103 protein-coding genes and 2 riboswitches (2 of these 105 cut by a window edge) are annotated in these 115,343 nt (G+C 31.9%); of the genes, 51 read left to right on the top strand and 52 right to left on the bottom strand.

The features are described from left to right. Both FG167_RS12335 and FG167_RS12330 read left to right on the top strand, forming a co-directional pair. A protein-coding gene (locus FG167_RS12335) for a T9SS type A sorting domain-containing protein (RefSeq protein WP_203458547.1) crosses the window boundary here: on the top strand, window positions 1–519 show its 3' portion. 324 nt of this gene lie to the left of the window's left edge; the window shows 519 of its 843 coding nt (coding positions 325–843); its start codon lies off the left edge, out of view; the stop codon is at window positions 517–519. Window positions 520–786: 267 nt separating this feature from the next. Further along, the gene (locus FG167_RS12330; protein WP_203458546.1) at window positions 787–1,605 is read left to right on the top strand and encodes a T9SS type A sorting domain-containing protein; all 819 of its coding nucleotides are present in this window, start codon (window positions 787–789) and stop codon (window positions 1,603–1,605) included. Between the two features lie 83 nt (window positions 1,606–1,688). On the opposite strand, the gene hisS is transcribed toward FG167_RS12330, so the two are convergent. Then, window positions 1,689–3,080 carry a histidine--tRNA ligase gene (gene hisS / locus FG167_RS12325; protein ID WP_203461110.1) on the bottom strand — a complete coding sequence of 464 codons (1,392 nt, stop codon included), beginning with the start codon at window positions 3,078–3,080 and terminating at the stop codon, window positions 1,689–1,691. A gap of 241 nt (window positions 3,081–3,321) precedes the next feature. On the opposite strand from hisS, the gene FG167_RS12320 reads away from it, so the two are divergent. Both FG167_RS12320 and FG167_RS12315 read left to right on the top strand, forming a co-directional pair. Beyond that, window positions 3,322–4,563 (top strand): ABC transporter permease, encoded by a 1,242-nt coding sequence (locus tag FG167_RS12320; RefSeq protein WP_203458545.1) that lies wholly within the window; start codon window positions 3,322–3,324, stop codon window positions 4,561–4,563. Window positions 4,564–4,649: 86 nt separating this feature from the next. Further along, window positions 4,650–5,228 carry a DUF998 domain-containing protein gene (locus FG167_RS12315; protein ID WP_203458544.1) on the top strand — a complete coding sequence of 193 codons (579 nt, stop codon included), beginning with the start codon at window positions 4,650–4,652 and terminating at the stop codon, window positions 5,226–5,228. A 20-nt stretch (window positions 5,229–5,248) separates the two neighbouring features. On the opposite strand, the gene FG167_RS12310 is transcribed toward FG167_RS12315, so the two are convergent. From FG167_RS12310 to rpsF, 6 genes are all read right to left on the bottom strand, one after another. After that, window positions 5,249–5,716, bottom strand: coding sequence for a DUF6495 family protein (locus tag FG167_RS12310; RefSeq protein ID WP_203458543.1), 468 nt, complete (start codon window positions 5,714–5,716; stop codon window positions 5,249–5,251). Between the two features lie 147 nt (window positions 5,717–5,863). After that, window positions 5,864–6,805 (bottom strand): glycerophosphodiester phosphodiesterase family protein, encoded by a 942-nt coding sequence (locus FG167_RS12305; RefSeq protein ID WP_203458542.1) that lies wholly within the window; start codon window positions 6,803–6,805, stop codon window positions 5,864–5,866. Window positions 6,806–6,889: 84 nt separating this feature from the next. Further along, window positions 6,890–10,006: a TonB-dependent receptor domain-containing protein gene (locus tag FG167_RS12300; RefSeq protein ID WP_203458541.1), complete on the bottom strand. Its 3,117-nt coding sequence runs from the start codon at window positions 10,004–10,006 to the stop codon at window positions 6,890–6,892. A gap of 137 nt (window positions 10,007–10,143) precedes the next feature. Beyond that, a complete protein-coding gene (gene rplI / locus FG167_RS12295; RefSeq protein ID WP_203458540.1) occupies window positions 10,144–10,587 on the bottom strand; it encodes a 50S ribosomal protein L9 in 444 nt (147 codons plus the stop codon). Window positions 10,588–10,600: 13 nt separating this feature from the next. Further along, a complete protein-coding gene (gene rpsR, locus FG167_RS12290) occupies window positions 10,601–10,900 on the bottom strand; it encodes a 30S ribosomal protein S18 (protein ID WP_055442298.1) in 300 nt (99 codons plus the stop codon). 2 nt (window positions 10,901–10,902) lie between these two features. Then, a complete protein-coding gene (gene rpsF / locus FG167_RS12285) occupies window positions 10,903–11,241 on the bottom strand; it encodes a 30S ribosomal protein S6 (RefSeq protein ID WP_055442299.1) in 339 nt (112 codons plus the stop codon). A 208-nt stretch (window positions 11,242–11,449) separates the two neighbouring features. Here rpsF and FG167_RS12280 point away from each other — a divergent pair, with 208 nt between their 5' ends. Further along, window positions 11,450–12,145 (top strand): LytTR family DNA-binding domain-containing protein, encoded by a 696-nt coding sequence (locus FG167_RS12280; RefSeq protein WP_055442300.1) that lies wholly within the window; start codon window positions 11,450–11,452, stop codon window positions 12,143–12,145. Window positions 12,146–12,409: 264 nt separating this feature from the next. Here FG167_RS12280 and priA read toward each other — a convergent pair whose 3' ends face one another. From priA to FG167_RS12260, 4 genes are read right to left on the bottom strand one after another with little or no spacing between them, the layout of a single operon-like run. Continuing rightward, entirely contained in the window at window positions 12,410–14,863 is a 2,454-nt protein-coding gene (gene priA, locus FG167_RS12275; protein WP_203458539.1) for a primosomal protein N', read from the bottom strand. 58 nt (window positions 14,864–14,921) lie between these two features. Then, the gene (locus FG167_RS12270) at window positions 14,922–15,797 is read right to left on the bottom strand and encodes a hypothetical protein (RefSeq protein ID WP_203458538.1); all 876 of its coding nucleotides are present in this window, start codon (window positions 15,795–15,797) and stop codon (window positions 14,922–14,924) included. Between the two features lie 23 nt (window positions 15,798–15,820). Beyond that, window positions 15,821–16,252 carry a hypothetical protein gene (locus FG167_RS12265; protein WP_203458537.1) on the bottom strand — a complete coding sequence of 144 codons (432 nt, stop codon included), beginning with the start codon at window positions 16,250–16,252 and terminating at the stop codon, window positions 15,821–15,823. 45 nt (window positions 16,253–16,297) lie between these two features. Further along, complete coding sequence (locus FG167_RS12260) at window positions 16,298–17,431, bottom strand: T9SS type A sorting domain-containing protein (RefSeq protein WP_203458536.1); 1,134 nt, start codon at window positions 17,429–17,431, stop codon at window positions 16,298–16,300. Between the two features lie 108 nt (window positions 17,432–17,539). Here FG167_RS12260 and FG167_RS12255 point away from each other — a divergent pair, with 108 nt between their 5' ends. Together FG167_RS12255 and FG167_RS12250 are read left to right on the top strand one after the other, a co-directional pair. Beyond that, window positions 17,540–19,669: a tetratricopeptide repeat protein gene (locus FG167_RS12255; protein WP_203458535.1), complete on the top strand. Its 2,130-nt coding sequence runs from the start codon at window positions 17,540–17,542 to the stop codon at window positions 19,667–19,669. A 1-nt stretch (window position 19,670) separates the two neighbouring features. After that, window positions 19,671–20,408 carry a LytTR family DNA-binding domain-containing protein gene (locus FG167_RS12250; protein WP_203458534.1) on the top strand — a complete coding sequence of 246 codons (738 nt, stop codon included), beginning with the start codon at window positions 19,671–19,673 and terminating at the stop codon, window positions 20,406–20,408. Here the strand turns inward: FG167_RS12250 and FG167_RS12245 are convergent. The 3 genes from FG167_RS12245 to nadC form a co-directional block, all read right to left on the bottom strand. Further along, the gene (locus tag FG167_RS12245; RefSeq protein WP_203458533.1) at window positions 20,405–20,833 is read right to left on the bottom strand and encodes a DUF2147 domain-containing protein; all 429 of its coding nucleotides are present in this window, start codon (window positions 20,831–20,833) and stop codon (window positions 20,405–20,407) included. The genes FG167_RS12250 and FG167_RS12245 overlap by 4 nt on opposite strands. Next, window positions 20,826–21,773 carry a YihY/virulence factor BrkB family protein gene (locus FG167_RS12240; RefSeq protein ID WP_055442307.1) on the bottom strand — a complete coding sequence of 316 codons (948 nt, stop codon included), beginning with the start codon at window positions 21,771–21,773 and terminating at the stop codon, window positions 20,826–20,828. The genes FG167_RS12245 and FG167_RS12240 overlap by 8 nt, the downstream gene beginning before the upstream one ends. Window positions 21,774–21,849: 76 nt before the next feature. Beyond that, window positions 21,850–22,710, bottom strand: coding sequence for a carboxylating nicotinate-nucleotide diphosphorylase (nadC, locus tag FG167_RS12235; RefSeq protein ID WP_203458532.1), 861 nt, complete (start codon window positions 22,708–22,710; stop codon window positions 21,850–21,852). A 91-nt stretch (window positions 22,711–22,801) separates the two neighbouring features. Here nadC and rlmH point away from each other — a divergent pair, with 91 nt between their 5' ends. Then, window positions 22,802–23,275 (top strand): 23S rRNA (pseudouridine(1915)-N(3))-methyltransferase RlmH, encoded by a 474-nt coding sequence (gene rlmH, locus FG167_RS12230; protein ID WP_203458531.1) that lies wholly within the window; start codon window positions 22,802–22,804, stop codon window positions 23,273–23,275. Between the two features lie 14 nt (window positions 23,276–23,289). Here the strand turns inward: rlmH and hpf are convergent, their stop codons facing one another. Then, window positions 23,290–23,589 carry a ribosome hibernation-promoting factor, HPF/YfiA family gene (hpf, locus tag FG167_RS12225; RefSeq protein WP_203458530.1) on the bottom strand — a complete coding sequence of 100 codons (300 nt, stop codon included), beginning with the start codon at window positions 23,587–23,589 and terminating at the stop codon, window positions 23,290–23,292. A gap of 89 nt (window positions 23,590–23,678) precedes the next feature. After that, complete coding sequence (locus tag FG167_RS12220; protein WP_239004386.1) at window positions 23,679–24,569, bottom strand: DUF4421 family protein; 891 nt, start codon at window positions 24,567–24,569, stop codon at window positions 23,679–23,681. 166 nt (window positions 24,570–24,735) lie between these two features. Here FG167_RS12220 and FG167_RS12215 point away from each other — a divergent pair, with 166 nt between their 5' ends. After that, window positions 24,736–25,314 carry a non-canonical purine NTP diphosphatase gene (locus FG167_RS12215; RefSeq protein ID WP_203458529.1) on the top strand — a complete coding sequence of 193 codons (579 nt, stop codon included), beginning with the start codon at window positions 24,736–24,738 and terminating at the stop codon, window positions 25,312–25,314. Here the strand turns inward: FG167_RS12215 and FG167_RS12210 are convergent. After that, window positions 25,311–26,354 (bottom strand): NAD(P)/FAD-dependent oxidoreductase, encoded by a 1,044-nt coding sequence (locus tag FG167_RS12210; protein ID WP_203458528.1) that lies wholly within the window; start codon window positions 26,352–26,354, stop codon window positions 25,311–25,313. The two genes, FG167_RS12215 and FG167_RS12210, sit on opposite strands and share 4 nt — an antisense overlap. Before the next feature lie 334 nt (window positions 26,355–26,688). On the opposite strand from FG167_RS12210, the gene FG167_RS12205 reads away from it, so the two are divergent. The 4 genes from FG167_RS12205 to FG167_RS12190 all read left to right on the top strand — a co-directional run bounded on the left by FG167_RS12205 (window position 26,689) and on the right by FG167_RS12190 (window position 32,189). After that, entirely contained in the window at window positions 26,689–27,642 is a 954-nt protein-coding gene (locus FG167_RS12205; RefSeq protein WP_203458527.1) for a Fic family protein, read from the top strand. Between the two features lie 469 nt (window positions 27,643–28,111). After that, entirely contained in the window at window positions 28,112–29,983 is a 1,872-nt protein-coding gene (locus FG167_RS12200; RefSeq protein WP_203458526.1) for a DEAD/DEAH box helicase, read from the top strand. Window positions 29,984–30,070: 87 nt separating this feature from the next. Continuing rightward, on the top strand, window positions 30,071–30,853 hold the full coding sequence (locus tag FG167_RS12195; protein WP_203458525.1) for a carboxypeptidase-like regulatory domain-containing protein: 783 nt from the start codon (window positions 30,071–30,073) through the stop codon (window positions 30,851–30,853). Window positions 30,854–31,826: 973 nt separating this feature from the next. After that, window positions 31,827–32,189, top strand: a complete 363-nt coding sequence (locus FG167_RS12190) for an endonuclease domain-containing protein (RefSeq protein WP_203458524.1) — start codon at window positions 31,827–31,829, stop codon at window positions 32,187–32,189. A gap of 735 nt (window positions 32,190–32,924) precedes the next feature. On the opposite strand, the gene FG167_RS12185 is transcribed toward FG167_RS12190, so the two are convergent. Further along, on the bottom strand, window positions 32,925–33,584 hold the full coding sequence (locus FG167_RS12185; RefSeq protein ID WP_203458523.1) for an RNA methyltransferase: 660 nt from the start codon (window positions 33,582–33,584) through the stop codon (window positions 32,925–32,927). Between the two features lie 142 nt (window positions 33,585–33,726). Here FG167_RS12185 and FG167_RS12180 point away from each other — a divergent pair, with 142 nt between their 5' ends. Then, window positions 33,727–34,404: an NAD-dependent deacylase gene (locus tag FG167_RS12180; RefSeq protein WP_203458522.1), complete on the top strand. Its 678-nt coding sequence runs from the start codon at window positions 33,727–33,729 to the stop codon at window positions 34,402–34,404. 15 nt (window positions 34,405–34,419) lie between these two features. On the opposite strand, the gene FG167_RS12175 is transcribed toward FG167_RS12180, so the two are convergent. The 9 genes from FG167_RS12175 to FG167_RS12135 form a co-directional block, all read right to left on the bottom strand. Beyond that, complete coding sequence (locus FG167_RS12175; protein WP_203458521.1) at window positions 34,420–34,803, bottom strand: VOC family protein; 384 nt, start codon at window positions 34,801–34,803, stop codon at window positions 34,420–34,422. Window positions 34,804–35,105: 302 nt separating this feature from the next. Beyond that, window positions 35,106–37,757 (bottom strand): TrlF family AAA-like ATPase, encoded by a 2,652-nt coding sequence (locus tag FG167_RS12170; RefSeq protein ID WP_203458520.1) that lies wholly within the window; start codon window positions 37,755–37,757, stop codon window positions 35,106–35,108. Window positions 37,758–37,922: 165 nt separating this feature from the next. Beyond that, a complete protein-coding gene (locus FG167_RS17515; protein ID WP_203458519.1) occupies window positions 37,923–39,128 on the bottom strand; it encodes a 30S ribosomal protein THX in 1,206 nt (401 codons plus the stop codon). A gap of 356 nt (window positions 39,129–39,484) precedes the next feature. Next, complete coding sequence (locus tag FG167_RS12160) at window positions 39,485–39,973, bottom strand: nuclear transport factor 2 family protein (protein WP_203458518.1); 489 nt, start codon at window positions 39,971–39,973, stop codon at window positions 39,485–39,487. A gap of 128 nt (window positions 39,974–40,101) precedes the next feature. Continuing rightward, on the bottom strand, window positions 40,102–41,670 hold the full coding sequence (locus FG167_RS12155) for a serine hydrolase (protein WP_203458517.1): 1,569 nt from the start codon (window positions 41,668–41,670) through the stop codon (window positions 40,102–40,104). A gap of 86 nt (window positions 41,671–41,756) precedes the next feature. Then, complete coding sequence (gene cls, locus FG167_RS12150) at window positions 41,757–43,208, bottom strand: cardiolipin synthase (protein ID WP_203458516.1); 1,452 nt, start codon at window positions 43,206–43,208, stop codon at window positions 41,757–41,759. Window positions 43,209–43,331: 123 nt separating this feature from the next. Beyond that, window positions 43,332–43,850: an NUDIX hydrolase gene (locus FG167_RS12145; protein WP_203458515.1), complete on the bottom strand. Its 519-nt coding sequence runs from the start codon at window positions 43,848–43,850 to the stop codon at window positions 43,332–43,334. 36 nt (window positions 43,851–43,886) lie between these two features. Then, a complete protein-coding gene (locus tag FG167_RS12140) occupies window positions 43,887–45,119 on the bottom strand; it encodes a glycosyltransferase family 4 protein (protein ID WP_239004385.1) in 1,233 nt (410 codons plus the stop codon). A gap of 52 nt (window positions 45,120–45,171) precedes the next feature. Continuing rightward, entirely contained in the window at window positions 45,172–45,636 is a 465-nt protein-coding gene (locus FG167_RS12135) for a heme-binding domain-containing protein (RefSeq protein ID WP_239004384.1), read from the bottom strand. A gap of 53 nt (window positions 45,637–45,689) precedes the next feature. Between FG167_RS12135 and FG167_RS12130 the strand changes: the two genes are divergently transcribed. The 3 genes from FG167_RS12130 to FG167_RS12120 all read left to right on the top strand — a co-directional run bounded on the left by FG167_RS12130 (window position 45,690) and on the right by FG167_RS12120 (window position 48,464). After that, the gene (locus FG167_RS12130; RefSeq protein ID WP_203458514.1) at window positions 45,690–46,199 is read left to right on the top strand and encodes an adenylosuccinate lyase; all 510 of its coding nucleotides are present in this window, start codon (window positions 45,690–45,692) and stop codon (window positions 46,197–46,199) included. A 690-nt stretch (window positions 46,200–46,889) separates the two neighbouring features. Continuing rightward, window positions 46,890–48,233, top strand: a complete 1,344-nt coding sequence (purB, locus tag FG167_RS12125) for an adenylosuccinate lyase (RefSeq protein WP_203458513.1) — start codon at window positions 46,890–46,892, stop codon at window positions 48,231–48,233. Window positions 48,234–48,242: 9 nt separating this feature from the next. Beyond that, window positions 48,243–48,464 (top strand): hypothetical protein, encoded by a 222-nt coding sequence (locus FG167_RS12120; RefSeq protein ID WP_203458512.1) that lies wholly within the window; start codon window positions 48,243–48,245, stop codon window positions 48,462–48,464. 76 nt (window positions 48,465–48,540) lie between these two features. On the opposite strand, the gene FG167_RS12115 is transcribed toward FG167_RS12120, so the two are convergent. The 4 genes from FG167_RS12115 to FG167_RS12100 form a co-directional block, all read right to left on the bottom strand. Continuing rightward, window positions 48,541–49,083 (bottom strand): DUF4252 domain-containing protein, encoded by a 543-nt coding sequence (locus tag FG167_RS12115; RefSeq protein ID WP_203458511.1) that lies wholly within the window; start codon window positions 49,081–49,083, stop codon window positions 48,541–48,543. Window positions 49,084–49,266: 183 nt separating this feature from the next. Continuing rightward, entirely contained in the window at window positions 49,267–49,860 is a 594-nt protein-coding gene (locus tag FG167_RS12110; protein WP_239004383.1) for a DUF4252 domain-containing protein, read from the bottom strand. A gap of 98 nt (window positions 49,861–49,958) precedes the next feature. Then, window positions 49,959–50,396 carry a hypothetical protein gene (locus FG167_RS12105; protein WP_203458510.1) on the bottom strand — a complete coding sequence of 146 codons (438 nt, stop codon included), beginning with the start codon at window positions 50,394–50,396 and terminating at the stop codon, window positions 49,959–49,961. Further along, window positions 50,383–50,892 (bottom strand): RNA polymerase sigma factor, encoded by a 510-nt coding sequence (locus FG167_RS12100; protein WP_203458509.1) that lies wholly within the window; start codon window positions 50,890–50,892, stop codon window positions 50,383–50,385. The genes FG167_RS12105 and FG167_RS12100 overlap by 14 nt, the downstream gene beginning before the upstream one ends. A gap of 136 nt (window positions 50,893–51,028) precedes the next feature. Between FG167_RS12100 and FG167_RS12095 the strand changes: the two genes are divergently transcribed. Both FG167_RS12095 and FG167_RS12090 read left to right on the top strand, forming a co-directional pair. Beyond that, on the top strand, window positions 51,029–52,450 hold the full coding sequence (locus FG167_RS12095; RefSeq protein WP_203458508.1) for a S41 family peptidase: 1,422 nt from the start codon (window positions 51,029–51,031) through the stop codon (window positions 52,448–52,450). Then, a complete protein-coding gene (locus tag FG167_RS12090) occupies window positions 52,443–53,138 on the top strand; it encodes an adenine nucleotide alpha hydrolase (RefSeq protein ID WP_203458507.1) in 696 nt (231 codons plus the stop codon). The genes FG167_RS12095 and FG167_RS12090 overlap by 8 nt, the downstream gene beginning before the upstream one ends. A 50-nt stretch (window positions 53,139–53,188) precedes the next feature. Here the strand turns inward: FG167_RS12090 and FG167_RS12085 are convergent, their stop codons facing one another. Next, window positions 53,189–54,250: a YncE family protein gene (locus tag FG167_RS12085; RefSeq protein WP_203458506.1), complete on the bottom strand. Its 1,062-nt coding sequence runs from the start codon at window positions 54,248–54,250 to the stop codon at window positions 53,189–53,191. A 3-nt stretch (window positions 54,251–54,253) separates the two neighbouring features. Then, window positions 54,254–56,089, bottom strand: coding sequence for a TonB-dependent siderophore receptor (locus tag FG167_RS12080; protein WP_203458505.1), 1,836 nt, complete (start codon window positions 56,087–56,089; stop codon window positions 54,254–54,256). 26 nt (window positions 56,090–56,115) lie between these two features. Continuing rightward, window positions 56,116–56,312: riboswitch (cobalamin riboswitch) on the bottom strand. A 192-nt stretch (window positions 56,313–56,504) separates the two neighbouring features. Here FG167_RS12080 and FG167_RS12075 point away from each other — a divergent pair. The 10 genes from FG167_RS12075 to FG167_RS12030 all read left to right on the top strand — a co-directional run bounded on the left by FG167_RS12075 (window position 56,505) and on the right by FG167_RS12030 (window position 65,860). After that, on the top strand, window positions 56,505–57,662 hold the full coding sequence (locus FG167_RS12075) for an ABC transporter substrate-binding protein (RefSeq protein ID WP_239004382.1): 1,158 nt from the start codon (window positions 56,505–56,507) through the stop codon (window positions 57,660–57,662). Continuing rightward, window positions 57,663–58,691 carry an iron ABC transporter permease gene (locus FG167_RS12070; RefSeq protein WP_055442333.1) on the top strand — a complete coding sequence of 343 codons (1,029 nt, stop codon included), beginning with the start codon at window positions 57,663–57,665 and terminating at the stop codon, window positions 58,689–58,691. A 297-nt stretch (window positions 58,692–58,988) separates the two neighbouring features. Next, on the top strand, window positions 58,989–59,786 hold the full coding sequence (locus FG167_RS12065; RefSeq protein ID WP_203458503.1) for an ABC transporter ATP-binding protein: 798 nt from the start codon (window positions 58,989–58,991) through the stop codon (window positions 59,784–59,786). Window positions 59,787–59,903: 117 nt separating this feature from the next. After that, window positions 59,904–61,631 (top strand): M48 family metallopeptidase, encoded by a 1,728-nt coding sequence (locus FG167_RS12060; protein ID WP_203458502.1) that lies wholly within the window; start codon window positions 59,904–59,906, stop codon window positions 61,629–61,631. Between the two features lie 81 nt (window positions 61,632–61,712). Further along, window positions 61,713–63,101 carry a DNA recombination protein RmuC gene (rmuC, locus tag FG167_RS12055; protein ID WP_203458501.1) on the top strand — a complete coding sequence of 463 codons (1,389 nt, stop codon included), beginning with the start codon at window positions 61,713–61,715 and terminating at the stop codon, window positions 63,099–63,101. Continuing rightward, window positions 63,094–63,351: a hypothetical protein gene (locus tag FG167_RS12050; RefSeq protein WP_203458500.1), complete on the top strand. Its 258-nt coding sequence runs from the start codon at window positions 63,094–63,096 to the stop codon at window positions 63,349–63,351. Before rmuC ends, FG167_RS12050 begins: the two co-directional genes overlap by 8 nt. A 46-nt stretch (window positions 63,352–63,397) precedes the next feature. Beyond that, entirely contained in the window at window positions 63,398–63,763 is a 366-nt protein-coding gene (locus FG167_RS12045; RefSeq protein WP_203458499.1) for a 6-phosphogluconate dehydrogenase, read from the top strand. A gap of 1 nt (window position 63,764) precedes the next feature. Then, window positions 63,765–64,328 (top strand): acyl-CoA thioesterase, encoded by a 564-nt coding sequence (locus FG167_RS12040; RefSeq protein ID WP_203458498.1) that lies wholly within the window; start codon window positions 63,765–63,767, stop codon window positions 64,326–64,328. Between the two features lie 216 nt (window positions 64,329–64,544). Next, window positions 64,545–65,159 (top strand): transcriptional regulator, encoded by a 615-nt coding sequence (locus FG167_RS12035; RefSeq protein WP_203458497.1) that lies wholly within the window; start codon window positions 64,545–64,547, stop codon window positions 65,157–65,159. Then, window positions 65,156–65,860: a DUF3307 domain-containing protein gene (locus FG167_RS12030; protein ID WP_203458496.1), complete on the top strand. Its 705-nt coding sequence runs from the start codon at window positions 65,156–65,158 to the stop codon at window positions 65,858–65,860. Before FG167_RS12035 ends, FG167_RS12030 begins: the two co-directional genes overlap by 4 nt. Before the next feature lie 77 nt (window positions 65,861–65,937). Here FG167_RS12030 and FG167_RS12025 read toward each other — a convergent pair whose 3' ends face one another. The 3 genes from FG167_RS12025 to rpmH form a co-directional block, all read right to left on the bottom strand. Beyond that, window positions 65,938–66,765: a choice-of-anchor V domain-containing protein gene (locus FG167_RS12025; protein ID WP_203458495.1), complete on the bottom strand. Its 828-nt coding sequence runs from the start codon at window positions 66,763–66,765 to the stop codon at window positions 65,938–65,940. Between the two features lie 69 nt (window positions 66,766–66,834). Next, complete coding sequence (gene carB, locus FG167_RS12020; RefSeq protein WP_203458494.1) at window positions 66,835–69,687, bottom strand: carbamoyl-phosphate synthase large subunit; 2,853 nt, start codon at window positions 69,685–69,687, stop codon at window positions 66,835–66,837. 100 nt (window positions 69,688–69,787) lie between these two features. Further along, the gene (rpmH, locus tag FG167_RS12015) at window positions 69,788–69,949 is read right to left on the bottom strand and encodes a 50S ribosomal protein L34 (protein ID WP_034059443.1); all 162 of its coding nucleotides are present in this window, start codon (window positions 69,947–69,949) and stop codon (window positions 69,788–69,790) included. Window positions 69,950–70,135: 186 nt separating this feature from the next. On the opposite strand from rpmH, the gene FG167_RS12010 reads away from it, so the two are divergent. Next, entirely contained in the window at window positions 70,136–70,714 is a 579-nt protein-coding gene (locus FG167_RS12010) for a DUF2892 domain-containing protein (RefSeq protein WP_203458493.1), read from the top strand. 3 nt (window positions 70,715–70,717) lie between these two features. Here the strand turns inward: FG167_RS12010 and FG167_RS12005 are convergent, their stop codons facing one another. The 3 genes from FG167_RS12005 to FG167_RS11995 form a co-directional block, all read right to left on the bottom strand. Then, window positions 70,718–72,028 (bottom strand): Na+/H+ antiporter NhaC family protein, encoded by a 1,311-nt coding sequence (locus FG167_RS12005; protein WP_203458492.1) that lies wholly within the window; start codon window positions 72,026–72,028, stop codon window positions 70,718–70,720. A gap of 47 nt (window positions 72,029–72,075) precedes the next feature. Then, window positions 72,076–72,171, bottom strand: a riboswitch (SAM-I-IV-variant riboswitch). 157 nt (window positions 72,172–72,328) lie between these two features. After that, entirely contained in the window at window positions 72,329–73,258 is a 930-nt protein-coding gene (locus tag FG167_RS12000; RefSeq protein WP_203458491.1) for a lytic transglycosylase domain-containing protein, read from the bottom strand. A 55-nt stretch (window positions 73,259–73,313) separates the two neighbouring features. After that, window positions 73,314–73,976 carry an alpha/beta hydrolase gene (locus FG167_RS11995; RefSeq protein WP_203458490.1) on the bottom strand — a complete coding sequence of 221 codons (663 nt, stop codon included), beginning with the start codon at window positions 73,974–73,976 and terminating at the stop codon, window positions 73,314–73,316. Window positions 73,977–74,092: 116 nt separating this feature from the next. On the opposite strand from FG167_RS11995, the gene FG167_RS11990 reads away from it, so the two are divergent. Beyond that, a complete protein-coding gene (locus FG167_RS11990) occupies window positions 74,093–74,389 on the top strand; it encodes an N-acetyltransferase (protein WP_203458489.1) in 297 nt (98 codons plus the stop codon). Window positions 74,390–74,447: 58 nt separating this feature from the next. Here FG167_RS11990 and mtaB read toward each other — a convergent pair whose 3' ends face one another. Next, entirely contained in the window at window positions 74,448–75,773 is a 1,326-nt protein-coding gene (mtaB, locus tag FG167_RS11985; protein ID WP_203458488.1) for a tRNA (N(6)-L-threonylcarbamoyladenosine(37)-C(2))-methylthiotransferase MtaB, read from the bottom strand. A gap of 86 nt (window positions 75,774–75,859) precedes the next feature. Beyond that, complete coding sequence (locus tag FG167_RS11980; protein ID WP_203458487.1) at window positions 75,860–76,702, bottom strand: T9SS type A sorting domain-containing protein; 843 nt, start codon at window positions 76,700–76,702, stop codon at window positions 75,860–75,862. A gap of 57 nt (window positions 76,703–76,759) precedes the next feature. On the opposite strand from FG167_RS11980, the gene FG167_RS11975 reads away from it, so the two are divergent. Beyond that, window positions 76,760–78,340, top strand: a complete 1,581-nt coding sequence (locus FG167_RS11975) for an ABC transporter substrate-binding protein (RefSeq protein ID WP_203458486.1) — start codon at window positions 76,760–76,762, stop codon at window positions 78,338–78,340. A gap of 4 nt (window positions 78,341–78,344) precedes the next feature. On the opposite strand, the gene FG167_RS11970 is transcribed toward FG167_RS11975, so the two are convergent. From FG167_RS11970 to FG167_RS11955, 4 genes are all read right to left on the bottom strand, one after another. After that, window positions 78,345–79,064: a lysoplasmalogenase gene (locus FG167_RS11970; protein WP_203458485.1), complete on the bottom strand. Its 720-nt coding sequence runs from the start codon at window positions 79,062–79,064 to the stop codon at window positions 78,345–78,347. A gap of 152 nt (window positions 79,065–79,216) precedes the next feature. Continuing rightward, window positions 79,217–80,134, bottom strand: a complete 918-nt coding sequence (locus FG167_RS11965; protein WP_203458484.1) for a PD40 domain-containing protein — start codon at window positions 80,132–80,134, stop codon at window positions 79,217–79,219. 27 nt (window positions 80,135–80,161) lie between these two features. Then, window positions 80,162–81,340 carry a GlmU family protein gene (locus tag FG167_RS11960; protein WP_203458483.1) on the bottom strand — a complete coding sequence of 393 codons (1,179 nt, stop codon included), beginning with the start codon at window positions 81,338–81,340 and terminating at the stop codon, window positions 80,162–80,164. A gap of 102 nt (window positions 81,341–81,442) precedes the next feature. Then, the gene (locus tag FG167_RS11955) at window positions 81,443–81,694 is read right to left on the bottom strand and encodes a type B 50S ribosomal protein L31 (protein WP_203458482.1); all 252 of its coding nucleotides are present in this window, start codon (window positions 81,692–81,694) and stop codon (window positions 81,443–81,445) included. Between the two features lie 261 nt (window positions 81,695–81,955). Between FG167_RS11955 and FG167_RS11950 the strand changes: the two genes are divergently transcribed. The 7 genes from FG167_RS11950 (at window position 81,956) to FG167_RS11920 (ending at window position 88,879) form a co-directional block, all read left to right on the top strand. Next, window positions 81,956–82,471 carry a DUF4199 domain-containing protein gene (locus FG167_RS11950; RefSeq protein WP_203458481.1) on the top strand — a complete coding sequence of 172 codons (516 nt, stop codon included), beginning with the start codon at window positions 81,956–81,958 and terminating at the stop codon, window positions 82,469–82,471. Between the two features lie 3 nt (window positions 82,472–82,474). Next, complete coding sequence (locus FG167_RS11945) at window positions 82,475–83,431, top strand: glycosyltransferase family 2 protein (RefSeq protein ID WP_203458480.1); 957 nt, start codon at window positions 82,475–82,477, stop codon at window positions 83,429–83,431. A gap of 44 nt (window positions 83,432–83,475) precedes the next feature. Then, the gene (locus FG167_RS11940) at window positions 83,476–85,206 is read left to right on the top strand and encodes a phospho-sugar mutase (protein ID WP_203458479.1); all 1,731 of its coding nucleotides are present in this window, start codon (window positions 83,476–83,478) and stop codon (window positions 85,204–85,206) included. Beyond that, window positions 85,206–87,032: an ABC transporter ATP-binding protein gene (locus tag FG167_RS11935; protein ID WP_203458478.1), complete on the top strand. Its 1,827-nt coding sequence runs from the start codon at window positions 85,206–85,208 to the stop codon at window positions 87,030–87,032. Before FG167_RS11940 ends, FG167_RS11935 begins: the two co-directional genes overlap by 1 nt. A 313-nt stretch (window positions 87,033–87,345) precedes the next feature. Then, window positions 87,346–87,888, top strand: coding sequence for an RNA polymerase sigma factor (locus FG167_RS11930; protein ID WP_203458477.1), 543 nt, complete (start codon window positions 87,346–87,348; stop codon window positions 87,886–87,888). Between the two features lie 41 nt (window positions 87,889–87,929). Further along, window positions 87,930–88,421: a hypothetical protein gene (locus FG167_RS11925; RefSeq protein ID WP_203458476.1), complete on the top strand. Its 492-nt coding sequence runs from the start codon at window positions 87,930–87,932 to the stop codon at window positions 88,419–88,421. An 8-nt stretch (window positions 88,422–88,429) separates the two neighbouring features. Then, on the top strand, window positions 88,430–88,879 hold the full coding sequence (locus tag FG167_RS11920; RefSeq protein WP_203458475.1) for a sensor of ECF-type sigma factor: 450 nt from the start codon (window positions 88,430–88,432) through the stop codon (window positions 88,877–88,879). Window positions 88,880–88,945: 66 nt separating this feature from the next. Here FG167_RS11920 and FG167_RS11915 read toward each other — a convergent pair whose 3' ends face one another. Both FG167_RS11915 and FG167_RS11910 read right to left on the bottom strand, forming a co-directional pair. Further along, a complete protein-coding gene (locus FG167_RS11915) occupies window positions 88,946–90,019 on the bottom strand; it encodes an oxidoreductase (RefSeq protein WP_203458474.1) in 1,074 nt (357 codons plus the stop codon). A gap of 112 nt (window positions 90,020–90,131) precedes the next feature. Then, entirely contained in the window at window positions 90,132–92,435 is a 2,304-nt protein-coding gene (locus tag FG167_RS11910) for a CotH kinase family protein (protein WP_203458473.1), read from the bottom strand. A gap of 238 nt (window positions 92,436–92,673) precedes the next feature. Between FG167_RS11910 and FG167_RS11905 the strand changes: the two genes are divergently transcribed. The 4 genes from FG167_RS11905 to purL all read left to right on the top strand — a co-directional run bounded on the left by FG167_RS11905 (window position 92,674) and on the right by purL (window position 99,392). Continuing rightward, a complete protein-coding gene (locus FG167_RS11905) occupies window positions 92,674–93,888 on the top strand; it encodes an RsmB/NOP family class I SAM-dependent RNA methyltransferase (RefSeq protein WP_203458472.1) in 1,215 nt (404 codons plus the stop codon). 8 nt (window positions 93,889–93,896) lie between these two features. Beyond that, on the top strand, window positions 93,897–95,024 hold the full coding sequence (locus FG167_RS11900; protein WP_203458471.1) for an endonuclease: 1,128 nt from the start codon (window positions 93,897–93,899) through the stop codon (window positions 95,022–95,024). Between the two features lie 100 nt (window positions 95,025–95,124). Then, window positions 95,125–95,604: a hypothetical protein gene (locus tag FG167_RS11895; RefSeq protein WP_203458470.1), complete on the top strand. Its 480-nt coding sequence runs from the start codon at window positions 95,125–95,127 to the stop codon at window positions 95,602–95,604. A gap of 104 nt (window positions 95,605–95,708) precedes the next feature. Continuing rightward, a complete protein-coding gene (purL, locus tag FG167_RS11890; protein WP_203458469.1) occupies window positions 95,709–99,392 on the top strand; it encodes a phosphoribosylformylglycinamidine synthase in 3,684 nt (1,227 codons plus the stop codon). 85 nt (window positions 99,393–99,477) lie between these two features. Here the strand turns inward: purL and FG167_RS11885 are convergent, their stop codons facing one another. Continuing rightward, the gene (locus FG167_RS11885) at window positions 99,478–99,927 is read right to left on the bottom strand and encodes a hypothetical protein (protein ID WP_239004381.1); all 450 of its coding nucleotides are present in this window, start codon (window positions 99,925–99,927) and stop codon (window positions 99,478–99,480) included. Further along, window positions 99,924–100,487: a hypothetical protein gene (locus tag FG167_RS11880; RefSeq protein WP_203458467.1), complete on the bottom strand. Its 564-nt coding sequence runs from the start codon at window positions 100,485–100,487 to the stop codon at window positions 99,924–99,926. The genes FG167_RS11885 and FG167_RS11880 overlap by 4 nt, the downstream gene beginning before the upstream one ends. 591 nt (window positions 100,488–101,078) lie before the next feature. Here FG167_RS11880 and FG167_RS11875 point away from each other — a divergent pair. From FG167_RS11875 to FG167_RS11840, 8 genes are all read left to right on the top strand, one after another. Beyond that, a complete protein-coding gene (locus FG167_RS11875) occupies window positions 101,079–101,882 on the top strand; it encodes a helix-turn-helix domain-containing protein (RefSeq protein WP_203458466.1) in 804 nt (267 codons plus the stop codon). A 251-nt stretch (window positions 101,883–102,133) separates the two neighbouring features. Beyond that, on the top strand, window positions 102,134–103,906 hold the full coding sequence (locus FG167_RS11870; protein WP_203458465.1) for a long-chain fatty acid--CoA ligase: 1,773 nt from the start codon (window positions 102,134–102,136) through the stop codon (window positions 103,904–103,906). A 111-nt stretch (window positions 103,907–104,017) separates the two neighbouring features. After that, window positions 104,018–104,473 (top strand): MarR family winged helix-turn-helix transcriptional regulator, encoded by a 456-nt coding sequence (locus tag FG167_RS11865; RefSeq protein WP_203458464.1) that lies wholly within the window; start codon window positions 104,018–104,020, stop codon window positions 104,471–104,473. A gap of 1 nt (window position 104,474) precedes the next feature. Further along, window positions 104,475–106,883: a 3-hydroxyacyl-CoA dehydrogenase/enoyl-CoA hydratase family protein gene (locus FG167_RS11860; RefSeq protein ID WP_203458463.1), complete on the top strand. Its 2,409-nt coding sequence runs from the start codon at window positions 104,475–104,477 to the stop codon at window positions 106,881–106,883. 5 nt (window positions 106,884–106,888) lie between these two features. After that, on the top strand, window positions 106,889–108,079 hold the full coding sequence (locus FG167_RS11855; protein ID WP_203458462.1) for an acetyl-CoA C-acyltransferase: 1,191 nt from the start codon (window positions 106,889–106,891) through the stop codon (window positions 108,077–108,079). Window positions 108,080–108,106: 27 nt separating this feature from the next. After that, complete coding sequence (locus FG167_RS11850) at window positions 108,107–109,915, top strand: acyl-CoA dehydrogenase family protein (RefSeq protein ID WP_203458461.1); 1,809 nt, start codon at window positions 108,107–108,109, stop codon at window positions 109,913–109,915. Window positions 109,916–109,998: 83 nt separating this feature from the next. Then, the gene (locus tag FG167_RS11845; RefSeq protein ID WP_203458460.1) at window positions 109,999–111,642 is read left to right on the top strand and encodes a M1 family metallopeptidase; all 1,644 of its coding nucleotides are present in this window, start codon (window positions 109,999–110,001) and stop codon (window positions 111,640–111,642) included. 5 nt (window positions 111,643–111,647) lie between these two features. Then, window positions 111,648–112,220 (top strand): YdeI family protein, encoded by a 573-nt coding sequence (locus FG167_RS11840; RefSeq protein WP_203458459.1) that lies wholly within the window; start codon window positions 111,648–111,650, stop codon window positions 112,218–112,220. 81 nt (window positions 112,221–112,301) lie between these two features. Here FG167_RS11840 and FG167_RS11835 read toward each other — a convergent pair whose 3' ends face one another. From FG167_RS11835 to FG167_RS11825, 3 genes are all read right to left on the bottom strand, one after another. After that, complete coding sequence (locus FG167_RS11835) at window positions 112,302–113,768, bottom strand: sigma 54-interacting transcriptional regulator (RefSeq protein ID WP_203458458.1); 1,467 nt, start codon at window positions 113,766–113,768, stop codon at window positions 112,302–112,304. A gap of 115 nt (window positions 113,769–113,883) precedes the next feature. Beyond that, complete coding sequence (locus tag FG167_RS11830; protein WP_203458457.1) at window positions 113,884–115,011, bottom strand: VWA domain-containing protein; 1,128 nt, start codon at window positions 115,009–115,011, stop codon at window positions 113,884–113,886. 54 nt (window positions 115,012–115,065) lie between these two features. After that, a protein-coding gene (locus FG167_RS11825) for a Crp/Fnr family transcriptional regulator (protein ID WP_203458456.1) crosses the window boundary here: on the bottom strand, window positions 115,066–115,343 show its 3' portion. The gene runs 400 nt beyond the window's last position; 278 of the gene's 678 nt are visible here — the last part of the coding sequence; its start codon lies off the right edge, out of view — the gene reads right to left on this strand; it ends in the stop codon at window positions 115,066–115,068.

Here is a 115,343-nt window from a genome sequence, read left to right as displayed (position 1 = left end):
ACTAACGGTAACATCATTATGTCTATTGAAGAATTAAAAAATGTTCCTGAAGATCTAGAAATAGGAATTTTAGATAAGCAAACAAATATATACTACGATATTAAAAACACAACCGCCTTAACCATACACTTAAATGCTGGGGAATACTTAAACCGTTTTGAATTAAAATTCTTAAATGAAGATGCTGTGAATACTACCCCTAATGACGAAGAAGAAAATGAACCAGTTATCGGAGAAAGTATAGAAACAGATTTTGAAAACGAAGTTATTGCTGAAGAAGTCAAAATGGAACTTAATTATATTAATAAAATAAAAAGTATTTCCATTAAAAATATAGGAGAACAAAACATAAAAGCTGTTTATGTTTATAGTATAACGGGGCAATTAATAAAACAGTTTAAAAATATAAAAGCTGTTGACCAAGCATTAATTAAAACCTACAACTTAGATAGTGGTAATTATATTTTACTACTTACTTCTAATGCTGGAAGCATGACTAAAAAAGTATCTGTAAGATAATTTAGTAGTTTATTAGCCATATTCAAGAGCGTCTTATTATCCCTTCCTTTTTAAACAATTTTGTCAATACTAATTGCAATAAAAATTAAAATTCAGGCTTCTTATCGCTATATAGTATGTCGTTAAACTGATATAAATGCACCTTTTTTCAGTATATCGAATTTTTAAGTTAGTTACAGTATTTTTTTTACAGACACTTTATTCCACCATAAATTTGTCCCAAGATTAACACTCAAGTCCCTCCATGAGTCTATAAAAACCCTACTTATGGAAACGTATTCGACTAAAACATCACTACTAGCTTTTTTACTTCTTTGCTTATCTTTTAATGCAATATCTCAAAATAATTCTGACGGAGACGATAGAATGAAAATTCGTTTAGGATTCACTTCAGAGAATATGCACAGACAAATATTAGTAACTGTAGATAGTAATACCACATCTGGAATTGATTTAGGTTACGATTCAGGAAACTATCAAGATCTAGCAGATGATATGTATTGGATGATTGAAGATAGAAAATTTTTAATTCAAGGTACAAATACAATTGATGAGAATACTACGCTTCCTTTAGGAATACACACAAGCACAAGTGGTAACAACACTATATCTATTGAAGGACTTTCAAATGTTCCTGAAGATTTACAAATTGGTGTTTTAGATACAGAAACAAATATATATTACAATATTAAGCAAACTTTAAGCTTTTCTATAAATTTACCAGCTGGTGAATACTTAGACCGTTTTGTGATGACGTTTTCAAATAGCAATCTAATATCAGCAAATTCTAGTAGTTTTGATAACACAGACGAACATGAATTAGGTATTGATGAGGTTACAGATAATTCGAAAATGGAATTGAATTACTATAACAACATACAAAGTATCTCTATTAAAAACATAGGGAACCAAAATATTAAATCGGTAAAAACATATACTATTTCTGGTCAACAAATAAACGAGTTTAATAATGTAAACGCAGTTGATCAAACCGTAATTCAAACAAACCACTTAAGTACTGGAAATTATATTTTAATGGTTACTACAGATTTAGGAAGCATTACCAAAAAAGTAGCTATAAGATAATGTAAGTATTTATTAATCCATAAAAAAACCCGAAACAGCAATGTTTCGGGTTTTTTGATTTTATTACTTTTCTAATTTTAGAATTAGGAAGCTGTCTTTATATACGCTATTAAATCTTCTAACGAAACCTTTACCTGATCTCCAGAAACCATATTTTTTAAGGTATAGCTATTTGCATTCATTTCTTCGGTACCCACCAAACACACAAAAGGAATACTACGCTTATTAGCATGATTCATTTGCTTTTTCATGTGCTTTCCGTTGGTGATTTTATCCGGATATAATTCGGCATTAAGACCTTGATTTCTTAATTCTTTTATTGCTTTTAAGCAGAATAAAGCTTCGTCATCTCCAAAATTGATAAATAGTATATCCACCGATTTACTCACCGTATCCGGAAATAATCCAAGTTCTTCTAAAACCAGATAAATTCTATCTAATCCGAAGCTAATACCAACACCACTCACGTCTTTAAGTCCGAAAATCCCTGTAAGATCATCATAACGACCTCCACCACCAATAGAACCCATTTTCACGTTTTCTGGTGCAGCTACTTCAAAAATTGCTCCGGTATAATAATTTAATCCACGAGCCAAAGTAACATCTAATTGTAATTTGGCAGTTGTTAAACCTAAAGCAGTAATTCCTTTATTTATAAACTCTAATTCTTCAATACCTTTTATTCCTTCTTCGGAAGTATTTAAAATTCCTTTTAAACTTTCTATCTGACTTTCAAAATCTCCAGTCAAACCAAACAAAGGTTGTAATTTATCGATTCCGCTTTGCGCAATACCTTTACCTAACATTTCTTCTTTTACCTTCTCCTCTCCTATTTTATCTAGCTTATCTAAAGCAACTGTAAAATCGATAAGTTTATCACTAGCACCAATAACTTCTGCAATACCAGAAAGTATTTTTCGGTTATTTATTTTGATTGTAACACCTTCTAGTTTTAAAGCAGAAAAAACAGCATCGTATAATTGTATAAATTCTATTTCTTGAAATAAAGAGGTAGAACCAACCACATCTGCATCACATTGAAAAAACTCTCTAAACCTTCCTTTTTGTGGTCTGTCTGCACGCCAAACTGGTTGTATTTGGTAACGCTTAAAAGGAAACTCTATTTCGTTTTGGTGTTGTACCACGTATCTTGCAAAAGGTACGGTAAGATCGTAACGAAGGGCTTTTTCAGAAATTTTAGTCGTTATTTTAGTGGAATCTTTACTAGTATAAAGCGCATCATCTACCTTAGATAAATAATCCCCAGAATTCAAAATCTTAAAAATCAGTCTATCGCCTTCTTCGCCATACTTCCCCATTAAAGTATCACTATTTTCAAAACTTGGTGTTTCAATAGGTTGAAATCCGAATCGTTCAAAATTCGTTTTAATTACATTAAAAATATAATTACGTTTTGCTACTTGCTCTGGATTAAAATCTCTGGTGCCTTTAGGAATGCTTGGTTTTTGTGCCATGTTTACTTCCCACGAAAGTGGGAATCTCATTTAAAGTATCTATTTCTTTTTCTTAAGAAAAAAAAAAACAACACTTGGTTAATTCAATATTTCTTGACAAAAATATCATAATTTTTAAAGAGCATCATAATTATACCAAACCAATTTTAATATAAAGCATAATTATTTTGAAGTTTATTTGGTATTTGTAGTAACTTTATCCTGTTTTAGTAGTCTTATTAAAAAACAACCACCACAACCCATGTTTGGATTAGTTAGAGAAAATATACATATTGCTTTCGACTCTATTAAAAGTCAATTACTTCGTACCATTTTAACGGTTTTAATTATTGCCATTGGTATTACTGCTTTGGTTGGTATTTTAAGTGCTGTTTCGGCTCTTGAGAATACCATTTCTAGCGATTTTTCATCGATGGGATCGAACACCTTCAATATACAACGTTATGAGTTTACCACACAACGAAGAGGTCGTGGTGAAATACAAAAAGTAAACCCAATAATTAGCTATAGAAACGTAAAAGCTTTTGAAGATAATTATGAATTCCCTGGTACAAAAACGTCGGTTTCTTTTACAGGAACGCGTGGTGCTGAGGTAAAATTTGAAAACAAAAAAACAGATCCAGAAGTTACCATTATTGGTGCTAATGAAAACTTTATACAAAACTCCGGTTTAAAATTAGATGCAGGAAGAGAACTCAATTTCTTTGATGTGCAAAACAATAGTAACCTTTGTATTATTGGAAGCGATTTAAATAAAGCCTTGTTTGAAAACGTAAACCCTATTGGTAAAACCATTAGCGTTAGAGGTGTTAAATTTATTGTCATTGGAACCCTAGAAGCTAAAGGTGCAACTTTTGGTAACAACCAAGATTTGCGTGTGATTATACCAATACAAAATGCACGTTCTATTTTCACCTTACCTAATATTAATTATGATATTAGTATTATGGTAGAAAATAAAGAAATGCTGGAAGGTGCTCAAGATCAAGCCATACTTACCTTTAGAAATATTAGAGGATTAAATCCTGTGGAAGAGAATAATTTCGGATTAGAACGTAGTGACGACTTAATTAACAGAATTGGATCTATAACGATCTATTTAGAATATGCGGCTTGGATTATTAGTATCATTACCATTCTAGGATCTTCTATTGCACTTATGAATATTCTTTTTGTTTCGGTAACCGAAAGAACACGAGAAATCGGAGTTCGAAAAGCATTAGGAGCCAAAAAGAAAACGATAGCTTTTCAGTTTTTTATGGAAGCCTTAATTATCGGACAATTAGGAGGTATCTTAGGAATTATCTTTGGTGTTTTAATTGGACTACTAGTTGCAACCCTTGCCGATTTTAATTTTACAACGCCTTGGTTTGCTATGTTTAGCGCTTTTGCTATTTCGTTTTTAGTTGCCGTAATTTCTGGTTTAATGCCAGCACTTAAAGCTGCAAAACTAGATCCTATTGAGTCTTTACGTTATGAGTAAGCTATATAAAACAAGGTGTAACACTATTAGTTAGCCGATTTACCGTGCTACTAATTCTTTGCAAACTAAATAGACAATAAAAACAAATGAGATATTTAATAAAGCAAGCTACACTAATTCCTATTCTGTTTTTCGTTCCTGTATTTATTGCAGGTTTTTTAATTGAAGATTATAATTTAATTACACAACACGCAAGCGAAATTACAATTACCGATTTCACTACAGCCAAAGCCATAATTAATAGTGGCGCAATTTTAACTGGATTATCTTGTATTTTATTAGCGAATGGCATTGTAATTAACTTTAAGAGATTCTATACCACAAGTATCTTATTGGCAATTTTTGGAATTTCCATGATTTCTAATGGCTTATTTCCAATGGGAACCATAATGCATGGATTGTACGGTATTGGATTTACGCTTATGATATTGCCTTTTATTGCTTGCTACGAATTAAAAAATGAAAACATAAGCAAATTATTTTTTAAGATAACCATGCTTTCTGGCTTTGTAATTTTTATATATTTCTGGTCTATGCTAGTAGGATTAGATCCCGTTAATTTTAAAGGATTAACCCAAAGATTAGCCAGCGGATTCATTTTTGGCTGGATAGCGTATTTTGCTTATGAATTAAATAAAATGTTACAAAATCAAGTGACTACTTAATTGATAACATGCTATTACCCCTAATTAATCAACTTATTTAAATAGGTATACAAATCTCCTTTTGTGATTACGCCTCCTTGTTGAATAAGGGTAAACTTGTCTTTATTCTTATCTTCGGAATATTCTTTTTTAGCTTGTAAAAACTCTACATTTTCATCCATTAAGTTTTCACGTAACCAGTCAAAACCATCTTTAGTGGTGATGTCAATGCCGTTTTTAATTTGTACTGCAATAACATGCATCTTATCGTCACCTAAAGAAAACAAATGCATTTGTTGTGGCGAAATATGTTCAATAAATTGTGCGTTGTTTAAAACACCTTCCCAAACCAAATCACTAAACACATCTAATTCTTGTTCTGCAACTTCTGGCTTGCTGGTTTTAATTTCATCCCATTCTGCAGCAGTAATAGTTTGTGTTGCTAAAAAATTAATAAATTCTGGGTGCAATTCTTCAAATTGCTCTTTCGTAAGTCTAGAATACTTCATCAAAAAAAAGTTTTTTTTGCTTCCGTGAGAACGGAATTCTAATTATCATTCCCTTAAACCTTTCTGCCGATAGGAAGAAAAGGGAATTTTTATTTATTATTATTTATAATACCTACAAGGTTATAAAAACCTAGCAGGGTAACTATATTATTGTTTATTTACTCCTAATGCTTTGGCTGCAGCAAAAGGTCTATCGGTTGCAAAAACATCTACGCCCATTTCTTGCCATACTTTGTAAGGTGCCTCTTTTTTGGATGCTGCTTGTTTATCTAAGTTTCCTAAAGTACCCAAAATGGTTTTTATGCCATAGGATTGTACTTTTTTATAAAATGCTTCTGAAGATAAGCGCGTTCCTGTAAATGCTAACATGTTTTCGGTTGGAATACTAGAATGCAATAACCAATCTAATTCTTTTTCATTTCTAGCGGAAACAGATAGCAACAACTCCGGAGCAGCTTTGTAAGCCTTTTCTGCTTGTTCTATATCATAAGTGATAATAAGACAAACATCTTCTGCCTTTTCATCTCTAATAGCGTCTATAACCGTTTCTACGGAAACACTACGTTTGATATCTACCGTTAATACTACATTATTCTTTTTTGCCCATTGTAAAACGTCTTTAAATAATGGAATTTTAAAAGTGGTTACATTTCCAAAATCGTCTTCTAAATAAAAAGCTTCTAATTCGGAATATCTATAGTCGGTTAACTTTCCGGTTCCTGTAGAAGTTCTATCTAGCGTATTATCATGTAATAATACCAATTGGTTGTCTTTGGTTTTTGCGACATCTATTTCAAAAATAGCAGTGGGAATACTTTGATACACATGTGCTATGGTTTCTATGGCATTTTCCGGATAGAAGGCAATACTTTTTCCGCCACGGTGCACACTTATTATTGGATCTGCATTGGGTTGGTATTTAAAAGCTTCAATTAAAGCGGACTTATTAATTGTTTCCTTTTCTGCTTCCGTTGAACTAGAAACATTAGTATTTTGGTTCTTGCAAGACACAAGAGCTATAAAAAGGAATGCGAAACATAAATGCTTTATAGATTGATTTCCGCGAAAGCGTTTATAAATAAATGTCATTAGAAATATTTTTAAATAATTGCGTTAAAAAAAATGCGCCCCTTAAAAGGAGCGCAAATTTAAAAAATATATGTGACGTACGGACTAGAAAATGTATCTAACTCCGAATTGTGCTTGCCATCTAGATAATAAACTACTGTCATAAGAAAAAGTTTCTTGCACGCCAGTAAAAGTATAAGTTGGTACACCTGAAGCGTCAACATCTACACCTATTGGTTGCACAGATGTTGGTTGTTGAACCAGTCCCCAATCACTACTAATTAAGTTTCCTACGTTTAATACATCGACACTTAATTGTATGGTATTGGTTTTCTCTCCAGCTACTTTAAATTTATAATCTTGTAATAATTTAAGATCCCAACGTCCTCTCCATGGAGCTAAAGCGCCATAACGTTCTACATAATCTCCACGACGATCACTTAAATAATCATCTTGCTGAATGAAAGCTTCATAAGCTTCTGCTTGTCCGGCACCCGAGAATTGCATTTGTTGTAATTCGGAACTTGTTGGTACGTATAGTAAATCATTAAGATTCGATCCGTCTCCGTTTAAATCCCCACCATAAGTGTAGTTAAAACGTCCGCCTTGCGCATACTCAAAGAATGTAGAGATTGTAGTGGACCATTTATCTTTTCCGTAGCTAAACTTTTTACTAGCAACACCAATAAAACGATGGGTATCTCCATATTTAGAATAGGATAATACGTCATCATTTGCATTACCAACAACTGGATTAAAAGCGAAAGCATCACCAGTAATTTCCGCTTCAATAGAGTTTACATCTTTCGCATTTAAATAGTTATACGCTAAACTAGTATATAAACCATTATCGAATGTTTTTTGTCCTTTGGCTGTGAAATTCCAGATACGCCCTTTGTCTGAATTTGTAAACACGTACGCATTATTAATAAGATCTCCAGAAGTATAGATTGGCCTGGTATCTCCTGGTGCATTTAAGTTTCCGGAAGGATCACGAAGTCCCCAGTTTTGTACATGTGCACCATGAATATCTTTAGTATACGAAATATCTCCTGTTGCTACAATACCATTTTCGAATCTGTAATCGGTTCCAATATTTGTTCTCCATACTTGTGGGAATTTAAATTCTGGATCTACTACTTGGTAATAGAATACTTCTGGATTTGCAATTTGGTTCCCTAGCCAAACAAATGGTAATCTACCTGTAAACACTCCTGTTCCACCACGTACTTGAAAGCTATTATCGCCTTTAACATCATAATTAAATCCTACTCTAGGCGAGATTAATACTTTATTGGTTGGCATTTTAGTGTTATCTAAAAATACGGTTTCTCCAGTATTCGGATTTAAATACGGAATGTCTGGCGCATAACAACACGCTCTATCAATTACTTCTTGTGCTTTGGTTGCGGTGTCGAAAAATAATGGTTTATCAAATCGTACCCCATAGGTTAATTTAAAGTTGTCGGTTACATTCCATTCGTCTTGCACATAAAATGCTGCTTGACCAACATTTGTTTCTGCTAAAGTCCATCCTCCAGCAACACCATCACCATTAGACTCTAAGCTGTTATATGCATTGTTTGCTTGGTTAAATAATGCTTGTAATTGTCCGGAATCTGCAAAGTTTTGAAAGTCATCCATGGTTGTCGTTGGAAAGAAAACCCCTTGTGCACCATAAGCACCTAAGTTAAAGGAATTATCAAACTCAAATTTTTCAAAAGAAAAACCAACCGTATACGTATGATCTCCTCTTACAATATTTAAATTATTAGAAAACTGTAATACTTTTTGGTCTAGTTTATTGTGAATAGAAAAAGGTTCATGTCCAGCAATAATGTAGTTAGAACCATCTTTAGTAATCGTTACCGTTGGTGCTGGAGTGGAAAGCGGATCTCTAAAATCATCAAAATGCGTATAACCAAATTGTAATTTATTAGTCATATCATTTGGCAACGTAGAATTTAATTCTACCTGTACCGATTTTATTTTATTATTAATTTCATAACCTGCATTTTCAAATTGTAATGTATTTGTACTCGGACCTCTAAAGCCTAATGCAGATGGATGTGCAGGTTTTTCTTTAGATGCGTTTAAGAAATTATAAATAACTGCTAAACGGTTATTATCATTAATATTCCAATCGAATTTTACAATTCCTTTTGTAGAGTTCGAATTGTAATTGAAACCTTGATATTTACCTGGATTATATCCGATGTCTAATAAGGCATTTTGAACGATTAATAAATCCGACTCTAAAACACGAGTTTCATTAATAGCGCCACTTCCTGTATTAGGCGCATAACCAGCAGTACCTAAATCGGAACGTTCATCTTTTTCAAAATTAGCGAAGAAGAATAATTTGTTTTTAACAATTGGTCCACCAATACTTATACCATATTGTTGTTGTTCTAAATCTGCTTGAATAACATCTTCTCCTTTAATTTTCCCACCGGTCATGTCTTCGTTTCTAGTAAAACCGTAAACCGTTCCATGAAATTCATTCGTTCCACTTTTAGTTACAGCATTCACTGCAGCACCGGTAAATCCGGACAAAGTAACGTCATAAGGTGCTAATGACACCTGAATTTGATCGATAGCATCTAAAGATATTGGTTGCGAATCTGTTTGTCCGCCAGGCGTTGCAGCATCTAATCCGAATGGATTATTAAAAACGGCACCATCTAAAGTGAAATTATTGAATTGGTCATTTCTACCACCAAAAGAATTACCAGAAGCCGAAGGCTCTAATCTTGTAAAATCGGCTGCAGATCTTGAAATTGTTGGCAGCGATGTTAATTCACGTCTTCCAACACTAGTTTCTGCGCCCGTTCTATCGCTACTAAAAGTTCCTGACGTGGATGTAGTAATAATAACCTCATCTAATGATTCGGTATCTGTAGCCATTACGGCATCAATATTTGTTGTTTTTCCTAAGGTTAAGTAAACATCATTAAATATTTGATCTTTAAAACCTATATAGGTTATGGTTACTTGATATGGTCCACCTACTCGAAGGTTTAGCAAATTGTAACGTCCATCTAAATTTGTTATCGCTCCGTACTTTGTTCCAGTTGGCTGATGTACAGCAATAACATTTGCACCAAATAATGTTTGGCCTGTGTCTTCTAAAATGAGACCTTTAATGTTAGATGTAGTAACTTGAGCAAAACTCCATACTGTAACTAACAATAAAGTAATTGTTAAACTTAGTTTTTTCATTGTGATATTGGTTTTGATTAATTAATATGCTTATATAATATCAACTAAAAATACCACAAAAAAAAACCACTCTAGATAGAGTGGTTTTATAACTAGTTATAATTTATTAACGTTTTGTTAACAAGATTTATAATTTTTTAAGCTTGAGCAATTACTTCAAAAGATAAATCAATACTTACCTCTCTGTGTAAACGTATAGTAGCATCGTACTTACCTAAACGTTTTACTGTAGTAACAGTAATGAATTTTTTATCAATAGATTGTCCTTCTTTAGCTAATGCTTCTGCTACATTAATGTTGTTAATAGATCCAAATAATTTGTCTCCAGTACCAACTTTAGCAGCTATTTTAATTTCTAATGCTTTAAGTGCATCTGCAACTTTGTTAGCATCGTCAATTATTTTCTTTTCTTTATAAGCTCTTTGCTTAATGTTTTCAGCTAAAACTTTCTTTGCAGAAGAAGTAGCGATAACAGCGTGACCTGTAGGAATTAAAAAGTTTCTACCATAACCGTTCTTTACTGTTACAATATCGTCTTTAAATCCTAAATTCTCAACGTCTTGTTTTAATATAAGTTCCATTGTTATGAGTATTTTATTTTAATAAATCTGCCACATAAGGCATTAATGCTAAGTGACGTGCTCTTTTTACTGCAACAGACACTTTTCTTTGGTATTTTAATGAAGTTCCTGTTAAACGTCTTGGTAAAATTTTACCTTGCTCGTTTACAAAACCTAATAACCAGTCTGGATTTTTGTAATCAACATATTTGATTCCAGATTTTTGAAAACGACAGTACTTTTTATTCTTGTTCGTTTCTATATTAAGAGGAGTTAAATATCTAATTTCTCCGTCTTTTTTTCCTTTAGATTGTTGTTCTATAGTACTTGCCATAATTATGCTTTTTGTTTTAGTTTAACTCTTCTTCTTTCTGCCCACGAAATCGCGTGCTTGTCTAAAGATACAGTTAAGTAACGCATAAAACGCTCATCACGTCTAAACTCTACTTCTAAAGGGTTAATAACGTCACCATCTACAGTGTACTCGAATAAGTGGTAAAATCCACTTTTTTTGTTTTGAATTGGGTAAGCTAATTTCTTTAAGCCCCAATCTTCTTTGGATACCATCTTTGCTCCTTTAGAAACAAGAAAATCTTCGTATTTCTTTACTGTCTCCTTTATCTGTGTATCAGATAAAACGGGATTTAAGATGAAAACAGTTTCATAATGATTCATAAAAATCTAATTTATTTGTTAAAATTGGGTGCAAAAGTAAGCCTTTTATTTAAATAGAACAACAAATTTTTAAACAAATTATAAGGAATTTTAAAACATTTTAATTTGTTAATATTTTGTTAAAACAATCATTTAGTCGGTGTTTTTTGGTTTTTATCCGAATTATTCGTACTATTGTCGATATCTTAACCGAATAAATATAAATGTTATGACTTTAAACTGTGTAGTAGTTGATGATTCAGCAATACAACGTCTGTCTATTGTAAAGTTAATAGAAAATCACTCTTCTCTTAATTTAATAGCAGAATATAGCAGTGCTCTTGAAACTAAAAATGGATTAAATACACACAAAGTAGATTTAATTTTCTTAGATATAGAAATGCCTGTATTAAATGGATTTGAATTATTGGATGTATTAAATAATAAACCACAGATTATTTTTGTGACTGGTAAAACAGAGTATGCTTTTAAAGCATTTAATTATGATGCAACAGATTATTTGCAAAAACCAATCACAAAAGAAAGATTTAGTACTGCTGTAGATAAAGCCCTAGAGCAACATAAATTAAAATTAGACTTTAACGAAGCAGAAGGTGAACACATTTTTGTGAAAAGTAACCTTAAAAAACGTAAAGTATATATTAAAGACATTAAATGGATTGAAGCTCTTGGTGACTACGTAAAATTAGTAACTGAAGAAACTAGTCTGGTTGTACTTTCTACTATGAAAGCTTTTGAACATGAATTACCAGAAGGTAAGTTTTTAAGAATTCATAAATCATATATCGTAAACCTAGATAAGGTAGATAGATTTAATAGTAAGAATGTAGAAGTTGGCGCTTATGAAATTCCATTAAGTAGAAACAAGAAAACCCAACTTGTAGAAGCTTTAAATAATAATTAGCCCCAAAATCGATTAATAGCAACTAACTAGTCCAACTTTTGTTGGACTTTTTTTTGTTTGTAATTCTTGTGTTTTTTTCACCTCTAATTAAACAGCGTCTATTACAGTGGTTTTATCTAAAAAATAAAATCGAGAATTTATTTCAGGAAAGAAACTTCTTATACTTCTGCATACTAAAAATGTTCTCGATACTAATTTCATGCTTCAAAAAGCATAAAATTCACTCGAACTGACAAATCGTAATCCTTAGAAAAATGGTTTATTTTAGTAATTATCAACATTTAAGATAACACGAACCGATCTAAAATCTTTTACCGCATTAAAACTAGTATCTATTTTTAATATAGCTTCTTTGGTTTTTGCCAAAGATTGCTTGCTTGGTATCTTAACCAAAATGTTTTTATGAAATTGATTTCGTATTCTAGAAACTGGAGGAAATTCTGGTCCGAGAACAAAATCACCAAATACTTGTCGTAAAGATTTAGCATACCAATCTGCCGCCATATTTACGCGATTATAATCTTTATGCTTTAATACAATCTTTATTTGTCTATATATAGGAGGATATTTAAAATTATACCTTTCGTCCATTTGCTCTTTGTACATACCAGCATAATCATTGGTAGACACTTGTTGTAGAATTTTATGATACGGATTATAGGTTTGTATTAATACTTTTCCTCTTTTTTCGGTACGTCCTGCCCTACCAGAAACCTGAAGCATCAATTGAAAACTACGTTCATGGGCTCTAAAATCTGGAAAATTCAGCATATTATCAGCATTCATAATCCCTACAAGTCGCACGTTTCTAAAATCTAATCCTTTGGTTAGCATTTGTGTACCGACTAAAATATCGACTTCCTGTTGTTCAAAAGAAGTAATAATCTTTTCGTAACCATATTTACCACGCGTGGTATCTAAATCCATTCTACCTACTTTGTAATCTGGAAACAGCTCCTTCACCTCTACTTCTATCTGTTCTGTTCCAAAACCTTTACTATCTAAAGACGGACTCCCACAAGCCATGCATTTTTGAAGCATTGCCGAATTATAACCGCAATAATGACAACGCAACTGATTTCGATATTGATGATAGGTTAAACTCACATCACAATTAGGACATTGCGGCGCATTACCACACGTATTACATTCTACAATTGGCGAATAGCCTCTTCGGTTTTGAAACAGTATAATTTGTTGTCCGTCATTTAATGTTTCGGTCATTTCTTCAATTAACCGATCACTAAAATGACCTTTCATTTTTTTACGCTTATGCTTGTCTTTAATATCTACCAATTCAATTTCTGGCATCAAGACATTGTTATATCGCGTAGTTAATTCTACAAAACCATACTTATCTTGTTGGGCATTAAAAGAACTTTCTAAACTTGGCGTTGCAGAACCTAATAAGGTTTTTGCTTTAAAAATATTTGCTAAAACAACCGCTGCATCTCTTGCGTGATATCGTGGCGCAGGATCAAACTGTTTAAAAGATTGCTCGTGCTCTTCGTCTACTATAATTAGCCCAAGATTGCTGAATGGTAAAAATATAGAAGAACGTGCTCCTAATATGATTCGCGCTTTCGCGGAATTGTTCAGTAAATTTTGATAAACTTCTACGCGTTCATGAATAGAATATTTAGAATGAAACACCGCAACTTGTTCTCCGAAGTAATTCTGAAGCCTAGAAACTAATTGAGTAGTTAGTGCAATCTCCGGAAGCAAGTACAAAACCTGTTCGCCTTTTGCTAAAGCTTCTTCCATAAGCTTGACATATATTTCGGTTTTCCCAGAAGAGGTCACCCCATGTAATAAGGTAACACTATGTTTTTCAAAAGCCGTTTTCACTTCTTCTAAAGCTACAATTTGATGTTCATTTAGTTCTTTGGAAGCTTCATTTTCGTCTCCAGAATAATTAATTCTATCGGTTTGAATGTGATATTCTTCTAGAATACCTTTATCTACTAATGTTTTTATAATTGCCGAAGAAGCACCACTAACTTCGGTTAATTCGGCAACCTTTATCGGTTTCTTTGTTTTTGACGATAACATAAACAAAGTCATGATCACTTGTTTTTGCTTTGGCGCTCTATTTAATTCTTCTAATATATCTTGAAGCGCAGCTTCCGAAGCATATGCAGTATGCAACTTTACGTATCTAACATATTTAGGTTTATATTTTTCGTAAATCTCTTCTTGTAAATGAATCGCTTCTTTCTCTAAAAGCCTTTTAATTACTGGAAGTACATTCTTTTTATCTAAAATTGATATTAGGTCTTGAATCTTTAAGGACGACTGATGCTGTAATGCTTCGTAAACCAAGAATTCATCATCTTTTAAGTCTTCGTCTGCAATAATCTTATCGTTATTCTTACTAATAATCGTTTCACTTTCTAATAGAAATGCACTTGGTAAAGCTGCTCGCATGACATCTCCTAAAGTACACATGTAGTATTTAGAAATCCATTGCCAAAAAGTAAGTTGTTGCAGGGTAATTACCGGTGTCTCATCTAGAATTTGATGAATCTCTTTAGCTTCATACACCAACGGTTTGTTGTTATGAATACTGTGTACAAGCGCGGTATACATTTTTGTTTTACCAAAAGGAACAGCCACACGCATTCCTACTTGTAGAAAAGATGCTTCTGCCTCTGTAATACTATAGGTAAATAGTTTTTCTAGAGGAACGGGAAGAATGACGTCTATGAAATGATTCATAAACCAAAGGTAATATGTTTCTATAAAAAAACCGCCTTTAAAAAAGATGCTTTTTTAATCAATTACCTAATTTAAATAATTTTTTCAGGGAAGCCGAATCACTTTTTTGTTTTGTTGGGGGTTTCTCGTTCTTTATGGCAGGTTTTCGTTCTGCGCGTTTACTTCTTGAATTTTGCGAGATAGATCTTCTTCTTTCCGATGCGTTAGATTTTGAAGAAACAACCTCTGTAGCTGCTTTTGGTATACTAGACATGCTTCCTCCTGCTTTTTTATCTGCAAGCGCTCTTAAGGTTGCTACTTGCGAATCATAATTTCCCATATATATTTTATCATAAAGTGCAATCGCTTTGGTATATTGTTTTTGCTCTTCATAAATACAAGCCAGTAATAGCAATTCATGTCTTGTCGATTGTATATTAGAAGCATTAGGATTGACATCAAAACTTTTATGAATATCGGCTTCTGCTTCTTTTAAATTCCCCAAATTAAAGTGTAATTGTGCTCGATGAAAATAGGCATACGCATTTGGAGACATTGCTACCATTTGGTTTTTAGATTCCAAATCGCTTTCTTTTGCTCGTTCTCTAGCGATTAGTATTTCACTAGTTCGAGTTCTATTCAAATACTCAAAATAGATATCACAACTGTAGATTAATTCATATTGAAACGCAAGCACCAAGTCTTTTCTGGCTACTTGCCCTAAATAATATCTTTTATTCAAATCCTCTTCTACAATTGCAGCATCTATCTGGTTTGCATATTTAGGCAGGATTTCGGTATAACACTTTTTATATGCATTTGGCGTCAGGTTTCGTTTTAAACTTTCTTCTTCTATACAGGAACAAATATCTGTTCTAAAGGCACTTTTATAGTTTTGGCTATTCGCAAAGTGCACACTTAACAAGAAGAATAAAAAGAGATGTATCTGTTTCATGGTGCGGTTGTATTTACGATTATTTATTCTTCCTCTTCTGTACCTACAAAATAGGTTTTGACCATTAAAACGCAGTATCGCAATACTTTTTTAGACTTGTTTAAGTTTGCTGTTGCTTTTCCTTTTTTCATCAGGTTCGCGTTTCCGTTAGCCATATCATCAAAAACTTCTGGAAAAATATCCCAAAGACTATCGATATCTTTTTCTGCATGCTCCATTAATTCGTCTTCAATCTCTGTTGGAATCTCTACTCCTGCCTGCGTTAAACTGTCATAAACAAATACTTTGTGATATAGATTAAACGTCTTATCTACAAAATGATCTACACTAGAAATCTTAGATTCTCTTTTTGGTGGTTTGACACGTTTTTCTTGCGAAAATCCATACCCCGGAATTAGAAAAACAGCGAGTACGATTATTAGAAGGATATGTTTTGTCTTTGGTATATTTTTCATGATATCTAATTTTATTGGAAACTACTTTTTGACGAATTAACGGATTTATTTCTTAATGATTTTTTCAGTAATCACCTGATTACCATTAGAGAGTTTTAAAATATACACTCCAGAATTTAATTGCGATATATCTATGGTTTGTAATGCATTTGTAAGTTTTTCTTGCTGTACAATTCTTCCGTTTAAATCCATAATTATAGCTTCACTATGTTGCATGTTACTTTTAATATGTAGAACATTTTGAGCAGGAATTGGATATACTAAGACACCTTCAGCCAAAAGATTTTCAACACCAAGCGTATAGCATATTGGATAGGTTCTTCTATCTCTTGTTTCATTTACCCAACTTCCTAGTAAATAATTTTCTCTAACAAGTTCGGTGTAGTATCCTTGCGCATTATTTGTATAGGTTTCTCTTCTGTCTAGATCATAAACCATGGTACTTGTATTCCACTCCGAAACTAGAGATTCTATTAAAAAATCATTGCTATCAAACGTATATGTTTCTTGTCTATCATTAACCCAAGCATTGGATTCCCAATCTTCAAAAGTCTTTATGTTTAATAGATTATTAGCGTCATAAACAAAGGTCGTTCTACCATCATTAATCCAAACATTATCTACCGTAGACCATGCACTACTTAAAGCAATTTCTAAAAGCGGAATGCTATTATACGTAAATTCGCTTTTTATATCATTTATCCATTGGCTAGCATTTATATCCCATTGTTGTGTGATACTTTCGGTTAGTAAACTCCCGTTATAAGCATTCACAATTCGATATTCTAATAGCCAAGCATTGTTTATCCAGAGATAATGCAAAATCTCTGTTAGGTTATTTCCATCATAAGCTTGCGTAGATCGTCTATCGTTTTCCCAGGCAGCATTAACACTGTTCCATAATTCATTAATCGTTTCGACTACTTGATTGTTTCCGTTATAACTTATGGTTAATCTAGAACTATTAACAAATATACCACTACCAAAATCTAAAACTTGTGAGACCGCTAAATTTGGAAGACAATCTACATTAAACGTGTAATTTACTGTAGAAAAATGCATCCATTGGTTAGAAAACCACAAATCATTCTCCCAAGTTTCTGGAACTGGAGGAGCTGCAATTTGCGCAAGAGTTACATGCGCATAAAAAAACAAAGCGAAAAGTAGTTTTAGTTTCATAGTAGCCAGTTTATGGATTAATAGCTCTATGAAGTAATAGGAATTTTACTAAAATGACAACCTAGAATTTATAACTGTGCATTTTGACTTCATTTTCGCACAAATAATATGGTCTTTAAAAAAAATAGAAGTACTTTTAACTTGCTATTAGTTAATTCTTTACCACAAATGAAATGTATTATTTGTTACTTTTTTATGCTGTATTCTTTGGTTTGCTTTTCGCAACAGCAAAAAATAGATTCTCTTGAAATAGAATTAACTAAAAACGAAGCGCCAAATATTGAGAAATTGGAAATCTTAAATCAGCTTACTGCTGCTTATAATCCGTCCAATCCAGAAAAAGGATTACAGTTTGCTAACGAAGCTATTTCACTTGCTAAAAGTCTTCCATTAAAGGACAAAGAAGCGCTTGCTTACAAAAACAAAGCAATTCATTTAATTGCGTTATCTAAAGACTCTTTAGCTATTGTAGCGTATAACGAAGCTATAAAGATTCAAACCACACGCAAAGCATGGAATCAAGTTGCACGCATTAATTACAATAAAGGGCTCATCTATTTTGGACAATCGAATTACCAAAAAGCAAATAAACTTAATTACAAAGCATTAGAAATTTTTGAAAAAGAAAAAGACAGCTTTTTAATGGCTGTGGTTCTCAATAGTATTGGCATTAACCAAATGTATCAATCGCAATATCCCGAAGCTATTGACACCTATCTAAAAGCGTCTAAAATTCATAATCAAACAAACACTACCCATACAGATCGTCATGCAGGAATTCTCACTAATATTGGATTGCTATATTCTAGATTAGAAAAATACGAGGTAGCCCTAAAATATTATAATAAAAGCCTAGAAATTAATAAAAAGCTAGATACTAAAGTAGAAACAGCAAATACACTCACGAATATTGGTAATTTATATGACGACTTAAAACAACCCAAAAAAGCGATTACGTATTACAAGGAATCTTTAGCTATCATGCAAAGTATTAATAACAAATACGGTATTGCAAGTGCATTAACAAACACTGGAATTGCTTACATAACTTTAAAAGATTACAAAAAAGCATTAGCCTATTTAAACCAAACCAAAGTCTTATTTCAAGAACTTAAAAACACAAATAGCCTAGCAATTGTTTATGAAAGCATTGGTACTGCATATTTAGAAAGTGGCGCCTTTTTGAAAGCGAAAAGTAATTTTGAAAGTGCATTCATGTATTCTAAAAAAACACAAAGTATAGAACGACAAGCAAGTGTTTTAGAAAACCTAGCATTAGTAAACGCGAAGCTAAAAAACTACAAAACGGCCTACAACAACCAAACGGAAGCAAAGAAGTTAAAAGATCGTTTTATGTCTTCCGAAAAGAAAGAAGAAATAGCAAAATTAGAAGCCAAATACGAGTACGAAAAAAAGGAAGCTGCACTAACGGCAGTTCACGATAAAAAACAAGCAATTCAAGAAGCAGAAATAGCGAGATATAAGTTTATAAAAAACACTTCTATTTATACTGGTAGTAGCTTGGCTATTGGGTTAATAATTGGTTTCATATTGTACAAAAAGAAACAAGAAGCAATTGCTACAACTAAAGAAACAGCCTTTAATTTAAAAGTTTCTAACACCGAACTGAAAGCATTGCGAGCGCAAATGAACCCGCATTTCATTTTTAATTCTTTAAATTCCATCCATGCATATATTGCTAAAAATGATATGGAGAATGCTTCCAACTATTTGACCAAATTCTCTAAATTAATGCGCGAAACTTTAGAGAAATCGACACAAAAAGAAATTACTTTAAACGAAGACATTAGTATCCTAAAAACCTATTTAGATATCGAAAACAAACGTGCCAATAATAGTTTTACCTATACTATAAATGTAGACGAAAATATAGATCCTGAAAACACTTTAATTCCGCCAATGATTCTACAACCATTTGTGGAGAATAGTATTATTCACGGATTAAGAAACAGTACTAAAAACGGAGAAATAGCCATTAATTACATCCAAAAAGAAGGCATGATTATTTGTAGCGTGGAAGATAATGGTATTGGTCGAGAAGCATCTGCAAAGACAAATAATAATAATAATAATAAACATTCTTTAGGAATGAGTATCACTAAAAGTAGAATTGAAATCATCAATAAAATAAAGAACACCAATGGTAATCTTCAAATTATTGACAAACCAAACGGAACCAAAATTGAAATAAAACTACCACTAACTCTCGCCTTTTAAAATGATTAAAACACTTATTGTTGATGACGAACAACATTGCATTGATAGTATTATAAAGCTAACGGAATCTTTTGATTCTAACCTAGAAATAGTAGCAACTTGTAGTACGGTGGATGATGCTATAGCGAAAACCAAAACGTTACAACCAGATCTCATTTTTTTAGATATTGAGATTCATAATAAAACTGGTTTTGATTATTTAGAAAGCTTAGGTGACTATAATTTTAATGTGATTTTTACCACCGCTTTTAATGATTACGCTATAAAAGCCTTTAAATATAGTGCCATGGATTATTTATTAAAACCCATTGATAAAGACGATTTTATTCAAGCAATTAAAAGATTAAAAAAGCGAATACAGCCTATTGATAATGCAGAACAAATTAAAATTTTATTAAGCAACCTTCAAAAGGAAGACAAGAAAAAAACCATACGAATACCAACTTCTAACGGATTTGAAATTCTAGAAATTGAAAATATTATTCACTGTAAAGCAGATACGAGTTATACGTATATTCAGACTAAAACCGATAACATATTAGTATCGAAACCCATTAAACACTTTGAAGCACTTTTGACGGATGCAAACTTTTTCAGAATTCATAATTCACACTTGATCAATATTGCACACGTTAAGAAATACACCAAAGGAAAAGGAGGCTATGTCACCATGTCTAACCAAGAAACAATAGATGTTTCTACTAGAAGAAAGGAAGCCTTTTTAAAGCTTTTTAATTAATTATCTACGCGTTGCCAATATTGCGTGGCATAGAAAAAAGCAATATATCCTCGGACTTCTAAAACATCTGGATTATCAGCATCGACACCTAATCTGCATGTATACATTTTCCCTTTTTGCGGATCGAAAATACTTCCGTTTTTATAGTAGTCGCCGTCTTTTGTAAGATTTTTAATCAGTTGAAACCCTAAAATAGGCTTGTTATAATCTTCACCTTCACAAGCAGTACAAAGTGCATCCTTTTTTAACGGGTTGAGTATTTCAATTATTTTCCCGAAGACTTTTCCGTCCTTTTCATAAATTTCGACAATAGATTTTTCTTCACCAGTTTCGTCGTCTATCGTTTTCCATTTTCCGAAGATATCTTGTGCAGTAACAGATATAGATATGCATAAGAAGACTATTAATAAGATATATTTATTCATTTTTATTAATTTTTCGCAACCCATTTAAAGAAGCATTGAGCTCGTAACCTAAAAGTAAAATATTTGCATTTAGCCACAAGTAAAACATTAGAATTAAAATAGCACCAATAGAGCCATAGAGCTCATTATATTGTGCAAAATTATTGATATAAACACCAAAAAGATACGAAGTTAAAACAAACAACAGCGTAGTTAATAATGCTCCTACAGAAAAGAACTTAGAGTCTTTTCCTTCTCTGGTTCCAAAATAATATAAGGTTGCCGTTGCTAAATAGGTCATTACTAAAAAGAATAAATATTTGGCCGCAACAATCCAAAAGACATTAGAATCTGCTTGCGTGAGTCCTTGCTCGTTTAGTTTATCAAAAAAAGGTTGGAGCAAATAAATCTCTACATAACCAAAAATGACCACCGTTAGAATCACCATAATTGCTAAAATTAAAGCGACACCCATAGCAAACAAATATTGTTTTACAACATTACGAGTTAGCTGCACATGATAGGAGTTTTCAAAACCAGAAAACAATGCGTTTACACCATTTGCCATTAAAAATATAGAAAGTAAAAACACCGAAGAAAGCAAACCTCCACGACCTGTATTTATGTTTCCGTAAATATTTTCATCAAAAAACTCGGAAGTATTTGGAGGTAAAAAAGAGTTTAGAAAAGACAGAAATTCAATTCTAAAATCATCTATTGGTATATACGGAATCACAATAAGTACAAATAACAAAAACGGAAAAATAGCCATAAAAAAACTAAATGCAATGGCACTTGCTCTTGTTGTTAAAGTACCTCTAGCAATACCAATAACATACAATTCTAACAAATCGTAAATAGACAACCCCTCAAAACCTGGGAGTTTTATTTGCTTTAAAAGCTTTACCAATAGGTTAACTACTGGTATTTTTTCTAGTTTATCTTCTGTTTTTTTTGTCATTAATTTAGACTAGCCCTTTTATGGAGCTATGGAATTACTTACTAAAACGGCGACTTTGACTTTGCTTTGATTGAAACTATTTCACAGCCTTCAAGCTTAAATCCATATTATACACCGAGTGCGTTAATGCACCAGATGAAATAAAATCAACACCACATTCTGCATATTTTCTTACTGTTTTTTCGTTGATACCTCCAGAGCTTTCTGTCAAGCATTTGTTTCCAATCAGTTTTACTGCTTTTTTGGTGTCTTCATAGTTAAAGTTATCAATTAAAATTCGGTATACACCATCGCTTTTCAAGATTTCTTCAATTTCATTTAGATCTCTAGCTTCTACAATAATCTTTAAATCTCTATTGGTTTCTTTTAAATACTTCTTTGTTTTGTCAATAGCTTTGGTAAGTCCGCCAGCAAAATCAATATGATTATCTTTAAGCATAATCATATCATATAAAGCAAATCTATGGTTCTCTCCTCCTCCAATTTTAACAGCCCATTTTTCTAAGGCACGAATTCCCGGAGTAGTTTTTCTGGTATCTAAAATTTTAGTTCCCGTACCTTCTAATAAGTCCACAAACTGACGTGTTTTAGTTGCAATAGCACTCATACGTTGCATGGCATTTAACACCAAACGTTCTGCTTTTAGTATGGATTGCGAAGCGCCTTCCACATAAAAAACAATATCACCATATTTCACTTTGCTTCCATCTTCAATAAGTGTTTCCACTTTCAAGTCTTTATCCACGTAAGCAAAAACCTGTTTTGCGAATGCTACGCCTGCAATAATACCATTGTCTTTTACTAGAAGTTTTGCCTTTCCTTGCGCAGTAGCTGGAATACATGCAAGTGAGCTGTGGTCTCCATCGCCAACATCTTCTCTAATCGCATTGGTAATTATTAAATCTATTTCTGTATCAAATTGTGCTTTGCTAATCATAAAATAATTCTTTGTGCTAAAATAACGATTGAAAATCGAAATATTCAAATTTTCAAATTCCAAATTCTAAAAAACTTTATCTTTGCTAAATATGAACATTAAACTACTTGCCATTGGCAAAACAGACAACAAGCAATTACAAAGCTTAATAGACGATTACACAAAACGACTTGGTTTTTATATAAAATTTGAATTAGAGATTATTCCAGATTTAAAAAAAGTTAAAAACCTAAGTGAGGATCAGCAAAAACAGAAAGAAGGAGAACTTATTTTAGGTAAATTAAATGCAACCGACGTATTGATTTTATTAGATGAAAACGGAAAACAATTAGATTCCGTTGGTTTTTCTAACTACTTACAAAAACACATGAATTCTGGTATCAAGCAATTGGTATTTGTAATTGGTGGACCTTACGGATTTAGTCCAGATGTGTACAGTAAAGCACAAGGAAAACTCTCACTTTCTAAAATGACATTCTCTCATCAAATGGTGAGACTGTTTGTTATAGAACAATTATATAGAGGGTTTACTATTTTAAGGAATGAACCGTATCATCATAGATAAACCCTCTTTATATTTTAGTGTGTAGAAAAAGTTTCTTTGCGTTTTTTAAGTTGCTTTTCTAAATCTTTAATCGTGTTTTTAACAGCATCTTCATAATTATTTTCATCCGACATTGCAAAAATACGAGGTCCAGGAGCACTTAATTCTATCTTACAAATTTTTCCATTTGTCTTCGCATTATTCTCTACTTCAAAATGCACTTCTGCATTAATAATCCATTCATATTTTTTTGCTAAAACACTTAGTTTTTCAGTTACATAATCATTCATAGCTTCGCTAGTTGCCATATGTACATATTGAATATTTATAGTCATAGTCTTATCTTTTAATTATTAATCTATTCAAAAATAAGTAAGATTATAACGTTTAAAAATGACTAATATCATACTTTAAATAATCGTGTTTATTTACGCTTTGCTTTCAGCTTATAACCTATTGCTAATTTGGCATTAGACAGATTGAAGAAATACTTATTATCGTTATTAAAATTGGTGGAATAAAAACCATTCCCATACGTTAAACTAGCATAGTAACGTTTATAACTATAGCCCAAACCAACATGAAAATCTATTTTATAAAGCATTATATTCGATGGTCTATAACTATCTTCTTCCAAGGTGATTGTCTTATTAATTAAAGCAATTCCAGGCATAAAATTAAAAGTAGCTGTAATATTTTCAGGAAGTTTAAAATACGATACAAATCCTGCTAAAAGTCCGAGTGCGCGACCATTATATCTTTTAATATTTGCAGCTTCATTATAATAGGCACTGGTCTCTTCTGAAAAAACAGTCGCATCTGCTGAAAAATAATCATACACACCAAAAACACCAAGTCCGCCAGTGATATAAACATCTTTATTTCGCTTTTGTGGCAAGCCAGCTTTTAATTGCGAATATGAAAATGCTACATCATCAAAAGTATATAAATAATTAATCCCGAAGGTTACCGAACGAATATCATTTCTAAAAACCGTTGGAACATCGAAATCATTTTTAACATTAAATCCTTTATACGTTTGAATGTATAAATTCACATAATGCTGCTGCTTTAAAATGGTGGTCGCTTGCAAATCAAATCGCTTTGTTTCGGCTTTATTCGGATTTTTAATATTAAAAGCAAGATCAATGATAAACTTTTCACTAGCCACACCAAACCCTAAACCATATCTATTATTAGGAACAAACTTAGACTTAGAATCTCCGTCTTTAATAGTGAATTTCTTTACTTTAAAATTAGAAAATATACGTACTGAATAATTTTCTAAATTCCGATCTACTAACAAAGAATCCACATCTTCTAGCGTTTGCGAAGTCGCAGAAAAGAAAGAAAAGCAAAAAATAAGAAGGAAAAATAACTTAGAGATTAAAGTCTTTTTAAAAATAATCTGTTCTAACAAAGGATGCTTAATTTATTAATATATTTTTACAAAAGCTAAAATACATTAATTACCATAAACTATGCAACTTGTTTTCGCCACCAATAATTTAAACAAATTAAAAGAAGTACAATCTTTAATTCCGCAACACATAAAACTTTTAAGCTTAAAAGATATTGGTTGTTTTGAAGACGTTCCAGAAACGCAAAATACTATTGAAGGTAATGCCATTCAAAAAGCAGAGTACATCAAAGAACATTATGGTTATGATTGTTTTGCAGATGATACCGGATTAGAAGTAATCGCTTTAAATAACGAACCCGGAGTTTATTCTGCACGTTATGCAGGAGAACAAAGAGATGCAGAAGACAATATGAATTTACTTTTAGCCAACCTGAAAGATAAAGCCAGCAGACAAGCACAATTTAAAACCGTTGTTGCTTTACATTTAAATGGAAATTTAGAAACGTTTACCGGAATTTGTAAAGGAGAAATCACCACAGAAAAACACGGCGAAAAAGGTTTTGGTTACGATCCTATTTTTAAAGCGGAAGGCTACAACAAAACATTTGCTGAAATTTCTTTAGACGAAAAAAATGAAATTGGACATCGCGGAAAAGCGATTAGCCAACTAGTTACTTTTTTAAACGCTGGTAATTAATCCTGCTTGCTTATTATACTTGCCAAATAACTAGCATCTTTAGATACACCTCCTAAAGTTGCAGATCCGCGTGTGTACATCCAAGGCAATCCAATAAAATACAAACCATCAATATTACTTACGCCTCTATAATTTTTAGGATAGCTATTCTCATCCAGTTCTAATCCTTCAATCCATGTAAAATTCGGACGATAACCTGTAGCCCAAATAACATTTTTAATAGTAGACACTTTCGACTTTTCAAAAATAATTACTTCTTGTAATGCGTCTTTGGTTCTTCCTTTAATGATAACATTTTTTCTAGAAAGAATTTCTTTCACATCGGTACCAATAACGGGTTGTGAAAAATTACTGATTTTTTTCCCTATCCAACTGTATTTAGTAAAACTTAAAAAACCGACTAGCGTAAACCACCACCATAAGGTTTTACCCAAAATTTGCTGTGGTAAAGATCGTACGGTAGTATCTCCAGAAAAATAAACGGTTCTGGATGTATCTTTAGAAATTTCATTTAAAATTTGATATCCAGAATCTCCGCCTCCAACTACCAAAGCATCTCCTTCTTGCAATTGATCTACTCCTTTATAATAATTACTATGCAACTGCAGTACGCTTTTGGCTATTTTAGTATTACAAGGCGGTGTGTATGGAATATGAAATGGTCCTGTGGCAACAATGACATTTTTGGCTTGTAATTCGCCATCTTTATACGTCACAAAAAAACCTTTCTCTGTTTTCCTTACGGAAGTAACTAAGGTATTTAGCTGCACCGGGATTTGGAAGGTTTCTACATACGTTTTAAAATAATCACTTACCTCTACTTTAGTCGGATAATGTCCTTTTGGCGCATCAAATTTCAAACCAGGCAAATGATTGTATTCGGTTGGTGTAAATAATTTTAAAGAATCCCATCGGTTTAACCAAGAAGCGCCAATTTCATTTTCGCCATCTAGTACTACAAACTCCTTTTCTAATATTTTTAAATGGTAAGCCATCGATAATCCTGCTTGTGCGCCACCAATTATAATATAATCTAACATCTATCGTCTATCTTCTTTTATCATTAATTATGCAGCTAAGGTAAAAACTTAAACAAGAAGGAACGAAAAACAGGCAATAGAATTGGTTTAAATAAAAGAAAGAGCAAAATAATTTCTTTTAAAATAATATAATTACCCATTAGAATTCCATACCAATTGCGTTTGACTCTTTTATAAAACTCCACTAACTTCGAAATTAATAGAACGGATGCTGTAAATCATTAAAACGATATCATATCTTTTTAACCGCTATGTCCAATTAAAAATTCCGTTTCATCACATAATTCCAGCTAAATGATTGTATCTTTGATAGTATCAAATGATAGTATTAAAGATGAAACCACCTTACGAAATAACATCTTCAATTTTAAAACTAATAACTTCTATCTCGGAGAAAATAGGAGAAGTAAATGCTAATTTACTAAACAAACCTTCCCCTAAATTAAGAAAACAGAATAGAATCAAAACTATTCATTCTTCATTAAAAATAGAAGGAAACACGCTTACCGAAGAACAAATAACGGCACTTTTAGAAAACAAAAAAGTTATTGGTCCTAAAAAAGATGTTTTAGAAGTTTTAAATGCAATTAGTATTTATGAAAATTTAGATCAATATAATCCTTGTAATGAGAAGTCTTTTTTTAAAGCACATAAAGACTTAATGGAAGGTCTGATTGAAAATTCTGGAAAATACAGAAATCAAAGTGTCGGAATTGTAAAAGGTTCAAAAGTTGCGCATTTAGCACCTCCTTTTAGGAATGTTACTTATTTAATGAAAGACCTTTTTGAATACTTGCAAAAGTCAGACGAAATTGAATTAATTAAGAGTTGTGTTTTTCATTACGAAATGGAATTTATACATCCATTTTTGGATGGAAATGGTAGAATGGGAAGATTATGGCAAACCCTAATTTTAATGGAAAAATATCCAATATTTGAGTTTTTACCTTTTGAAATTTTAATTAGTAAAGGACAAGAAGAATATTACAAAGCTTTGGCAGAAAGTGATAATTCAGGAAAATCAACAAAATTTATTGAATATATGTTAAACGTAATTGATATTTCAATAAGTGAGTTATTAAATTTCAATAATCGAACGTTAAATGAAAAAGATAGATTAGACTATTTTGTTTCTTTAAATAAAACTGAATTTACGAGAAAAGATTATATGGATATTTTTAAAAATATTTCTTCAGCAACAGCAAGTAGAGATTTAAAAAAAGGTGCTGAATTAAATTTATTTAAAAAAATAGGAGAAAAAAATAAAACAATTTATCTTTTAAAATAACTGGGCACAACATCGCATAAAAATAATGCATAGATTAGTGCTTAAACAATGAACAGTGCGTTTTTGCTACTTCTGATCTTCCTACGGAAAATCCTCGCTCGCAAAACGCAAATCTTTTTATACAAAACCGTTTCATTAATTTCGAAAACCCAAAACAAAACCTCCAACACTCCCCTTTTCACACCATCCTTTATTGCGTTAACGATAGCAGTGGCATCCTTTTTTTGCTGCCGTATATGGCAAAAAAAGATATAACGAATAGCGTGTAAAAACGCCCAAAAAATTAATAAACACAATAAATAGTGCTAGTGTTAAATAAAAGAGTACCTTTGCACCTTGAAAAACCCATGTGGTTTTATTACTCCTCAGAGAGAGGATGTGTTACTAGAAGTTTTAGGTTAAGTATGTTCAATGCACTTCTATTTGTAACACCAAAATAGATTGACATTGAAATACATAACAAAGAAGAATGAGCACATTCCAAGAATTAGGTCTTAACGATCTATTATTACAAGGTATTACAGATTTAGGTTTTGAAAAACCATCAGAAGTACAAGAAAAAGCAATCCCAATTTTATTAAACGAAGAAACAGATTTAGTTGCGTTAGCGCAAACTGGAACTGGTAAAACAGCAGCGTTTGGTTTTCCTATGTTGCAAAAAATCGATGTAAACAGTCGTACTACTCAAGGTCTTATCTTATCTCCTACTCGTGAGCTTTGTTTGCAAATTGCAAATGAAATGAAAGCATACGGAAAGCATTTAAAAGGCTTAAACGTAGTCGCTATTTATGGTGGTTCTAGTATTACAGATCAAGCACGTGAGGTAAAACGTGGTGCACAAATTATTGTTGCAACACCAGGCCGAATGAAAGATATGATTAACAGAAGATTAGTAGATATTACTAAAATTCAATATTCGGTTTTAGATGAAGCCGATGAGATGTTAAACATGGGTTTTAAAGAGGATATTACAGATATTCTTTCTGGAACACCTGAAGATAAAAATACCTGGTTATTTTCTGCAACCATGCCTAAAGAAGTGGCAACTATAGCAAGAAAATTTATGAACGAACCTAAAGAAATTACGGTTGGTCATAAAAATGAAAGTACCAATAATGTTTCTCACGAATACTACTTAGTAAATGCTCGTGACAGATACCAAGCTTTAAAACGTTTGGCAGATGCGAATCCAGATATCTTTTCCGTAATATTTTGTCGTACCAAAAGAGATACGCAAAAAGTTGCAGAAAACTTAATTGAAGATGGGTATAGCGCAGGAGCTTTACATGGTGATTTATCTCAAAATCAACGTGATATTGTGATGAAACAATTTAGATCTCGTCAAATACAAATGCTTGTTGCAACAGATGTTGCTGCTCGTGGTATTGATGTAGATGATATTACACATGTAATTAACTACCAATTAAGTGATGAAATAGAAACCTATACACATAGATCTGGACGTACAGGACGTGCTGGTAAAACTGGTATTTCTATGGTTATTGTTTCTAAAAGTGAAGTACGTAGATTAAAAAGTATTGAACGTATTATTAACCAAAAATTTGAGTTAAAAGAAATTCCTGACGGAATGGCTATTTGCGAAGTACAGTTAATGTCTTTAGCAAACAAAATACACAATACAGAAATCAATCATGAGATTGATAAGTATTTAGAAGATATCAACGGATTATTTGAAGAAACTACCAAAGAAGAACTTATCAAGAAATTCTTTTCTGTAGAGTTTACACGTTTCTTTAACTACTACCAAAAATCTAGAATTCAGAAAGTAGATGCTTCAAGAGTAAGCGATCGTGAAAGCTCTGGAGGTAACAGCTCTGATTCTCGTTACTTTATTAATGTAGGAGAAAAGGATGGTTTTGACTGGATGAAGTTAAAAGATTTCTTAAAGGAAATATTAGAACTTGGTAGAGATGATGTATTTAAAGTAGATGTAAAAGAGAGTTTTTCATTCTTTAATACAGAAAAAGTACACCAAGAAAAAATAATCGCCTTTTTCAATGATTACAAGCATGAAGGACGTTTTGTAAATGTAGAAGTAAGTGAAAATCGCGGAGGCGGTGGCGGAAGAGGTCGTGGCGGAAGTCGCAGTGGCGGAAGACGTGATGGCGGAGGTGACAGAAGACGTGGAGGATCGGATAAACCAAGAGGTGAAAGACGTTCTAGCGGAAGACGTAGTGAAGGTTCTGGAGAAAACAGAAGTGATAGACGTCGTGGAAGCGATGATAGCTCAAAAACACGTTCTAAAAGAAGTGATGGTGGAGATAGAGATAAAAGCGAATTTAAAACTTCGCATTCACGTCCAACACGCTCTAGACGTTAAACCTTTTTGTTAATATTAAGTCAAAATGTAAGGGTACTGCCATATTTATAAATATGTTTGTACCTTTATACAACGACAAACTCCATTATGAAGAACAGGTTTACCTTATTTATTTTATTACTTACCTTTACATTTAGTCAGGCACAAGATGCACCAACTAAAGTAATTGGTGTGGTAATCAATGCTGCTGATGATAGTACTTTAGAAAGCGTAAATATTGTAAATCTTACTCAAGTAATTGGTACTACAACTAATGAAAAAGGAGCATTTGAACTTAGAGCAAAAGCGAATGATACCTTACACTTTTCGTATTTAGGTTTTAAATCTATTAAGGTTAGAGTTACCAATGACTGGTTAAAATATGGAAGTTCTAATATTGCTTTAACAGAATTAGCTTTAGCATTAGAAGAAGTTGTTGTAACACAGTTTAAACTTACAGGTTTTTTGGAAGTAGATATAAAAAATGCTCCAAAAAATAATAGTTACAGATATGCTATTTCTGGTTTACCTAGTACTGGCTATGAAGCTGGAAACCGTTCACCAAGTGCTGTAACCAAAGTATTAGGTGCTATTTTTAATCCTGCCGATTTTCTGTTTAGAATGTTTGGTAGACAGCCTAATGAGATGCGTAAGCTGAAAAAAATGAAGCAAGATGACGAAATAAGAAGTTTACTTGCTACTCGTTTTGACAGAGAAATGCTTACCGTTTTATTACAAGTAAGCAAAGTAGATTTAGATGAAATTATAAGTCAGTGTAACTATTCTAAAGAGTTTATTAACTCTGCTAACGATCTTCAAATACTAGACGCTATTAGCGGATGTTATGAAGAATACAAAGTATTAAGCAGAAGTAGATCTGGAAAGTTTTAAAAATTAATAGAATTCAAGATATAAAGCGTAATCATTTATTTGATTACGCTTTTTTTTTGTCCTGAACTTGCTGCTAAATCTATAGAGTTTGACCTAAAATGCGAAGCTGTTTTTATATCCTAACCCCATTTTATTAACTCCTCTTTCTTCAAATGCAAAAAAGCATTTAAATTCATTCTCCTCTTAAAATAAGAGGAGAGCTACTTAGTTAGTATAAATACAATAAAGAACCTGCTCCTCTCTTTAGCTAAAGAGAGGTGGATTTATTGCAAATAAATCCGGAGAGTTTGACCTAAAATGCGAAGCTATTTTTATAACCTAACCCTGTTTTATTAACTCCTCTTTCTTCAAATGCAAAAAAGCATTTAAATTCATTCTCCTCTTAAAATAAGAGAAGAGCTACTTAGTTAGTATAATTACAATAAAGAACCTGCTCCTCTCTTTAGCTAAAGAGAGGTGGATTTATTGAAAAGAAATCCGGAGAGTTTGACCTAAAATGCGAAGCTATTTTTATATCCTAACCCTGTTTTATTAACTCCTCTTTCTTCAAATGCAAAAAAGCATTTAAATTCATTCTCCTCTTAAAATAAGAGAAGAGCTACTTAGTTAGTATAATTACAATAAAGAACCTGCTCCTCTCTTTAGCTAAAGAGAGGTGGATTTATTGAAAAGAAATCCGGAGAGTTTGACCTAAAATGCGAAGCTGTTTTTATACCCCAAACCCTTTTTATTAACTCCTCTTTCTTCAAATGCGAAAAGCATTTAAATTCATTCTCCTCTTAAAATAAGAGGAGAGCTATTTAGTTAGTAGAATTAGAATAAAGAACCTGCTCCTCGCTTTAGCTAAAGAGAGGTAGATTTATTGAAAATAAATTCGGAGAGTTTGACATAAAAAGAGAGAAACGATTTTTAAACCACTTTTACCAATATATTTTTTGTTGTAGAATTAAAGATAAATATTTAACTTCAAACAATGAATAAAAATAAAATTCATACTAAAAAAGAACTCCAAGAATTAAGAACTACCTTAAGACAAAGGTTAACTCCTGCTGAAGCGTATTTATGGAATCAATTAAAAGCTAGAAAATTCAAAAACAAACGTTTTACAAAACAACATAGTATTGGTTATTATATTGTTGATTTTTATTGTGCAGAACTTAAATTAATCATTGAATTAGATGGAGAAGTTCATAATAATGCTTTACAAATGGAGAAAGATAATGAGAGAACAAAATATTTAGAAAGCCTAAATTACAAAGTAATTAGGTTTGAAAACAGAATGGTATTTGACAATCTATCTTCTATTTTTATGGAAATTGAAAGTCATTTTTTATAATACTCACAAACTCCTCTTTCTTTTCATTTCCTTTTTGGGAAATAAAAATTCATTCTCCTCTTAAACTTAAGAGGAGAGCTACTTAGTTAGTATAAATACAATAAAGTTGGAGAGTTTGACCTAAAATGCGAAGCTATTTTTACATCCAAACCCTTTTTATTAACTCCTCTTTCTTCAAATGCAAAAAAGCATTTAAATTCATTCTCCTCTTAAAATAAGAGGAGAGCTACTTAGTTAGTAAAATTAGAATAAAGGACCTGCTCCTCTCTTTAGCTAAAGAGAGGTGGATTTATTGCAAATAAATCCGGAGAGTTTGACCTAAAATGCGAAGCTATTTTTATATTCTAACCCTATTTTATTAACTCCTCTTTCTTCAAATGCATAAGCATTTAAATTCATTCTCCTCTTAAAATAAGAGGAGAGCTACTTAGCTAGTAAAATTAGAATAAAGAACCTGCTCCTCTCTTTAGTTAAAGAGAGGTGGATTTATTGCAAATAAATCCGGAGAGTTTGACATAAAATGCGAAGCTGTTTTTATACCCCAAACCCTATTTTATTAACTCCTCTTTCTTCAAATGCGAAAAGCATTTAAATTCATTCTCCTCTTAAAAATAAGAGGAGAGCTACTTAGTTAGTATAATTAGAATAAAGTTGGAGAGTTTGACCTAAAAGGCGAAGCTATTTTATAATTCTAAATAATTCTAGAAACAGATTGCTTCGTGTCTCGCAATGACACTATTCATTCTCTTCATAATAACGACCTACAATCTGGTCGTAACTTTTAATCGTTTTCTTCACCCAATCCAAGCGTTTTTCATTTTGCTCTTCTTCGGTAAGTTGCCAAGCAATATCACTTCGTCTTAATTTAGCAGTTACTTCTTGCAAAACAATTGCAGCACTTACAGATATATTTAAACTCTCTGTAAAACCTACCATTGGTATTTTTAAATAGCTATCTGCTGCATCCATAACTTCTTGGCTTAAACCTTCGGTTTCTCTTCCGAAGAAAAAACAAGACTTCTTCGTAAAATCGAAATCCTGCAACTCACAATCGTCGGTATGTGGAGTGGTTGCCACAATTTGATAACCATTCTTTTTTACAGCCGCAATGCAATCTTTAATAGAATGAAATCTATTTAGGTCCACCCATTTCTGTGCTCCCATTGCAATTTCTCTATCTATCGTTTTGCTATTCACCTCTTCTACAATATTCATTTCTTGAATCCCAAAAACATCACAACTACGCATTACCGCGCTAGAATTATGTAATTGGTATACATCTTCTGTTGCCACTGTAAAATGCTTAGTACGTTGTTTAATCACTTTACTAAACTTGTTTCTACGATTTTCGGTTAAATAGGTTTCTAAATATTCTAGGAGTTTTATGTCTGTCATAATTCAAAAATAGGAAATGTCATTACGAGGAACAAAGTGACGTGACAATCTTTTCAAATAAAATTGCAAAACAATCAGATAAACTCTGCAAATTTTGAAATGAATCTACTTCACAATGCTACTAATTTAGTAATTTTATAAAATGAAACACATTGTAGTATTAACAGGCGCTGGAATAAGTGCCGAAAGCGGTATTAAAACCTTTCGGGATGCCGATGGTTTATGGGAAGGTCACGATGTAATGGAAGTGGCATCACCACAAGGATTTTTAAACAATCCGGAACTGGTTTTAGATTTTTACAACCAACGCAGAAAACAACTTTTAGAAGTTCATCCTAACCAAGCACATTTGGATTTAGCGACTTTAGAAAAAAACTACCAAGTTTCTATCATTACCCAAAATGTAGACGATTTACACGAACGCGCAGGAAGTACTAACGTGATACATTTACATGGCGAATTATTAAAAGCGCGAAGTATCTTTAACAAAACCGATATTCAGGAATGGAAAACCGATATGCTACTTGGTGATTTAGATGCTAAAGGACACCAAATGCGACCACATATTGTTTGGTTTGGTGAAGCGGTACCTATGATGGATAAAGCTGTAGCTATTTGTGAAGCAGCAGATATATTAATGATTATTGGCACCAGTATGCAAGTCTATCCTGCTGCGAGTTTAATGGATTATGTACCAGAAAATACTGCTACTTATTTTATAGACCCAAAACCAGCAATAGGCAATAATAAGCACCTAACGGTTATTGCAAAACCTGCAACGGTTGGTGTAAATGAAGTAGTGAACTTATTAAAGGCTTAAAATAACGATTCCCTCCTATTTTGCATTATTTATTTCTATCCAATAGCCATCTGGATCTTGAAAATATACTTGTTGCACACCATCTTTTCGAACATAGTCTTTACGTACCGTTCCAAGCCAGTCGCTATAATCTACGCGCAAAGTATTTAAGTGCTGTATAAAAGTATCTATATCGGCTATCGCTAAAGCAAAATGAACCGCCTTATTGGTCTTTACTTCTTCCTTTGGTCTAGGAATAATATGTAATTGTTTGCCTTCCCCTAAAGCTAGCCATCGCGTTTTAGAATTGGAAGCGGTATTCTCCACCTCTTTTAGTTGCAATACTTTTTGATAAAATGCCATCGATTGGTCGACATCCTTTACCGAAATTGCGATGTGATTAAATGAAAATGTAAACATGTTTTAGTGTATATAATAATGGTCCATTGTTTTTTTTCGATGCTTCGGAAGGCATAAAAGTCGCATACACTTTAGAATTCTTTAGAGTATCTGGTGTATACCGGAATGATTTCATACTTCTTGTTTGCATTGGAAGCATAATCTTTCCGAAATAAACTACTTTTAAAATACTAGCTAAAGTAGCAGTCTATTTGGTTATTTATTATCAAAGTTAGCATATAGAAATGGAATAGAAAGTGTGTTGGGGTTTTGAGGGTTGGTTGGAGATAGGAAGAAGTTATATACGGTGTTAGCTGCAGGCTTTACTTTATTCCGTAAATATCCTGTCTTTGAATAAATGCTCTTTTACCTCCTTCTAATATTTCACAACATATTTCCCTTGTTTCTAATCTGTCGATTGAACCTGAATTTAAAACGTGTGATTTAATACTTGTACTTTTCAAAGGAATTATTAATTCAGCATCACCTAATACAGCAATATTTGCATTGTGGGTTACAATGATTACTTGTCTTTGCTCTTTAATTTTTCTTAAATTTTTGACAATTGTTTTATAAATAAACTCACTATCTAAATTGTCTTCTGGTTGGTCAATAATTAGAGGTTTATTACTATCTGAAAGCATTAGAATACCTAATAGTACGGAATGTTGTTGACCTAAAGATAATTGTGAAATTGGTTTGCTATAATACTTGATTTCACCACTTTCTTCTTTTATTGATTTGGTAACTATTATAGAAGGAAAATCTTCAAAACGAAGCGATTCGTATTCTTCAAAATTATTATCTTCTAAAGTCTTGTTTATTATAGAATTAGCTTCAGAATCTGATATGACTTGATTACCATCATCATCAATTATGTTAGTAAAAATGTTTTTGTTTTCATTTTTACAAGCATCTACAAAATCAAAAGGAGATAAGTTTTCAGAAATCAATTTAGATTTTTTTAAATTACGCCAATCCATTTTTGACCTTAAAAGAGCTTCGAAATTTGGTGAAAATTTCCCTTTTTTATATTTTATTGAAATAAAAAATCCATCAATCGTATTTTTTAAATCATTATTTGCCTTTTTTGCAAACTTATTTCGTTCTGTATAGATATCATTTTTTATTTCTATTCGATTAGTTAAAAGCACCTCTCTTTCAGTAGATAATTCTTTTAGTTTTTTCTTGTCTAAATTTAATTTAGTTATTAGCTTTTGGTAATCTACAATATCTTTAGAAATTTGGTTTATTTTACCTAAATCAAATGGAATTCCTTGTTTTTGTAATTCGATTTTTTTAGTATCTATTTTAGCCTGTATTGACTTTTCCTTTTCTTTCCAATTATCTAGTTGTTCTTTAAGTTCAGTTATTTTTTTAGAAAGCTCAGTATTTAATTCACTAGATTTTAACTTTACAACTTTAGAAAAGTCAGATACAATTTCTTTTACTTTTTTAAAAAAGTCTTTACCAACTAAAATATCTTTGTCTTCTAAAGCTTCAAAACTTGTAAAAGTGTCATCATCACTTAGTATTTCTTGATAGTTTTTAATCAGTACATTCAAGTTGTTAATTAATTCACTTCTAATTCCACGCTCTTTTATCAAAGCATTTTGAAATTTAACTAATTCACCTGCCTTTTCTTTTTGTAGGTTTTCTAGTTTCTTTTGTTCGTTTTTTAAAGCCTTTTCTGTTTCTTTAAAAATTAATAATCCAATTCTTAGTTTTTTTGATTCACTTTGGTTTTCAAGTAATAAAGATATTAATTCGGTATCCTCTAAATTCTTAGTTCCAAGTTTTAAAAAACCATCTAGAAAATCAATCAAGACTTTAGGATTTTCGTCACTATGTTGAATTGTGTCGGCTGTTTCTCCTTGTCCATAAGTTTCTATGTCAACTTTAGATATTCCATTTATTGGGTCTGTGATGTTTTGTAATTCACTATTTTTCTCTCTTGTAAAATTAATTATTTGATTAGCTTCATCAATATACTTTAATTTAATTTTTTGAGGCCAAACATCTGAATCTACGACAGTTGATTTAGATTTATTTCCTGATGTTTCTCTTATTGTTTCTAATAATGTAGATTTTCCAGCCCCTCTACTACCTATAATACAAGTAAGGTTATTACTGAGCTTTATATTAATATTATCAAGTAATCCACCTTCAATTTCTATACTTTGAATAATTGGACGCATTTCGGGAACTTCATTTTCTAATCTTACTCTTGATTCGTGAGTTAATAAAGCTATTTTTATTGAATGAAAATTTAAATCATCAACTTTAAACCGTGTTAATTTTGTTTCTCCTTCTGCATTTGTACCTAACTTATCTAATGTATGTGAATCAGAAGACATTAATTTTGGAAGGGTATAATTGTCATCATATCCTAAATATTCTTTTCGAAGTTTTAAAAGCCTTTTTCTATCTGGACTTTCATCTAAATCGGTGTAAAAATTTAAACTTGTTCTAGAACTAATCTCTAGACCATACAAGTTTTCGTGTTTTAAAACTTCTTCAATTGGTGGTCCAAATCGTCCAATTGTTTTTTCAAATCCAGATGTTAATTCTATATGGGCAAGAACTCCAAATCCATTATAGTTTTTTGCGAAGTTCAAACATTCTACAATGCCTTGATTACAAATCTTTTTATCCTCACTAATAGTTAAGTTTCCGAAAAAGTCTCTTAAGTTTTTGTATGTCTCAAAATAAACTAATAAGTGTCCTTGAGTTGTACTTAATTCAACACCTGGTATAACTAAAATATCTTTCCCTTTAGCGTATTCTATTGCAGTATGAGAATTTTGAATCTCATTATGGTCAGTTATACTAATAATACTAAGTTTTTTTTCAATTGCTGTATCTACAATTGCAAAAGGAGTCATTAATGTATCATTAACATCAAATGAGCCAAATTCACCAAAAGAATGAATGTGTAAATCTGCTCTTAAAAATTTAGCTCCTATATTTTCCATTTATTGTATTTTGATTATTAGTTCAGGTGTCGTTTTTTCAGCTTGCAGGTAACGTGTTTAAGCACTAAATTTAGCAAATAAAAACCGAATAGAAAATCCGCGAGGGTTTTCGTAAGCAAGCTAGAACTAGCAATAAATTATATACGGTGTTATGCATAGTTATTTTTAATGATTGTAAAATGTTTCTATTATACCTTTGGTGTTAATATGAATTTCATAATAATTTCCATTAAACCTTATTAACCTATCTCCATATCGACTAAACCTTTGATCTGGATTATTTGTAAAGTGGCTATTAATATCATCTTCTAAAAGATGAAGACTAGTTTTAATTAAATCCTCAATATCCTTTAATTCATAAGGTATTCTGCTCTTGTCTGCATTATATTTACCGATGTTACAGAAGTTACAATGTCGAAACACCACGTGCATAAATCCCTTAAAATCTAATATGATTTTTGGGTTTGTACCATAAATAATAATTTTGTCTTCATATCTTATTCCAATTTGGATTAAGCCAGCGTATAAACCTAAATGTTCTCGTATTTCAAGAGGTTTGTCTGGATTTATGCCAGCTTTTGCAAATTCGTAGTTAACGACTTTTTTCGCTAATTCAAGTTTGTTTTTAAGTACTTCGTCTGAATAAGTTGTTATTTTACTAATATCAAATAAGACATCTTCAACTAGAAAAGCGAATTCAATTTTTCTTTCTTCTATTATTTCGTTATGAATATACCTTGGTTCAGTTTCAACTATCTCAAGTGACTTTTGAATAGCCATCATTTTTAGTTTTTCGAAATCAATTAAACTATCTGATTGGTCTATTCTTCTCCGAAATAATTGATATAACATTTTGAAAGATTTAAGATTACCTAAATCGTCTGAAATTTTTATTATTAATGGTTCTTCTAGTTTTTTGTTTTTCTTTCTGAAATATGTTGGATTACGTTTATATGCATAAGAACTGGCATTTAAAATATCAGTGTTATTAAATCCTTCAGTAAAAAGTAAGTTAATTTGTTCTTCTTTTAAACGATCTTTTATTAAAGTCGTAAATAAAGTTTTTCCATCTGTTTCATATTTAACTCCTGAATTCAATTTGATTTTAAGAAGGCGTCTTTCTTTTTTTGTATAATATAATATACCAGTAATCATTTCTCCATATTTAATGAAGCTCTCTGAATTCTTTTTAAATATAATTGTTGCAGTATAATCAAATCTGCCAATGTCAAAAAACAATCTTTCTCTTGACCAATATCTAAAGTCTTTAGGTTTTATAAAATGTCTAGAACTCTCTTTTTTAACTCTCGTTTTACCGTAAGATTTTTTAGATATTTTTCCTTTTTTGGTTTTTTTATCTCCTTTACCCATTGAGTAGACTTCGATTTTTCCTAATTATGCATAACTATTTTATAAAAACACAAAACCAACCTTTAGCACCCTTTACCGGCTACATAAACATGGTTTCCTATTAAATGCCAAAAATCAGCAATTCCAAAAAATCAAAAAGAGGATAGTATGGAGATAATTAATTAATAGCGAGTACAATATATAAAATACTTTTATTTAAATATTACGGAAAACCGTAAAGCATGCAACGATTCTAATTCATTTTTAAAGTTCCCCCAATTTTAAGGTCTCCTGGATATAAAAAATAGCGAAAGAAGTCAAACTCCAATCGCTATGCTTTAATATACTTTACAAAAGGGGTTATAAATCCCTTAAAATCATTCTTTTATTGGGGTTAGTGGCGAATGATGCTCATGCACAATTTTCCAGCCGTCTTTGGTTTTAACAAATAACAAGGTAAATTGATCTTGAACTATTACTAGGTCTTCGCCAAATTTTAAATGAAAATTGGAATGAAAAGTAACATTAGCCACATCCCCATAAACAGCAATTTGTAAATCTTCTGCTTCAAATTTAACGACTTCGGTTACCGCGCCAAAAACATCGCGTTCATAGGCTTCATTGCCTTCGCTTCCTATTCGCTTCTCTCCTCCTTTAAACTCGGTAAACTTTGGACCATAGGCATGGAAAGAAATGAGTTTATCCATATCACCATCTTTAATACTTTGAGCAATAGCCCCAAAGGTTTCGATGACTTCTTGTTGTGCTTCTGGAAATGGATCGTTTATTACATCTGTTTGCGCAATGCCTTCTGCAAACAACAATCCGAAAATTAGAAATAATACATTGGTTAATCGTGTTCTCATAATAATACGTTTTAGAAAAATGAATAGCTTATATTTAATTACACCTAAGTAATTGATTATAAATATATTACAAATTTTTTAAACACCCATATGAATAGGTGATTACTATAATTTCATGCCTCCTTTTTTTATTCTGCTACTCGCTTCAAATCTAAATCGTGAAAATCAAAACTAAAATCGATATTTGGTGAGATTCCTTTTAATTTTATGCTTTGCGCTTTTCCTTTTTCATCTAAAGCAAAGGTTACAAAGGCATCGGCATTCATGTCTTGATACTCCCATTTTATAGCAAAGGTTTCGTCTTCATAAAATTGTAATGGACCATTTAACTTAGGTGAACGCTGAAACTTAAGCCATAACTGATCGTCTTTCATAAACACTTCGCAAGCACCAAACCAACTGTCTGTATACCGTCCCAAATATGTATTTACATCTATGAATTCATCTTTTAAGCTATCTACCTTTTTCCATACTTTATCGGTTATTGCATCTCCTTTACTTTCTTTAGATTTTAAGTAGTCTGAATATTTGTCAATCCACTTAAAATCATCCATTTCCAAATACATATCTAAAATGGTGTGTGATACGGAAGAAAATAAGCCGCCACCATCCTCACTGGTATTAGTAAGAATAACAATACCTAAATCCATATCTGGAATTAATACCGTTTGCGACAACATTCCTGGTAAACCTCCAGTATGTTCTACTTTCATGTTTCCTTTAACATCCGACAAAAACCAACCTAATCCATACCCAGAAAAATGCGAATTGTAGCGCGGATTTTTATTAACCCCCATAACCGTATGAATTTTCCACATTTCGTCATGATTGGTTGCTGAGAAAAGTTCCTTGTCCAATTTTTCTCCATATTTCCCATCGTTTAAATGGAGTAACATCCATTGGCATAAATCGTCTACATTAGAAAATATACCACCAGCAGCACCATTCATCATTTCTTTAAAAGTGGGAATTACTTGTATATTACCAGCATCTGTAGCATGTGAAGCAGACAAATTTGAGGTGTCTTTTATATTTGCTAAAGAGGAAAAGGTATTATCCATTCCTAAAGGTTCCAGTATTCGTGTTTTAGTAAATGCTTCCCAAGTCATTCCGCTTTTTCTGGCAATCAATTCGCCTGCAACGATATACAATAAATTATCATAATCCCATTTCGTTCGAAAAGCAGAAGAAGCTTTAAAATGCTGAAAACTAGAAAGCAAATCCTTCATAGTAAAATCTGTTCCATCAGGAAAAAACATTAAATCTCCCATTCCTAAAGGCAATCCACTGCGATGGGTTACTAAATCTAGAATACTAAAATTATCTTCTACATAGTCATTATACATGGTGAATTCAGGAATATGATCCTTAACTTTATCCTCCCAATTTATTTTACCTTCCTCTACTAAAATTGCCAAGCCAGCAGTAGTAAACGCTTTACTATTAGATGCTATTGCAAATTGGGTATGTTCATTTACAGGTTCTTTAGTTGCGATAGATTTTACTCCATAACCTTTGTTATGAATTATCTTTCCATCTTTCACAACAGCAATTGCAGTCCCTGCAACGTTAAACTTTGTCATGGCATAATTCACTATAGAATCGATTTGCTTGGAGGATACTTGTGAAAAAACAGTATTGGTTAGTAATAAGACAAATAGTAAAATACTAAAATGTTTCGCTTGGGAACCTTTCATAATTTAAATGGATTAAACGTTGCTTAAATGTAGTAATTAATATTTTAACAGACTGTACTTCTTCTTGTTGTACTTTAAACAAACACTTAAAGTAATGGAGAAAAAAGACGTGCAATTTTTTCGAAGAACTTTATGTATTTTGGTCTATTCTGCCAAGCTTGCATATTGATTTTATCGGCATTTTCTATATCTTGATAAAAGGCATTTTTAAGTTGAATTGTTATTTCTTCATCATAAACAATGGCATTTACTTCAAAATTCAAGTCAAAACTTCTAATATCCATATTTGCTGTTCCAACAATTGCTATTTCATCGTCTATCACCAAAGTTTTAGCATGTACAAAACCTTTTTGATATTTATAAATTTCTACTCCTGCTTTTAAAAGTGCATTATAATAAGAACTAGATGCAAAATTTGCCAATTTAGAATCGGAAATACCGGGAACTAGAAGTTTTACAGCTAAGCCACTATTTCCTGCAATTATAAGCGCATCTAAAAGACTATCACCTGGAATAAAATAAGGAGTTGTAATTAGAATTTCTTTTTTAGCTAAACAAATAGCTTGAAACATAGAGAAAAGAATAGTTGGTGTATCTGAATCTGGACCACTAGCGGTTATTTGCACCATCTTATCTTGTGCAGATATGAATGTTTCTTTTTGAGGAAACAAACCATCTTTTATGGCAATAGAATCATTAGCACAAAAATTCCAATCACATAAAAACAGAAATTGTAAATACCATGTTGCTGGTCCGTGAATCATTAAGTGTGTATCTCTCCAAAACAGCTGATTCTTTTGGTTATTAATATATTTATCACTTACATTTATTCCACCTACAAAGGAAATGCTTCCATCAACAACAATAATTTTTCTATGGTTTCTATAATTGATCCTACTAGCAAATGCATAAAACTTTATTTCGTAAAAAGGATAGGTTTGCACTCCTGCTGCTTTTAATTTTGGAATACATTTCCCTCTAATAGAACGACTTCCAAAATCATCATAAATAAATCTTACTTTAATACCTTCTTTAGCTTTTTTAATTAGTAAATCAATCAATGCATTACCAATAGTATCATCTTGAAAAATATAATATTCTATATGAATATGATGCTTAGCGTTTTCTATTGCTTTAAAAACTTCTGGAAATTTATTTTCCCCATTAAGAAGAAGTTTTACATCATTATTATTTGTTAACGGACTTAAATTTTCTTTTAAAACGAGATTCACTAATTTCTTATTACTCTTTACAGCGGCATCTCCTTCTTGCAAAATGTCTTTAGAATATTTAATTAGTTCTTTTTCTAAGTCGCCTTGCAAATGCAAATTATCTGAAAGTTTTTTATCATACATCTTTCGTTTTCTGTAATTAATTCCGAAAGAAAAGTATATAATCATCCCAACTATTGGCAAAAATATAGCGAGTAGCACATAAGCTATGGCTTTCGTGTTGTTGTCTGTATCAAAAATGATACGAAAGCATACAAAAATGAGTATTATTACATAAACTACTTGAGCAATTAGAATCCAATTCATACTATTTTTATTAGTTTAACCTACGCTCTTCTTCTACCTATTTACCACAATTTAAGACTTAATATACAACCGTTCACTCATAAGGATAATTATTTGCGATTTCTTAGTTGCTAGTTTAAATATTTACTTTAAATTTTCTGCTATTAGCGTTAACAAAAAAGTTTCTCGTTCAATAGACATTCCTTTTTTATCACTTGTAGCCATGGTTTCTTTATTGTGTTTTATGGCTTCATGAATATTAATCCAAACGGCTTTCATTCCATTTTTAGTTTCATAAAGCTCTAAGTTCGATTCGCCAAGTTCTTTATTAATCTCACAAGTATAGCAATAAGAAATCATGTGTTGCACATCAAAACCTGTTTTATACCAAGGTCTGTATTCTTCGTAAATACCAAAGGGCTTAATGTTTCTAATTTCTTCAGCTCCAGTTTCTTCACTAAGCTCTCGCATCATGCCATCCACTTTATCTTCACCTAAATCTAAACCTCCTCCTGGAAGACTATAATCATCATATCGTTGCGTATACATCAATAAAATACTATTTCCTTGAACAGCGATACTCCTAGTAGCTAGCCTTGTGAAAACAGATTTATTTTCTAAAGTTTGCACTTCAGGATGGTAATGGGTTTTTAAATTTTGCATTTAGAAATTCTAATAATTGGGTTTACAATACTAAGCTTATTTATTCTTCGCTTCTATCCACTTACTCATAAACTTCGTGCTTTGTAAGGTGTGATGCATGAGTATTTGTCCGGTAAAGTTGTTTTGCCTATGATTGTTTAGTTGTTTTATAGTTTCATCAAGAAGGGTTACAAATCCTTTTTCTATTTTGCTTTTATCAAAACGAAAATTAATTACTTGAAAACCGTTTTGTTGTTTTTCTTTCCAAAGGTTTTCATTAGTATAAAGTTCGGCTGCTTTATCTGTGAATTCTTGCGGATTATTTGTAACAAATCCGTTGGCTTGTAAATTACCAAACATACCTTCTGCTCCAATAGTTGTGGTAACACAAGGTGTTCCGTTTTGCATGGCTTCTATAAGTTTTCCTTTTAAACCTGCACCAAATCGAATGGCAGCCAAACATACTTTTGCATTTTGCATGACTTGATTAGCATCTTCGGTAAATCCTTTTATTAAAAAGCCTTCTTTTGCATTGTGTAACTGATTTACTTTCTGGCTTACATACGATCCGTAAACATGCATTTCTGCTTTAGGTAATTGTTTGCGTATTAAGGGCCAAATCGTTTTTTTTAAGTATAAAACGGAATTATAATTCGGTTCATGTATAAAATTACCAATGGTTATGAAATGCTTTCTTTCTTCAAATTTTGGAAGTTTACGCATTGCTTCGGAAGAAATTGGATCTAGCATAAATGGTAAATAATGCAATAAAGCTGCATCTACTTTAAAACGAAGCTTTAAAAGTTCCATTTCTGCTTCCGAAATAATCAAAGTGACATCACATCTATAGATACTTGCAATCTCGCGTTTTGCGGTATCGTTAAAAAGGTAGTCGTCTGTAAAAGGCTGTTTCTCTTTAAAGGCTTGCTGTCTTCCTTTTCTTAAAAAATGAAGGTCTTCGGTATCTAGAATTCGTAATGCATTTGGACAATTTTCAGCCACTCGCCATCCAAATTGTTCTTCCATCATAAACCTATCAAATAAAACAACATCTGGTTTTAATTCGTCAATGAAAGTATCAAAACTAGCATTATTTAACTCGATGGTAACTTGCGAAACCCCAATGGTTGTTAAGTCGAAGGCATTATCACTTTTTGCACAAGGACTTGCAAAGGTTATCTGATAGTTTTGATTTAGAAAGACTTGAATAATTTGCATCATTCTACTTCCTGCGGCAGAACTTTTAGGCTCTGGCCATACAAATCCGATAATTAGTAGGTTTCTGGACACGAATGTTTATTTTTTTCGGATTACTAAATGAAGATGGAACACTGCTTACTAGTTATTCTGGTTTGGAAACCAGGCTATATTTTAATCGTACATTTTTTGCCCATTCTATTACAGAAGCTCTTTGTGCGTCTGTAAGTTTAGCTTCGGTATGTATCCAAGTATACGAATCAAGAGGCATTTCTTTGTCTTCTACCATTTCGATAAGTTCATCAAACTTATGGTCTTTCTTTTTAACAGAATTCGCTTCCCAACCAGATACATTAAAATGTTTTTTTCCATCATTTACATGACTTGCTAACCAATAATTTACTGGTGTAATTTTATTATACCAAGGATAGTTGGTTACATCACTATGACAATCATAACAGCTTGTTTGCAAAATAAGCTTTACATCTTCTGGCGGATTGGTTTCTGTTTCAAAAGCCGCAATAGAGGTTAGTTCTCCTTCATTTCTAGCTGGACCTAAAAACTGAGCAATTATAAATAAAACAACTAAAGGTAAAAGAATCTTTTTCATAATTTATATCTGTTTTTTTTGATTAATTTTAGACATTAAAAATACTAAATCTTTTGACGACAGCACAACTCTATCAAGAATTAAATTATGTAAATCACTCGCGAGAAAAACGTTTGTATTATGCCAATTTGGTGATGGATAATCCCAATTTAATCCCGAAACTATTAGAAATCTTATTTTCGGTAGACGATAAGATCTCCCCTCGTGCTGCTTGGGTTTTTGAGTTTATGTGTAAAGAAAATCTGGAAGAAGCGATTCCGTATCTCGATTATTTCACCGAAAACATGCACAAAGTACATCAAGATTCTGCGGTTAGACCGGTTGCAAAAGTTTGTGAGTATTTAGTAAATGCGTATTATTCTAGAACCGAAAATATAATTAAAACGGCATTACTTCCGAGGCATCGTGAAAAAATTATAGAAGTCTGTTTTGATTATATGATAAACGATGAAAAAATTGCGCCAAAAGCATACGCTATGAATTGTTTGTTTCTGCTTGGTAAGGATTATGATTGGATTCACCCAGAACTTGTACTTATTTTAGAGCGTGATTTCCAGATGTAAAGCTCCGGATTTAAAGCACGAGCAAAACAGATTATAAAAAAGGTAAAAGGAAAATCTTTACCTAAAACATAATTACTATTTGCTCCTTCCTTTAGCTAAAGGAAGGTGGGTTTTGCTTTAGCATAACTCGGATGGTTTGTAGAAAAAGGCGAAGCACTTTTTAAATCCGCAAATGCAAATAGAAAAAACACAAGTTTTAACTCCTCTTTCTTTAAATTCCTTTTAAGAGAATTTAAGTTCATTCTCCTCTTTAAAAAAGAGGAGAGCAATAAACGACAAGCTTTTAACCTGTTTTATTCTCTATATTTTTTTTCCATTCTAATACTCCAAACTATAATTAAATAGACAATTACAGATGTAGTAAAAAATATAATTATTACCGGTTCCTTCCTTTAGCTAAAGGAAGGTGGGTTTTGCTTTAGCCTAACTCGGATGGTTAGTAGAAAAAGGCGAAGCACTTTATAAATCCACAAATGCATTAAAAACCACAAGTTTTAACTCCTCTTTCTTTAAATTCCTTTTAAGAGAATTTAAATGCATTCTCCTCTTAAAAAAAAGAGGAGAGCGTCTAATATTCTATTACTAAATTCAAAGAACAACTTCTACGTTACTCATATTAGTATCTTCAAAATATTCTTTTTAACAGCTAAAAAACCTATCTTTGCCACTTCTTAAAAAACAACACACACTATGTCTTTAAACACACTAAATGCCATTTCACCAATTGATGGAAGATACCGAAATAAGGTAGATGAATTAGGTAAATACTTCTCTGAAGAAGCGCTTATTAAATATCGCGTTTTAGTAGAAATTGAATATTTCATTGCACTTTGCGAAATTCCATTACCGCAATTAGAATCGGTAAACAAATCGGTTTTCGAAGATTTAAGAGCAATTTACACCAACTTTTCTACAGCAGATGCTTTAGCAATTAAAGACATTGAAAAAGTTACCAATCATGATGTAAAAGCTGTTGAATATTTTATAAAAGAAAAATTTGACAAGCTTGGTTTACAGGCATATAAAGAGTTTATCCATTTTGGACTAACCTCTCAAGACATCAACAATACTGCAATTCCGTTAAGCATTAAAGATGCTATGAACGATGTGTATGTACCAGAATATTTTATAGTGCTTAACCGATTAAAAGAACTAGCAAAAGATTGGGCACATATACCTATGCTAGCAAGAACACATGGTCAACCTGCTTCTCCTACGCGATTAGGAAAAGAAATTGAAGTATTTGTAGTGCGTTTAGAAGAACAGTTTAATTTATTAAATGATGTACCTAGTGCAGCAAAATTTGGTGGAGCAACTGGAAACTTCAATGCGCACAAAGTGGCATATCCAAATATAGATTGGAGAGCTTTTGGAAGTACTTTTGTACAAGAAAAACTTGGCTTACAACATTCTTTTCCAACCACACAGATTGAGCATTATGATCACATGGCTGCTTTGTTTGACGCTTTAAAACGCATAAACACCATTATTATAGATTTAGATAGAGATATCTGGACTTATGTTTCCATGGAATACTTTAAGCAAAAAATTAAAGCAGGTGAAGTTGGAAGTAGTGCAATGCCTCATAAAGTAAATCCTATTGATTTTGAAAACTCGGAAGGAAACTTAGGAATTGCAAATGCTATTTTTGAACATCTTTCTGCCAAATTACCAATATCTAGATTACAACGTGATTTAACAGATAGTACGGTTTTACGTAATGTTGGTGTACCTTTTGGACATACTTTAATTGCTTTTAAAAGTACTATAAAGGGTTTAAATAAATTATTATTAAATGAAGCTAAATTTGCTGAAGACCTAGAAAATAATTGGGCAGTTGTAGCAGAAGCCATACAAACCATATTAAGAAGAGAAGCGTATCCTAATCCGTACGAAGCTTTAAAAGGTTTAACAAGAACGAATGAAAAGATTACAAAACAGTCTATTTCAAATTTTATTGATACCTTAGAAGTATCTAACGAAATTAAAGCAGAGTTAAAAGTAATTTCGCCTAGTAACTATACAGGAATATAAATTTATTTTATGCTAACAGACAATCAATCGATATTACTTTGCGGAATAGTAATAGTGTCCTTTGTCTTTTTTGGAATGTTAGATATTTTAGATAATATTTTTATTGCTTGCCCCATTATTATAGTCTTTCTTGTTATTGTTATCAATTTAATTGTGACGAAAAGAATTCCGGAAGCCGAAGAACTAGAACAAATTAAAAAAGCGGAAGAAACTCCTTCTGAAGAAATCTAAAAAAATAAATTTCACACATAGAAAAGGCTTACCATTTAGGTAAGCCTTTTCTATTGAAAATTAAGGAACTATTTTTTTATTTAAAAAACTCCAATAACCCTTTTAATTGTGTGTCATCTACTTTTCCTTTATTCATAGATTCTGCAAGTCTTACTAGTTTTGCCGGACTCATATCGTTTCCTAAAACACGTAAAACACCAAAACCATATTCTTTAGAACTTCCAAAGACTATAAACTCATTAGCAAGATCATTATCTCCTATATATTTTACAGATATTTTAGAACCAAACATATTAAAATCACCTAGCTCAATATATCTTTCATCTTTTAAAATAGAAGCTATCTTAGCCTTTTCTATGGTATAGGTTTCTTGATTGGTACTGTCTAATTTAAAGCCTAAAAAATTCAGCTTATTTATAGAGTTATATGCGTCTTTTTCGTCTTCAGAAAGATCTGCATTTTCAAAGTCCACAATACTTGTAGGTATATCTACAGTTGTAAAACTTGCGGTTTCTTGATTATCTACAAAGTACGTTTGTAAAGATTCTTTATTGTTACAACTTACTAACAGAGTAACTATTAGTAAGCTGAACAATATTGTTTTGATTGATGTTTTCATGTGTATATATTATTTGTTTTTTATTGGTCACATGTTGCTTCTTTAATAGTCATTCCATTAGGTATCGAATGCTCGGTATGGAAGGTTCATGTGTATATATTATTTGTTTTTTATTGGTCACATGTTGCTTCTTTAATAGTCATTCCATTAGGTATCGAATGCTCGTTATAGAAGTTTCATAGTTTATTTTTTATCTTCTAAGTGTTCTCCTCCAGGAATGTTCATTTTCTTAGTAAGTTTAGAAACTTGCTTTAAATCGATATCTCCTGTTAAAGATACAATGACAGTTTCAAATTTACGTTGCTCACCGTTTACAGAAACATTAGAACCTTCCATGTGTTTGCTTATTCCGTTTACAAAAATTAAAAGCTCTTGTACATGATCTTCATCCTTTCCTTGTTTGATATAGAATTTAATTACTGTTCCATCATCTTTAACTTCCATTAACTCTTCTAAGCTACTTGCTTTAGAGTTTACCCAAGAAGATAAATCTGCAGAAATACTACCTTTTTCAGTAATAATAGTTTTTAAACTAGTAATACTATTTACCATTTCTAAGTATTCATTTGCTTCTGGATCATCGGTATCTATATCTATTTTTGCTAACATTTGAAACATTTTTGGTTTAATGTTTACATACGTTACATCTACATTGTCGCTATATTTTGTAAAAACATCTTGTGCCATAGATGTTAAAGGCATCATTAATAAAGCCATTGCGACTAAGATTACATTCTTTTTCATTTTGTTTATTTTATTATTTATTTGTGTGTTCATTTTTGTAGTATTTATTTGTTATTAATTGTAAAAAGGTGTTCGCCTATTCCACTATTTCATTTGTTTTAAAATAAGATGGATGGCTCGGTACATTTTTTCTATTTTTTAAAAATTAGACTTGTTGTGTTTTCTACTTCTGCTAGATAATTAATACTTGAAGCTCCTTTATTGAATTGCGTAGAAATCATTTCTAAAGATTTTTTTACTTCAAGATATGCCATTTCAGGATCTTCATAAGTACCTAAATCTTCTGCGGAAGTTAGAGGCGATTTAAAATAAAATCCTAACATAAGAACTGCTACTGCTGCGACAGAAATCCATGCATACAAATTGTTTTTGTTAGATTTTAATGGAACGTCTTTAGTAAACTTTTCTTCTTGGCTTATAGAAAAATAAGCAAACATTGGTTTATACATTTCTAAATGTGGCGCTACAGTCTCTTGTTCAAAATAGTCTTTTAACTGCTGCTCTTCTTTTAGCGATGTTTCGCCATTATTGTACTTTTCTAGTAATTGTTCTATATTATTTAACACCATAATTGTGTGTTTTTGTTAATTTTTCTCTTATTGTTTTTCTTGCTCTAGACAATGCTACTCGCACTGCTGTATTATTCATATCAAGCATCTTGCCAATTTCGTCAAAATCATATTGCTCAATATCTCTTAATTGTACTACCATTTTTTGTTGCTCTGGTAAATCTTCCATTATTTTAGCAACCCAATGCACACTATCACTAAATTCTAATTGCTTTTGCAAAGACGTATTGTTGTCTTGATAGTTACTATGTACCAACTTTAAATTTTGTGCTTGTTTCGATTTTAACTTATCCAAACAAAAATTCTTCGTCATGGTCATAGAAAATGCTTCTACGTTTTTATACTCTTGTATCTTGGTTTTATTTTTCCATAATTTTAAAAGCACTTCTTGTGTTGCATCTTCGGCTTCTTCTCTAGACACCAACAAACGTTTTGCTAAACGAAACACCTTATCTTTAAAGGGCATTACAATATGTAAAAACTCTGTTTGTGTCATTATTTTGATTCTGGTTATAAAACTGCTTGGTAAGGGCGGTTTCTATTACGACGAACTACTCTATATTTTGTTACAATTTATTTTTAATTGCAGATAAAATAAGTACTTTTAAAAGAAAAAAAGAAATCTTATCATTATGAATATAATTAAAAGAATTGCACTTCTATGCTTCGCAGCATCTTTATGTACTGCTTGTTTTGAAGACCTAGATGATAATCCTGTTACAGGTAAAGATATTAAAGACTTTGTTTATAAAGGAATGAACTATGCTTATTTATATAAAGAAAACAAACCCGATTTAGCAAATGATAGATTTTCAACGGATAGCGATTACTCCAATTATTTAAATGGTTTTGAATCTCCGGAATCTTTATTTGAAAATTTAATTTATGACAGACAAAGTATAGATAGATTTAGCTGGATCACGAATGATTATATTGCTTTAGAACAATCTTTTAGTGGTACCAGAAAAAGTAATGGTTTAGAGTTCGATTTTTATTTTGAGCCTGGGAGTACTACCAATGTTTTTGGAATTATAAAACTGGTTTTAAATAATAGTCCTGCGGAAGATCAAAACCTGCAACGCGGACAAATATTTAATGCTGTCGATGGTATCGATTTAACCGAAAATAATATTAGTTCCTTATTAAATCAAGATAGCTATACCTTAAATATTGCAACCTATAATGACAATAATACACCAAATGACGATAGTGATGACACTATTGAAGCAACTTCAGAATCTGTATCCTTAAGCAAAATAGCTTTTACCGAAAACCCTGTATATAAAACTGAAATACTAGAAGTGAACAATCAAAACGTTGGTTATTTAATGTACAATGGTTTTACTGCAGATTTTAACAACCAACTTAATAATGCCTTTGCAACTTTACAAAGTAATAATGTGCAAAACTTGGTTTTAGATTTACGTTATAATCCTGGTGGATCAGTAAATACTGCAGCACTTTTAGGAAGTATGATTACCGGACAATTTAACGGAGAAATCTTTTCGAAATTAATATATAACAACGATTTACAAAGTAGTAATACCGAATATCGTTTTACAAACTCTTTCGACGGAAACAGTATAAACAGTCTGAATCTGCAAAAAGTATACATACTAACTACCAATGCATCTGCTTCTGCTAGTGAAATGGTTATTAATAGCTTAAAAGCCTACTCGCAAATAGAGGTTATTCAAATTGGGGTTGAAACTAGAGGGAAATCGCAAGCATCTATAACTATTTACGATTCTCCAAATTTTAAACGAAATGGCGTAAATCCGTTACATACATATGCACTCCAACCATTAGTCGCAAAAACGATAAACAAATTAGATGTTAGTGTTCCTAATGAAGGGCTAATTCCAGACATTATATTACAAGAAACACCAAATAATTATGGCATTTTAGGAAATGAAAACGAACCGTTACTTGCTGCAGCATTACAGCATATTTTAGAAAACGGAAGATATGTACAACCTCAAACCAATAACTTTAATAAATTAAGTACCAAAGTAGATTACCATCCTTTTGAAAATGACATGTACATTGAGTAATAAAACATACTTTAATTGGAGCACTGGAAAAGATGCTGCTTTAGCATTGCATTACTTGCTTCTAGACGAAAATTTTTCTGTAGAGAAATTAGTCACAACCATTAACGCACATTACCAAAGAGTGACTATGCATGGTTTGCCGGTTTCCTTATTAAAAAAGCAAACAGAAGCTATTGGAATTCCGTTACAAATTATAGAGTTGCCCGAACAGCCAAGCATGACCGATTATGAAACCATCATGCATACAGCTTTAAACAAATTAAAAACAGAACACTTTACATATAGCGCTTTTGGAGATATTTTTTTAGAGGATTTAAAAAAGTACCGAGAAGATAATTTAAGTAAACTTGACATTTCTTCTATATTCCCGCTTTGGAAAAAAAACACTAAAGCATTGATTACAGAATTTCTAGACTTAGGTTTTAAAGCAGTAATCGTTTGTGCTAGTGCCAAATATTTCTCGGAAGACTTTGTTGGAAAAACCATTACTCCAGAACTTATTGAAAACCTACCAAAAGAAGTGGATCCTTGTGGAGAAAATGGAGAGTTTCATACCTTTTGTTACGATGGTCCAATATTTAAATCACCAATTCCTTTTACTATTGGAGACAAAGTATATCGGGAATACGATACTCCCAATGCTAAAAATGAAAAAACCGGTTTTTGGTTTTGCGATTTAATTGCATAAAAAAAGCCACTCGAAGGAGTGGCTTTTTTATTATAATTAAAGACTGAAGTTTAATTAAAATAGATTTTTGAAGCATTTACTCCTACTGTAAAAGTATTTTCTAAAGTGTTTGTTGTTAAGTCATATACATTAAGGTCTCCTAAAGATGCAAAATCTTTAGCATCTGTTACAAATAGTTTATCTCCTTTTACAGCCATTCCATAGGTGTTAATAGTTCCTAAATTAACAATAGATGCTGTTGGTAATGAAGAAGAAGTTTCACTCATTACAAAAACTTCGTTATTCGCTTGGTAATAAATTTCCCCATTATCAGAACTCATTTGACTTGGGTGCACACCAGCAGCAAAATTTAGCGTTTCGGTTACTGTGTTTGTTGTTACATCTATTTTAGATATTGTTGCATTCGTTTCACTTCCAGACCATCCAGGTTTTCCTTCGCATAACACAACAAGTTCACCACTATTATTAATAAACATTTCATCTGGAACATCATTTACAGTAATAGTAGTTGTCAAATTAGTATTGGCATCAATAACCGTAATAATATTGTTAAAAGACCAACCACCTTTATGTGAAACGTAGATTTTTCCGTTATTACTAATAATTTGTTCTGGTCCTTCTCCTACCGGAATAGTACTTTCTACTGTATTTGTAGACAAATCAATAACAGCAATAAAATCATCAATAGCATCTGAACCACTTCCCCAATTACTAACATACCCTTTTCCGTTAGCAAAACTAATATATCTTGGTGTATACAAACCTGTAGTGATAGCAGTTTCTTTTTTAAAAGTATAACGATTAACTACATTTATTGTGTTCACATTATCAGAAATAATATAAGCTTGATTACCATCAAAACCTATAGATTGTAGATAAACCCCTAAACTTTCCGTGTTTACATTCGCATAAATATCGTTTTCTACAATAGAAAAATCATTAGAAATATAGGATACTGAAGAAGGTCCTCCTTCTGCACTTACTAAAATACCATTTTCATAATCTCCTAAAGGCTCTTGAGGGGTTGAAAAATTATCGTCATCACTACTACAAGATGTGATTAATAATCCCAAAAAGAGAGTAAAAGCTAAAAATTTAAATTGTTTTTTCATAGTTTAAAAATTAAAGTTTAAGTAAAAATTATAGTTAATCCCAGGCATGTAACGGCTTGCTACACTCTGATAGTTTTCGTTATACATATTTTTAATTTGTGCTCCTAAAGTGAATTGTTTCTCTTTTCCTAAAGCATAAGAAAGTCCGATATTAGAAACAAAATAAGCATCTAATATGTACTTAGGATTATTATCTGATAGAGTAAAAACCTCTCCAACATAAAGCGTTTGGTAATATAAAGAAGCACGATTATACTGGTAGTTAAGAGTAGCTGTTGCCTTGTGTTTTGGAACATAAATTAACTGTAAATCTGTTTCCTTATTTTTGGAAACAGTATATGCATACGTTCCTCCTAAAGTAAATAGATGTTCTTTTAAATGATATTTTAAATCTAATGTAGACTCTAAACCATAGGTTTCTACATGGTCTGTATTTACTGGTTGCCAATTACTTCCTGCAGGAAGCCAACGAATCATATCTTTTATATCATTATAAAAACCAGTTGCAGAAAAAGACACGTGTTTAAAATCTAATTTATGTCCCATTTCTACTTGATTCGAAGTTTCAGGTTTTAAATTGGTATTACCACTTCCTTCCCAATACAGATCATTATATGTAGGAATTCTAAAATTCTTAGAACCATTTACATTTACGGTATAATGGTTACCAAATTTATATTGCAATCCTAAACTATATAGTAACGGACTATCATAATTACTAGTAATTTCCTTTCGTAAAGCAGCTTCGTATAAAAAGGATTTAATCTCTTGTTTGTATAATAAACTGAAACTAGAAATAGTTCTTTTACTTTCACCAATACTAGAACCTTCGCCAGAAGTATTTGTAATATCCACAACCCCTTGTAGCATGGCGTCCTTAAATACACGATAGCTTAAATCGTATTTACCAATAAGTGTTTTTGCTTCCCCAAAGGAATAGGTATCCGAATTACTATTCGCGAAGTATTTGTACTGTTCGGTAAGATATGCTAGTTTTAAAGTAGAGATGAATTTTCCGTATAATCCATTCCATTCTAGCATGTTTCTAGAATTTAAATCTTGATATTTTGTAGGTGTTTCCGAAGGAAATATAAAAGAAAATTCACGTTCGCCATCCAACAAATAGCTGTACAATTTCAACACATTTTTCTTATTGATTTTATAACCAAAATTTGCAGCATAACTCTGATTATAAAACGCACCATTAAGATTTATTTTATCACTATCTACATAGTCGTAATCATTATCGGAACTCGATCTACTTATCGCGACATCTACACTAAATTTTTCAGAAGAAAATCCGGACTTCACTCCTAAATCTAAGGTGTTAAAGCTTCCGTAGTTGGCATAAATAGAATTCTTAAAACCTTCATTAAAAGCGATATCATTATTTAAGTGAATAGAACCTCCAATGGCTCCACTTCCGTAAAGCACACTTCCTCCACCACTTCTTATACTTACGCCATCGAAATTGCGAATATTAATGGTATTAAAATCGGTTTGACCGTTAAATTGCGAATTGATATTAATACCATTCCAAGCTACAACGGTTTGCTGTGCAGTGGTTCCTCTAAAGGATGGTGAGGAAACCATGCCTAAACCATTTTCCTTAAAATAGATATTAGAATTATAGTTTAATAACTGGGTTAAAGAAGGTGCACTTCTAGATAAAACCGTGTCTTTTAATGTTGTTATAGATTGTGTATTAGAGAACGTTTTTAAGTATCTATCCGACTTTAAAACCACTTCATCTAACTGTTGCACAGAGTCTAGCCTTGTTTGCGAGAAACAGCTTAAACTAAAAATAAGACCAAATAAAAATAGAATACCTTTTTTCATAATCTTAAAATCTTTCTCCCGAAGATTTATTTGATGTTGAAATTGGCAGGTCTCCTGACTTACGTCTTCATGTTGGTCTTCCCAGAAATTATTTCCAGTGACTTGAAGTTTAACATGAAGCTTTATAGCTTACAGTTGCGGGAACAGTTCTAGATTTTAACTAGATTCCCTTTTAATCGACTTTACATCATTGCGAAGTCAAACCAAAATTCAGCGCAAAAATAGTTTCTTTTTTAAATGCAAGCTAATTTATAGCTACTTTTTCTTGTTCATTTTATAAATAAGAAAAATAAAACCGATTAAAAAATGTGCTATTATTATTCCACCTACTATATATATTGTTACATTTGAACCGTCTCTCATGACTATAATTTTATATAAATTTACACGAATTTAATCTGTTTAAATGTCACTAATGTTACAAAACAAAACTTTCACAGCACTCCTATTTTGTCTTTTATTGTCTTTAACCTCCTGTAAAAAGGAAGTAAAACCAATTCCGGAAAACAAACAAGATTTTGCGAAAACAACATTTAAATATGCCGAAGGTTTTGCTATTACACATAATGAAAACTTTAAAGTCCTAACCATAAATAATCCTTGGCCTAAAGCGGAAAAAACATATAAATATGCCCTAGTGCAAAAAAACATGTTATCTAAAATAACGTTAAACAAAGACGAATTTGATGGCATAATAACAATTCCTATTGAAAAAATAGTAGTTACATCTACCACGCATATTCCTGCTTTAGAGCTTTTAGAAGTAGAAGAAACGCTGGTTGGTTTTCCTGGAACAGATTATGTCTCTTCCTTAAAAACAAGAACTAGAATTGATACGGAAAGCATTAGAGAATTAGGAAAAAACGAAGGTATAAACACCGAAGTTTTATTAGAATTACAACCAGATGTAGTTATTGGTTATGGTATTGACGGAAATAACAAAACCTTTGAAACAATTAAAAAATCTGGAATCCCTGTAATTTATAATGGCGATTGGGTAGAAAAATCTGCTTTAGCAAAAGCCGAATGGATTAAATTCTTTGGTGTTCTTTATAACAAAGAAAAAGTAGCAAATACTATTTTTGATTCTATTGAAAAAAATTACCAGGAAGCAAAAGATATTGCGGCAAAAGTAGAAAATCAACCAACGGTATTAAGTGGAGCAATGCATAAAGACACTTGGTATTTACCAAATGGCACAAGTGCAGAAGCACAAATTTTAAAAGACGCTAACGTAAACTATTTATATAGTGAAACTACAGGAAGCGGAAGTTTAGCACTAAACTTTGAATCCGTTTTTGAAAAAGCAGCGCATGCAGATTTATGGTTAAGTCCTTCGTATTACACAAGTATGGAAGCGCTAGAAAAAGCAAATGCACATTACACAAAATTTGATGCTTTTAAAAACAAAAAAATCTATACATTTTCGACAACAACAGGAAAAACTGGTGGTGTTTTATATTACGAACTTGGTACAGCGAGACCAGATATCATTTTAAAAGATATTATTAAAATCTGTCATCCAGAATTACTACCAGAATATACCCCTTACTTTTTTAAACCTTTAAAATAATTGTCGGAAACAGCTACATATAGAAATTCTTACCTAGTATTAATACTAGTACTTATTGCATGCTTTTTTGCTAACATTAGCCTAGGTTCTGTATCTATTCCTTTGGATGAAATTTTTAATAGTTTAATAAATTCTGCTAAAAACGAATCTTGGCAATATATCATTCAGAATTACAGATTACCAAAAGCCTTTACCGCCATTTTGGTTGGTTCTGGATTGGGAATTTCGGGTCTATTGATGCAAACGCTTTTTAGAAATCCGTTAGCAGGACCTTTTGTACTTGGTATTACTTCTGGAGCAAGTTTAGGTGTTGCTTTAGTAATTCTTGGTGCTGGCGTTTTTGGAGGCTTTTTTGCAAGTTTACTAATTTCCAAATGGACCATAGTTATCGCAGCTAGTTTAGGAAGTTTTCTTGTTTTATTAGCTGTATTAATCGTTTCGTCAAAAGTGAAAGACACGATGGCTATTCTTATTATCGGACTCATGTTTGGAAGTATCACGTCTGCAGTAGTAAGTGTACTCTCCTATTTTAGTTCTGCCGAACAATTACAACAATATATCTTTTGGGGATTTGGTAGCTTAGGAAACCTTTCGTGGAATGAACTTGCCATTTTCTTTATTATTTATTGCTTCGGAATACTTTTAAGTATCCTTTCTATAAAAGGATTAAACACCTTATTACTTGGTGAAAATTATGCGAAGAGTTTAGGATTGAATATTAAACAAAGCCGATTATTAATCATTATTGCAACCAGTCTTTTGGCAGGAACCATAACCGCTTTTGCAGGACCAATTGCTTTTATTGGATTGGCTGTTCCGCATTTAACGAGACAAATTTTTAATACTGCAAATCATAAAATATTATTACCAGCAGTCTTTTTATTTGGTGCCATAGTGATGCTTATTTGCGACAGTATTGCACAATTACCAGCAAGCGATTATACTTTACCTATTAACGCTATTACAAGTTTAATTGGTGCTCCTGTTGTAATTTGGCTACTGGTTAGAAAAAGAAAGATGGTATTTTAGATGTGAATATAAATTCCAAATAACAAAAACAAAATTCCAAAACCCTAAATTTATATTTGAGTGTTTTTTTAAAATTTAGTAATTGGATTCTGAAACCAGCACAGGAGAATAAAATAATATGGAGGAAAAAAGAGAAGAGGTGAATGAAAACCATGAAATTCAATTTTAGCTCCTTCCTTTAGTTAAAGGAAGGTGATTCCGTTTTACGGAATCGGAAGGTTTGCCCAAAAAAGAGCAAAGCGATTTTTAAAAAAACATGTTTAAATTTACGTCTGTAAAGCAAACTAAAAAAATAAAGTGAAAGTAGAAACCAACCAACATATCATCCTTAAAACAGAAAATCTTTCTATTGGTTACAAAACCAAAAAAGAAGAAACTACAATCGCTACTAACATAAATATCGACTTAAAAAAAGGAGAACTTATTGGCTTAGTTGGAGGAAATGGTATTGGTAAATCCACTTTATTACGAACATTAACCCAAGTACAACCTAAATTATCTGGAGCAATTCATTTAAACCATAAACCTCTAGAAACCTACGCTAATATAGACTTAGCAAAAACCATGAGTTTGGTTTTAACCGAAACTATTGCTTCTAAAAATTTATCGGTTTTAGAATTGATCGCGTTAGGAAGACAACCATATACCAATTGGGTTGGTAATTTATCTGAAAAAGATATTTCAATAATAAACACTGCCATTCAACAAACAAACATTGACGATTTAAAACACAAAAAATGTTTTGAACTTAGTGATGGTCAATTGCAAAAAGTAATGATTGCTCGTGCACTAGCTCAAGATACCGACTTGATTATTCTAGATGAACCAACGACACATTTAGATATGTATCACAAAGTGTACATTTTAAAACTGCTTCAGAAATTGGTGAAAGAAACAGGGAAAACTATTTTATTTTCTTCGCACGAAATAGATCTTGCTATTCAACTTTGTGATACCATGATTGTAATGACTAAAACCGAAGTAACTTCAGATTCGCCTTGTCATTTAATTCAGCAAGGAACTTTTAAAACATTATTCCCAGAAGACTTAATTACTTTCGATGCAAATACGGGGAGTTTTCGAGTAAAAAAGTAAATCCCTTAGAAGTATCAAATAAATTTACTATATTTATATCGCTCATTTTCAGTGACTTAAATCTATTTATTAAAATTAATCATATTTATTTTTATGGCATTCTAAATTATAGAAACCATGAAAACGAAATTAAATCTATTCCTATTTTCACTTCTTACAGTGACTTTAATGTCTTTATTCCTTTTAAATAAAGAAGAAGAAATCGACTATTCTAAAAAATACGGCATGAATGTAATTAAATGCACACCTGCAACGTTTTTATTGGAAGATGTAGATACCACCAAACAAATTTCTCCGCTATTTGAAAATCTTGGAAATCACGCATACAAGGTCAGTACAAAAAACGAATTAGCACAACAATTTTTCAACCAAGGCTTACGACTTACCTACGCATTTAATCATGCAGAAGCGCATCGTTCTTTTATGGAAGCTTCTAGATTAGATACAAATTTAGCGATGGCTTTTTGGGGACAAGCTTACGCTCTTGGTCCAAATATTAATGATCCTTTACCAGACGATGACCGTAAAAACAAATACAACGAAGCCATAGACAAAGCGAAACAGTTAGCAACCAACGCAACTAAAAAAGAGCAAGCTATCATTGAAGCTTTAACCCATCGATATTCTAAAGATCTGACCGCGGATACTCCAGAATTAAATGTCGCCTACATGCAAGCAATGACTAAACTTGTAGAAAAATATCCAGAAGATACGAATATCAACACTTTATTTGCTGCTTCTGTTATGAATACGGTTCCATGGAATTATTGGGATAAAGATGGTAATCCTTCCCCAAATATTGATAAAGCAAAAGCAGCATTAGAAAAAGCGATGGCTTTAGATGCTAATAATCCTGGCGCACACCATTATTATATTCATATGGTAGAACTACCAAAACCAGATTTAGCAATTCCAAGTGCAGAAAAACTAGCATCATTAATGCCTGCTGCCGGACATATTGTACATATGCCATCCCATATTTATATACGAGTTGGTAGATATAAAGATGCTGTAGAATCTAATCAAAAAGCCATTTTAGCAGATGAAGATTATATTTCACAATGTTTATCTCAAGGCATGTATCCTTTAGGATATTATCCGCATAACATTCACTTTTTATGGTCTGCAGCAACCCTTTTAGGAAATAGTAAAATTGCTATAGATGCCGCTAAAAAAACAGCAGAAAAAGTTCCGACAGGAGAATTAAAAGAACTTCATTTTTTACAAAATTTTGCTGCTACTCCACTACTTGCCTATACACGATTTGGAAAATGGAATGACATTTTAACCATTCCGAAACCAAATGATGACATCAAACATTTAAAAATGATTTGGCATTATGCGCGTGGGATAGCCTTTATTAGAAAAAACAATATTAAAGAGGCGCAAGAAGAACTAGACGCTATAGCTAGTTATGTTAAAGATCCAGAAATGGAAACCATAGTTGCTACAGGTTTTGATAATGGCACTACTATTTCTAAACTAGCATTTCAAGTCGTTGCTGGCGAATTAGAAGCCTTAAAAGGAAACTATGATTCTGCTATTACACATTTGGAAAGCGCTGTAGAAATGGAAGATCATTTAATTTATAATGAACCTTCTGCATGGTATATTCCACCAAGACAAAATTTAGGAGCTGTTTTACTTCATGCGAAAAAATATAAAGAAGCAGAACAGGTTTTTAAAGAAGATTTAAAAGATTTAAGACAAAATGGCTGGTCATTAATGGGTTTATATCAAAGCTTAAAAGCCCAAGGAAAACAGGAAGAAGCAAACAAAATAAAGCAGGAATTTGATACTGCTTGGAAGGATGCTGATATTGAAATTTCTACATCCATTTTATAAACAACCGACTGTTAAATCATTTCTTATTCATTCGTTTTATTTCTGAATAAAAATTTATCTTTGGATAAACTTCTATTTTAAATGAACGACAGTATTATTCTTATTATTTCTATTCTTATTTCTGCAGCAATTGGTGCATATCTTGGTATGCTATTCGCTAAAATGAAAAGTAAAAGCGAAAAAAGCACTTTAGAGGAACGCAACAATAATTTACAACAACAGTTAACCGATTTTAAACAGTTTCATAATACCGAAAACGAAAAACAAAACACCACGTTTACTGCGCAGTTAAATGAACTTAGAGAAACTATTTCTAAAATTGAAACAGAACGTGAAAGCATCCGTCGTGAAAAAGATTTCTTAAATCAAGAATTAGCAAGAAAGAATACCGAGTTTGAAAACCTTCAGAAACTGAATTTAAAAAGAGACGAAGAACTTGAAGAACAACAAAAAAGACTTCGTACCGATTTTGAAAATCTTGCAAATAAAATTTTAGATGCTAAATCTGAAAAATTCACCCTTCAGAATAAAGAAAATATCCAACAAATATTACATCCGCTTCAAGAGAAAATTCAAATTTTTGAAAAGAAAGTAGACGATACCCAAAAGGAAAGCATCAGTATGCATTCTGCTTTAAAAGAACAATTATTAGGTTTAAAAGATTTAAACCAACAAATGACTAAAGAAGCTACAAACCTTACTAGAGCCTTAAAAGGAGATAGTAAAATGCAAGGAAATTGGGGCGAATTAGTCTTAGAACGTGTTCTTGAAAAATCGGGATTAGAAAAAGACAGAGAGTACTTTGTACAGCAAAATTTCACCAGAGAAGATGGTACAAGAGTGCTTCCGGATATTGTATTGCATTTACCAGATAACAAAAAAATGATTATTGACAGTAAAGTGTCTTTAACAGATTATGAGCGTTATGTAAATGCCGAAGATGATGAGCGTGAAACGTACTTAAAAGCACATATCAATTCGATTAGAAGACATGTAGATCAGCTTTCTGAAAAGAAATACGAAGATTTATACGATATTGAAAGTCCGGATTTTGTATTGCTATTTATTCCAATTGAACCTGCTTTTGCGGTTGCCATTAATGCCGACAATTCCATTTATAATAAAGCATTCGAGAAAAATATAGTAATTGTTACACCTTCTACGCTATTGGCTACTTTAAGAACGGTAGATAGTATGTGGAATAATGAAAAACAACAACAAAATGCCATTGAAATTGCTAGGCAAGCTGGTGCTTTATATGATAAATTTCATGGTTTAGTAACCGATTTAACCGGAGTTGGAAAAAAGATTGATGCTGCAAAAACAGACTATTCTGCTGCTATGAATAAATTAGTGGAAGGAAAAGGAAATCTTATAACTAGCGTTGAAAAAATAAAGAAACTAGGAGCCAAAGCAAAAAAAGCATTACCAGAACCCATTATAAAACGCGCTAAAGAAGATAATGAATAAGAAAAAAATAGATACTATATATAAATGGTTTTTACGCTTTCGTTATTATAGAGTATTAGTTATTGGTGTTGGTTTAGTTAGCTTTGCACTTGTTTTACTAATTTCTGGATATAGTATCATAAACAAACCAGATTTTGATATGTTCATTATTATTATAACTTTATTATTAGGAATCTTATTATCTGCTATTGGTATTTTTTATAGAATGGAAACTGAAATTGGTATTAAAGAAAAAAGACACGAAGTCTAAAACCATTACAAAACGCGCTGCATCTAACGATTAGCATATACATATTATGATAAAATTTTTAATAAAAGTATTCATTACCATAGTGTTCATAGCAGCTGCATATTTCTGCTTTATCTATTTTGCAACCTATAGTGAAGGTGTTAGATCTGGACAATTAGTTAAATTTACAAGCAAAGGAGTACTATTTAAAACTTGGGAAGGCGAAATTAGCCAAGGTGTTTCTGAAGCACAAATGTTTAAATTTTCTGTAGAAGACAAAGAAGAACAAGCCATAAAAGACTTAAATCGCTTACAAGGCAAGTTTGTAAAACTAACGTATTTTGAACGTTACAAAACCTTATTTTGGTTGGGAGATACCAAATATTTTATCACCAAAGTAGAAGAAGACACCTCACGAAACAATAGATACTAATATGAAACTAAAATTTAAAACTGTAGATTCTTCTCGTATAAGTATATCATTACTCATGCAACCATCCCACTCCAATTTTGGTGGAAAAATTCATGGTGGTTATATTTTAAGTTTAATGGATGAAATCGCTTTTGCTTGTGGTTCCAAACATTCGGAAACCTATTGTGTTACTGCTTCTGTAAATACGGTCGATTTTTTAAGTCCGATAGAAATTGGCGATCTTGTAACTATGAAAGCCTCTGTTAATTATGTTGGTAGCACCTCTATGGTTGTTGGTATTCGTGTAGAAGCAGAAAATATTAGAACTGGTGAAACCAAACATTGTAATTCTTCTTATTTTACAATGGTTGCTAAAGACGATGCAGGCAAATCGGTAATTGTTCCCGGTTTAATATTAAATGATAAAAAAGAAGTAGTTCGTTTTTTAAAAGCAATAAATCGTAACGAAAACCACAGAGCAAGACAAGAAGAGTTTAATCATGTAGACTTTTCTTTGGAAAACTATTTCAATGAATTAAAAGATCATCGTGTTCGCATTGATTTACCAGATCACTTTTCTAGTTAGTTTTATTCCTATTAATACTCCCTACAAACTACATATTCATGATTATTCCACTATTAAGGAATAAATAAAAATATTCCCTTTTAAAGGAATAAACTTGATTATTCCATAAAAAAGGAATATATTTGATTATCACGCAATAAAGTGATAATTATATTTATCACTAAATTAAGCGATAAATATAATTATCATTTAAAAATATGATAAAAATCAAAACGAATGACAAGCATAATAACAGGAGATATTATCAAATCCCGCGGACAAAAAAATCCAGAGATTTGGCTTAGCCATTTAAAAGCTGCTCTATCGTATTTAGAAACAGACAATACACTATGGGAAATTTATCGTGGAGACAGTTTTCAAATTGAAATTAAAGACATCACCAAAAGTTTTGAAGCTGCTATTTATATAAAAGCAGCAATAAAAATGATAAAAGGATTAGATGTTAGGTTGGCTATTGGTATTGGCGAAAAAACATATCAAGGCAAAGATGTTACAGAATCTAATGGAGAAGCTTTTATATTTTCAGGGGAAACTTTTGAGACTTTAAAAAAGGAAAAACAAAACCTAAAAATAAAAACGAAATCACAAATACTTAATGACGAGTTGAATCTATATTTCAAACTAGCATTAATTAGTATGGATCATTGGACAGTTAATTCGGCAGAAATTGTTAAATTAACTTTAGAAAACCCTAAAGCATTACAAGAAGATTTAGCAAAATTAATAGGTACTAATCAAAATGCTATTAGTAAACGTATAAAACGTGCGAATCTGGATGAAATTTTAGCTTTAAACAACATGTATAAGAAAAAAATAAGCATCTTAATATGATACTACTTATTAAACTTTTATTAGCACACATCATTGGTGATTTCTTTTTACAACCACAAAAATGGGTTAAAGATAAAGAGCGCAAAAAGTTAAAATCTCCAAAATTATATTTTCATATATTAATTCATATTATATTATTACTCGTAATCCTTTGGGATCTTTCTCTTTGGCCAGTAGTACTGCTAATTGGTGTTTCACACTTTATTATAGATGCTATTAAGCTTCAAATTCAAAAGAAAAAAACAAAACGCTTACTCTTTTTTATAGATCAAGCACTTCATATACTAGTAATTCTAATAACCTATTATATATATACCAATACAGCAATAGATTTTAAAGCGCTTTTTACGGAAGAAAATTTACTTTTATTAACCTGTTTGGCATTTTTAACGCAACCGGTTTCTATCATCATGAAAACCATTTTCACAAAATGGAATATTTCGAAACTTACAGAAAATAATGAATCCCTTAAAGATGCAGGAAAATACATTGGGATCTTAGAACGTCTTTTAGTCTTTATTTTTGTTGTTGTTGGACATTGGGAAGCTGTTGGTTTTTTAATCACTGCAAAATCTGTTTTTAGATTTGGTGATTTAAAAGAATCGAAACACCGAAAACTTACCGAATACATATTAATTGGAACGCTTATTAGTTTTGGTATTGCTATACTAACAGGGTTATTGTTTCTGTCATTAAACTAACTTTCTTATGAGATATCCTAATTATTTGAATTACAGTTTTTTTTATAGCCTTTCCATCTAGAGAAAGCTTGGCAAACCTATTGCTTTACAAAGCGCTTTGTAATAGATCCTTTATCATTTGTTACATGCATTAAATAAACTCCTGCTTGCCAAGAAGAAACATCGATAGTGTTGTTAGCTGTTACATCTTGAACTAATATTTGTTTACCAAGAAAATCGAAACCAGTAACTATCGTGTTTTCTATATTTGCAGGTAAGCCAATGGTTACAAAATCTTGACCCGGATTAGGATATACTTTTAAATCTTTAAAAACAGCGTTCTCTGTAGATAATAAATTAGAAGAAGATTGCTTTAAGTGAATTTGATCACCTGTTGTATTGTTATCAAAATTAGATTCATTTAAAGCTACGTAAAATGTTACTGGACCAACGTTGGTTGCGGGAGAAGTCCAATCAAAAGTCCAAGAATTTTGATAAGAACCATTACCAGTATTCGTTATAGCTTCTCCTCTATTCACTATAGGACTAACAAATGCTTGCGTACTAAATCCATCCCCTTCAAAGTCCCCTACTTTCATATTCGCTGTATCTTCCACAGACATTTGAAACCCTTGTCTTGCTGCACTAGAACTAGAAGATACTGTAATAGAATACCTAGTATCTAATTCATAATCTGAAGGAACAATCAAAGAAATGGTAGAGCTATTTGTAATTACAGCATTACCGGTATGACAGGTAGAACAATTACCAATAAGCCCATTACCTTGCTCATTTAAAGCATCCATATTATCTGATGGAGAACCCGAAACATAATACACGGTTTGACCAGAACTATAAGAAAGAAATAGCATTGCAAAAATAGGAATACACAATAGAGTAAAGTAAAATGAGTTATTTTTTTTCATGTTTAAAATATTGATTAACAATGTTTAACACTCTAAAAATAACTCATTTAACAATAAAAACAAAAAATATTACTTACTCAAATACATTTTTCGTCTAGAATATAAATTATAAAACTCATCATCTTTTAAGCTATCGATAAATAAAATACTTTCTCCTGTACTTTTCATTTCTGGCCCAAGTTGTTTATTTACATTATGAAACTTATTAAAAGAGAATACTGGTTGCTTAATTGCGTATCCTTTAAGTTGTGGTTTAAAGTCGAAATCGGTAACCTTCTTCTCCCCTAACATTACTTTAGTAGCATAGTTTACATAAGGCTCCCCATAAGCTTTAGAAATAAATGGTACTGTACGTGAAGCTCTAGGATTTGCTTCAATAATGTATACAATATCATCTTTAATAGCAAACTGTATGTTTATTAAACCTACGGTATTTAATGCCAAAGCAATTTTTTTAGTGTGGTCTTTTATTTGTTGCATTACAAACTCCCCTAAATTAAAAGGAGGTAATGTAGCATTACTATCTCCAGAGTGGATTCCGCAAGGTTCAATATGTTCCATTATACCAATAATGTACACGTTTTCACCATCACAAATAGCATCTGCTTCTGCTTCTATTGCGCCATCTAAATAATGATCTAAAAGCAATTGATTTCCTGGCATTCTTCTTAATAAATCAACAACATGTTTTTCCAGTTCTTGCTTATTAATTACAATCTTCATTCCTTGTCCACCAAGTACATAAGAAGGTCTTACCAATATTGGGAAGTCTAAAACATCTGCAATTGCAGCTGCTTCATCTGCTGTTGTAGCAATATCAAATTCTGGATATGGAATATTATTTTCTTTCAGCATGTTAGAAAATAAACCTCTATCTTCTGCTAAATCTAAAGCTTGATAGGTAGTACCAAGAATTTTGATTCCGTATCTATCTAATTTTTCAGCAAGCTTTAAAGCCGTTTGTCCACCAAGTTGCACGATAACACCTTCTGGTTTTTCGTGTTTGATGATATCATAAATATGTTCCCAAAAAACAGGTTCGAAGTATAATTTATCTGCAGTATCAAAATCGGTAGAAACCGTTTCTGGATTACAGTTAATCATGATGGTTTCATAACCACATTCCGCGGCAGCTAAAACACCATGAACACAACAATAATCGAACTCGATACCTTGACCAATTCTATTTGGACCAGAACCAAGAACTATAATTTTCTTTTTATCGGAAACCACACTTTCATTATCTGCGTAACGTTTTCCGTCTGCAGTTTCTACATCATTTTCAAACGTAGAGTAATAATAAGGAGTCTTTGCTTTAAATTCTGCAGCACAAGTGTCTACTAATTTATACACTCTATTTACACCTAATTCTTCACGTTTATTGTATACCTGACTTTCTAAACAACCAAGCATGTGTGCTATTTGTCTGTCACCATATCCTTTTTGTTTAGCTTCTAGTAACAAATCTTTTTGAATGGTTTCTACTTTAAAAGTGGAAATCTCTTTTTCCAGCATGTATAATTCTTCATACTGCTTTAAGAACCACATGTCGATTTTAGTAATCTCATGAATTCTGCTTAACGGAATTCCCATTTGAATAGCATCGTAAATAACAAAAACACGATCCCAACTTGCATGTTTCAGCTTGCTTAAAATTTGATCGTAATCTTTATATCCTTTTCCATCTGCACCTAATCCGTTACGTTTAATTTCTAAAGACTGTGTTGCTTTATGTAATGCTTCTTGAAACGAACGACCAATTCCCATGACTTCACCTACAGACTTCATTTGTAGTCCGAGTGTTCTATCACTTCCTTCAAATTTATCGAAGTTCCAACGCGGTATTTTCACAATTACATAATCTAAAGTAGGCTCAAATAAAGCCGAAGTAGATTTTGTAATTTGGTTTTGTAATTCATCTAAGTGATAACCAATAGCTAATTTTGCAGCAATTTTTGCAATAGGATATCCTGTAGCTTTACTCGCTAATGCGGAAGAACGCGAAACACGAGGATTAATCTCAATAGCGATTATATCTTCGTTTTCATCCGGACTTACTGCAAACTGCACATTACATCCACCAGCAAAATCACCAATACTGCGCATCATATGAATTGCCATATCACGCATTCTCTGATACGTCGTATCACTTAATGTCATTGCTGGAGCTACAGTTATAGAATCTCCGGTATGAATCCCGATAGGGTCCATGTTTTCAATAGAACAGATAATTACTACATTATCATTAGCATCACGTAAAAGTTCTAATTCGTATTCTTTCCAACCTATTAATGCTTTATCGATCATTACCTCATGGATTGGAGAAATCTCTAGTCCGCGAGTTAACAATTCATCAAAGTCTTCTTCTTTATGAACAAAAGAAGCACCAGCACCACCTAAAGTGAACGAAGCTCTAATAATTAAAGGAAAACCAAACTCTTGTGCGATTTCTTTTCCTTTTAAGTAAGAAGTTGCAGTAGCTTGAGGCGCCATTGGCACACCAATTTTAAGCATAAGCTCTCTAAACTTCTCTCTATCTTCGGTAATATTAATAGCGTCAATATCTACACCAATAATTTCGACTCCAAAATCTTTCCAAATACCTTTTTCATCTGCTTCAATACACAAATTTAAAGCGGTCTGTCCTCCCATTGTAGGTAAAACAGCATCAATTTCTGGATGTTCTTTTAATATTTGAATTAAAGACTTGGTAGTTAAAGGCAACAAGTATACATGATCTGCCATAGAAGGATCTGTCATGATAGTTGCAGGATTAGAATTAATTAAAACGGTTTCTATACCGTCTTCTCTTAAGGAGCGTAAGGCTTGAGTTCCTGAATAATCAAACTCACAGGCTTGCCCTATAACAATTGGTCCAGAACCAATAATTAAAATCGATTTTAGTTGCGTGTTTTTTGGCATTTTATTTAATTATAGTGTGTTGCAAAAATAATATTTATTAGATATAAAAAAAGGCGTTACACCTAAGTAACGCCTTTTATATATTAACAATTGTTAATCATTATTTTTTATGTCTTGTTTCAGTTGATACAGACAATTTCTTTCTTCCTTTAGCTCTTCTACGTGCAAGTACTTTTCTTCCATTAGCAGATGCCATTCTTTCTCTGAAACCGTGTTTGTTTCTTCTCTTTCTCTTTGATGGTTGGAACGTTCTTTTTGGCATTGTCTTATTTTTTTAAATCTTCTTAATTATATATTTTCTCAGGGTTGAGTTTCCTCAAATGTGCGCGCAAATATACAAAGCCTTTTTTATTTAACAAACCTAAATTTAAATATTTTTTTGAAATTTATAAAGCAGTGTTTTTCATAAAAATTTAGTTTCTTTGTATTCCATAAATTTTAGTAAAAAATGTACAACAAAAATTTTAAGTTAATTATTGCGGCAGCCATAGTAGGAACAGCTGTTTGGCAGTTTATTGAAGGTTATATTGGTAATGGTATTATGCTTATTTTATTATCATTAATATTTATTTTCTTATACTTTAAAAATGAATTTATTTTATTAGCTTTTTTAAAATTACGTAAGCAAGATTTCGAAGGAGCCAATAAATGGTTAGATAAAATCAAAAATCCGGAAGCTGCTTTAGTAACAAAACAGCAAGGTTATTTCAATTACCTTAAAGGTATAATGGTTAGCCAAACAGATATGAACGAAGCTGAAAAGCGCTTTAAAAAAGCAATTACTCTTGGTTTATCTATGGATCATGATTTAGCTATGGCAAAATTAAATTTAGCTGGTATTGCTTTCACTAAAAGAAGAAAGCAAGAAGCACAAATTCTTTTAAAGGAAGCTGAAAAATTGGACAAACGAGATATGTTGAAAGAACAGATCAAAATGATGAAAGATAATATGAAGCGTGCACAAGCGCCTAATCAACATTATGGTCAAGGTGGTTCTATGCGTTCACAAAAAAGAAAAAGCAGATAATTCTTACTGAATTACCTGTTTTTTATTCGTCCTAAAAACAATAAACAAAATGGTACTTACTAATAATAATAGTAAGTACCATGTGTTTTGTACCAAGTCTATATAGTTTATTTTGCTTTGCGAAAAGCTTAAGATCATTAATACTTGTGCGCCATAAGGCAATAGCCCTTGCGTAATACAAGCAAAAATATCTAAAATAGAAGCTGTCTTTTTATTATCTAAAGCATATTCATCATTAATCGTTTTGGCTATAGATCCCGCTATTATAATAGAAACTGTATTATTAGCAATTGCTACATTAATAGTACTTACCAAACCTGCAATACCAAACTGCGCGGACTTTTTACTTTTAATTAAGGTTTTAATTTTATTTAAGACATAATCTATTCCTCCATTTTTTTCTACTAAAGCTGCCAATCCTCCAGTTAATAATGACAGTAAAAATATTTCGGTCATACTTGTAAAGCCAGAATATGCAATTTTTGTGGATTCTATCAGTGTAAAATCGCCGTAAAACAGTCCTAAGATACCTGCTGAAATAATTCCTAAAAGGAGTGTTACAAATACATTTACTCCAAAAACGGAAAGTAAAATAACTAAGATATAAGGTAGTATTTTTATAATATTATAAGTGTAGATTACATTTTCAGCGGTATTCGTTTCCAAATCAAAACCTTGAACCATTAAGATTACGGAAGTAATAATTGCAGCAGGAAGTGCTATTTTTATATTTTCTTTAAACTTATCACTCATCTTACAATCTAGAGATTGCGTAGCAGCAATAGTAGTATCGGATATAACAGATAGATTATCTCCAAACATAGAACCTCCTAGCAATGCACCACAAAGCACAGCGAGAGATGTTCCTCCTTGATCTGCAATCCCCATAATAATTGGTGCTAAGGTAACAATGGCACCAACCGAAGTTCCTGTAGAAACAGATAGAAAGGCTGCAATAATAAACACACCAAAATAAATATATTCAATGGCAATAAAGTCCAAGCCTAGATTTACAATAGCATCGACACTTCCTGTGGCCTTAGTAATAGCAGCAAAAGCTCCAGCTAATAAATAGATTAAACACATGGTTAGTATTTTATCATCTCCACAACCTTTTAAAAGCGTTTGAATTTTAGAGTTCACCGATTGCTTAAACATTACAAAAGCAACTATAATACCTAAGATAACTGCTATAGGAGCTGGTAGTGCATAAAAATCGTTTTGATATAAACCAACACCTAAAAAAGTAAATACAAATACAAATAATGGAATTAGTGCTGTAAAACTTGGTGTAATAGGATTCAATTTTGCCATTTTTTCTTTTTAATAGAAAGAAGACAAAAAGCAAATAGAAAAGAAATTGAATTAACATTTTTTCCAAAATATTGGCTTATCGCTTTAGCACCTTGCTTGTTATTGCAGGTTGCTATCTCCTTTCGAGATTCTTGATAATTATTTTAAGTCGGCAAATATATAAGAATAAAGTCTTGGCAACATCTTAAATTAGATAATTTTAACAAACAATATAGTACTTGAAGATTACTTCCATTTAAAACAAAAAAAAAAAGGATAGCTTTAAGTTTAAAGCTATCCTTTTTTTAACAAACACTTATTTTAAGGATTTGTATTATAGTATCCTTCTCGAGGTATATCGATCAAATATTTTTTTCTAGATGCATTGTTTAGTTTAGGTTCTCGTAACCAAGGATTGTGTAGTTTAAGTATTTTATAGTTAATACCAAATCCTTTAGCAAAACTAGCAAAATCTGCAACTACGGTATCCACTTCCACTTTATAAGTTGGTATATATCCATATAGATCTTTATCTCTAAAATTAAAGCCATACTTATCTGGGTGGCTTAAAATTTCTTTAAGCGCAATGATTCTAAAAACATAACGTCCTGTTTCTTCTCCTAAAAGTAAATCGTAATAACTAGAAACATCTTGTTCTTTTAATCTTCTAGCCATTCCCGCCATTCCGGCATTATACCCAGAAGCTGCAAGCGTCCAAGAGCCTAATTTTTCTTTAGATTTTTTTAAGTATTCACATGCAACCTCTGTTGCTAATTCTATATTATAACGTTCATCTACATTATCATTTACTTCTAGTCCATATTCTCTTCCGGTACCTTTCATAATTTGCCAAACACCACTTGCTCCTGCATGTGATCTCGCGTTTGTTAGTCCGCTTTCAATAACTGCTAAATATTTAAAATCGTCTGGAATACCATGTTTTGCAAGAATAGGTTCTATAATAGGAAAGTATTTTCGTGCACGTTTAAACATTAAGAACCCATTAGATTGCCAGTAGGTATTTACTAACAATTCTCTATCCATACGTTCTAGAATATCTGGATTATGCAAAGGCACTTGTTCTCCAGCAAAATCTAAATAACTAGGAACTTGTAAAGCGTAAACGTTATAATCGTTGATTATTTTCTTTTCAAAATTTTCGTCTGTTGGTGCATCTTGCAATGCAAAAACAAACATAGTACATAAGCCTAATAATCCAAATAGTGCAAGTGCATTTTTAATCCTTTTCATAGTATTTGATTTTTTTATAAAGTTAAAAAATATATAGCAAATTTTACGCCAGAAATTACTGTAATATCAATTTTGGTAAATTTTCATTGAACCACTTGTATTTATTAATAATCATAATATGTGTTCCTCCTTTTACTGTGATACAATCGGTAATATGTTTATAAGGAAAAACCATGTCCTTATCTCCATGAATATGAATAATTCCAGGTATTGGTTTATCTTGATGCCAACATACAACTTGCTCAATTGCCCAATCTAAGTATTCTTTACTGGTAACCGACATGTATTTTTTATAAAGCTCTACTCTTTTAGCAACACTTTTACCAAAGGTATATTTTGCTATTGCATCTATATTACCAGCTAAACTAGTTGGTACAACTTTATAGGCTTTTGTATGTTTTGCAATTTTCATACGTTTTGGCAACTCGTGCATGGTTTTCACAGAAGATACAATAATTAACTTACGTAGCTTAATATGTTTACTCATTTCTTGCACTAGGATACCTCCAAAAGAAACCCCTAGTAATACAATATTTTCATGTTTAATATGCAGCGTCATACGTTTTGCATAATCGCTTAAAGATTCGTTTTTATGAGGAATCATCCATTCTAACCAGTGTATTTGAAACTGATTTTCTGGTAATTTTATATGCTCAAAAATAGTGGGATTAGCAGCCATTCCAGGCATTAAATATACATGTATAAGTTCTTGATTCATTAGTTTTTATGTTCTTAATAACTATAAATAACCGATTAATTTTCGTAAATTTACATCACAAAACTATGTAAAAAAGTTTTGACTCCTTATTTTTTATTGAATTAAACAAATTAATTATGATTGATGCAGCTGAATTAATTGATAATGACTTCTTACGTCAATATGAATTAAAAATTGAAGATGAATTAGTAAAAATTGAATATTCCCTTCAAGAAAGAAAAATATTTTTAACCAAACTTATAATTCCTGAAAACCTATTTTCTGAAGATTTTCAAAATGAATTTATAATACTTGTTCTAAAAAATATTGAAGAAAGAAACCTAAGCGTTGTTCCTACAAGTCCGGAAATAGCAAAGTTTATTAGAAAAAACAGGCAATACAAGAGTATGCTACCTGTAGGTTTAAGGATTTAACAAGTATTAAAATTACTGTTATACTATATAAAAACGGAAGCAAATGCTTTCGTTTTTTTTATACCAATTCTTTTATAAAGTCAAATCTTACTATACCATCATCATCAATTTTGGTAAGTGTTACATCCTGTAATGTATTAACTAACTCTGGATTCCAAGGTGTTTTCACTTTTACATAATTTTCGGTAAAACCGTGTATGTAGCCTTCTTTATTCTCACTTTCAAACAAAACGGTTCTAGAGCTGCCTATTTGACTTTCATAATATGCTCTTCGTTTCTTTACCGACAAACCTCGAAGCATTTTACTACGCTTTGCTCTTACGTTTTTAGGTACCTCACCTTCCATAGTAGCTGCAACCGTATTATCTCTTTCAGAATACGTAAAAACGTGTAAATAAGAAATATCTAATCCGTTTAAAAAGTTATAGGTTTCTAAAAACATTTCATCTGTTTCACCAGGGAAACCAACAATAACATCTACACCAATACAAGCGTGAGGCATCACTTCTTTTATTTTATTAACGCGATCTACATACAACTCTTTCATGTATCTTCTTCGCATTAATTTTAAAATTTCATTACTTCCGCTTTGCAAAGGAATATGAAAATGGGGTACAAATATTCTGCTTTTAGAAACAAAATCTATAGTTTCATTTTTCAATAAATTTGGTTCTATTGAAGAGATTCGTAGACGCTCAATACCTTCCACTTCATCTAATGCTTGTACTAGTTCATAGAACGTATGCTCGTGTTTTTTATTACCAAATTCCCCTTTACCATAATCACCAATATTAACTCCGGTAAGTACAATCTCTTTTATTCCTTTTTCAGAAATTTCTTTTGCATTCTTTAGTACGTTTAAAAGCTCATCACTTCTAGAAATCCCTCGAGCAAGAGGAATGGTACAATAAGTACATTTATAATCACAACCATCTTGTACTTTTAAAAAAGCACGTGTTCTATCTCCAATAGAATAGCTACCAACATAAAAGTCTGCTTCTTCTATTTCACAAGAATGCACTTCCCCAAAATCATTTTTAGAAAGATCGTTTATGTAATCTGTGATTTTAAATTTTTCGGTTGCGCCAAGCACTAAATCCACACCATGTACATCTGCTAATTCTTGTGGTTTAAGTTGTGCATAACAACCTACTGCAGCAACAAAGGCATCCGGATTAATCTTTTGCGCTTGTTTTACAATCGTTTTAAATCGTTTGTCCGCATTTTCTGTAACAGAACATGTATTAATAACATATATATCAGCTTCTTCCTTAAAATCTACGCGTTCAAAACCTTCATCTTTAAAGTTTCTAGCAATAGTAGATGTTTCCGAAAAATTAAGTTTACAACCTAAAGTATAAAATGCGACTTTCTTTTGTGCCATGAATTGAATAATAAAACGATGCAAAATTACATAAAAAGAGCGTTTTAAATAGTTAAAACGCTCTTTTTATTCTTTTAAAAAATTATCTAATTCTTGATTACTTTTTTATTAATACTTCCTTTATCGGTTTTTATATGTAGCATATATATACCATTGCTTAAATTTGAAATATTAACTTTAGTTGTATTGGTAAAGCTTAAAACGTTTTTTCCTGTTATATCAAACAACTCTACTTTTTCAATACTTTCTGGATTAGCCATATTAATATGAATAAAATCCTTAGTTGGATTTGGATAAACTGAAATTGCTTCTAGACTATTATCATCAATACTTAGAGTAACAAAATCTCTAACACTCATAAGTATATGTACATCTGGAAACCCCCCCCCCACATTTGCCATATCGGTAGGAGAATTGATACTACATCCTGCCGAAGAAATATAGGTAGGCGCCGATTGACCTAAATTATTTGATGCCAGACTAAATTGTGCAGTAGCACTAACTGGTATTTCAATAGTACTAACTAAATAATTTGTAGTTACTGTTGCAACAATTGGGACTGTTTTAATAGTTCCTGCATCTGCATCAACAATAGGCACAGGTACTCGAGCTATTTCTGTTAAAGCAGCTCCTGGCAAATCTACAGTTGCCGAATAAATAACAACATCTATGGTTAATGGTTCTGTAGGATCTATAATAGCATTTTCTACACCAAAAGAAACTTCCAGAACACTAAATGGAGATACACCCATTGTCGCTATATCAAAACTTCTATAATAAATATTATCTGAAGTAATTCCTCCTGCTTGACAGGAAACGGTACCTGGTACAATAGTAGTAGGATCTGTAGAATGTGTTAAAGTTGTTTGGGCATTTATAGCACAAACAAAAAATATACTTAATAAAAATAACATGTAATTTTTTTTCATAATTTTAAATTTTAAATGAATACTATTGTATACAATATATAACTTTAAATGTTTTAAATGAAATTTCGCTTTCTAGTTTTTATCTTGTTTTTAGGTTGTGTCACCAAAAAAGAAAACAAAAATACTGTGTTTCGCTATAACGAGCACAAAAATATAGGTTCTTTAGATCCAGCCTTTGCTAAAGACAATGCAGATATTTGGGCAATTCATCAATTATTTAATGGATTGGTACAAATGGATGAAAACTTAAACGTGCAGCCTTGTATTGCCAAAAGTTGGTCTATTTCTCCCGATGCCCTTACCTACTCCTTTTTACTTCGTGATGATGTGAATTTTCATAAGCATGTTCTTTTTAATAAAGATTCTACCAGAAATGTTATTGCTAGTGATTTTGAATATAGCTTCCATCGGTTAAAGGATAAAAAAGTAGCTTCATCTGGAAGTTGGGTATTAAACAAAGTGGAACATTTTAAAGCAATAAATGATTCTGTTTTTCAAATACAATTAAAACAACCTTTTCCTGCCTTTTTAGGATTGTTAACCATGAAGTATTGCTCTGTAGTACCAAAAGAAATTGTTACACATTATGGTAGCGATTTTAGAGCAAACCCAATTGGTACTGGTCCATTTAGATTTAAGCGTTGGGAAGAAAACATCAAACTCGTTTTTAGAAAGAATGTCGATTATTTTGAAAAAGATGCAAATGGAAATCCCCTTCCTTATCTAGAAGCTGTGGCTATTACCTTTTTACCAGATAAGCAAAGTGAGTTTTTACAATTTGCACAAGGTAATTTAGATTTTGTATCTGGTTTAGATGCTTCCTATAAAGATGAAATTTTAACAGCAACTGGTGCGCTTCGAGATACGTATGTTCCTGATGTAAACATGATTCGTGGCCCATATTTAAACACTGAATACCTTGGTTTTTATATGGATACGGAAGCTAATGTAGTACAATCTAAATTGCTTAGGCAAGCCGTAAACTTTGGTTTCGATAGAAAAAAAATGATGACCTATTTAAGAAATGGGATTGGTATTGCTGCAAATGGAGGTTTTATTCCTAAAGGACTTCCTGGTTATAATGCAACTATAGGTTATAATTATCAACCAGAAAAAGCGAAAAGTTTAGTTGCAAAATATATAAACGAAACTGGAAATAAAACCCCAGAAATCACACTTACTACCACTAGTAATTACTTGAGTTTTTGCGAATATATACAACGAGAATTAAAAAAAACAGGACTAAATATTAAAGTAGATGTCGTTCCTGCTTCCGCTTTAAAAGAAGCAAAGGCTAACGGAAAAACAGATATGTTTAGAGCAAGTTGGGTTGCAGATTATCCCGATGCTGAAAATTATCTTTCTTTATTTTATAGTAAGAATTTTGCGCCAAACGGACCGAATTACACCCATTTTAAAAATGAACAGTTTGATCTTTGGTATGAAAAGGCTTTTATAGAAACGAATACTTTAAAAAGGGAAAAATTATATTCAAAAATGGATTCCTTAGTAATGCAAGAATCTCCAATTATTCCTATGTTTTATGATGAAGTTGTTCGATTTACAAGAAAAAATGTCAACGGTTTAGGAATAAATCCAATTAATTTATTAGAATTAAAGCAGGTTTCCAAAAAATAATTTATCAGATTCCGATACTAACATCTTCATAAAAGCTATTATCTATCTTTGCTTTTTCTTCAATGATACCCATTACAATTAAATACTGCGAAATACCATAGAATAGTATAACGGTAACCTTATCATAAAAAAAATTGTTCTCATAAAACTGCGCTAAAACGGCAACAGAATCTGCTACTACAGAAAATAAAATTCCAATCCCAACGGATAAATAACTTTTAGTATCTACCCCAGACTTTCTTAAATAAGCAAACTGTAATGTAAGCATAGCTACAAACAGATAAACTAGAACAGGAATAAAATAATCTCCTAGATTGTCATATATAATATTTAGAACTACAAATATGTAAACAAAGCAAAAAATAACTACAGGAAGTAATCTAACTAATTTAAAATCATTTTGATTAGAAAATCTAAAAGTAAAAAACAATTTACCAAAAATAAAGCCTAACATCCCTAAGGAAAAAAGTAAAGAAACATCTTTAAATATTAAAAATATATCTCCTAAAAGAAAAAAGAATAAAGCTAAAACCATGAAAACAAAATTTCTCTTAGACTTTTCGTTACTATTCATCCAATAAAATAAGACTAAAGAAACAACTATTAAAGGCTTAGTGATAAATCTAAAAGGAATAGCATCTAGTCCAAATTTTACTATTATATCAATTATAAGAATGGAAAAATAGAGTATAGAAAAGTAAAATTTATTTTTTAAAATAAACATGATAAGTTACGACTAGGTATTATTTTATGCTATGAAAGTTAATTTTTAGCAACTTAAACCAAAAAATAATAAACGTCCACCTAAAAACAAAAAAATCAATTAATTTAGAATTATTATTTATTAAGTAATAAAATAAATAATGTATTTAATATCTAATTGGTGAAGAAATAGTATAAATCGTCTCCACCTTTTCCTTTTGGTCTAGCAGAAGTAAAGTAACCCGATTCTGAATTATCGTTAAGCATAAAGCTATAATCATCAAACCTAGAATTTATTGGATCGTCTAGTAATTCCGCTTCACTAAAAGTTCCATCTTCAAGAATTTCACATTTATAAATGTCTAGTTGTCCTTTTCCTTTTGGTCTATTAGATGAAAAATAAAGGGCGTTATCTTTACCTATAAATGGAAAAAGTTCTTTTTTTCTAGTATTTACTTTTGGACCTAAATTTTCTGGCTTTCCAAAAACATTATTTTCGTTAATGGCCACTCTAAAAATATCTGTACCACCAAGAGTCCCACGCATTGTTGAAACAAAATACATATATTTACCGTCTGGACTAATTGCTGGATGTCCGTAAGAAGATCTCGGATTACAAAAAGAAGGCACTTTAAAGTTAGTCCAACCTATACCTTCTATATATTCCCCAATTTCCATTCTTAATTTGGATGCTTTTTGCGATAAATTAGCATCTCGTGTAGTATTATAAACATTGGTAGTAATCACCATGTATTTTTTATCTGTTGTATAAAAAGCGGCTGCTGACATATTAAAAGCATCACCATCTAACTTACTTGGTAGCGGGGCAACATCAATAATTTCGCCTTCTTGATCTATTTCTCCTTGATATAAGGCTACTAAAGGTGTGCCATTAAGAAATTCTTGCTTTCCTCTTCTAGTCAACAAATTGGATGTGAAAACAATTTTATTATCTTCTAAATAAGAGACTCCAAAATGATTGTTCTCATCGTTAAGTTTTAAGTTAACAATATTGATTTTATCGATTTGTGAAAACCCTTTAAAACTAATACATAACAGCATTACAAAACAAACCCAAAATATATTCTTCATAAAAATATTAGTACAATAGTAAATAACTTAATAGCTGCTTCGCCATTTTTTAGTGTCGCTAAAAACATGTTCTAAAATTGCTTCATCTTCTTCTGTAAAGTCAATATCTCTTCTAGACATTACCACTTTAGCAACTTCGAAAGCTTTTTTAGTTAAGTATGTTGTAAAACCACTATTTCCTCCCCAGGAAAAGCTTGGCACAAAATTTCTTGGAAAACCGCTTCCAAATATATTTGCACAAACTCCAACAACTGTGCCAGTGTTAAACATTGTATTAATACCGCATTTACTATGATCTCCCATCATTAGTCCGCAAAACTGCAAACCTGTTCTTGCAAAACCCGCTGTTTCATAACTCCAAAGTCTAACTTCTGCGTAGTTATTTTTAAGGTTAGAGTTGTTTGTGTCTGCGCCAAGGTTACACCATTCTCCTAAAACAGAATTACCTAAAAAGCCATCATGCCCTTTGTTAGAATACCCAAACAATACCGAATTATTTACCTCTCCACCTACTTTACTATGCGGTCCTACAGTAGTTGGGCCATAAATTTTGGCTCCCATTTTTACTGTTGCATTATTACATAATGCAAAAGGCCCACGAATGATACTTCCTTCCATGACTTCTGCATTTTCGCCAATATAGATTGGTCCAGAACTAGCATTTAAAGTTGCAAATTCTAGCTTTGCTCCTTCTTCAAGAAAGATATTTTCTGCTGCAATGATATTATTAGAACTTGGTATTGGCTGTGATTGTCTTCCTTTTGTTAAAAGTTCAAAATCTTCTTGAATTGCTTCTCCATTTTTAGAGAAAATATCCCAAGAATTTTCAATTTTTAAAATTTCTTGATTATACTCAATAGCTTCGTAAGTACTTAAGTCTATATCTTCTTGTGCTTCTACAGTAAAAAAAGCAATAACTTCATCGTCGTTAAAAATAGCTTGATTTTCTTCTAACGAATTAATCATTTCTACCAACTCATAATCTGGAAGATAGGATGCATTTATCATTACATTCTTTTCCATTTCCACCATTGGATATTTTTCAGATAAATAATCTTCTGTGATAGTAGTGGTTGTAGATCCTAAATGTTTTTCCCATTTTTCTCTAATAGTTAAAATACCAACACGAATGTCTGCAACAGGGCGTGTATATGTAAATGGAAGTAATTGGTTACGTGAAGGCCCATCAAAAAGAATATAATTCATTGGTATAGAATTTAAGTGTAAATCAAAAGTAGTTTAAATATTAAAAACAAAAAAGCCTTTCAATATTTTGAAAGGCTTTTAATAAAATATCTATAAGCTAAATTATTTTTTGAACTTAGCGTATTTAGTTTTAAACTTATCAATACGACCAGCTGTATCTACTAATTTAGATTTACCAGTGTAAAATGGGTGAGATGTTCTTGAAATCTCCATTTTTATTAATGGATATTCAACACCATCAACTTCTAATGTTTCAGACGAATCTGCAGTAGACTTTGTTAAAAACACATCATCATTTGACATATCTTTGAATGCTACTAATCTATAATTTTCTGGATGTATTCCTTTTCTCATCACTAAATGCTTTATTTTCTTAACTAATTTTGAGGTGCAAATTTAAGTATTTTTTACTAATGCACAATATTTTTTGTAAAAATAATTTAATTAAAATGAATTAATGCTAAAATATGGAATTAATTAAGATCAGATTACGGCTTGATTTTATATTATTATGACTTAATTTATTAAGATTCCTACTTTCGTGGGAATAAAATGTAACGTTTTGCTATATTTGTTTACTAACAATTCTATAAACTAAAAAATCAAAAAATAATTATGGAATCACAAAATGTATCAGTTGGCAGTTTTGCTAAAAATTACGGATTAGTATTAGGATTAATTCTAGTTCTAATAACAGTTATTATGTATGTAACTGGTATGCAATTGGAAGGCATACAATGGCCAATGTATTTGTATTACATCATTTTTCCAGCAATAATTATTTATGCTATTAGTCAATACAAAAAAAGTAATGCTAATCTTTTAAGTTTAAGACAAGCTATAAAAATTGGTTTATTAGTAGCCGTAATTAGTGCGCTTGTATTTGCTGTGTACTCTCTAATTTTCAACTACATTATAGATCCAGAATTTCAAGGCTTAGCAATGGAGGCTGTTAGAGATAAACTATTAGAAAACCCAAATTTAACCGAAGAGATCGTTGACAAACAAATGGATATGATGGAAAAATTTTCTAGTCCGTTAATAGCAAACGCTGCATTTATAGCCTTTAGCTCTATTTTTGGCTTAATTTATTCTCTAATCGGTGGATTAGTAATGAAAAAAGAAGCATAATACATGAATATATCAGTAGTCATACCACTACTTAACGAACAAGAATCTTTAACAGAGTTACATGATTGGATTGCAAAAGTTATGCAATCCAATCATTTTTCTTATGAAATCCTTTTTATTGATGATGGTAGTACAGATGATTCTTGGAAAATCATTACCCAATTATCACAAAAGGACACCAATGTAAAAGGTATTAGATTCTTAAAAAACTTTGGAAAATCACAAGCATTACATGCCGGATTTGAAAAAGCAAAAGGCAACGTTGTCATTACAATGGATGCCGATTTACAAGACAATCCAGACGAAATACCAGAACTATACCACATGATTGTTAAAGATGGTTTCGATTTGGTTTCTGGTTGGAAAAAGAAACGTTACGATTCTTTTATATCCAAAAACATGCCTTCTAAACTTTTTAATTGGGCAGCACGAAAAACATCTGGAGTTCAACTGCATGATTTTAATTGTGGTTTAAAAGCATACCATAATGATGTTGTAAAAAATATAGATGTAAACGGTGAAATGCATCGTTACATTCCTGTACTTTCTAAAAACGCTGGTTTCACAAAAATTGGTGAAAAAATAGTACAACATCAAGCTAGAAAATATGGAGAAACAAAATTTGGTATAGATAGATTTATACATGGTTTTCTAGATTTAATAACCATTTGGTTTTTATCTAGATTTGGAAAAAGACCCATGCACCTTTTTGGTGCTCTTGGTTTTATAATGTTTGCCATAGGATTTGGTTTTGCATTGTATTTAGGTATAGATAAACTATTTTTAAACCCAACAGGTAGATTAATAACCCAACGCCCGCAATTTTATATCTCTTTAGTTACCATGATTATTGGTACGCAATTTTTTGTTGCTGGGTTTTTAGGCGAGATTATATTAAGAACAAAATCAGACAAAAAACGCTATTTAGTTAAAGAAGAAATTAATTTACCGTCCATTTAATCTTTAGCATTTCCGTATTTTTGCATAATAATTACATTTACAACATGATACACATAGAACCAGAATTATTAAAAAGAGTAAACAGTTGGTTAACTCCGGCTTTTGATGAGGAAACACAAACCTATATCAAGGACCTAATTGCAACAAACCCAAAAGAACTAAAAGAATCATTTTATAAAGATTTAGAATTTGGAACTGGTGGAATGCGTGGTGTTATGGGAATTGGAACCAACCGAATTAACAAATTTACGCTAGGAAGAAATACACAAGGTATAAGTAACTACTTACACCAATCTTTTCCTGGTGAAAAAATAAAAGTTGCCATCGCTTTTGATTGTAGACACAATAGTAAATCACTAGCAAAAGTAGTTGCAGATGTATTTTCTGCAAATAATATAGAAGTCTTTTTATTTGAAGACTTACGCCCTACTCCAGAACTTTCATTTGCCTTAAAATATTTAAACTGTCATTGCGGAATTGTTTTAACAGCATCTCATAATCCACCAGAATACAATGGCTACAAAGTATATTGGCAAGATGGAGGACAATTAGTTCCGCCACAAGATGCTGAAATAATTGACACCATCAATAATCTAGATTATGCAGAAATTAAATTTGAAGCAAACGAAGATTTAATAAAATATATAGGAAAAGAAGTAGATGATGTTTTTATTGATGCATCTATTAAAAATGGAACCTTTGAAACTTCAGCGCAAGCTAAAGACAATTTAAGTATCGTATTCACTTCTTTACACGGAACATCTATTACCATTTTTCCTGAAACGTTGGAACGTGCAGGTTACAAAAATGTGCATATTGTTGAAGAACAACGCGAACCTAATGGAGATTTTCCAACGGTAAAATCACCAAACCCTGAAGAACCTGAAGCTTTAAAAATGGCTTTAGAATTAGCAGAAAAAACAAACGCAGATATTGTAATTGGTACAGATCCAGATGCAGATAGATTAGGTGTTGCTGTTCGAGATTTAGAAGGAAAGATGATTATTCTAAACGGAAATCAAACCATGGTATTGATGACCGATTTTCTATTAAAACAATGGAAAAAGAATAACAAATTAAAAGGAAATGAATTTGTGGCAACTACTATTGTATCTACGCCAATGGTTGCAGCTTTAGCAAAAAGCTATGCTACAGATTGTAAAATTGTATTAACAGGCTTTAAATGGATTGCTAAATTAATAAAAGATTATTCTAATCTAGATTTTATTGGTGGTGGCGAAGAAAGCTTTGGTTTTATGGTTGGTGACTTTGTAAGAGATAAAGATGCCAATACATCATCATTATTAGCTATTGAAATTGCAGCACAAGCAAAAGCAAACGGAAGCTCATTATATAAAGAATTAATAAAACTTTATGTAGCACATGGTTTATATAAAGAACATTTAATTTCTATCACTAAAAAAGGAATTGAAGGTGCACAAGAAATCAAACAAATGATGATTGATGCTCGTGAAAACCCTTTAAAAGAAGTAAATGGTTCTAAAGTTGTTAAAATTGAAGACTATCAATTGTCTATAACTAAAGATTTAAATTCTGGAGAAGAAACTAGCATCGATGTACCAAAATCTAATGTACTTATTTATTATACGGAAGATGGTAGTAAAATAGCTTTAAGACCAAGTGGTACAGAACCTAAAATTAAATTTTACATTAGCGTAAATACCACTCTAGAAAATGCTTCCAATTTTGAAGCTACACAAAACAAATTAGCTTTAAAAATTGATGCTATAATAAAAGACTTGAAGCTTAATTAATGGATTATTTAAAGAAAATCTCTCAATTTATAATTCCGTATAAAAAATATGGTTACCTCAACATTTTCTTTAATGTACTCTATGCACTGTTTAGTACATTAGCAATGGTATCGTTAATGCCAATGATAAGTGTATTATTTGGTGAAACTAAAAAGCTAAATATAAAACCAGTTTATAAAGGTATTAATGAATTTAAATCGTTTGCAGGTGATTATTTAAACTATTTTGTAACTATAACAAATGAAAACGAAGGTCCGCAACGTACCTTGTTATACATGATTATTTTAATCATTAGTTTATTTTTACTTAAAAATATATTTAATTATCTCGCATTGTATTTTATTACATTTTTAAGAAATGGTGTTTTAAAAGACTTAAGAAATTCTATTTACAACAAAGTACTAACGCTACCTATTTCTTATTATTCTGAAAAGAAAAAAGGAGATATTATCGCTCGTATTTCAGGAGATGTAAACGAAGTTAAGAACTCCTTACTTGCTGTTTTAGAACTTATAGTAAAAGAACCATTAACCATCGTCTTTGCCATTGTAACCATGTTTACCATTTCTCCAAGGTTAACTATTTTTGTTTTTATTTTCATTCCTATAGCTGGATTAATAATTTCTAGAATAGGAAAAAGTTTAAAGAAAAAATCTGGAAGAGTACAACAAGAACAAGGTGTCTTCTTATCTACTTTAGAAGAAACTTTAGGAGGACTTAAAGTAATAAAAGGTTTTAATGCGGAAGAACGTTTTAATAATAAATTTCAAGAATCCACTAACCGATTTTATCACTTTTCAAATACATTACTTAATCGTCAAAATTTAGCTTCACCTGTAAGTGAGTTTTTAGGTATTGCAACTATTGCAGCTTTATTATGGTATGGTGGAAGCATGGTTTTAATAGATAAAACACTTACAGGTAGTGCTTTTATTTCTTACATGGCTTTAGCGTATCAAATATTAACTCCAGCAAAAGCAATTAGTAAAGCTAGTTATAAAGTAAAAGCTGGTAATGCAGCGGCAGATCGTGTTTTGGAAATTATTGAAACACCTTCTTTATTAGAAGACAAACCAAATGCTATTACCAAAACAGATTTCACAAAAGCTATAGATATTAATAATATCTCTTTTAAATACGAAGACCATTTAGTTCTTAAAAACTTTACAGTAAACGTACCAAAAGGAAAAACGGTTGCACTTGTTGGACAATCAGGATCTGGTAAATCTACCATTGCTAATCTGGTAACCCGTTTTTATGATGTAAACGAAGGCAATATTTCTATTGATGGTGAAGACATTAGAAACCTTACTAAAAAATCCTTACGAAGCTTAATAGGATTAGTAACACAAGATTCTATTCTATTTAATGAAACCGTAAAAAACAACATCTTAATAGGAAATCCTAACGCTACAGATGAAGAAGTTATTGAAGCACTAAAAATTGCCAATGCTTGGGAGTTTGTTAAAGACTTACCTAAAGGCATAGAAACTAATATTGGTGATTCTGGAGGGAAACTATCTGGCGGACAAAAACAACGACTAAGTATTGCTCGAGCAGTTTTAAAGAATCCTCCCATTATGATTCTAGATGAAGCTACTTCTGCTTTAGACACAGAAAGCGAACGTTTAGTTCAAGTAGCTCTAGAAAACATGATGAAAAACAGAACCTCTATTGTAATTGCGCACAGACTATCTACCATTCAAAATGCAGATCAAATTCTAGTAATGCAAAAAGGACAAATAGCAGAACAAGGAACACATAAGGAGCTTCTTGCTAAAAATGGTGTGTATCAAAAGCTTGTAGAAATGCAAAGCTTTGAATAACTAAACTTCTATAAATAAAAAAAAAGCTAGATAAAATATCTAGCTTTTTTTGTTTAAGTTAGACTTGGGGCGACTAACATTAAGTAGGTTTGTTGATGTAAATATATATCAAATAAACATATCAACCAAATAAAAAATGCATTTCACCGTTATTATAATGCATTTCGTCGATATTTTTACATGCTTCCCACTGATAATCAATAGTTTAAAATTTATAAAATAAAATGTTTTTTTTTCAATTAAAAATAAAACAGCTTCCTATTTAAACTTTTTGTAAATTATTTAGTCTTAAAATAAAAACTAATAGTACTCTGTGTTAAACGAAACACTTTTTTTACAACAGCTAAAGTCTAAAAACTCTAAAGAGCAAGCTTTTAAAGAATTGGTTACGCAATACAAAGAACGATTATATTGGCATATTAGAAATATTGTAAAATCTCATGATGATACAGACGATGTACTACAAAACACTTTTATAAAGGTGTTTAAAAACATCGACAATTTTAAAGGAGATAGTAAAATTTACTCTTGGATGTATAGAATAGCAACTAACGAAGCTATTACACATATAAATAAGAATGCAAGAAGATTACAAATCACAAATGAAGAAACGCAAGAACTAGCAATTAATAATTTACAATCGGATGTGTATTTTGAAGGAGACGAAATTCAATTAAAATTACAACAAGCCATTGCTACTTTGCCACAAAAACAACAACTGGTTTTTAATATGAAATATTTTCAAGACATTAAATATAAAGACATGTCTGAAATATTAGAAACTAGCGAAGGTGCATTAAAAGCATCTTACCATATAGCAGTAAAAAAAATTGAAAGCTATTTAACGAATAAATAATTAACAATTAAACCTTTATAAAAAAAAAGAGTCTAAAGATTGTGAAGCATAACCATTTACATAACAAGAAAGAAACAGGTTTTAAAGTTCCAAAAGATTATTTTGAAAACTTTGAAGCATCTATAATACGTCAAGCTAATCTAAAAGATAAAGCTACAGAAACTGGTTTTACCGTTCCTAAAGATTACTTTAAAAATATAGAAAATGATATTTTAACAAAGGTAAATCAAGAAGATACTGTAAAAGTTATTCCGTTATTTAGTAAACGAAACCTTATTTATATATCCAGTTTAGCTGCTGCAATATTGCTACTTTTTAATCTATCTATACTTAGCACTCCTTTCAATTTTGATTCTTTAGAAACAGAAACTGTAGATACTTATATTTTAAACAATTTTGAAGCAGATGAAATAGCTTCCCTTTTTTCTAGTACAGAATTAAGCGAAACCAATTTTATTGATTATAATTTAAATGATGAAACATTAGACTATTATTTAGAAAGTCTTGACGAAACCGAATTAATTTTAGAATAACAAAAAAAATGAAAACAACATATTTATTATTATTTACATTACTATTTTCTCTAAGCACATTTGCTCAAAAGATGGATAGAGATAAAATAAAAGCACTTAAAATCGCTCATATAACCGAGCAATTAGATCTATCCGAAAAAGAAGCACAAGATTTCTGGCCTATTTATAATGCAAATGAAGAAGCTGAAAATAAACTAAGAAATGAATCTTTCGAAAAAATAAAAGAACAAACTCCTAATGATCTTTCTGAAAATGATGCTAAATCCATTTTACTTAAAATGCTAAGTATCAAAAAGGAAAAACAAGAATTAGACACAAAATATTTAAACGATCTTCTAAAAATTCTTCCTGCAAAAAAGGTATTAACACTTATGCAAGCCAATCGCTCTTTCAAACATAAAATGATTGAGCAATTTAAACAAAGACACAAAGGAGAAAAACAAGAATATAAAAATTAATTATAATCCCTAGAAGTTAAAAAGCAGCCCATTGTAAAAGATTAGCTGCTTTTTTTTATTCCTAGATTATTCTCTAAAAGTCAATTTACTGATTCTTTTATTTCCTGCAGCAAAAGCTGTACTGTCATTTACAAATCGAATTGTATAAAAACCTTCGTCGCTTAAATGTTTCCAAGTATTTCCTGCATCACTACTATAATCTATTCCTTTAAAACCTATTACAACTAAACCTTTCGCATTACTATTAGGTACATATTGTACACAGCTTCTGTACCCCGGACTTTGGTTTTGTGCAACCAATTGCCACGTTTTTCCACCATCTTGCGTGCGAATTTTATTTGCTGAACTATCTGCAGCTTTGGTATAATCACCACCAATAGCAAAACCATTAAGCGCATCGTAGAAAGCTACAGAATATATTCCTGTGGTTTCTAGACCTTGCACGATTGGAGTTTCAAAAACCTCCCACGTTTTTCCTTTATCTGGCGAGAATAAAATTCTGCTTGCCTTTCCTCCTGTTGCTATCCAAGTTTTATCACCTACAATAGCAATATTAGTATCGCTTGCTGCAAAAGCGGCTTCTCCTTCTTTTGCTTTTGGTAAGATATCACAGGATAATTTATTCCAAGTATTTCCGCCATCACGAGTGATTATAATACTCATACAATCGTCTGTAGGATCTCCAATAGCAATTCCTTCTTGATCATTCCAGAAATCCATTGCATCATAAAATGCTTTTTCGTGGTTTTCTTGGTAGACTACTTCATCTTCTTCTCCTCCCATTTTAAATAACAAAGCTGGAGAACCAATACTTAAAGCAAAGCCATTATCCTTTGTTCCTGCTAAAGATCTAAAATTAGGTGTAATTGTATCTTGTTGTAACTGAATTAAGTATTTATAATCTAAAACACCAACTTTACCATCTTCATCTTCCGTAATTACTCCTACTTTACCTGTAGACGTTGCAAAATATGCCAAGTTATTTTCATAAACTTCCAAAGCTCTAACATTCAACAAAGAGTCTTGCAACAAGGTTTCGATATCCACTGTTTTATAATCTCTGACTTTAAATGGTGTTTCTTTCTTTCCGCAGGAAAACAAAAAACAAAGAACAACTATTAGAAAAATACTATTTTTCATAAATTTTAAATTTTTATAAAAATAGAAAAGCTTTATGACATAATCATAAAGCCTCTCCTGCTATTAATCAAAACTAATCAAATCCTTTAGGTATTAGGATTTTAAACCATTTCTAATTACGTATAATTTTTAAAACGGTACTATCATTAATATGCACCATATACAATCCTTTTGAAAAATCTGAGAAATCAATAACAATGTTATTCGTATTCGTTAGCTTGTTATCTAGTAACAACTGTCCTTGTATATTATAAACCTTAATCGATTCAATGGAATAAGAACTATTAGCTATAGTTACCACGTTACTTGTAGGATTTGGGTAATATTTTAAATGATTGCTAAAATCTACTTCGTCTATAGAAAGGGATTCATTATTAGCGGCATACGTTGGTAACTGAATTGCAAAGTCACCTGTTCCGTTTGGTACTCTTGCATAACCCATATCATCCGTTTGTGCTCCAAAAGTGATATTTTCTATTATGGTTCCATTAGCATACGATAATATGGCACTTTCACCTCCTGATGAAAACTTTACATCTGCATGTAAACCATCTTGATCGTCATCTTTATCACACCAAACAATTAAGTAACTATCTGGCGCTATAGTTAATCCAGAAGGAAATGGCCAAACTAGTAAATCATCAGCATCATCAGATAAATATAAATTATCTAAACTCAATGTTTGATCACTATTATTATACAACTCTAACCAATCATCATATTCTCCATCTTGATCTGTAACCGTAGTTTCATTAGATGCCATAAGTTCATTAATCACAAGATCTCCAGGTGTTAATGTTAGGTATGTTGCTTCAATAGTATAAAATTCGTATTCTGCTCTTGCAGGAGAAAATGCACCAATATTCGCATTCTCTGCATAGATATAATATTGCATATAATCGGTATCCACACTAACATCTGCACTATAAACATCTCCTCCTTCAGCATTCATTAACGTTTTTGTAAATGGAAGCGTTTCGTCTGTTCTATATCCAATATATACATCATTTACATCCGTAACATTAGCAGTTATAGCAATCACATCTCCAATTAGCGGTGTTGTTTCAGATGGAGTCACATTACTAATAACAGGTTGTGAATTAGTAAAGTCTGTTTGCGATAATAAATAGGTGCTTCTTGAAGCCATTAAATTTGTTAATCCGGGAGCTGTGTTTCCACCAACATTATAATCTGTATTTATATTACCAGTAAATTGTGCATCCGTGTAAAACTTATTCGTATCTGCTGTTACTGCACTAGATATAAGTGCTTGATAATCGTTTGCTAATGTTAAGTAGTTGGAATTACTTATATTTTCTGTTAAAATAGTTTTATAATGTGCTAAGTACATTTTCTTGTATTTAGGCACTTCCATTAGTTTAGAAAACAATGGAAAAGTAGCATCGTCATCATGTAATAAATGATCAAGTTCTGCTTTATCGGTAGTAGAATTTAATCCTCCTCCTGGTCCACCTGGCCCTCCTGGTCCGCCTGGCCCACTACTACTTTCTCCTGTCATACTAAAAACACCGAAAGACATATTTAAATCCCACATCACAGAATTAAATTGTTCATTATCATCTTTATATAAATAATAGTTTTGTTTAAACTGACCGATATAACTATCTAAATTAACCAATACATTGTCTAGCGCAAGCATCCAGATAGCCATATCTACATCAATAACATTTTCAATATTTGTAATATCATTATTCAAAATATTAGTTAATTCTATTAAATCGTCCCAATGTGCTACAGCAATTGTTGGGTCTGTATCATCATCCGATTTAATTTCATAAGCATCCTCATAACTAGTACTATTAGTTCCTAGATATTCTAAACTTGGGTAATCATTAGACTGTGGTCCTGCTCCATCTGGAGGACTGCAACTAAAAAAGGCATTATCCTTAGAGTAAAAATGCTTATTAATAAATGTTTTAGTAATCGCTTCTGTATTGGTATATAAGCCAATTAAAGTTCCGTTTACATACACATTTGCATAGTTCGCTTGTGGTGCATCCATGTATTGATTCACAATATTATAAGCAATCGTTTCTCTAACAAAAGAAGGATCGAACATTACATTTGCTAATTTTATATCTTTATAACCTTGGTAATCTTGATCCACATACGTATCTAATTCTATATGGAATGGATTTTTAGTTTGATTTACACTATACGAGCTATTTCCTTTATATTTTACACCTACTTGATTAAAAACAGTTCCATTAATAGTAACAGATGTTGCCTCTGTATAATTATTATCTCCTGCTTTTTCTGCATCCAATAATGCGTCCCAATTGCTTTCTGCAAATTCTATTTCTATAGTTTGAATGGTATTTATATCATATAATTCTTGTGCATACGATTTTATAAAAATTAATAAAAATAACGTCAGAGTAATTAGTTGTTTCATTTTTGTATATTTTAGTTACTCTCCTTTAGATGCTTAATTGTAAAAAAACTTGTGCAACTTTCTAAAATATTTTCATAAAATTTCAATCACAAAGAATACAAGTAAAAATTAACACCTATTAATGATCAAGAAATAATTATAATAATTTCTAAAATCATACCTTTGCACGTTTCAAACTTTTAAAAAGTTCAATCGGAATAAATACTTATTTCTGTTTTTGAACAACGAATACGAATATATGAGATTACACAGAAATTTATGTTTTGCTACAGTGGATGGTTTATTACTAATCTTTAACGAAGGCAAGTATGCAGATAAGGTAGTACAACAATTATTAAAACGTGATAAACGTTGGGGAAGTCGCGACAGAGGTTTTGTTGCAGAAACTACTTACGACGTTGTACGTTGGAAACGACTATACGCTGAAATTGCAGAAGTAAAAGAACCGTTTTCTCGTGATGATGTTTGGCGCTTAATTGCCGTTTGGGCAACCTTAAAAGGAATAAAACTTCCGGATTGGAAATATTTTGAAAATACACCTACTAGAAAAATTAAAGGTCGTTATGATGAACTTTCTAACATAAGAAAAATTGGCGCATCTGTACCAGATTGGATGGATGAAATAGCTGCTAAAGAGTTAGGTGAAAATGTTTGGACTAAAGAAATATCGGCTTTAAACCAGCAAGCAGACGTTGTTTTACGTGTGAATACGCTAAAAACAACTAAAGAAAAGCTACAAGCAGAACTTTTTGACTTAGATATAGAAACCGAAATTGTAAAAAATCATCCAGACGCATTAAAACTTACAGAAAGAGCAAATGTTTTTACAACAGAAGCTTTTCAAAAAGGTTTTTTCGAAGTACAAGATGGTTCTTCTCAAAAAGTTGCTGAATTTTTAGATGTACAACCTGGAATGAAAGTTGTAGATACTTGCGCAGGTGCAGGTGGAAAAACATTACACCTTGCTGCTCTTATGGAAAATAAAGGGCAAATCATTGCAATGGATATTTATGAAAATAAATTAAAAGAACTAAAACGTAGAGCAAAACGTGCAGGAGCGCATAATATCGAGTTCCGTGTAATCGATTCTACAAAACCAATTAAAAAACTATATGACAAAGCAGATAGAGTTTTAATTGATGCGCCTTGTTCTGGTTTAGGTGTTTTACGAAGAAATCCAGATGCAAAATGGAAACTACAACCGGAGTTTTTAGATAAAATAAAGAAAACACAAGCTGAAATTTTAAGCTCGTATTCTAGAATGGTGAAACCTGGAGGACAAATTGTATATGCAACATGTTCTATACTACCTTCAGAAAATCAAGATCAAGTGAAAACATTTTTAGAATCAGATTCTGGTAAAGACTTTACCTTTATTAAAGAGAAAAAAATATTATCGCATGAATCTGGTTTTGACGGATTCTACATGGCATTATTAGAAAAGAAAAAATAAATTATAGAATGAAACAATTTTACTCCCTATTATTACTATTAGTAACTATTACAGTTTCGGCTCAGATACCTTCTGGTTATTATGATGACGCAACTGGAACTGGCTATACTTTAAAAACACAATTAAAAATTATTATTACTAATGGTCATGTAGATCATGGATACACTAATGATTTGTATGTTGCTTATCAAACATCCGATACCGATTCTTATTACGAAAACGATAATTCGGTACTAGATATGTATTCTGAAAATCCAGTTGCAACAGATCCTTATAACTTTGCACATGACACCAATGGAGGTAGTGCTCCTGGACAAGCTTGTGGTAGCTATTCTATTGAAAGTGATTGTTATAATAGAGAACATCTTTTCCCTCAAGGCTTTTTTGACTCAAAAAACCCAATGCGCGGAGATATTCATCACGTAATTCCTACAGACGGAAGAGTTAACGGTTTTCGTAATAATTATCCGTTTGGAAATGTAGGTACCAATTTAGTAAGCCAAAGCAATATTTCTAACCCAACACGAAACGGATCTAAATTAGGAAACTCTATTTCTCCTGGTTATTCTGGGACTGTTTTCGAACCTATTGATGAGTTTAAAGGAGATATCGCTAGAATGTTATTATATTTTGCAGTTAGATATGAAGACAATTGGAATGATTCTGGTTGGTCATCACATACAGTTGCTAACAACCCTTTGAATGGTACTTCGAATCAATTTTATGAAACTTGGTATGTAAACTTATTGTATTCTTGGCACCTTCAAGATGGCGTGAGTCAAAGAGAAATAGATAGAAATAATGCGGCATATGCATATCAAGGGAATGCAAACCCTTTTATTAATCACCCAGAATATGTGCAAGCTATTTGGTCAAGTATTCTTTCTGTAGATGATTTTGAAACGGTAGACGCAATTAAAATGTACCCTAACCCTTCTAATGGAAATACAATTACTATAGTAGCTAAAGAAAATCTTTCTGTAGAAGTTTACGATGTTTTAGGTAAGAGAATTAAGATGCAAAACATTACTCCAAGTCAGAATAAATTAAATATTTCTGGATTGTCAAAAGGTTTATACTTAGTGAGATTTAATTCTGCTACAGGTAGCACCACAAAAAAACTAATCAAGTCATAAACATTTGTTAGACTATATATTTCTAAAGCGATTCCAATTGGAGTCGCTTTTTTTGTTTCATTAGATTTTATATATTTAACCAACTTTAAATAAGATATAGATGAAACAAATAATGACTTCCATTATTTTACTTTTAGCATATACTACAATAAACGCGCAGTACAATGTCAATTCAGATAAATATAAAATAGCTTTTACCTCACCAGAAGCATTAGAACAATACGAAACCGAAGCAGAAACGGTATTGGGTTACGAAAACAATAACTTTGCCGTAGATATTGAAATAATTCCAATAGCAGAGCAATCTCCAGCCTTTATAAAATCTCAAAAAGAAGGCGCCTATCTAACCGCTAAATTCTTAGGATTAAAAGATATTAAAAACGGGGCTTTCTTACCACATATAGAAAGTGCTTTTTATGTAATAGCTTATGATCAATACGAAGAAACAAATACTCCTGTTTATATTATTGCTTTTATTAATAAGGAATTGGGATTAGCATACGAAGTAACGGTATATTGCTACAATATAGATTTAGAAGCCGGTAGAAAAATAGCAAACAGTTTTAAGTGGCTAGAATAGATTCTTTTTCTAAAGAACGAAAATTAAGTATACCTTTTACTGAAAAATTCTAACTAAAAAACCTAAATTTGCTTCTTTAAAAACAACACTCAAACCACGATATAATGATTCATTTCTTCGGAAACCAAAACAGTAAAATCCTTGCTGTTCAAGCAACAAAAGAATTATCAACCGAAACCATTTCAAAACTGACATGGTTATTTGGCAACCAGCCCAAAATAGAACAAGCATCTTTAGATGCTTTTTTTGTTGGTCCACGAGCTGCTATGATAACACCTTGGAGTACTAATGCTGTTGAAATTACCCAAAACATGGGGATTACAGATATTATTAGAATTGAAGAATTTCAAGCTGTAGCTGAAGATTTCACAGACTTCGATCCTATGATTTCTGAAAAATATAAAGGAATAAATCAAGAGTCCTTCACCATAAACATACAACCAGAAGCAATACTTAATATCGAAGATATTGCTGCGTATAATCAACAAGAAGGTTTAGCTTTAAATGAAGAAGAAGTTGCATATCTTGAAGGTGTTTCCAAGAAAATTGGAAGACCGCTTACAGATTCTGAAGTATTCGGATTCTCTCAAGTAAACTCAGAACACTGTCGTCATAAAATCTTCAACGGAACTTTTATTATCGATGGCGAAGAAAAACCAACGTCATTATTCAAATTAATTAAAGAAACTTCAAAACAATTTCCTAACGATATTGTTTCCGCTTATAAAGATAATGTAGCCTTTATAAAAGGTCCAAGAGTAGAACAATTTGCTCCTAAAACAGCAGATAAACCAGACTTTTATCAGACTACAGATTTCAATTCTGTAATATCTATAAAAGCTGAAACACATAATTTCCCAACAACAGTAGAGCCTTTTAACGGAGCTGCAACTGGTTCTGGAGGAGAAATTAGAGATAGACTTGCTGGTGGTAAAGGTTCTTTACCATTAGCAGGAACAGCGGTTTACATGACTTCATATTCTAGATTAGAAGATGCACGTCCTTGGGAACAAAAAATGCAAGAACGTCCGTGGTTATATCAAACACCAATGGATATTTTAATAAAAGCGAGTAATGGTGCTTCCGATTTTGGAAACAAATTTGGACAACCATTAATTTGCGGATCTGTTCTAACTTTCGAACATGAAGAAGATGCACGCAAACTAGGTTTCGATAAAGTCATCATGCAAGCTGGAGGAATAGGTTATGGAAAAGCAGAACAAGCTTTAAAAGACACGCCTAAAAAAGGAGATAAAATTGTTATCCTTGGTGGTGAAAACTACAGAATTGGAATGGGAGGCGCTGCTGTTTCAAGTGCAGATACAGGAGAATTTGCTTCTGGTATTGAGCTTAACGCCGTACAACGTTCTAACCCAGAAATGCAAAAACGTGCTGCCAACGCTGTTCGTGGTATGGTAGAAAGTGAAGAAAACTTTATAGTTTCTATTCATGATCATGGTGCTGGAGGACATTTAAATTGCCTATCCGAATTAGTAGAAGATACTGGTGGAAACATCGACTTAGATAAATTACCTGTTGGAGATCCAACACTTTCTGCAAAAGAAATTATTGGTAACGAGTCACAAGAAAGAATGGGATTAGTAATTGCCGAAAAACATTTAGATACACTAAGTAAAATTGCCGCACGTGAACGTTCACCAATGTACACGGTTGGTGAGGTTACCGCAAACGATCGTTTTACTTTTGAGTCTAAAACTACTGGAGAAAAACCAATGGATTTAGCCTTAGAAGATATGTTTGGTAGTTCACCAGAAACAATAATGACAGACAAAACGGTACATAGAAATTATGATGCTATTACCTATGATTCTGATAATATATTAAACTATCTAGACCAAGTTTTACAGTTAGAAGCTGTTGCTTGTAAAGATTGGCTAACCAACAAAGTAGACCGTTGTGTTGGTGGTAAAGTTGCCAAACAACAATGTGCAGGCCCCTTACAATTACCGCTTAATAATTGTGGTGTAATGGCCTTAGATTATAAAGGAAAAGAAGGTATTGCAACTTCGGTTGGCCACGCTCCTATTTCTGGATTAATTAGTCCTACAGCAGGAAGTAGAAATGCTATTGCAGAATCGCTTACCAATATTATTTGGGCGCCTTTAAAAGATGGCTTACATTCTATTTCATTATCTGCAAACTGGATGTGGCCTTGTAAAAATGAAGGTGAAGATGCTAGACTTTACGAAGCTGTAGAAGCGATTTCAGAATTTGCTATCGATTTAGGAATCAATGTTCCAACAGGAAAGGATTCCCTTTCTATGAAGCAAAAATATCCTACAGAAGATGTTATTTCTCCAGGAACCGTAATTATTTCGGCAGCCGGAAACTGTAACGATATTACTAAAGTGGTAGAACCTGTTTTAAAGAAAAATGCAGGAAACATTTATTATATAAACATCTCTCAAGACGCATTTAAATTAGGAGGAAGTTCTTTTGCGCAAGTATTAAATAAAGTAGGAAAAGAAACACCTACCATTAAAGATGCTGCACAATTAAAGAATACTTTTAATACCATACAGCAATTAATTAAAGACGACAAAATTGTTGCAGGACATGATGTTGCTTCTGGTGGATTAATCACTACTTTATTAGAATTATGTTTTGCAGATACCAATCTTGGTGCGGAATTAGACTTGTCTGATTTAGGGGAAAAAGATTCTATAAAACTTCTTTTTTCTGAAAATGCAGGAATTGTTTTTCAATCATCGGATGCTTCTGTAGAAAAAGTATTAAAAGATGCAAATATTGAATTTTTCAACATAGGAAAAGTTACAGAAAGCGATACACTAAGTATTATTAATAATGCAGAAGTGTTCACATTAACCATCTCTAGATTACGAGATGTTTGGTACAAGACCTCTTTCCTACTCGACCAAAAGCAAACGTCTAATGGTTTAGCACAAGATCGTTTTGATAATTATAAAAAGCAACCTTTACAATTTACGTTTCCAAAACACTTTACAGGAAAGTTAAAAGATGTCACTTCGAGTGATTCGTCTAAAACGAATCGTATCGAGAAGCCTAAAGCAGCCATCATTCGTGAAAAAGGATCAAACTCCGAACGCGAAATGGCTAATGCGATGTATTTAGCTGGTTTTGATGTGAAAGATGTGCACATGACCGATTTAATTTCTGGTCGTGAAACATTGAAAGATATTCAGTTTATTGGTGCTGTTGGTGGTTTTTCTAATTCGGATGTTTTAGGTTCGGCAAAAGGTTGGGCAGGCGCATTTAAATACAACGAAAAAGCAAATACTGCTTTAAAAAACTTCTTTAAACGAGAAGATACATTATCTGTTGGTATTTGTAATGGTGCACAACTTTGGATGGAATTAGATTTAATTAATCCAGAGCATGAAACACATGGAAAACTAACGTATAACGATTCTCATAAACATGAGAGTTCTTTTACTTCCGTTGCCATTCAAAAGAATAATTCGGTAATGCTTTCCTCTTTAGAAGGTGCTACTTTAGGGGTTTGGATTTCTCATGGCGAAGGAAAGTTTAATCTTCCGCTTGACGAAAACCAATACAACATTGTTGCAAAATATGGCTATGCAGCATATCCGCATAATCCAAATGGCTCCGATTTTAACACCGCAATGCTTTGTGATAAAACAGGAAGACATTTAGTAACCATGCCACATATTGAGCGTTCTACTTTTCAATGGAACTGGGCTAATTACCCAGAAAACAGAAAGGATGAAGTTTCGCCTTGGTTAGAAGCTTTTGTGAATGCTAAAAATTGGATTGAAAACAAATAAAAATGTATTCTTATTATAGAATTAAGCGGTTTAAGAAATTTATCTTAAATCGCTTTTTTTTTGCTTCCTATTAACAAAAAACTTTTTATTTTCTATTTTTAATCCTAGATCGCATCTGGTCTCTAAGCTGTATCAAACCATTGCTTATCCCTCTTTTCTTTCGTAATATAGGAAAACTTAAAGTTACTAAAAGCGCAATACACGCTGCAGAACCTAATCCGCCACCAAAACCTTCAAAATAAGAACTGGTATTTAAAAAGATAAAAGTGAATACCATTCCGGATATTCCAATTAAAAAATAGTTGGAAAGTACTTTAGAAGAAACCATACCAATAAAGGAAGCTCCGAAACAAACCAATGGTAAATTTTCGGTTAAATAAGGCGATAACAAATTAGGGAATATCAAAACGAATGCACCAACCAAAACGCCAACTAAGGCAGATGCTCGCACAGCTCCTTGTTTAAAGTTTACTTGTAAAACAAAAGTGATTATAGAAGAAAAACCTCCTGCCAAAAACAATATCCAATGTGTCATACCCATTCCGAAATTAAAAATGTAATAAAAAAAGCAAGAGCAACACCTCCAAAAGCTAGCGTACCTAACTTGCCACCAACACCATGAAAAGCATCTTTAGTACCAATTAACAGCAAACCTGTAATGGTACTTGCAAGCGTGATAAATATATAACCATGAGCAACGCTAATATTAGTCATTCCAACAAAAGCACCACAGTAAACAGCGGTTGGCATTCCTTGAATAAAATTATTTTTCTTAAAAAAATCAGGTATAAAACTAACTACCAAACCTACCAAACCTGCAGATAAAACATTACTCAAACCAAAGGAAACAGATAAAACATAAGTCACAATAGCACCAAAAAACACAAATGCTATGGTTAATACATGCTCTAGACTATGATTCCCAGCACTTAATGGTGTCTTTTTGTAAGTAAACAGTAGTAATATTAAAGCTAAAATAACAAATGCGGAAATAAAAATGTTATTCTGTTTTTCAAATAAAATGGCAGCTAAAAATCCCAAATGACATAGTATTATTAAACTAAAAGAAAGCTTCTTTACATGTTTTTTAATCATAATTGGTATTTAAAACACTACAAAAGTACATAATATTGCTGTTTTAGCTTTCCTATTAATTACTTAATAATGAAAATATAAAAAGATTCTATTGCACCCGAAACAGCTTTTGCTTCCGCTAGAAAACGAAACAATAATATGATAATATTATACGTACTTGAAAGGACTATTTTAGGAGATTAAATTTCTCATAACTACGCTATATTTAACCTTCCGCTTAACGAAAACTAATACCATATGTCATTTATTTCTCATTTTAATATTCCATACCATTGTTTAAAGAACTAAAACCATAAAAAAGAAGTTTTGCTTTTGCTAGAAACATTTATAATTGTTTAAAGGTGAATGGAGAAAAAAGCATGTTTACATGTAGTAAAAGAACTACTATTACGATATTTTACAAGTGCATCTAATCAATTATAACTAATTTTGTATCTTAACATTTCCTAAAATGCTTTAGAGCATAACAATGTTTTTATCCACTTACCATAATATTTGAACAACCCTAAAAATTAAAATTTTCGCTATAAATATATATATATATATATATATATATATATATATTAATTAAGTTGTTCATAATCACTATTAATGCAATTAACATATTTTAAAAACGAAAACACTAATCCTTTAGTGGAGGAATACTATGAACTTTTAATAAAAAAAAGCATCATACCTTTTCAATCCAGAATTATTCCTAGTGGTAATACTGCTATAACTTATATTTTTACTCCTGGTCAAAAAGCAATAGTAAAAAACAAAGAAATGCCATTAAATAAATTAACTTTAAGTGGTATATTTTATCAATCTTATACATTTATCTCTACTGAAGTTGGCTCATCCTTCGGCTGTACTTTCCATCCAACGGCACTTCATAAACTTTTAAATATAGATGTCAATAAAATAAAAAATAAACATATTCCGCTACAAGATATTAGCATCCCGTTTTCTGAAAAATTAGATGTAATATTTCAAAATTATCAAACGCCACAAAAGGCAGTTAGTGATTTAGAAAAATTATTAAACGAATCTCCTCTAACCATCAACCAGAATACTATACTTATAGATAAAGCAATTGATTTAATACAGGATAGTGAAGGACTAATTAACATCGATAAAATATTATTGGAAACTAAAATATCTCAAAAAACATTAGAAACACAATTCAAAAAAATTGTTGGTATTACTCCTGGAAAATATATACGATCTTTCAGATTTATTAAACTTTTAAAAAAGTACGAAAACAATGAGATAGATATAAAAGATCTTATATATATGTATAACTATTATGATTCCTCTCATTTTAATAAAGATTTTAAATTATTCATGAATGAATCTCCGACTTCCTTTTTCAAAAAAGACAATGTTTTAATAAAAAAAATACTGAAAAATTAAAGTTTACGTTAATTTACAATGCTTTTAATCACCTATACCCTACTTTTATATGGAATAAGCGAATCATTCTATTATCAGTTTAGTTAGTTATTTAGGGATTCTATAATTTTTTATTATGAATGATAAATAATCGTCTATTTAATCAGTGATTTTTTAAAGGAACTATAATTTTTATGGTTCCTTTTTGATTTTGTAATTTGAAATTGATTTTTAATTTCATACTTTGCGTATCTTCAAATTACAAATAAAAAATGACAGAGATCACCAGACTTTTTGATTTTCCATATTACCAACTTGAGAAATATAATTTAGATGCTGCTTTAGTAACTAAAAAAGATGGAGAATGGATTAAAACCTCTACTAAAGAATATTTAGATAAAGCTAACGCTATTAGTAGGGCTTTGTTAAAAATGGGGATTCAAAAAAATGATAAAATAGCACTTATTTCTTCCACCAATAGAACGGAATGGAATATTATGGATATTGGTATCCTTCAAACAGGTGCACAAAACATTCCAATTTACCCAACTATTTCTGCCGAAGACTATGAGTATGTATTAAACCATAGTGAGGCTACATACTGTTTTGTCTCTGACGCACAAGTATTAGAAAAAGTACGCAAGGTACAAGCAAACACCCAGGTAAAAGAAGTATATTCTTTTAATCATATAGAAGGATGTAAACACTATTCCGAATTATTCGAATTAGGTAAAGATGAAAGCAATCAAAAAGAAGTACAAGCCCGTAAAGACGCCGTGCTTCCTTCAGATTTAGCAACCATTATATACACTTCAGGTACCACAGGAAAACCAAAAGGAGTTATGCTCTCTCATAATAACATTACGAGCAACGCTTTGGATGCCTCTGATCGCCTGCCTTTTATAAATTCGGAAGAAAATAGAATCCTGAGCTTTTTACCTATTTGTCATGTGTTTGAGCGTGTATTAATTTACCTATATCAATATGCAGGAGCAACCATATACTTTGCGGAAGGCATAGATAAAATTGGCGAAAATGCTAAAGAAATCAAGCCAAACTTAATGAGTGTTGTACCGCGATTATTAGAAAAAGTGTATGATAAAATTATAGCAAAAGCTGAAGATTTATCTGGTATAAAAAAAGCACTTTTCTTTTGGGCTGTTCGTTTAGGTGAACAGTGGGAACCTTATGGAGCAAATGGCGCATGGTACGAGTTTAAATTAAAAATTGCTAACAAATTGATTTTTAGCAAATGGCGAGAAGCACTTGGAGGTGAATTACACACCATGGTTTCTGGTAGTGCCGCTTTACAAACTAGATTAACAAGAGTATTTTCTGCTGCAGGAATGCAAGTAATGCAAGGCTACGGCCTAACAGAAACTTCTCCTGTTGTATCAGTAGAAATGTATGCCAACCATCATTTTAGAGTCGGCACTGTAGGTAAACCAATCAAAAATGTAGAAGTAAAAATTGCCGAAGATGGAGAAGTGCTCATAAAAGGTCCAAATGTTATGATGGGCTATTATAAAGATCCAGAAAAAACAGCAAGTGTTATGACTGGCGACTTTTTTCATACTGGAGATAAAGGAGAAATTGATGCCGATGGCTTTTTAAAAATTACAGGTCGTAAAAAGGAAATGTTTAAAACCTCTGGTGGTAAATATGTTATTCCGCCACTTTTAGAGAACGAAATGAAACAATCCCTTTTCATAGAACAAATCATGGTCGTTGGTGAAGGAGAAAAAATGCCGGGAGCAATCATACAACCTAATTTTGATTTCATTAGAGATTGGATAAGTCACAAAAAATTGGATATTGGTACATCGGATGCTGAAATTGCAACTTCACAAGTGGTAATTGATCGCATTCAGGAAGAAATAGATAAATACAACTTACATTTTGGAAAATGGGAACAAATTAAACGTTTTGAACTTACACCTGAAGTTTGGACTATAGATTCGGGACACTTAACTCCTACCATGAAAATGAAAAGAGAAGTTATTAAAAACATGCATCAAGATCTTTACGATAAAATTTACAGATAAATAATAAAAAGCTCCTATAACTAGGAGCTTTTTATTTTCTACACAATATTTTTCAAATTTATTATGCACGCATAGTATATTTTTGTATATTTGGGAATATAAAATTTCTAAATGAAAGATGCAACAATAGATTATGTGCTAAGAACCACATGGTTAGCTGTAACCAAAATGTATAATGAAGAAGCTTCTAAGTTTGAAAGTACTATGGCTACTGGTTTTGCATTATTAAGTATAGATCCAGAACACGGAACACCTTCAACATCTCTAGGTCCCAAAATGGGTATGGAAGCAACAAGCTTATCGCGTACCCTAAAAAATATGGAAGAAAGAGGCTTAATAGAACGTAAACCAAACCCAGAAGATGGTCGTGGGGTTCTAATTTTTCTAACTGAATTTGGTAGAGAAAAAAGAAACTACTCCAAAGAAAAAGTACTAACCTTCAATGAAACTATAAAAGCAAACGTAGCTTCAGAAGAATTAGCTAGTTTTTATAAAGTAGCAGAGATTATTAATAATATGATTTCTAACAAAAAAATATACAACAAAAAAGAACATACCTTAAAATAACATGAGCAAACGTAGAATTAAAAAAGTTGCGATTATTGGTTCCGGAATTATGGGATCTGGTATCGCGTGTCACTTCGCCAATATTGGTGTAGACGTATTACTATTAGACATTGTTCCTAGAGAACTAAACGACAAAGAAAAAGCTAAAGGTTTAACCTTAGAAGACAAAGTCGTAAGAAACAGATTAGTAAATGATGCTTTAACGGCATCTTTAAAATCTAAACCCTCTCCTATTTATAGTCAATCTTTTGCAAGTCGAATTACGACAGGAAACTTAGAAGACGATATTGCTAAAGTTGCAGATGTAGATTGGATTATGGAAGTTGTAGTGGAAAGACTAGACATCAAAAAAATGGTGTTCGAAAACTTAGAAAAGTACCGTAAGCCAGGAACTTTAATTACATCGAATACGTCTGGTATTCCTATTCACTTTATGAGTGAAGGTCGTAGTGAAGATTTCCAAAAGCATTTCTGCGGAACACACTTCTTTAACCCAGCACGTTACTTAAAATTATTCGAAATAATTCCTGGACCAAAAACAGAAGCGTCTGTTCTTGAGTTTTTAAATGACTATGGCGAAAAATTCTTAGGTAAAACTTCGGTTGTTGCTAAAGATACTCCTGCTTTCATTGGAAACAGAGTTGGTATCTTCAGCATACAAAGTTTATTTCATGCTGTTAAAGATTTAGATTTAACTATTGAAGAAGTAGATAAATTATCTGGACCAGTAATTGGTCGTCCAAAATCGGCAACCTTCCGTACCGTAGATGTTGTTGGATTAGATACTTTAGTTCACGTGGCAAACGGAATTAGAGAAAACTGTCCGAATGACGAACGTTTAGAGTTATTTAAATTACCAGATTTCATCAACACTATGATGGAAAACAAATGGTTAGGAAGTAAAACAGGACAAGGTTTTTATAAAAAAACAGTTTCAGCGGAAGGGAAAAAAGAAATTTTATCTCTAGACTTGAACACGCTAGAATATCGTCCTGCAAAACGCGCAAAATTTGCAACTTTAGAATTAACGAAAACGATTGATAAAGTCGTAGACCGTTTTAAAGTATTAGTAAAAGGAAAAGATAAAGCTGGTGAGTTTTATAGAAAAAGCTTCACTGCATTATTTGCTTATGTATCTAATCGTATTCCTGAAATTTCAGATGAGCTTTACAAGATTGATGATGCAATGAAAGCTGGTTTTGGTTGGGAACAAGGTCCTTTCCAAATTTGGGATGCTATTGGAGTTGAAAAAGGAATCGAATTAATGAAAGCGGAAGGTTTAGAACCTGCTGCTTGGGTTAATGATATGGTTGCCTCTGGTAACACTTCCTTTTATACAGTAAAAGATGGTGCTTCATATTTCTATGATATTCCTTCTAAAAAACAAACTAAAATTCCTGGTCAAGATTCCTTTATAATCTTAGATAATATCCGAAAAACAACCGAAGTCTTTAAAAATTCTGGTGTTGTTGTTGAAGATTTAGGAGACGGAATCCTGAATTTAGAATTCCAATCTAAAATGAACACGATTGGTGGAGACGTTTTAGCTGGATTAAATAAAGCTATTGATTTAGCCGAAAAAGACTTTGCTGGTTTAGTTGTTGGTAACCAAGCTGCAAACTTCTCTGTTGGTGCAAACATTGGAATGATTTTCATGATGGCTGCTGAGCAAGAATATGATGAGCTTAACATGGCTATTAAATACTTCCAAGATTCTATGATGCGTATGCGTTATTCTTCTATCCCAACTATCTCTGCGCCTCACGGCATGGCTTTAGGTGGTGGTTGTGAGTTATCGTTACATGCAGATAAAGTAGTTGCAGCAGCAGAAACGTACATGGGACTTGTAGAGTTTGGTGTTGGTGTGATTCCTGGTGGTGGAGGTTCTAAGGAAATGGCTTTAAGAGCACAAGACCTTTTCCATAAAGGGGATGTACAATTAAACGTGTTACAAGAGCATTTCTTAACTATCGCCATGGCAAAAGTATCCACTTCTGCTTACGAAGCTTTCGATGCTAACCTTTTACAAAAAGGAAAAGATATTGTTGTAGTTAACAAAGATCGTCAAATAGCAGTTGCAAAACAACATGCTGTATTAATGGCGGATGCTGGTTATACACAACCTGTAAAAAGAAATGACGTTTTAGTTCTTGGTAAACAAGCACTAGGTATGTTTTTAGTAGGAACAGATGCTATGGAAGACAGTCATTACATTTCAGAACATGATATGAAAATTGCGAATAAATTGGCTTATGTTATGGCTGGTGGAGATTTATCGGAACCAACACGTGTAACAGAACAATATTTATTGGATTTAGAGCGTGAAGCTTTCTTAAGTTTATGTACAGAACGTAAAACTTTAGAACGTATTCAGCACATGTTAACCAAAGGTAAACCTTTAAGAAACTAAGAAAAATGAAAACAGCATATATAGTAAAAGCATATAGAACAGCAGTTGGTAAAGCACCAAAAGGCGTGTTCCGTTTTAAAAGAACAGATGAATTGGCAGCAGAAACCATCAAATACATGATGAAAGAATTGCCCGATTTAGATCCAAAGCGTATTGACGATGTTATTGTGGGTAACGCAATGCCAGAAGGTTCTCAAGGATTAAATATGGCACGTTTAATCTCTTTAATGGGATTAGATATCGTAGATGTTCCTGGTGTAACTGTTAACCGTTTTTGCTCTTCTGGAGTAGAAACTATTGCTATGGCAACTGCAAAAATACAAGCCGGAATGGCAGATTGTATTATTGCTGGAGGAGCAGAAAGCATGAGTAGTGTACCAATGACAGGTTTTAAACCAGAATTGAACTATGATATCGTAAAAGCTGGTCACGAAGATTATTATTGGGGAATGGGAAATACGGCTGAAGCTGTTGCAAAACAATTCAACGTGTCGCGAGCAGACCAAGATGAATTTGCGTACAATTCACAAATGAAAGCCCTAAAAGCGCAAGCTGAAAATCGTTTTCAAGATCAAATTGTACCTATTGAAGTGGAACAAACTTATATTGATGCTAACGGAAAAAAAGCAATAAAAACATATACAGTAACTAAGGATGAAGGACCACGTGCTGGAACTAGCATAGAAGGGTTATCTAAACTTAGAGCGGTATTTGCTGCTGGAGGAAGTGTTACTGCTGGTAACTCGTCACAAATGAGTGATGGAGCTGCTTTTGTAATGGTTATGAGTGAAGATATGGTAAAAGAGCTAGGTTTAGAACCAATTGCAAGAATGGTAAACTATGCTGCTGCAGGTGTGGAACCTCGTATCATGGGAATCGGACCAGTAAAAGCAATTCCGAAAGCATTAAAACAAGCAGGATTAAAACAAGACGATTTATCTTTAATTGAGTTAAACGAAGCTTTTGCTTCTCAATCTTTAGCAGTAATTAGAGAATTAGATCTTAATCCAGCTATTATTAACGTAAATGGTGGTGCTATTGCACTTGGACACCCTTTAGGATGTACTGGAGCAAAACTATCAGTACAACTTTTTGATGAAATGCGTAAGCGTGACATGAAAGGTAAATATGGTGCAGTAACCATGTGTGTGGGTACAGGTCAAGGTGCTTGCGGAATATTTGAATTTTTAAACTAATAAAAGAACTTAATACAATACTATAAAATGGCAGATTTAGAAAAAGATATCCTACGTGGAGGTCAATTCTTAGTAAAAGAAACAAAATGCGAAGACGTGTTTACTCCTGAAGATTTTTCAGAAGAGCAAACAATGATGAAAGAGTCCGTAATGGAATTTAATGATCGTGAAATCATTCCTTATAAAGCTCGTTTTGAAGCTAAAGATTATGCATTAACAGAAGAAGTTATGCGTAAAGCTGGAGATATGGGATTTTTAAGTGTAGCTGTTCCTGAAGCTTATGGCGGAATGGGAATGGGATTTGTTTCAACAGTTTTAACTTGTGATTATATTTCAAGTGGAACTGGTTCTTTTAGTACTGCTTTTGGTGCGCATACAGGAATTGGTACTATGCCAATTACTTTATATGGAACCGAAGAGCAAAAACAAAAATACGTACCAAAATTAGCTTCCGGTGAATGGTTTGGAGCATATTGCTTAACAGAACCTGGTGCTGGATCTGATGCGAATTCGGGTAAAACAACTGCGGAACTATCTGCAGATGGTAAATCATATAAAATCAACGGACAAAAAATGTGGATTTCAAACGCAGGTTTCTGTAGTTTGATGATTGTTTTTGCTCGTATTGAAAATGATAAAAACATTACTGGTTTCATCGTGGAATATGATGGTAAAAATCCAAACGGAATTACTTTAGGTGAAGAAGAACATAAATTAGGTATTCGTGCTTCTTCTACACGTCAAGTTTTCTTTAACGATACTGTAGTTCCTGTTGAAAATATGTTAGCTGGTCGTGGCGAAGGATTTAAAATCGCAATGAACGCACTTAACGTCGGACGTATTAAATTAGCAGCAGCTTGTTTAGATTCACAACGTAGAGTACTATCTATCGCTGTAAATTATGCGAACGAACGTAAACAATTCAAAACAAGAATTTCAGACTTTGGTGCTATTAAAACCAAATTAGCGGAAATGGCTGCTAGTGCTTATGCTGGTGAATCTGCAACCTATAGAGCTGCTAAAAATATTGAAGACAGAATCGCGATGCGTGAAGCTGCCGGAAATACACATCAAGAAGCAGAACTTAAAGGTGTTGAAGAATACGCTATTGAATGTTCTATCTTAAAAGTTGCCGTATCGGAAGATGTACAAAATGCAGCCGATGAAGGTATCCAAATTTTTGGCGGAATGGGATTCTCTGAAGAAACTCCAATGGAGTCGGCTTGGAGAGATGCTAGAATCGCACGTATTTACGAAGGTACTAACGAAATTAACAGAATGTTAGCTGTTGGTATGCTAGTAAAAAAGGCTATGAAAGGTCATGTAGACTTATTAGGTCCTGCTTCTAAAGTACAAGAAGAACTAATGGGAATACCTTCTTTTGAAACTCCAGATTACTCAGAGTTATTTTCAGAAGAAAAAGAAATGATTCAGAAGTTGAAAAAGACTTTCTTAATGGTTGCTGGTGGAGCGGTTCAAAAATATGGTCCTCAATTAGAAGATCACCAACAATTATTAATTGCAGCTGCAGATATCTTAATTGAAATCTATATGGCAGAATCTGCAATTTTAAGAACAGAGAAAAATGTGAAACGTACTAGCGAAAAAGAGCAATCTGCTCAAATCGCTATGGCGAAATTATATTTATATCACGCTGTAGATATCGTGGAAGAAAAAGGAAAAGAAAGTATTATTTCTTTTGCTGAAGGAGACGAACAACGTATGATGCTAATGGGACTTAAACGTTTTACAAAATACGCGAACTATCCAGACATCGTAGATTTACGTATCGAGATTGCTGAAAAAGTAAAAGCAGAAAATAAATACTGCTTCTAATTATTAAAGACTAATTAGAGAAAAGCCACTTCAAATTGAAGTGGCTTTTTTTATTTTGATTATTTTAGAGCAAAATTAAACGCATGAAAAATCTATTCATTATAATCACTTGTTTTATAGCCACTTCTTGTTTCTCTCAAAAAAAAGATGGCCTATTTAAATCCAAAAACAATTTCACAAAACAAGATACTCTAAGAGGAAGCATCACGCCAGAACGTGCATGGTGGGATTTAACATACTATCATTTAGATATAAAAGTAAATCCAGAGGATAAAACTATTGGTGGAAAAAACACCATTCAGTATACTGTTTTAAAAGAAAACAACATCCTACAAGTAGATTTACAAACGCCTTTAAAAATCACCAAAGTAACACAAGACGACAAAGAACTAGAAATAGAACATGTTGGAAATGCACACTTTGTAACTTTAAAAAAGCCACAAAATATTGGCGATGTAAATAGCATCGATGTCTTTTATGAAGGTACTCCCAAAAAAGCAGTTCGTGCACCTTGGGATGGCGGTTTTTCTTGGAAAAAAGACAATAATGGGAAACACTTTATAGCTACTTCTTGCCAAGGATTAGGAGCTAGCGTTTGGTGGCCAAATAAAGACCACATGTATGACGAGGTGGATAGTATGGATATTAGCGTTACCATTCCAAAAGATTTAATGAATGTATCTAACGGAAGACTTAAAAGTATTGTCAAGAATAACGATGAAACCATTACTACCAATTGGCATGTTGCCAACCCAATAAATAATTATGGGGTAAATGTAAACATTGGAGATTATGTGCATTTTTCGGAAGTATATCCTGGAGAAAAAGGAGATCTAGACATGAATTATTACGTACTACGTGATAATCTTGAAAAAGCAAAAGAGCATTTTAAGGATGCGCCAAAAATGATGAAAGCTTTTGAGCATTGGTTTGGTCCTTATCCGTTTTATGAAGATGGTTATAAACTAGTTGAAGTGCCTTATTTAGGCATGGAACATCAAAGTTCTGTTACCTATGGAAACCAATATAAAAAAGGGTATTTAGGGCGTGATATGTCTAGAACTGGTGAAGGACTAAAATTTGATTTTATTATTATTCACGAATCTGGTCACGAGTGGTTCGCCAATAATATTACATATAAAGACATTGCAGATATGTGGATTCATGAAAGCTTTACCAATTATTCTGAAAATCTGTTTTTAGACTACTATTACGGAAAAGAATCTTCAGCAAAATATGTTATAGGAACACGTAAAGGCATTAGAAATGATAAACCTATAATTGGTGCTTATAATGTAAACAATGAAGGTTCTAGTGATATGTACAGTAAAGGTGGAAACATGTTACATACCTTACGTCAGCTTATTGAAGACGATGAAAAATGGCGACAAATTCTACGCGGACTAAACAAAACATTTTACCACCAAACGGTTACTACACAACAAGTAGAGAATTATATTAGTGAACAGTCTGGAATAGATTTAACCGCATTTTTCAATCAGTATTTAAGAGACACTAGAATTCCTACCTTAGAATATGAAATTAAAAATAACCAACTAAAATATAGATGGACAAATATTGTTGCCGATTTTGATATGCCAATTCAAGTAACCATCGATGAAAAAGAACAATGGATTTTTCCTAATAGTATATGGAAAAAAACAGCGATTAAAAATAAAGACATTCAAATAGACGAGGATTTTTATGTAAAATCTAGCAAACTTTAATAGTAATGGAATTAGCAGAACTATATTTTAAATCGGATAACGAATGGCGCGAATGGCTACACATTAATCACGATAGTGATAATGGCATCTATCTTATCTTTTACAAAGTAGACCATAAAAACGAAAGTATGCGTTGGGAAGAAGCGGTTAGAGTTGCTTTATGCTATGGTTGGATTGATAGTACGGTAAAAAGTTTAGGAGACGGAAAACGAAGACAATATTTTTGCAAACGAAACCCTAAAAGTGTTTGGAGTGCTTTAAACAAAAGGCATATTAAAGATTTACTAGCGGAAGATTTAATGCATCCCAAAGGATTAGAAATTATAAAAACAGGAAAGAAAAATGGGAGCTGGACCGCTTTAGATACTGTGGAGAAAGGAATCATTCCGGAAGCATTACAAATTGCTTTTAATAAAAACCCAAAAGCTTTTGACAATTTTAACAACTTCGCTCCTTCTTACAGAAAGCATTACTTGTATTGGTTGCACAGCGCCAAACGTGAGGCTACAAAACAAAAAAGAATCGCAGAGATTATTAAACGCTGCGATGCTAATATTAAATCTCGAGATACGTGGTAAACAATATTATTTAGATTCCCATTTTCACGGAAAGGACAGTTTCAAAAACCTTTAAAAGCTAATATTTCAAAGGTTTTTAAATTAAATACCACTTAGAAAACTCCCATACGGATCTTTAAATTGAATCCCTTCAGTAAACCTATGTTTACTTAATTGCTTGAACTCTACCAAAGCCCAAAGCACAAACTCTTTCACAAAATAACTTTCTTGTTTCGATAATTTTGGTTGGTGCTCTGCTAACAAATCATCTAAAGGAGAAACGGCGTTTAGTAGATTATTATATTCTTTATCTCTTAGGCTATCTAGTAATTCAAATCCTTCCGAATTATTAAAAAACCACGAAATAATAGCGTCATACGGACTTTCATCTTCTTGTTTTCTTAGTTTTTCAATCTCAGGGAAAAATTCAGGGAACAAACTTTTTACTGCTTCACCAATTAAATTATAAGCCACTTGTGCAGCTCCTTCCTGTTCTCCTTCATATACCAATTCCACTTTACCAGTAATTGCTGGAATGATCCCTAAAAAGTCGGATAATCTTACGGTTGTAGTTTCATCTCCTGATTTTAGCGAACGCAATTCTGCTGTACTTAATAAATTCTCGAAAGCAGTAATACTTAATCGTGCACTAACACCACTTTTTTCGTCTATAAAATCACTTTCTCTAGCTTCAAACACAATTTGCTCCAACAAGTCTTTTGCTAATTCTGGTACGTGGATACTTTCTTTTTGTCTTGCATCCGATTTTGCTTCTTGCTGTGTAATGGTTTTTGCAGTTTCAATATCTGTTGGATAATGCGTTAATATTTGCGATCCAATTCTATCTTTTAAAGGGGTTACAATACTTCCTCTGTTGGTATAATCTTCTGGATTTGCAGTAAATATAAACTGCATATCTAAAGGCAAACGCAATTTGAATCCACGAATTTGAATATCGCCTTCTTGTAAAATATTAAATAAAGCCACTTGAATTCTAGCTTGTAAATCTGGTAATTCATTAATCACAAAAATACAACGGTTTGCTCTTGGTATCATTCCGTAATGAATCACACGATCATCGGCATAACTCAACTTTAAATTCGCTGCTTTTATTGGATCTACATCACCAATAATATCTGCAACAGTTACATCTGGAGTTGCTAGTTTTTCTGCAAAACGTTCACTTCTATGTATCCAAGTAATTGGCGTATCCTCTCCTTTTTCTTTAATCAATTCTATAGCATACCTAGAAATTGGCTGCAACGGATCGTCATTAATTTCAGATCCTTCCACCACAGGAATATATTCGTCTAACAAATTCAGCATTAAACGTGCTAAACGTGTTTTTGCTTGTCCGCGTAATCCTAAAAAGTTAATATTATGTCTGGATAAAATAGCACGTTCTAATTCCGGAATCACGGTATTTTCATAACCATGCACTCCTTCAAAAACGGTTGTTTTATTCTTTATTTTTTCAATTAAATTATCTCTTAGTTCGTCTTTAATCGATCTGCTATTATATCCAGCGTTTTTTAATTCGCCTAAAGTATTTATATCTTTTATTTCCATATTTTTTTTTATTCTTTTTTAACTCCTCTTTCTTTTGATTTTCTTTAATGAAACTCAAAATACATTCTCCTCTTAAAATAAGAGGAGAGCTACTTCTTATTTAACAGTTAGTTAATTAGCCTTTAATTCTTTTCTTCCTATTGGTTTCGTAATCTTCAAAAATCATTTCCCCTAAACCTTTCAATCCGGTATAAAATGCTTTCCCTTGATTGGCATGCGTAAATTCTTCTACAAATTGCATTAAATACGGATCTTGCGCAATCATAAAAGTGGTAATAGGAATATGTAATTTTCTAGCCTGTTGCGCTTGTGCATAGCATTTATTGGTGATATACGGATTCAATCCGTTACTGTCCTTATAATACGTTCCGTCAGGCATTTTCAAGCAACTCGGTTTTCCATCGGTTATCATAAAAATCTGCTTGTTGGTATTTCGTTTTCTTCGTAATAAATCCATTGCCAACTTTAATCCTGCAACGGTATTGGTATGGTATGGACCAACATTTAAATAGGGCAAATCTTTAATTTTAATAGGCCAAGCATCGTTTCCAAAAACTAAAATATCTAAGGTATCTTTTGGATAGCGTGTGGTAATTAATTCGGCTAAAGCCATTGCTACTTTTTTGGCAGGAGTAATTCTATCTTCGCCATACAAAATCATAGAGTGGCTAATATCAATCATTAATACCGTGCTCATTTGCGATTTATGCGTGGTCTCTTCCACCACCAAATCGTCTTCGGTTAGATTAAAATCGCCAATACCATGATTAATTTGTGCGTTTCGCAAACTTTCGGTCATAGACACTTTATCTAAGCTATCGCCAAACTGGTAATTTCTAAAATCGCCGGTATGCTCATCTCCTATTCCGGCACCTTTACTTTTATGATTTCCAGAACCGCTTCGTTTTATATTCCCGAATATTTGATCTAATGCAGATTGCCTAATAGCACGTTCGGTTTTTGCTGTAATAGCATTCCCTTTTTTACCATCCGGTTTAATTTCTTCACGTATATACCCTTTATCTTTCAGGTCTTCAATAAAGTCGTCTATGGTATATTCGGCAGTAGTTAACTCATACTCTTTATCTAATTCGCGAAGCCAACTTATAGCTTCGTCAAAATCTCCAGAAGTATGTGTAATTAACTCTTTAAATATATCAAAAAGCTTCTCGAAAGGGGATTGTGAAGGTGCTTCGTATGTTTTAAATACAAAGCCTTTTCTGTGTATATTTTCATTTTTCATTGCAGCATAAAAATACTGCTTTTTTAATGGAAGAATATTAAATCTATAATAAAATTACTCTACAGATTTTAATTTTTGAAGATTTTCAATTTTAATCATTTTTCCTGATGTAGAAATTAATCCTTCTTTTTTGAATTGAGACAGAATCCGAATAGCAGATTCTGTAGCAGTACCAACCAAATTAGCATAGTCATCTCTTGAAAAATTAATGGCTAAAAATCCGGTTTCATTAATCCCAAAACTTTCATGTATATAAATGAGAATATCTGCGATTCTGTGTTTCACAGATTTCTGAGCCATATTTACTATAATATTATCAGACTCTCTTAAAT

Origin of the sequence: Lacinutrix sp. WUR7 (assembly GCF_016864015.1) — a bacterium.
Taxonomy (GTDB): Bacteria; Bacteroidota; Bacteroidia; order Flavobacteriales; family Flavobacteriaceae; genus Oceanihabitans.
The sequence above is the reverse complement of the archived record's forward strand: the minus strand, read 5'-3'. Positions and strand labels throughout refer to the sequence as shown.

Excerpts from the sequence above, each read along its gene's own strand:
- FG167_RS12240 (WP_055442307.1), bottom strand. The coding sequence starts at position 21,773 with ATGACAAAAAAAACAGAAGATAAACTAGAAAAAATACCAGTAGTTAAC.
- FG167_RS12115 (WP_203458511.1), bottom strand. The coding sequence starts at position 49,083 with ATGAAAACATCAATCAAAACAATATTGTTCAGCTTACTAATAGTTACT.
- FG167_RS11895 (WP_203458470.1), top strand. The coding sequence starts at position 95,125 with ATGAAACAAATAATGACTTCCATTATTTTACTTTTAGCATATACTACA.
- FG167_RS11850 (WP_203458461.1), top strand. The coding sequence starts at position 108,107 with ATGGCAGATTTAGAAAAAGATATCCTACGTGGAGGTCAATTCTTAGTA.
- FG167_RS11855 (WP_203458462.1), top strand. The coding sequence starts at position 106,889 with ATGAAAACAGCATATATAGTAAAAGCATATAGAACAGCAGTTGGTAAA.
- FG167_RS12185 (WP_203458523.1), bottom strand. The coding sequence starts at position 33,584 with ATGACAGACATAAAACTCCTAGAATATTTAGAAACCTATTTAACCGAA.
- FG167_RS11875 (WP_203458466.1), top strand. The coding sequence starts at position 101,079 with ATGCAATTAACATATTTTAAAAACGAAAACACTAATCCTTTAGTGGAG.
- FG167_RS11905 (WP_203458472.1), top strand. The coding sequence starts at position 92,674 with ATGAGATTACACAGAAATTTATGTTTTGCTACAGTGGATGGTTTATTA.
- FG167_RS11960 (WP_203458483.1), bottom strand. The coding sequence starts at position 81,340 with ATGAATTATATTCTTTTTGATGGGCCTTCACGTAACCAATTACTTCCA.
- priA (WP_203458539.1), bottom strand. The coding sequence starts at position 14,863 with ATGAATCATTTCATAGACGTCATTCTTCCCGTTCCTCTAGAAAAACTA.
- FG167_RS12085 (WP_203458506.1), bottom strand. The coding sequence starts at position 54,250 with ATGAAAAAACAATTTAAATTTTTAGCTTTTACTCTCTTTTTGGGATTA.
- FG167_RS11880 (WP_203458467.1), bottom strand. The coding sequence starts at position 100,487 with ATGATTAAAAAACATGTAAAGAAGCTTTCTTTTAGTTTAATAATACTA.
- FG167_RS12060 (WP_203458502.1), top strand. The coding sequence starts at position 59,904 with ATGAAAACGAAATTAAATCTATTCCTATTTTCACTTCTTACAGTGACT.
- FG167_RS12035 (WP_203458497.1), top strand. The coding sequence starts at position 64,545 with ATGACAAGCATAATAACAGGAGATATTATCAAATCCCGCGGACAAAAA.
- FG167_RS11940 (WP_203458479.1), top strand. The coding sequence starts at position 83,476 with ATGATACACATAGAACCAGAATTATTAAAAAGAGTAAACAGTTGGTTA.
- FG167_RS12270 (WP_203458538.1), bottom strand. The coding sequence starts at position 15,797 with ATGAAACAGATACATCTCTTTTTATTCTTCTTGTTAAGTGTGCACTTT.
- mtaB (WP_203458488.1), bottom strand. The coding sequence starts at position 75,773 with ATGGCACAAAAGAAAGTCGCATTTTATACTTTAGGTTGTAAACTTAAT.
- FG167_RS12160 (WP_203458518.1), bottom strand. The coding sequence starts at position 39,973 with ATGAGAACACGATTAACCAATGTATTATTTCTAATTTTCGGATTGTTG.
- FG167_RS12330 (WP_203458546.1), top strand. The coding sequence starts at position 787 with ATGGAAACGTATTCGACTAAAACATCACTACTAGCTTTTTTACTTCTT.
- rplI (WP_203458540.1), bottom strand. The coding sequence starts at position 10,587 with ATGGAACTTATATTAAAACAAGACGTTGAGAATTTAGGATTTAAAGAC.
- FG167_RS17515 (WP_203458519.1), bottom strand. The coding sequence starts at position 39,128 with ATGGGTAAAGGAGATAAAAAAACCAAAAAAGGAAAAATATCTAAAAAA.
- FG167_RS12030 (WP_203458496.1), top strand. The coding sequence starts at position 65,156 with ATGATACTACTTATTAAACTTTTATTAGCACACATCATTGGTGATTTC.
- hpf (WP_203458530.1), bottom strand. The coding sequence starts at position 23,589 with ATGACTATAAATATTCAATATGTACATATGGCAACTAGCGAAGCTATG.
- FG167_RS12215 (WP_203458529.1), top strand. The coding sequence starts at position 24,736 with ATGCAACTTGTTTTCGCCACCAATAATTTAAACAAATTAAAAGAAGTA.
- purB (WP_203458513.1), top strand. The coding sequence starts at position 46,890 with ATGTCTTTAAACACACTAAATGCCATTTCACCAATTGATGGAAGATAC.
- hisS (WP_203461110.1), bottom strand. The coding sequence starts at position 3,080 with ATGGCACAAAAACCAAGCATTCCTAAAGGCACCAGAGATTTTAATCCA.
- FG167_RS12045 (WP_203458499.1), top strand. The coding sequence starts at position 63,398 with ATGATAAAATTTTTAATAAAAGTATTCATTACCATAGTGTTCATAGCA.
- FG167_RS12095 (WP_203458508.1), top strand. The coding sequence starts at position 51,029 with ATGAATATAATTAAAAGAATTGCACTTCTATGCTTCGCAGCATCTTTA.
- FG167_RS12205 (WP_203458527.1), top strand. The coding sequence starts at position 26,689 with ATGAAACCACCTTACGAAATAACATCTTCAATTTTAAAACTAATAACT.
- FG167_RS12180 (WP_203458522.1), top strand. The coding sequence starts at position 33,727 with ATGAAACACATTGTAGTATTAACAGGCGCTGGAATAAGTGCCGAAAGC.
- FG167_RS12005 (WP_203458492.1), bottom strand. The coding sequence starts at position 72,028 with ATGGCAAAATTGAATCCTATTACACCAAGTTTTACAGCACTAATTCCA.
- FG167_RS12210 (WP_203458528.1), bottom strand. The coding sequence starts at position 26,354 with ATGTTAGATTATATTATAATTGGTGGCGCACAAGCAGGATTATCGATG.
- FG167_RS11840 (WP_203458459.1), top strand. The coding sequence starts at position 111,648 with ATGGAATTAGCAGAACTATATTTTAAATCGGATAACGAATGGCGCGAA.
- FG167_RS11900 (WP_203458471.1), top strand. The coding sequence starts at position 93,897 with ATGAAACAATTTTACTCCCTATTATTACTATTAGTAACTATTACAGTT.
- FG167_RS12195 (WP_203458525.1), top strand. The coding sequence starts at position 30,071 with ATGAAGAACAGGTTTACCTTATTTATTTTATTACTTACCTTTACATTT.
- FG167_RS12110 (WP_239004383.1), bottom strand. The coding sequence starts at position 49,860 with ATGAACACACAAATAAATAATAAAATAAACAAAATGAAAAAGAATGTA.
- FG167_RS12170 (WP_203458520.1), bottom strand. The coding sequence starts at position 37,757 with ATGGAAAATATAGGAGCTAAATTTTTAAGAGCAGATTTACACATTCAT.
- FG167_RS12265 (WP_203458537.1), bottom strand. The coding sequence starts at position 16,252 with ATGAAAAATATACCAAAGACAAAACATATCCTTCTAATAATCGTACTC.
- FG167_RS11920 (WP_203458475.1), top strand. The coding sequence starts at position 88,430 with ATGAAAACAACATATTTATTATTATTTACATTACTATTTTCTCTAAGC.
- FG167_RS11970 (WP_203458485.1), bottom strand. The coding sequence starts at position 79,064 with ATGTTTATTTTAAAAAATAAATTTTACTTTTCTATACTCTATTTTTCC.
- rpsR (WP_055442298.1), bottom strand. The coding sequence starts at position 10,900 with ATGGCAAGTACTATAGAACAACAATCTAAAGGAAAAAAAGACGGAGAA.
- rpmH (WP_034059443.1), bottom strand. The coding sequence starts at position 69,949 with ATGCCAAAAAGAACGTTCCAACCATCAAAGAGAAAGAGAAGAAACAAA.
- FG167_RS11885 (WP_239004381.1), bottom strand. The coding sequence starts at position 99,927 with ATGACACATTGGATATTGTTTTTGGCAGGAGGTTTTTCTTCTATAATC.
- cls (WP_203458516.1), bottom strand. The coding sequence starts at position 43,208 with ATGAATTGGATTCTAATTGCTCAAGTAGTTTATGTAATAATACTCATT.
- FG167_RS12300 (WP_203458541.1), bottom strand. The coding sequence starts at position 10,006 with ATGAAAAAACTAAGTTTAACAATTACTTTATTGTTAGTTACAGTATGG.
- FG167_RS11945 (WP_203458480.1), top strand. The coding sequence starts at position 82,475 with ATGAATATATCAGTAGTCATACCACTACTTAACGAACAAGAATCTTTA.
- FG167_RS11845 (WP_203458460.1), top strand. The coding sequence starts at position 109,999 with ATGAAAAATCTATTCATTATAATCACTTGTTTTATAGCCACTTCTTGT.
- FG167_RS11955 (WP_203458482.1), bottom strand. The coding sequence starts at position 81,694 with ATGAGAAAAGGAATACATCCAGAAAATTATAGATTAGTAGCATTCAAA.
- nadC (WP_203458532.1), bottom strand. The coding sequence starts at position 22,710 with ATGATTAGCAAAGCACAATTTGATACAGAAATAGATTTAATAATTACC.
- FG167_RS12320 (WP_203458545.1), top strand. The coding sequence starts at position 3,322 with ATGTTTGGATTAGTTAGAGAAAATATACATATTGCTTTCGACTCTATT.
- FG167_RS12025 (WP_203458495.1), bottom strand. The coding sequence starts at position 66,765 with ATGAAAAAAAATAACTCATTTTACTTTACTCTATTGTGTATTCCTATT.
- FG167_RS11995 (WP_203458490.1), bottom strand. The coding sequence starts at position 73,976 with ATGAATCAAGAACTTATACATGTATATTTAATGCCTGGAATGGCTGCT.
- purL (WP_203458469.1), top strand. The coding sequence starts at position 95,709 with ATGATTCATTTCTTCGGAAACCAAAACAGTAAAATCCTTGCTGTTCAA.
- FG167_RS11975 (WP_203458486.1), top strand. The coding sequence starts at position 76,760 with ATGAAATTTCGCTTTCTAGTTTTTATCTTGTTTTTAGGTTGTGTCACC.
- FG167_RS11865 (WP_203458464.1), top strand. The coding sequence starts at position 104,018 with ATGAAAGATGCAACAATAGATTATGTGCTAAGAACCACATGGTTAGCT.
- FG167_RS12080 (WP_203458505.1), bottom strand. The coding sequence starts at position 56,089 with ATGAAAAAAGGTATTCTATTTTTATTTGGTCTTATTTTTAGTTTAAGC.
- FG167_RS12010 (WP_203458493.1), top strand. The coding sequence starts at position 70,136 with ATGTACAACAAAAATTTTAAGTTAATTATTGCGGCAGCCATAGTAGGA.
- FG167_RS12245 (WP_203458533.1), bottom strand. The coding sequence starts at position 20,833 with ATGAATAAATATATCTTATTAATAGTCTTCTTATGCATATCTATATCT.
- FG167_RS11835 (WP_203458458.1), bottom strand. The coding sequence starts at position 113,768 with ATGGAAATAAAAGATATAAATACTTTAGGCGAATTAAAAAACGCTGGA.
- carB (WP_203458494.1), bottom strand. The coding sequence starts at position 69,687 with ATGCCAAAAAACACGCAACTAAAATCGATTTTAATTATTGGTTCTGGA.
- rpsF (WP_055442299.1), bottom strand. The coding sequence starts at position 11,241 with ATGAATCATTATGAAACTGTTTTCATCTTAAATCCCGTTTTATCTGAT.
- FG167_RS12100 (WP_203458509.1), bottom strand. The coding sequence starts at position 50,892 with ATGACACAAACAGAGTTTTTACATATTGTAATGCCCTTTAAAGATAAG.
- FG167_RS12075 (WP_239004382.1), top strand. The coding sequence starts at position 56,505 with ATGTTACAAAACAAAACTTTCACAGCACTCCTATTTTGTCTTTTATTG.
- FG167_RS12050 (WP_203458500.1), top strand. The coding sequence starts at position 63,094 with ATGAATAAGAAAAAAATAGATACTATATATAAATGGTTTTTACGCTTT.
- FG167_RS12310 (WP_203458543.1), bottom strand. The coding sequence starts at position 5,716 with ATGAAGTATTCTAGACTTACGAAAGAGCAATTTGAAGAATTGCACCCA.
- FG167_RS12040 (WP_203458498.1), top strand. The coding sequence starts at position 63,765 with ATGAAACTAAAATTTAAAACTGTAGATTCTTCTCGTATAAGTATATCA.
- FG167_RS12280 (WP_055442300.1), top strand. The coding sequence starts at position 11,450 with ATGACTTTAAACTGTGTAGTAGTTGATGATTCAGCAATACAACGTCTG.
- FG167_RS12200 (WP_203458526.1), top strand. The coding sequence starts at position 28,112 with ATGAGCACATTCCAAGAATTAGGTCTTAACGATCTATTATTACAAGGT.
- FG167_RS11950 (WP_203458481.1), top strand. The coding sequence starts at position 81,956 with ATGGAATCACAAAATGTATCAGTTGGCAGTTTTGCTAAAAATTACGGA.
- FG167_RS12190 (WP_203458524.1), top strand. The coding sequence starts at position 31,827 with ATGAATAAAAATAAAATTCATACTAAAAAAGAACTCCAAGAATTAAGA.
- FG167_RS12250 (WP_203458534.1), top strand. The coding sequence starts at position 19,671 with ATGATTAAAACACTTATTGTTGATGACGAACAACATTGCATTGATAGT.
- FG167_RS12305 (WP_203458542.1), bottom strand. The coding sequence starts at position 6,805 with ATGACATTTATTTATAAACGCTTTCGCGGAAATCAATCTATAAAGCAT.
- FG167_RS12135 (WP_239004384.1), bottom strand. The coding sequence starts at position 45,636 with ATGAAAAAGATTCTTTTACCTTTAGTTGTTTTATTTATAATTGCTCAG.
- FG167_RS12000 (WP_203458491.1), bottom strand. The coding sequence starts at position 73,258 with ATGAAAAGGATTAAAAATGCACTTGCACTATTTGGATTATTAGGCTTA.
- FG167_RS11830 (WP_203458457.1), bottom strand. The coding sequence starts at position 115,011 with ATGAAAAATGAAAATATACACAGAAAAGGCTTTGTATTTAAAACATAC.
- FG167_RS12120 (WP_203458512.1), top strand. The coding sequence starts at position 48,243 with ATGCTAACAGACAATCAATCGATATTACTTTGCGGAATAGTAATAGTG.
- FG167_RS11990 (WP_203458489.1), top strand. The coding sequence starts at position 74,093 with ATGATTGATGCAGCTGAATTAATTGATAATGACTTCTTACGTCAATAT.
- rlmH (WP_203458531.1), top strand. The coding sequence starts at position 22,802 with ATGAACATTAAACTACTTGCCATTGGCAAAACAGACAACAAGCAATTA.
- FG167_RS12105 (WP_203458510.1), bottom strand. The coding sequence starts at position 50,396 with ATGGTGTTAAATAATATAGAACAATTACTAGAAAAGTACAATAATGGC.
- FG167_RS12175 (WP_203458521.1), bottom strand. The coding sequence starts at position 34,803 with ATGTTTACATTTTCATTTAATCACATCGCAATTTCGGTAAAGGATGTC.
- FG167_RS11870 (WP_203458465.1), top strand. The coding sequence starts at position 102,134 with ATGACAGAGATCACCAGACTTTTTGATTTTCCATATTACCAACTTGAG.
- FG167_RS12145 (WP_203458515.1), bottom strand. The coding sequence starts at position 43,850 with ATGCAAAATTTAAAAACCCATTACCATCCTGAAGTGCAAACTTTAGAA.
- FG167_RS12155 (WP_203458517.1), bottom strand. The coding sequence starts at position 41,670 with ATGAAAGGTTCCCAAGCGAAACATTTTAGTATTTTACTATTTGTCTTA.
- FG167_RS11935 (WP_203458478.1), top strand. The coding sequence starts at position 85,206 with ATGGATTATTTAAAGAAAATCTCTCAATTTATAATTCCGTATAAAAAA.
- rmuC (WP_203458501.1), top strand. The coding sequence starts at position 61,713 with ATGAACGACAGTATTATTCTTATTATTTCTATTCTTATTTCTGCAGCA.
- FG167_RS12260 (WP_203458536.1), bottom strand. The coding sequence starts at position 17,431 with ATGAAACTAAAACTACTTTTCGCTTTGTTTTTTTATGCGCATGTAACT.
- FG167_RS12315 (WP_203458544.1), top strand. The coding sequence starts at position 4,650 with ATGAGATATTTAATAAAGCAAGCTACACTAATTCCTATTCTGTTTTTC.
- FG167_RS11860 (WP_203458463.1), top strand. The coding sequence starts at position 104,475 with ATGAGCAAACGTAGAATTAAAAAAGTTGCGATTATTGGTTCCGGAATT.
- FG167_RS11980 (WP_203458487.1), bottom strand. The coding sequence starts at position 76,702 with ATGAAAAAAAATTACATGTTATTTTTATTAAGTATATTTTTTGTTTGT.
- FG167_RS12255 (WP_203458535.1), top strand. The coding sequence starts at position 17,540 with ATGGTCTTTAAAAAAAATAGAAGTACTTTTAACTTGCTATTAGTTAAT.
- FG167_RS11965 (WP_203458484.1), bottom strand. The coding sequence starts at position 80,134 with ATGAAGAATATATTTTGGGTTTGTTTTGTAATGCTGTTATGTATTAGT.
- FG167_RS11915 (WP_203458474.1), bottom strand. The coding sequence starts at position 90,019 with ATGAAAAATAGTATTTTTCTAATAGTTGTTCTTTGTTTTTTGTTTTCC.
- FG167_RS11910 (WP_203458473.1), bottom strand. The coding sequence starts at position 92,435 with ATGAAACAACTAATTACTCTGACGTTATTTTTATTAATTTTTATAAAA.